Genomic DNA, 115343 nt, shown 5'->3' on the forward strand with positions numbered 1-115343 from the left:
GGGAATATATGTTTGTAAACTTGCTCTTTTCCAAAGGTTGAACTAGTGAAGGAAAATTCCTTACCCTCGTTCAACGCTCGCTTTCATCCCACGATTTAAACCGTGGGTTTTCTAGCTCGCAATGTTATAAAAAAAGAAGACCTCTTCGAGGAGGTCTTCTTTCCGATTAAAAGTGCAAAACACTCTACCTTACATATATTCGCCTAACCATTGAACCAGTTGTTCTTTTGGTTGCAGTCCTACCAACTTAGACTTCATTTGTCCATTTTGGAAGACCATGAGTGTTGGAATACTCATTACACCGTATTTACTAGCTGATTCCGGGTTATTATCAACGTTTAATTTTGCAATTGTTACTTTATCTCCAATCTCATCGTTCACTTCTTCTAGGATAGGAGCAATTATTTTACATGGACCGCACCAAGGAGCCCAAAAATCTACTAAAACAGTACCACTGCCTGTACCTTCTACATCTGTGCCAAAGTTTTTATCTGTTACTTCTACAATTGCCATTTGGAATGCCCCCTAAAGAGTACTTACATTTCATAAGTTAGTATACCACTTTTTTAGGAAAATACAACTAACCCGCTATTTGAAACAAGAAATAGACAATAGACTGCTATCTCTAGAAAGTAGTTTATGATAAATTATAGGCGAAGTGTGTCTCACTTCTTCATAGTTTCCTAGCGAATGGGAATGAAAATGTCCAATGGAGATTACCCTAGGTATGGCGGAGAACTGTATGCAGGAAATGCTGTACTCACCGCCAGGATCTTCTCAGAGATCGATCGAGAGACGATGGAGAGGATCTGCAACAGTGCTGGTTTTCCGGAGTTCATGAGGTTCTACGACGATTTTACAAAGGATACGACTAGGCCTTGGAATACGATGGATAAACTTATAGAATATCTCCTAAGTGATCCTGGTAAGGCTGAAGAGCGTGAAGAGAAATACATCGCGCTCTCTCATAAGCTGGCTGAGCATTTTGAAAACTGAGACAAAAGGGTGGATGGCAACATCCACCCGATCGATATCGAATAAAATAATACATAGAAGCGTTAAAGAGCAGATATCTTAACAATACCTGTTCTTTTTTATGTCATTTAACCAGTTTGGAGCAGCTTCTTTATTTCTTGTGTCAGAAGAGGGACAACTTCAAATAAGTCACCTACAATTCCATAATCAGCAATCTGAAAAATAGGAGCATCTGGATCTTTGTTGACCGCTACAATTACTTTTGAATTCGACATTCCAGCGACATGTTGGATAGCACCAGAGATTCCACAAGCAATGTATAAATCTGGTGTGACTACTTTACCAGTCTGTCCAATCTGTAATGCATAATCACAATATCCAGCATCACAAGCACCCCTTGAAGCTCCTACCGCAGCTCCTAATACGTCTGCTAATTCCTGAAGGGGCTGAAATCCTTCAGCACTTTTTACTCCCCTGCCGCCGGATACAACAATTTTAGCTTCTGACAAATCTACTCCTGTCACAGCTTTTTTCACGATATTTGTCACCATCGTCCGCAATAAGCTTTTTTCAATCGATGCATTTACTTCTTCTACATTTGCTTTCCGCGTTACATCAGGATCTAAAACTGCAAAGTTGTTCGGACGGATCGTAAAAAAAGCAGGGCTTGCAGCAAATGATTTTTTTACAAATGCTTTACCTGCATAAATCGGACGTGTATAGATCACCTCTTCACCCTTGATTTCAATTGCTGTACAATCGGAAAGCAACCCAAATGAAAAATGAGCGGCGATTCGAGGTGCGACATCTTTTCCAATGGCAGTATGACCTGTTATGATGACATCCGGATTGATTTTTTGAATAATCTGTTCCCAAATCTGGAAATAAGCATCGGTTGTGTACATGTCCAATTCACTATTCTCTACTAAAAGCACTTCATCTGCGCCATGATGTGCTAGTTGCTCTGCTACTTTGTTTGCATCCGTTCCCAAGACCGCAACCGAAACCTTGCCGTCACCTACTAATGATTGACCTACTGCTAAACTTTCGAATGTGACTTGTTTCAACGCTCCTTCATAACGATCAGCAAATATAAGTATTTGTTTCCCCACAAAGATCCCTCCTTTATAAAACTTTTGCTTCTTTGTGCAGCTTTTCTACTAAAGAGGTCACTTGCTCTTGTATGTCACCCGTTAAAATAAGACCCGCATCTTTCTTAGGAGGAAGAAACACTTCTTGCAGTTTTGTTTTGGATTGAATCGATTGTTCTGATAGGGAGAGATCTTCTAGTTCATAGTGTGTGAGAGGCTTTCGTTTGGCTTTCATAATACCTGGAATGGTGGGATATCTGGGGTCATTAAGTCCTTGTTGTGTAGTAACAAGAAGTGGCAGCTGTGATTGAATATGCTCTACATCCCCTTCCACATCTTTTTCAAGGGATACGTTTTTTTCATCGATCGTTATTTTGGTAATTGTAGAGACATGAGGTATTTGAAGCAATTGCGCTAAACGTGGGCCTACCTGTGCGGAACCATCATCAATAGCCATATAACCACACAAGATCAGATCAAAAGATTCATCTAAATCTTGTATTGCGGCATAGATCAATTGTGAGATACTGAATTCATCTAGTTCGATCGTAAGATCTTCTGTGTCTACGACAACCGCTTTATCAGCTCCCATTGCAAGTGCTGATCGTATAGCTTGTTCTGTTCGATTTGGCCCAACAGTCAAAACGGTTATTTCACCACCATGAATTTCTTTCAACCGAATAGCTTCTTCTACTGCATACTCATCATACGGATTGATGATAAATTCAACAGCATCCTCGCTTATTTCTCCATCTTTCAACACAATTTTTTCTTCTGTATCGAATGTTTGTTTTAAACAGACAAGAAAATTCATGCTATCACTCCTCTTCTACAAGTAATGCCGTTCACAAATAACTCATACACAGGCTTTGCCATGTCTTGTAAAGAGTATTTTTGTTGATGAATAACCCAACTGGTCACTAAATCATCGATGGTTCCAAAAATCATTTTTCTTGCTAATCGAATATCTAAATTCCGTTGAAAAACACCAGATTGTTTGCCTTGTTCCATTACATGCTCAATAAGTACTAAGTATTCTCTCAATAATTCTCCTATTTTTTTGCGGATAAATGGATTGGACTGACGAATCTCCATTTGCATTACCACTGCAAGTTCAGGATTTTCTTCCAAATAGTGCAGATGCGCAAATACGATTTGAAATAATTTTTTGGAAGGATCATCTAATATGGATAATTTATGCTTTAGCCTGCTGATAAAATGTCCAATTTTATTTTGGAAAATAGAAATCAGTAAATCTTCCTTATTTTCGAAATACAAATAAATAGTGCCATCAGCAACACCTGCTTCTTTGGCAATTTTGGAAATTTGTGCACAATGATAACCATGCTTAGCAATAACACGTATGGACGCGTTTAAGATGGCATCATATTTTACTTTTGTCCGTTTTGCCATCTCCATCGCCCCTTTAAAATTGAATGATCATTCATTACAAGTCAATTTTATTAACACGAGATTTCATTGTCAAATAAAAAAACATAAACAATATATAAGAATATTTTCCTATAAAAAAACCATCATAAAACCCCTTATCCTTTATTGATAAGGGGTTTTGGCTTATATATCAAATTGGGTTGAATACAGATCATAATAAAAACCTTTTTTATCCATTAGGGTTTCATGACTTCCGCGCTCGATAATATCTCCTTGGTTAATGACTAAAATTTGGTCAGCATTTTCAATTGTCTTCAATCGATGAGCAATTACAAAACTCGTACGTCCTTGCATTAAATTTTTCAATCCTTGTTGGATATGCAATTCGGTACGTGTATCGATATTGGATGTTGCTTCATCCAATATTAGTATATCCGAATCCATTAAAATCGCTCTTGCAATTGCAATTAATTGTCGCTGCCCTTGACTGAGATTGGTGCCACCCGAAACGATCTCAGACTGATATTGTTTCGGCAGATGCTTAATAAAATAATGCGCCCATGCCATTTTCGCAGCTTGAATAACTTCCTCTTCTGTAGCATTTTGTCTACCATAACGGATATTGTCCAAAATAGTTCCAGAGAAAAGATACGTATCTTGCAGGACAATACTAATTCTCTTACGCAGATCATCAATCCGGTAATCTTGAATATCCTTACCATCAATACAAATTTGCCCTGTTTTAATATCATAAAATCGAGTCAATAAGTTTACAACTGTTGTTTTCCCTGAACCTGTTGGTCCCACCAGAGCTATCGTTTCACCTGGTGAAGCTTCTAATTGAATGTTTTTTAATACTGCTTTATCGGCTTCATATCCAAAAGAAACATTACGAAAATCTACTTTCCCTTGAAATTTTTTGACAGACAGAGCATTTGGCTTATCCGAAATCTCAGGTACTTCGTCCATGATCTCAAAAACTCTTTCACCACCAGCGATTGCCGATTGAATAGTATTGAGCAATGTCGCAATTTGACTGATCGGACGAGAAAATTGCCTAGAGTAACTGACAAAAGAAGCGATGATCCCAATAGTGATATCTCCATGCAGTACCAAGAGAGCTCCTGCTCCGATCACTAATCCCAATCCTAAATTATTAATGAAATTAATTATCGGATTGATAAATCCGGAAAAAGTATCTGCTAATCTACCTGAATTACGAAGCCGTTCATTGATTTGATGAAAGTCTTCAATTGTCTTCGTTTCCTTGCCGTATAGAGTAACAATTTCAGCACCTTGTATTTGCTCTTCAATAAATCCATTTAAATCTCCGATGTCACGCTGTCTTTTTATAAAGCTACTACTGCTGTATTGATATATCTTTTTCGTAGCTAATATCATTATTGGAACAATAAAAAGCGTGATCACCGCCAATATCCAATTCAAGGAGAACATTGCAATCATTACCCCAACAATCGATATTAGCGAGGAAAGCACTTGTGTAACACTTTGCGATAGGGCACTGTTGAGATTATCTATATCATTGGTCACTCTACTCATCAAGTCACCATGAGGTTTCGTATCAAAAAAGCGCAACGATAAAGTTTGTAATTTAACAAATAAATCAAACCGCAAATGATTGATCGTTTTTTGGGCAACATTGACCATAATAAAATTTTGTAGCCAAGTCAGTACTGTTGTCAGTAGATAGATTCCTGCAAGCAGGCTAATCATGCGAACAGCTCCATCTATATCATGTGGAATAATATATTTATCAATAATTACTCCAATAAAATAAGGACCGAGAAGTCCCAGCAAGGAGGTGAGCAGGACAAGCACAACCGCTGTTATCAAACCTACGTTTTGATTTCCTAAATATTTCCAAACGCGTTGAACTGTACTTTTTGCATTTTTAGGTTTCTCCAGCTGAGCACCGAACCTGCCGCCTCCACCTCGAAAACCAAGTCGTGGAGGATTTTGTGATTTTGACTGTGCTGCACTCATCCTAGACCTCCTCCCCGATCTCTCTAGCATAATCGATACTTCCGCCTTGAGACACATAGATCTCACGATATACTTCACATTGATCTAATAGCTGTAAATGGGTGCCTTGTCCAACTAATTCGCCATCTTCCATAACAAATATTTTATCTGCATCCAAAATAGAGGAGATCTTCGATGCGATTAATAATGTTGTCTGGGAGGGTCTTGTTTGCAGAGATTCTTGAATAATCGTTTCTGATTTTGCATCTACTGCAGATGTAACATCATCCAAAATCAGAATGGGTGCAGACCGCACAAAAGCTCTTGCGATAGATAACCGCTGTTTCTGTCCTCCAGATAAATTGGTTGCACCCTGAGTCAGATTATAATTGAATCCATCTTCCAAACGAGTAATAAATTCATTTGCACAGGCTTCTGCTGCTGCCTTTTCCAATTCCTGTTGATCTGCTTGATCATTCCCATATCGTATATTTTCTTCAATGGATCCAGAAAAAAGTGTGGCTTTTTGAGGAACAAAACCTATAGCAGAACGCAATGATTGTAAATGATACGATTTGATATTCACTCCATCTAACAGTATTTCTCCTGCATCGACATCGTAGAGTCTCGCAATCAACTTCACAAGTGTTGATTTACCACTGCCAGTTGAACCTATGATCCCTACCCTTTGACCTGCTTCGATCACTAAATTGACTTTTTTTAGTACTTGTTCTTCATTCTTACTATAACTAAACGATACATTTTGAAAGGCGATCTCACCTCTTATGGTCTCAGGTTGATAACTATCATCTGTATCTTTTATAGCAATTGATGTTTCCAAGATTTCATGCACCCGTCCAGCGGAAGGAAATGCTCTAGTAATAAAAATAGAAACCATACTTATGGACATAAGCGCCATTAAGATAATCATCAAATAGTTTATAAATGCTAAAATCGCACCAACCTCAATACTGTTTTGAGCCACTCGATAGCTTCCTAACCAAAGCGTTCCAACAATCCCTCCATTAATAACTAGCATAATAACAGGCATCATGATAGAAATCACTTGTACAGCAGATCGATTGGCTTTCGTCCATCCATCATTTACTTTCTTAAAACTGTCTATTTCTTGTTTTTGCTGAACATATGCTTTGATTACACGCATTCCAGCTAAATTTTCTTGCAATTTGGTATTCACCTTATCAATTGCTTCTTGTACTTTTTTAAATAAACGCCCAGAGCGATTGGTGATAAAAAAAACGGTGATCAACAAAACGGGAACTACTACAAATAGGATGGGCGAAAGTTCATTTGCGGAAAAAAACACGATGATCATACTTCCGATAAACAACAAAGGCCCTCTCACCAAGACTCGTAATGTCATAGTAAGAGCTGTCTGTAAGGTCACAATATCATTTGTCACAATTGTAATTAACTTCCCTGTTCCAAATTTTTCTCGATTTTCGCCTGAAAAGGAAACGATTTTTTCAAAGGTTGCTCTACGTACATCTGATGAAAAATAAACAGCAGTCTTTGTCGAGAAAAATATACAACCTAATCCACCAACTAGTCCTATCAGCGCCACAACAACCATTAATAAGCCCATACGGATGACATAGGCTGCGTCTTGGTTTGCTATCCCGTGATCAATAATATGCTGCATAATAGCAGGCTGTAACAGATCCATTACCACTTCCAGCACCATTAACAAAGGTCCTAAAATAGCAATACCTTTATATGGTTTTAAAAAACGCCCTAATGCCCGAACTGCTTCCATAGCATTTCTCCTTTCCTCTCCGTTCGTCCGTTCGTTATCCACTAGAAAGATTATACTATATAAAAACATTTAGCGAATCGAAATAAGGCGAAAAGATTCATCATTTTTCTTCATTCCATTACCTGTTCTAATGTGCTTTTAATCAGAGTAAAAAGAGCCCGTCTATTCATTGACGCAGCTCTCTTTCTTATTGTAGATCTTGTCCTGCTTTTTGTACTAATTCGCCCCAATTTTTGTTAAACTCATCAATACTTGTGTTTAATTTAACGAACACTTCATCGGACTGTGTTGTATCTTTATTTATTTGGTCTATTGCTTCATTTGTTGGTTCTTGTCCTTTTTGCAATGTTGTAAAGAAAGTTTTTTGCAAATCACTAGATTCTTTTGCATGCTGAATATATGCTAATTCTGCTTCTTCCATCTTCTGAAAACTTTGCAGGGTTTTCTCCCCTAATTTCTTTACTTCCGCAGATTTTATTTTTGCTAGTTCATTTTGTAGGGTGATCACATTTGTTTTTACTTGTTTAATCGCTTTTTCATACGAAGGAATAACTGCAGTGTCCAAACGATGAAAATCAGCAAGTGCTTGATCTATTTTTTTCTTGTCTGTCATATTTGGATCAGCAGACAAAATTTTATCTACTTCTATCTGATTTTTTCGCTGAGCTTGTACTTTATCTAACTCTTTTTGGATCTTATCTGAAAAATAAGATGCATTGTACAAATCTTGGGCAGCTGAGCAGCCAAGCAAAAAAGTGAAGAGAAACAAAATTGCAGAAAGCCATATTTTCTTTTTCAAATTCATACCCCTACTTCATATAAATTACTTCCGAATTTTAAATTATACTTATTCCCATTCATTTTATCAATATTTTTATTCTTTGATGAATTATCATTTCAATCAGGTAAAATTTATAGGCGATTTGCAATTGTATATACACATTTCTTATCACCTGCTATACTTTGAATAGACGGTATTGGTCCCCGAACACAACAAGGAATCGCTATGGAGATCTTGCAAAGTTTGAATCCCGCTCCGGTCGTCTTCTTCCGAGATGCAGAGAAGCGTGCCGTCCTTCACGCGGTTCTCAGGCCTGTGGAAAACGAGACCCGAAAGGTGAACGAGCAGACCATTGGCATCTGTTTCACCGATCCTGCCCTCTTCAACGCCTCCCGCTTCGAAGAGATTCTCAACGAGCAGTATGTTCCCACGGCAGAAGAGTACGTGCGAAACTGCTCTGCCATGTGGGGAATCTCGCTCACTGACGAGGACATCACCTACATCGCCAAGTGTGCAGTGGTGGGAACGTTCCTCAAGTCGGAATACGAGATGCTGGAGAAGATCGCGGATCACTTCTGGAGGCAGGTCGGCTCCGCAGAGCGGGGTCTCTGACCAAGACCGGTCGCCAGATATCTGAGCAGCATCGCTCAGGTGTCTGGCACCAAACCAAAAGACAATAAGAAATAGCACGCTTTTATACATATATAGATGAATCAATCTGGTTCTTACTTAGGACAAATGCATAAAATATCATGCGTGATATGCAGTTATTCGTAAATTGAATTTTTTGATTATGTGATATAATAGACCCACTAGACCCATCTTCCAGTGAAGGGAATAGCACAATGGCTGTGGTCGAGCGCATCAAGGGCATTCAGATCTATCCGGATAATGTCATTCTTCTTCCTGATGACTTTGGTGAAACACGCGAGGTTGTCCCTGACTTTGAGGATGGCAGCTTCGACTGGACAATTCAGGTACACTCTGCACGTAGTCGAGCAAACCTTCAAATCGATTACGTTAAGAAAACTGGAAATCCGGAAGTTGATCAGGAAAATGTCAGAAAGTTCATTGAGTGTTCTCTGAATGGTGATTCGCTTGCTCAGGAGATCTTTGAGCAGTGGAAAGCCTCCCTTCAGAAGAAGACTACTGAAGGAATGGTGAGGGTTTTCGCTTGGATCAATCCAGACGCCTACTCTCCGATCTGATCCCTGAGATCACAAGCAAAACGACCATCCCTCATCATTCATATGATGATGGGATGGTCGGCTGTTTTATTTTTAAAACTGCAAAACAAGTTCATTGACTTAAATAAAAACTTAACATTCTATTTGTTCTATTTAAATTAGAGAAAGTATTTTTTGCATATAGATGTTCTTTCATTTGCTAGTTGTTGTACAGGTGTAAGTAGGTAAAGAAATATACATGCAGTTGCTATGGCGAAAAACATATGTATCATTAACATCTCATTATTATTTTTGCATGAGTAGTAGTGTACCATTAAAGGTACACTACTACGTTTGGTGAACACTCTATTTGCGTTCACCACAGTTTACATTTTAAGACTACTTCCAACTGGTATTATCGGAGTTGGCTACCATCTGACCAATGTTGTATTTATGCACTGCATTAGTCACCGTAACCCCATTTTCCTTAACTGTTGCCGTCGAGTCGTCGTAATAAAACCCCTTTTCGTCTACCGGGCAGGTCAACACAAAGGTCTTTCCACCAGTTCGGAGCGTTCCCGTCTTTTGCGTCCTCGCCACTTTTTTCTCTTTTCTCAAATAGTGAATGGACAATCTGTACATATATATTATGCCATAAATTCAATTTTTTACTGACCAAAAAATCAAAATAGTGTGTTAGAAAAGAATAACTGATACCCCTAAAAATAAGGCATCAGTTTATATAAAAGTTCTACGTTTCATAGACGGCATACTAATCCTTCTTTTGCTGTTTCATTTCATCTTGTAAAACCCTTCTTAAAATCTTGCCAATCGCCGACTTCGGTAATTCATCACGAAACTCATATAATCGAGGAACTTTAAAACTCGCTAAATTTTCCCGGCAATACTTATCCAATTCAGACGAAGTGACATTCATTCCCTTTTTTCTTACAATATACGCTTTTGGAGTCTCGCCGCGATAAGCATCTGGCACACCGATGACTATGGCTTCATCTACAGCGGGATGTTCATAAAGCACTTCTTCTATTTCACGCGGATAAATATTAAATCCTCCTGCGATGATTAAGTCCTTTCGGCGATCCACGATATAAAAATAACCATCCTCATCCATCTTTGCCATGTCTCCTGTTGCCAACCAACCATCTTTGATCACTTCTGCTGTTTCTTCTGGACGATTCCAGTATCCCTTCATTACTTGCGGACCTCGAATGTGCAATTCACCAATGAGTCCTGGGGCTAATTCTTCTCCAGTCTCCATTGAAACCACTTTGCAGTCTGTATCTGGCCAAGGCAGTCCGATCGTAGAGTCTTTTTTGCGATCCCATATCAAATTGGTGTGTGTAACAGGAGATGTCTCAGTTAATCCATAACCTTCTACAAGACGACCACCAGTAAGTTTTTCAAACTTGTCTTGAATCTCTACTGGCAATGGTGCTGCGCCGCTGATACATGCTTCGATTGATTTTAATTGATATTTATCGATACGCGGATGATTGATAAGTGACACATACATCGTTGGTGCACCGGGAAATACTGTCGGTTTTTCTCTGGCAATTGTTTTTAAAATTTGATCACGATCGAATTTTGGCAGCAATATTAAAGTTGCAGCTAGCTTTATTCCTAAATTCATTACAGTAGTCATGCCATAAACATGAAAGAACGGCAAAACTCCTAGTATTCTCTCGTGACCTTCTTTTAAATTGTACATCCATGCAGATGCTTGGTGGGCATTTACAACCAAGTTGCGGTGCGTGAGCATGGAACCTTTGGCAAGGCCTGTGGTCCCGCCAGTATACTGCAATAAAGCAAGATCATCAGGCTGTCTGTCTGTTGGTTCGATTGGAGTTGCTGTCGGAACGAGATGTAATAGATTTTGAAAGGCATATACATGTTCTTTACGCGGTATTTTTGGAAGCGCTTTCTGTGTCAGTGGATATAATACCTTTTTACGAATTGGCAAGTACTCAGATACACTTGTAACAATGATTTTGTTTATTTTTGTTTGTGACTGAACGTTTTCTACACGAGCAAATTGGATATCAAGGCATATGATCGTTGTTGCCCCCGAATCTGCCAGCAAATGAAGCAGTTCCCGCTCGGTATACATCGGATTAACTTGCACGACAATTGCACCAAGAAATAGACTGGCATAGTATGCAATGACTGCTTGCGGGATATTTGGAAGCATAATGGCGATTCGTTCATCCGGCTCTGCTCCAATTTGTTTTAATGCTTCTGCAAAACGATATGTTTCATCTAATAAAGTACGATAAGAAATCTTTTTGCCTAGAAATTGAATAGCTTCTCGATCTGGATAATGTTTACCTGCATTAACGAGTAATGCAGGTAAAGTAACATCAGGATAAGATAATGTTTTTGGTATCTGGGGCGGGTATTGGTTCAGCCATGGTTTTGACAACGTCATCCAGGCTCCCTCCTAAAGGGGAAGAAATTCACCCTACAAAATAAAAACTTCTCTCTTTATTGTATCCAATGAAACCCAAATTTTGCATCCTTTCTTTTTGATTTTTCCCTATTTTTATGCATTTTGTTGTTCATCTGATTTTCTATTCCAAAGTTGATCCATTAAAATAACAATCATTACTCCTACTAGTAATCCATTTCCAAATATGTACTGTACAATGGATGGAAACTGTTGAAACAAAGGTAAGGGCAAAAACATAACACCAATACCGAGAGAAACGGACAGACTAAAGATTGTTACCCTCCGTTCATCTAGTGTAGTCTCGACTAAAGTACGAATACCAATCGCAAACATTTGGGCAAAAGAAGGTAAGATAGCAGCATATGCGATTTGACTTGGCAAATGCGCTAAAAATGACATAATGGGTGGAAAACACGATAAGATTATCAGCGCCAAACAAGCTATGATTAACACGTTTGTTTTCGTTTGCTTTGTTATTTTGACAAAACCTGCTGTTACAGTTAGTGAAACCATTCCAATCGTTGAAAAGACGGCAGATAAAAGATGAGAAACTCCACCGACCCAGCCCGATTGATTCAATTCTTTTTGATTCGCTTTCTGTTCATCCGGAACAACTTGATTCACTGCTTTTATACTAGCAACGGTATTCGACATCAATACAAGCCCAATCAACAGACCTGAAACAATACCACCCAGATCAAAACGAGGAATACCCCAAGCAAATACTTTTGGAAAGGCAAAAACTGCATTACTGGACATTCCATGTGTCGGTGCTCCAATCAGTAAAAAGCATACCCAGCCAAGTACGATACCGATCAAAACGCTGTATGTTTTCATCCAGCCTTTTCCCCATATTGATAAAACAAAGACCAAAATAAAAATGATAAAAGCTATACATGCTTCTTTAAAAGGAAAGGATGTGGCATCAGTTTGAATCCCTAACATCCCTTTGAGAAATACTCCGCTGAGCTGTAATGAAAGTAAAACCAAAAAGGTACTTGTCACCAAAGAACTGAAAATAAACATCATTTTGCTTAGTAATTTGGTAATACCAAATATAATAAGGACAAGACCAGCAACAACTGTCATACCTGTTAAAGAATTTAATGCATTTTTATTCGCAGCGATCTGACCAGTAACCACAAAAACACCAAGCCATATACCAGCAGGTCCATCAATGAGTGGGAGACGATGTCCTATCACTACTTGTAATAAAGAACTAATACCAATGATAAAAAAAGTACGTTGAATAAATTCTGCAATCTCCATTGGTGACAAATGATATAATTGTCCAATTACAATGGGAACGGCAAGCCCATTTGCAACAAGAAAAATAAACCATTGCACCGAACGCAACGAATAAGCCATTTTTTATCCTCCTTTTATTTTTGTTAAAATAGGTCTTATAATAATCGTTAAACTTTCAATTTAGGAGAAAAATAAATGATCGCATTACCAAATGATTTTATCCAAGAAATAAAAAAAGAACTAAATGACACCTTTGAAAATTTTATGGAGACATATCAACACCCTGCTGTGAAAAGCCTGCGAACCAATACAATGAAAGTTTCACCTAAAACACTTCAAAACATGTTACCTTTTGCATTAGAATCTATCCCTTGGTGTCCAGACGGTTTTTATTTTCCAAATAACTCTCGTCCTGGTAAACATGCCTATCATGCTGCAGGACTTTACTATATTCAAGAAGCAAGTGCCATGGCTCCAGTGGAGGCACTGCAAGTACAACCTGGGGAGAAAATCCTTGACTTGTGTGCTGCTCCTGGGGGAAAAACAACGCAAATAGCAGCAAAACTGAATGGTACTGGGATCTTAGTAGCCAACGAAGTTGATGGAAAGCGATGCAAAGCATTAATTAGTAATTTAGAAAGACTGGGTGTTACGAATGCTGTTGTGCTAAATGAACAACCCCATCGATTTAGTTCGCGGTTTCAAGTTTTTTTTGACCGCATATTGGTCGATGCACCATGTTCTGGAGAAGGGATGTTTCGTAAAGATCCTGATGCATGTGAACATTGGAGCATAAAAAACAGTGAAAAGTGTGCTGATCTCCAACAATATATTTTAGCAGAAGCAGCGAAAATGTTAAAACCCGGAGGACAAATAGTATATTCTACTTGTACCTTTAATCGAAGAGAGAATGAAGAATCCATCGAAACCTTTTTACAGGAGCATCCGGAGTTTTTCTTAGTACCATTATCGAATGGATCTTATTTTCAAAACGGTTTAACTCCAGAAACAAAAAAAGCGGGACGACTATGGCCGCATTTGCTTCGCGGAGAAGGGCATTTTGTTGCTGCCTTACAAAAAATTCCCGAAGAAATGGAAACACCAAATCCGAAAAAAACAAAGAAAAAGGCGAAACTTCCAAAACAAATCGATGTTTTATTACAAGATTTTATGGCAAAAACGCTCCTAGCGCCCATCGTATTTTCTGGTTCTCTCGTTTTATATGGTGACCATTTATACGAGATGCCAAATGGATTGCCATCACTCGAAAAATGCAAAGTCGCTCAACCTGGTCGTTATTTAGGGGAACTTCGTAAAGGAAGGTTTCATCCTTCGCATGCGCTAGCTATGACACTTCATTATGAAAATGTAAAAAATGTACAGGCATATCAACGTACCGATACGGAACTATATCGCTTTTTACAAGGTGAAACTGTTCCAACAATACATACTGGTTGGACACTTGTAACCGTCGATGGGTACCCTCTCGGTTGGGGAAAAGGAGCAGGAGGAGTACTAAAAAACCATTATCCAAAATGGCTTCGCTTTGCTTATGATCCCGCAAATTAGTTTTCATCTGCCCAAGCCTTCCTTCATATGATAAACACATAACAATGCATCCCATGAAAAATAATAAATGAATATGAAGGAAGAAATATATGACGTTAAAAGAATCCGCAACGAATAAATATTGGATTGCACTGGGCATGGTCCAACCAGAATGGATCTATATGAGCCATTTTTTAGAGGAAGAGGAAGAAATCATTGAAGAGTCTGTCGTTACACTTCTAGCTCCTCCTGAAACCAAAATAACCTTTCGACCGCGGCTTGATCCATAAGCTTATTTGCAAGACGGAATAAGCTTTTTTCTAATTCATTTCTCCTTGTGTATTTTATGCACCTAGTTCATCAGACTGTTATAATATAACGGAAATCTACACTAATCGATAAAAGGAAATGATCCAACATGAGTAAGCCAAAACGATTAATTGTCGGAATCAGCGGAGCAACTGGTGTCATATATGGCATTCGTATATTAGAAGTTTTACGCCAATTGGAGATCGAAAGCCATTTAGTTATTTCGAAGGCTGCGGAAATGACACTGCATTATGAAACAGATATGTCCGTAAAAGAACTTCGCAATCTAGCGGATGTAAACTATGGAATACAAGATGTTGGGGCAGCAATTTCCAGTGGTTCCTTTCAAACAATGGGAATGATCGTAGCACCATGCTCAATAAAAACGATGTCAGCGATTGCCCACACGATCACAGATAATTTACTGACCCGAGCAGCAGATGTTGCATTAAAAGAAAGACGGAAATTAGTTTTACTTTTACGGGAGACACCACTGACAACGTCCCATATTAAAAACATGCTCGCTATAACAGAAAGCGGCGGCATTATCGCCCCTCCTGTCCCAGCATTTTATATTCGGCCAAATACATTAGAGGATATTGTCAACCATACGGTAGGACGAGCCCTTGATCTTTTTGGGATTGATACGGGCACAGTTGAACGCTGGGGAGAGACATAAACATTCTGGTAAGAACAAGCAACGGTAAATCCTAGATGGATTTGCCGTTTTTAATATAAAAAATACTTCTTTAGAGATAGAAAGCTACTAAATTAAATTCAAGCGATTTTGCAAAAACACTGTTGATAAAAATAAAAGTAGAAAGAATATACTTGATATGTCGAAAAACCTGTGGTATAGTAATTCCGCTAGCAAAATGTTAGTAAAATTCTAATAAAACATTCTATTACCATTTCTGTTTTACAACTTTGCGGGCCGCTAGCTCAGATGGTTAGAGCACTGGACTTTTAATTCAGGTGTCGTGGGTTCGAGTCCCACGCGGCCCACTGTCCTATGACTTCGGTCATAGGACGCCCACTATAACAAAAGTAGCTCAATGGCAGAGCAGCACCTTACCAAGGTGAAAATCGCGGGTTCGACTCCCGATTTTGTTTAACCAAATGAAAGATACCTAATAGATAGGTATCTTTTTCGTTTCTGTCCAATCTTATCCCGCAAGTATTACTGCGACTAAAAATATGATTTGTAAGATCGTCCTCGGTATGATTTTGGGAGTAGGTTTACCATCAAGCGTCAACCCTTCGCGGGCTGCTTTTATATTAGCTGGAAACATACCTATTAACATTATTGCTAATCCAATGGAAGCGATGGACGAAATCTGAGGAATGACAATGCCGATTGCTCCCAAAATCTCTAAATAACCTGTAATGGTAACGATTAAGTCTGGTTTCGGAAAAGAAGCCGGAACCATTGCAATCAAATCTGCCCTGCGTTTCCCCCAATGTGCTGATGCAGTCAATAAAAACATAACAGCAACTGCTGCTTGTAGAGATGTATGCCATTCATTGTAATAACCAACACCTGCGAAACCTAAGCCGCGAAATAACCAAAAAAATACTATTAATGCGATAAATGGAACCATTCTTTGTCCTCCTCAGCTTTTTTTACTTTCGTTGCAGAGTCACTTCCACAAAAGAAGAAAAATCGGCTATATCAAACTCCGTTTTATCTAACGGTATAAAAGAACGAGTACGAATACCAAGTGCTAGCAATACAAATAATTCACCCATTTTTTCGGCTTGTATTTTCTCAGAAATCACCCCATGTTTCTGTCCTTCTTTAATCCAATAAACCGACTGTTTGACCGACTGGGAATAAAACTGTTTTAAAACATCTGATACTTCTATTTGTCCCGATTTATTAATCAAATACATGAAAACTTGATTGGTAATATCATCTTTCTCTTTCAGCCTCCAAAAACTATCAGAAATTTGCTGCATTGGTTCGTGAAAAGTCGGATGATTTTGGTCAACTTTCTCGTTAAACTTTTGATCAGTATGATTTAAGCTCTCCTCTAGTACCCATGCAAATAAATCGTCTTTGCTGTTGATATAGTGAAAAATAGCTCCTTTGGTCAAACCTGATTGTTTCATGATATCTGCCATTGTTATGGCTTCGCAGCCTTTTTCTTCAATCAACGTTTTTACTGACTCAAGTAAGCGCCTTTTCGTTTGCATACGACGTTCTTCTTGTTTCATAAAACTGCCTCCTACGCTTTCATTATATATACCGACTATCGGTTTGTAAATATCAAAAATGGAATCCGAGTGATTTTTGTACCACTCGGATTTTTGGGATTAATTGATTTCCTTCACCTGTACAGCCTTGATCTTAATCGTCGGAGGTTCCTTTTCCTTGGGCTTCGCCTGTGAATAGAACACCTTATTGTTAAAATTATATACGTAATCTCCGATTTTAATGTACCCTGAACCGTGAATCGAAATCTTTATAGAATCACCAGTAAGTTCCACAGATACAGCATTCTCAGCAAATGTAATTTCCAATTCAGCATCATGATTGCCCCGATGAGCAATTGCGTTGCTTCGTGGAAGTGAAAGTACCCACTTACCAGTAATCTGGTACTTCTTTGTCGTAGTGTCTGCGGTCTTGGTGGTCATTTCATCCCTTTTTTCGATGGATGAAGGCTCTTTTTTCTACCTTCCGTCGCATTATAACACAAATTGTTTGACAAAGTATGCGGGATTTAAAGGTTCGTCTGTCGCAGATTGAATCAATCCCCGCCAATCTGTTTTATCTCCAGGCATAAAAACCTTTTGAATAAAAAATTGTCCGGTATCTTCATTAAATATTTCCGATGAAACTTGATTTTGAATGTAGTAATACATTTGTGATGCCATCAATTCACCTAACAAATAATTTTGATAATACACAGGAGCGATCGTAAAATGAATTTTTGCTGCCCAATGAGGATAGTCTTGATTTTTTGGCGGCTCTACTCCTTGAAGTTTTTTCACTAGTTTCCACCAAAGTTTATTGAGATCTTGATCAGGATCTCGGTAAAGCTCGCGTTCAAAAAAAACAAAGGTAATAATCCAGCGAGCCATGATTAACATTTTACGCTGCTGCATTTTTTGTTGTAATGGCATCCAAGCAGCTAGTTCTTCTTTGGAAAGACCCATAAATTTATGTAACCACTCTTCTTCTTTTGCCATACGACCAAAAAACATTGCAACTGCTTCCGTAGTAAAAATATGAGCATGAGTGCGCAAAAGAAATGGCAGCTGTCGATCAACATACTTATCGTAAACAGCATGCCCAAACTCATGGAGCATTGTCTCTAGCCAGTATTGATTTGGTTGTATATTGCAAAGTACGCGAACATCACCATTTCGGTCCATATCCAAACAAAATGCATGCTGGTTTTTATTTGAACGTTCGTATAGATCGCTTTTTGCCAGCAAATCGCGGATTTCCATTCCTAATGCAGAAAAAGTATCAATCGTCAGCTGTTCGATATTTTTGCCTTGTAAATGCGGTGTTAAATCCGTCCCAGGTATCGAAGGCGCTTCTTGAAAAAATGGATCATGATAATGCCAAGGATAGAGTACTTTGTCTTTTATTTGGTACTGCTCACGCAATTCATCATCTAACTCTCTTTTCACTCTTTGAAATGGTTCTTCTGTTTGTTTGATCAAGTCTTCAAAAATCGCAAATACTTCTTTTAAATCTAATTCTGCCAATTCAAATGACATTTCATAATGATCTCTGTAACCAAGTGATTGGGCGGCTTTATTACGAAGCTTCACCAATTGCAGCAAACCTGGTTCGACTTTTTTTCCAATCTGTTTACTTGCATGCCATACTTTTTCTCTTTGTGCTACATCTGTACTATTCGATAATGTTTCCCGTACCATGTTTTCAGTTACTTCTTTGCCATCAATTGTGGCCCGAAATGTGTTGAATTGATTGCTTAGTGTAGAAGACAGTTGCACCATTTCATGAATAATTTCCGTAGAAAGCTGGTTAGGAAAGGCATCTTGGTAGAGTCTCTCCAATTGCCTTGCATCTAAAGAGGATGAGGAGTTTTGTTCCTTTAATGTCCTGATCTTTTTAAATCGTTCTTTGTCAGAGACATACTGTCGATAAGCTTTTTCGGCTTCCATCTCCGCCGTTTGCCATTTTTCCTCTCCAGTTGTATTGACTTTCCACATGGCTTCACTCATCTTCTTCATGAAATTGCTCAATTTTTCATTTTCATCTTGTAAAAAAGGAGCCATTTTTATTCCCCCTACTCTATTGTATTTCCGTAAAACTCATTTATTGTCTCCATCTAGCTAATCTTTTTTTAATTGTCAAGTACCGTCTAATTTCATTCATGATCAAAAATAATGTAGCACGCATGTCAAATTCCTTTTCTGTTTGAGGCAGTGGCATTTTACGATATTCTTCGGTCATATTATCCAACTGTTCCAAATAGATTTCCGCTGTATTTCCCGAATGAACTGCCTCACCAATTTGATCTAAAAAATCGGCAAGCTTTTCACCATCATAAGTGCCGGGATGAAAGGAAACCAGATGCGGCAAAAGATGATCCAGGACATCAAATTGTTTATCCCGCATTTGAAAATAGCGATAAAACCAAATTTCTTCATCATCAAAACGATTTTCTACGTTGTGAACGGAACGCTCTTTTGCTTCTTTTAATAAGCGGTTGGTTTCCACAATCTCAATGCCACTCCAATCATGATCCCCCTCACGCAAATAACGTGCCATCTCATGAAAAATAATACGGAAATTTTCTTCGATTTTCTGCTGAAACCGCCGTAATTCTTGGTCAGCACTCGGCATAAATAAGTTGAGCAGCAATCCAACGGTTATCCCAACAACCATCAAGGCAAGCTCGTTTATGACTAACGACCAAGTAATATGTTTCATGACATACAGATGAAAAATAAATACCGAACTGGCGATTACACTTTCTTTTGCTTTATAACGAATCATTAAAGGAATACTGATGAGCAATATTAACGTAATCGTCCACGGATTATAACCTAAGAGTGTAAACATTGCTGCAGCTACACTCAAACCGATTAAACAAGCTAACAAACGTTGCCATGCGATTTGATAAGATTTCTTTCTTGTTCGTTGGATACACAACATAGTAACTGTTCCAGCTGATGCATAAAAAGTAAGTTGAAATGCTTGTGCAATAGCAATCGAAACACCAGCTCCAAAAGCTGTCTTTAAAATTCGATATCCTATCTTCACTATGTGTCACCTTCGATTTAGAATGTCGTTTCGTTAGAAATTACGTATGGTAATAAAACCACAAGATACCAACTACTAAAAAAAGCAGCGATACCGCTCCAAGTATAGGAGGCAAATACTTCATTTATCAAACCTCACTTTAGTTCCACAACTGTTACTCCAAGCCCGCCTTCGCTATACTCCCCATTTCGGAAAGAAGCGACGTGACTATGGCGAGCGAGAAAGGCATGTACGCCTTTGCGCAATGCTCCTGTTCCTTTGCCATGAATGAGATGAACTTGTTTAAACCCTGCTAGTAGTGCATCATCCAAATATTTTTCAATATCCATCAATGCTTCTTCGACAAGTTTTCCTCGTAAATCAATTTCTGATTTTACAAATGACCGACTCCGAACAGAAGTGATTGGTTTTGTAACAGTGGAATTTGATTTTAGTTTGGTTAGTGCTGATCGATCCAATACCAATTTTAATGATCCAACTTGTACTCTATATTGATTTTTGGGGAGCGCCTCAACAACGGTACCTTTTTGCCCAAAGTTTTTTGTTTTTACTTCATCACCGACTGCCAAATTTTCTGTTTCTGCGAGAAACGTCTCTTTTGGAGCAACCAAAGTAACTCCTGGATTTGCTTTTTCCAATCGGCTTCTAGCTTCTGATAATTTATGCTCTTTTACATCTTGCGGACGTTGTTTTGCCCAAGCACGAAGTTCTGCCAATACTTCCTCTGCTTCTCTTGTTGCTTTATTCACAATCGATCGCGCTTCTTGTCTTGCTTTTTCTTGCAGTTGGAACTTTTCTTCTTCCCATAGCTGCCATTTTTCTCGAACATCTTGATACAATTTTTCGGTTTCCATGCGCAATTGTTCTGCATGAACCCCCTCTTCTTCTGCTTCTCGTCGTGCTTTAGCAAGAGAAGTGATCACTTCTTCTAACTTACTTTCTTCTTGTGAAATTTCTCGTTTGGCAGCTGTAATGATTTCATCTGACAATCCAAGTCGTTTGGCAATGGAGAAAGCATTGGATTCCCCTGGAACCCCGACTTCTAATTTGTAAGTAGGGCGCAGTGTTTCCACATCAAACTGCACACTTGCATTTATCGCATTTGGATGGGTATGAGCAAAAACTTTTAGTTCACTATAGTGTGTGGTTGCAACAATGGAACATCCTTTTTCCAGCACATGGTTTAAGATTGCTACTGCCATGGCAGCCCCTTCTGTTGGATCTGTTCCCGCCCCTAGTTCATCAAAAAGCACTAAACTTTGATGATCAATCTGATCTAAGATGCGGATAATTTTCGTCATATGACTGGAAAATGTACTTAGACTCTGTTCAATACTCTGTTCATCACCAATATCAGCAAAAACACCACTATAGACCGGCATTGTCGTGCCTTCAAGTGCAGGAATTGGAAATCCGCTCTGTGTCATCAAAGCTAATAATCCAACTGTTTTTAATGTAACTGTCTTTCCGCCGGTATTTGGACCTGTAATAATAACTGCTTGTGTATCTTCTCCTAAGACAAGATCAATTGGTACAGCAATTTCACGATTCAGCAGCGGATGTCTTGCCTGTTTCAATCGTAAAGGAGAGCTTCTTGTCAATGCTGGAATAATCGCCCGCTCCAACCTTGCATATTCTGCTTTGGCAAATAATCCATCCAACTCTTTTAATATTGCAACATTTCCTTCTAACTCCGTTGATACTTCTGCGATGAGATTGGACAAAACGGATAAAATTTTATCAATCTCTCTCGCTTCCTCTAGTTCCCATGTTCGAAGCTGATTATTTAATGCAACAACAGAAGCTGGTTCGATATAGAGTGTAGAACCTGAGGCCGATTGATCATGGATCATTCCGGCAATAGAACCCCGATATTCTGCTTTTATCGGAATGACATACCGTTCATTGCGGATGGTAATCAGTGCTTCTTGCAACATTTTTTGAATACGTGAAGATCGCAGCATTTGCTGCAATGTTTCTTGAATCCGCTGCCTGCCATTCACCAGCTTTTGCCGAATGGAACGCAGTTCCTCACTTGCTGTGCTTTTTACTTGTAAATCTTCGTCAATGCAGCGTTTTATTTCTACTTCTAGCTCATCTAAGCTAGTGATTTGTTCACATTTTGTTCGGAGATAAGGCAGTTCTGCTTTTTCTAAAGGAATCTGACGCATTGCCGATTTGATTTGTCGTCCGGCATGAATGGTTGTCGCGATCGCCCAGCATTCCTCGATCTGCAAAATACTCCCCTTAACCACACGCTTTAACGCATTGCGGATATCTTCTAAGCCAAAGAGCGAAAATTCTCCACGCAAGCGCAAAAAATCCATCGCTTCTTGTGTTTTTTGTAACCGTTGTTTCACTTGTTCAAAATCAGAGGAAGGAGTAATCGCATCCACCTCTTCTTGACCAAGTGAAGTCGTTGTTAATTCTTTTATCATTTGTTTTATCGTCGTATATTCCAATGTATTCCAAGACGATTGATCCACTATGTACACCTCCGTGCCAGCAAACATTCTTATTATAGCATTGCGAGCGAGAAAACACACGGTTGAGCGTGGGATGAAAGCGTCGGAGGGATAACTTTTTGTTCTATCAAGATTTGACCACAAAACCCGCATCCATGAAAAAATCACCCATGCCCGTCATGATTTTTTACATAAACTATCGACTAAGCTGGTGAACGAAAACCAAGTCATCAGCATCGAAACGCTGCAAGTAAAAAACATGGTAAAAAATCATAAGCTGTCGAAATCAATCACCGATGCTTCGTGGTCGGAGTTTATTACGATGTTAGTATACAAGGCGAAAGAGTATGGAAGGAAATTGGTGAAAGTAGGAAAATCCTTCCCATCCAGTCAGCTTTGTTCGAGTTGTGGCTATCGAAACAAAGAAGTGAAGAAACTCCAGCTTAGAGAATGGGCATGCCCAGAATGTGGCGTTCACCATGATCGAGACATCAATGCAGCCAAAAACATATTGCAAGAAGGTAGAAGATTACTTGCCATGGGGCTTACGGTCTAAGCTTGGTAAACTTCCTTGGGTTGCCCGAGGATTACCCAAGAATCCCATGGATTCAGCCGGCGGAGTTGTCAAACCACTAAATACGAGTAAAAAACGGCATACGATGCAGACTATACGATAGGAGGTGGGAAAGAGTATGCGTCACATTATTCGCTTTATCGTGTCCGTTATCGTATTGGAGGTAGTTGCCTTTTTGGTACCTGGTTTCACCATTGCGAGTTTTGGCTCAGCCATCCTTGCAGCACTAGCCATCATGGTTGTTGGTTGGCTGATTGAAATGATTTCAGGCAATAAAATAACCCCTTATGGCAGGGGTATCGTCGGCTTTCTTGTCAGTGCAGGCGTATTGTATTTGATCCAGTATCTCGTTCCTGGCTTTCGAATTGGGCTGTTTTCGGCACTAATCGCTTCGCTTATCATTGGGATTATTGATATATTTGCACCTACTACCAGATCGAAGGCATAAACGACTACGAGGCATCTCTTTCCTTATAAGGAAAGAGATGCCTCGTCCTATCGCCTTAAATTACAGGCGAATACGATTAAGACCTCTTGAACAGCTTCGACATAGCAGCAGCTGTCATCTGTGCCATTGCCTGCTTTGTAGCCTGTGTACCAAGGCTCGGAACCTTAGGCGTCCTAGGAGCAAATGGAGGTCGATTCAGCTTTACACCAGAAACAGGGTTGGGCTGGTAGTTACGAGGAAGCAGACGATTAATCTGAGTCACCACGAAATCAATATTCTTATAAGCGTCGCCAAGCGCACGCTGAACAGTAAGCATGGCTTCCGACTCAGCAGCCATCTCCTCACACCGATGCTTCAGTGCCACTCGCTCAGGAGTATTTGTCTTATCACTGTTCCCCTTCACATCATGAAGAAGTTCAGCCACCGCAACCTCATGCGGACGGAGATTGCCCACATAATCCTTATGAAGTGTCTGGTACTCAATGACCAGAAGATTCACATTTGTAAGCCATCCATCGATACTACTCTTGACCTTAGACCTCGACAGATTCGGGCCCGATCCACGTTCCTTTTCTTCAGCCTTATACTGCTGAACCTGCTTTCCAAACCAAGCAGTATCGTTCTTCTTGGTAATCGAATCCTTTACCATTCCCTGAAGGGTTCCGTCGGACATTCCAGTTCCTTTCGATAACAGGTTGAGGATTTTCTATTTATATCCTCTCTGTTTTCTATTGTATTCGAAAAATTTTATTTTTCAATACATAGATCATTTATTTTTTATTAAATCTCTACTTAACATATCCTCTATCAAGATTAGACAACGACTCTATAAACAGTAGATAAATTTACAAAAGTGGGTTACTGGAAATTCCAGTAACCCACTGCTAGTTTTACTTACAGAATATATGTTTTCCAATCTTTTTGATCTGCGGTCTGCTCCAAATCCATTTGGAAGTAGCCGTTTCTGGGTTAAAATAATACGTTGCCCCACCCGAAGGATCCCAGCCATTGATCGCATCTTGGACTGCTTTTTTTGCAGTAGCATTTGGTGTAAGCCAGATTTGTCCATCCGCTACAGCTGTAAATGCTAATGGTTCAAACAAAATACCAGAGATCGTATTTGGAAATCTCGAATCATCCAAACGATTTAAAATAACTGCCGCAACTGCTACCTGACCGGTGTACGGCTCTCCCCTTGATTCCCCATATACTGCCTGTGCTAAGAGCTTCAAATCCGCACTGGAAAATCCACTGGAAGACTTCACTGGCTGTGCTGGCTTTCCACCTGGCCTCCAAGCTTTGGTCGCTTGCCACAATTTTAACTTGGTTTTCCCGCCAACCAACCCATCTGATTTCAAACCAAATTTCCACTGAAACCAAGTGACCGCATTTTTGGTTTTTGCCCCAAAGGAACCGTCTATTTTTCCATTAAAATAGCCAAGAAACTTCAATCTTCCTTGCAGTTCGTACACATCTCCGCCGCTTGCACCATAACGTAGAGTAGTCTTGCCAAACGGTTTCGCTTCAATAGTATGTGTAACGATGATAAATGGCGTGATAAAGAGGAATAAGAGGGTGATCATTACCCATTTCTGTCTCAACGAACATACACAACCTTTCGTTTCTCTCGGTTGAATTTCTACAGTATTATTCCTCGTTTAACAATCCATATTCATTGCTCATTTTAAAAACATATAATCTACCAACTAGAAAGAGCTTGTTTTTTCTTAATTAACCTATTATTATGATAAATCAGAACAAACATACGTTGCTAATCATCTGAGACGTTCATACTATATAGAGGATGATAAATCACATGAATCACGAACTGCTTGATCCAAAAAATGATTTTGTTTTTAAACGTATTTTTGGCAGTGATGAAAACAAAGATATACTGTTAGCTTTTCTTAATCACACCCTACAGGAAGCTGGGGAGCCGGCACTTGCTGAAATTATTTTGCTCAATCCCTATACAGAAAAAGATTCTCCAAGTGATAAACAGTCAATTTTTGATATCAAAGCAAAAACCGTCGCAGGAACGATCGTAAATGTTGAAATGCAGTTGTTTAATCGATATGATAACGAAAAACGTACATTGTACTATTGGAGTAAACAATACACGGAACAGCTCAAAGAAGGAGACCTTTACAAACAGCTCAAAAAATGTATTACAATCAATATAGTAAACTTTTCCTTTTTACCAAACGATCAATACCACAATGTGTTTCACTTGCGGGAAGATAAAAGCAAAATACGATTAACGGACGATCTTGAGATTCACTTTCTCGAATTAGCGAAAATAGATTCACAAAAAAACCCAACAAACCGTGGACTTATCAATTGGCTCCTATTTTTAAAAACGAGGGATAAAAACAAGTGGGAGGTGCTCCAAATGAGTGATCCAATTCTCGGTAAAGCAATGAATGTGTTAGAGTTTCTCAGCCAAGATGAGGAAACCCGTCGGTTATATGAAATGCGGCAAAAAGCACTCCATGATCAAGCTTCATCTATTGCAGGGGCAAAAGAAGAAGGGATTAAAGAAGGGATTAAAGAAGGAATAGAAAAAGGGATAGAAAAAGGGGTATTGAAAGAAAAGGTAAATAATGCAAAAGCAATGTTACAAAAAGGTCTCGATATAAAGATGATAGCGGAGATAACAAAAATGACAGAAGAAGAAATTGTAAAACTCCAAACTTATATCTCACAGCAAGCGGAGACGAAGAAATGAAAGAACCACAACTGATAATCCCAGCAGAATTTCTTCGCCAAGATGAGGAAGCTCGTATACGGGAAGAAATGCGTCAAAAAGCGCTTCATGATCAAGCTTCTATCTTAGCTGCGAAAGAAGAAGCAAAAGAACAAGCAAAAAAAGAAGAGAAAATAAAAATCGCTAAACGAATGCTCCAAAGAGACTTTGATATCTCATTCATATCAGAAATAACAAAACTCACACTCGATGAAATAAATGCCTTAAAAGAATAGCTCCTATAAAAAAAGCACCCGATCGGGTGCTTAAATTGTTTCATCCTCGACTAAATGCATTAACTCATCAAATTCTTGTTTCAATCGCAAAAATTCATCAGCTATGTTACACGCAGATAATACAGCTAATTTGGTGGTGTCTAACCGTGGGTTCATCTCCGCTAGTTCACGCATCTTGTGATCCACAAGAGTAGCCACCTCTCGCATATGCGCTGGGTTAGCTTTACTGACTATAGGATAGGACTGACCATATATTTCGACAGACATCTTGTTTTTGCTCATAAAACGAAAGCCCCATTATTATCTCAATTTTGCCCCGAACGTCTCCACAAGATAGGCCACAGCCCCATCATGTGCGTTCTGTACTTCTTCATCTGTTAAGGTGCGGTCATCTGAACGATAGACGAGATTAAAGGCAATACTTTTCTTACCTTGTTCTACTTGCTCTCCTGTAAACACATCAAACAAAGTCACTGTTTTGAGTAATTCTCCAGCTACTGCTCGAATCCCTGCTTCAACTTGACTTACTGGGACAGATTCATCAATCAGCAAAGCAAGATCTCTTGAAATACTTGGATAACGGGCAATAGGCTTGTAAGTAAGAGCATGGAGTCTCGCTTGTAACAAGCTTTCCAGATCAATTTGACACACTACCGTATCATCCAGATCATATTTTCTGCCCAGCTCTGGATGAATCTGTCCAATTACGCCTACCATTTGGTTGCCATACTTCAATAACGCTGTTCTGCCAGGGTGAAAACCTTCAATGGAAATACCCTCATACTCAATATTGGTTATATGAAGTCGATCCAATAATGAAGTTAACACCCCTTTTGCTGTAAAGAAATCTCCACCTTGATGAGCAGGCTGCAACCAGCTTGCAGGACGGTAATTCCCAGTTAATAAAAATGCGAGCTGTAGTCTTTCTTCTGGCAGCGTATGTTGATTATCATCGCTTGCTAAATATACATTTCCTAACTCATAAATAGAAACGTCTGCAACTCCATGATTGCGATTACGTGCAGCAACTTGAATCAGTTGTGGTAACAAGTTGGTACGCAGAATGGCATGTTCATTACTCATTGGCATAGCAATCGGAATAGGGATGTGAGGGACAGTCAAAGGATATGTTATCTCTTCTTCCAATACCTCTGAAGTAAGGCTGTAAGTAACAACTTCATGAAATCCAAAATCTCGTAATGTATGACGGATATCTCTTCTTATCTCTTGCCACGGAGTTCTACCTCCTGGCTGCTGCTGTCCCCATAAGAGCGAGGTAGGAATTCGATCATAGCCATAAATACGAGCTACTTCTTCAATCAAATCTGCTTCCAAACTGATATCTGGACGACGAACAGGTACTCTCACTAGATAAACATCATTTTCAATCGTAACCGGGAATTGCAGACGATCGAAAATAGAGACAACCTCTGCTTCATCCAATTCTATTCCCATTACAGTTGTCAATCGGTTATGACGCAATCCAACTTCAATTTCTTCTACTTCGCCGATCCCCTCTACTACCATCTCAGAAGCAACCTCTCCATATGCCAATTCACAGAGTAACTGCACAGCTCTTGCTAAAGCAGGTTGCACGCGTTCTGGGTTCACACCGCGTTCAAAACGATAGTTGGCTTCAGAACGGATTCCCAACTTACGAGATGTTTGCCGAGTGAGGTGTGGATCGAAATATGCTGACTCCAACAAAATAGTTGTCGTAACAGGTGTTACTTCACTTGATTCTCCACCCATGATCCCTGCAAGACCGAGAATTTCATGTCCATCGGTTATTAATAATGTATCTTGATCACAAACTCTTGTATTCCCATCTAATGTTACTACTTGCTCCCCATCTGCTGCTCTGCGAACAACAATATGCCCATCTCTTACTTGCTCATAATCATAGGCGTGAAGCGGCTGACCCGTTTCCAGCATAACATAATTCGTAATGTCTACAATATTATTAATCGGGCGAATCCCCGCTGTAATCAAGCGATTTTGCATCCACTGTGGAGAAGGCCCAACTCGCAAATTATGAATTACTTGTGCAGAATAAATGGGACAATCCTCTTCACTTTGAAGAGAAATAGATACTGGGAATAACTGCTCTGGGGATTCTTCTACCTCTACTTCTGGTAAACGAAGCTCACGATTGAAAATAGCAGAAATCTCATAAGCAACACCAAACATGCTTAAACAATCCGAACGATTTGGGGTAAGTTGAAGTTCGATTGCTTGATCATGCATACCTAAATATTGTCTTATACTTTGACCAATTTTTGCATCTTTCCCAAGAACCAAAATTCCTTCTTGCTGTTCTTTCATCAATACTTTGTCTGGCAATCCTAATTCTTTTGCAGAGCAAATCATTCCAAAAGACTCCACACCACGAAGTTTGGTACGTTTTATTTTAATATCTCCGGGTAAAGTAGCACCTTCTAATGCGACCGGTACCAACTGACCTGGAGCAACATTTTTCGCTCCGCATACAATTTGCAAAGGTACATTGTGTCCAATATGAACAGAGCAAATTTGCAAGCGGTCTGCTTCTGGATGAGGCATACATTGAAGTACTTTTCCTACAACTACTCGGGATACTCCCATATCACGAGTATAGATAACTTCCACTTCGATTCCGGTACGATTTAATTCTTCCGCAATATCTTCCGGAGAGACCCCTTCTAAGTCAACATATTCTGTTAACCATTCATAAGAAACTAACATATTATTCCCTCCCTTTTAAACCGACTTAAATTGTTTAATAAAACGTAAATCATTTTGATAAAAATGACGAATATCGTCTATGTTATATTTCAATATGGCGATTCGCTCTACTCCAATACCAAATGCAAATCCGGTATATTTTTCCGAATCATATCCTGCTTTTTCTAATACATTTGGGTGAACCATTCCAGCTCCTAAAATTTCGATCCAACCTTTTTCAGGGTGAAATATATCTACTTCCACACTCGGTTCAGTGAATGGAAAATAACTAGGGCGCAATCGAATCTCCGTATCTTCTCCAAACAAATTGCGAATAAAGTGCAAAAGTACGCCATGCAATTCACTCATGGATACACCTTCATCTACTACTAAACCTTCGATTTGCGTAAATTGATGAGAGTGAGTTGCATCATCATCATCACGCCGGTAGACTTTTCCTGGACAAATAATGCGAACAGGAACATCTCCCTTTTTCTCTAACATTGTACGTACTTGTACGGATGAAGTATGTGTACGAAGCAATGTTTCTGGAGAAATATAAAATGAGTCTTGCATGTCACGAGCTGGATGATTTTTAGGGAGATTTAACATCTCAAAATTCAAATAGTCCGTTTCTACTTCAGGTCCCTCTGCAATATGAAATCCGAGCCCAATAAAAATATCTTCCATTTGGTCAATAATCGCGTTGATAGGATGAAGGGAACCTAATGGAATTTGCTCTCCCGGCAAAGTTACATCAATGTTTTCATTTGCTAATTTCTCAGCCAATGCTTCTTGTTCTAACTTTTCTTCTGTCTGTTCAATAAGAGAATTTAACGTTGCACGTACATCATTTACAAGCGCACCGATCACAGGTCTTTCTTCAGCAGATAAACTGCCCATCCCTCTTAACACACTTGTAATTTCACCTTTTTTTCCAAGGTATTTCACTTTTGCCTCTCTTAGCGCTTCGAGATGAGGTGCTTCCACAATTGCTTGTGATGCCTCTTCTTGCAACGCTAACAACCGGTCACGCATCGCACACTCCCCTTAAAAATAAAAATCTCCCATCCCTAAGGGACGAGAGTTCGCGGTACCACCCTTGTTGAGGAGAAATTCTCCCCCACCTTTCACTGATAACGGACAGCTTATACCGGTCCCCCCTACTTCTGATTTCAAGGGGCAGCTCAAGAGTGAATAACATAGGTAGTGCCATTGAAAAGCTCACAGTCTAAGGCTTTTCATCCCTGTAATGGATACACCATGTTCTGTCTCCGTCATAGCCGAGAAATATAGATGAATAAAGATCGCAACCATTATATAAGATCACAGTAAAAGTTGCAATTGCTTCAAATGATTTTTGTCAAATCTTTCAGTGCTTTTTTGAAAATCCAAAGTTGTTTGGATTTCGAATTATCTTGTAGAATATTGTCTAATCCATTCATAAAGTAACATTCCTGCTATCACAGATACATTATAAGATTCTGCTTTTCCCGGCATTGGAACCATTACTGCCTGATCCAGCTGATCAACAATAGAATCGTGTATCCCTCTAGCTTCATTGCCTAAAATAATGGCAGCTTTTTGTGGGAATATAAAATCATAGCTGTACATGCCGTTATGGGGAGAAGTTCCTACAATCACATAATTTTCCCGCTTCAAATCACCTATAACATGCAGGAGTTTTTTTTCATACACCGGCAGATGAAACAAAGCCCCCTGTGTCGAACGAATCACTTTGCTATTAAAGGGATCAACGGTTCCTTCTCCCAAAATGACAGAATTTACTCCGGCTGCGGCTGCTGTACGGAGAATCGTTCCTAGATTTCCTGGGTCTTGAATTTCATCCAATAACAAAATGAGTTTGCTATGAAGCAGACTTTGTTCCCACACCCATTCTGGCATTTCCACTTCAGCCATAATTCCTTGTGAATGTTTCGTCTCGGCTAATTGTGAAAAGACAGGAGACGCAAGCCGATAGATTGGAAGATCCATCTCCTCAAAAGATGGAAGATCGCCGTTATTTTCAAACGTTTCATCTGCCATAATTGCTTTTATTCTTATGTTTGCTTTCAGTGCTTCTTGCAAAAGATGGACACCTTCAATAAGGTATGTACCAGCCGTTTGGCGTCCTTTTTTTGTTTGTAATTTTTTCCAACGTTTAACTTGCCCGTTTTGGGGAGAGCTTATGAAATAGAACATGAAAATATTCTCCTTTGTTTTGATGGAGATCAAAGAGGTGATTGTTTAGATGAATTTTAACATACGCGGCGCTGTGATCCATAACATTCAAAACATGGACAACAGTGAGTTGGTCGGGTTGATCGAAGACTCGATTGCCCAAGGAGAAGAAAAGCTTCTTCCGGGATTAGGTGTTCTGTTTGAGGTCATTTGGAAAAACAGCGATCAAACAGAGCAGCAGCAAATGATTACAACATTGCATGAGCAAATTCAAAAGTAGATTTTATGGAAAAGACCACTTCTATGCAAAGAAGTGGTCTCCTTTTATATGTCTAAATATTTTTAGCATATCCTCTGACACTACGATACACAATGCCAGAGGAAATTGTTGCAAAGGTCAGACCCTGGTGGCTGAAACTGTCTTACTGTTATGTGTTACAACATAACAGTCCTTACCATGAACGACATGCCAGACCCCTTCCCTAGGTCGGTAATCAAAGGAAACTCCATCGGTTTGAAATTCAAGCAGTCCCAAATCCTTCGCACCTTGGAGACCCTTGGCAGAAATCGGTACTCCACCAATTTCAATCTTCTCACCATTCAAGCTGGACATGTTTCTCCTTCTGCAACAATTGGATACTTGCTAGTTCAGTATATCAGTAATACAGAAAAAAGAGTTCATCTATCTCGTTAATCTAAATCAACTTATATTCCCCTCTGACAATTGGAAGAAACAATGCCAAAGGGGATTGCTACGAGGATCAAACAACCAACTGGGCTGTTACCTTCACGCCATCTGTTACTACATGGTATCTGCCATTGTGATGTGTGATAATACACACACCCTGCTCTCCACAATCGAAACCAACAGCGTTTACTTGAAAGGAGGGAAATCCCTTATTCTTTATCATCTGAAGAAGAGCTGGTGTAATCCTCAAACCCCCGATATCAATTGACGGACCTTCAATCAGCCTATCGCTGGACATGTTTTCTCCTTCTGCAGCGACAAATTTTACTTTTTAAGTATAACAATCTACAAAAGAAAAACAATTTTTATCTTATTAATTTCTCAATTGTTCTCCGATCCAATTTCGCAGTCAATGCGACTAGCCATTGAATCAAGTATTCTACATCTCGATTATCGATAACAGATGTATGGCTGTGAATATAACGAGAGGGCACACCCAATGTCAAGGTCGGAACTCCTGTACCATAAACATGAATATGACTAGCATCAGTTCCTCCGCGTTGTACTACCTCATACTGAAAAGGGATATTTTCTTCTTCTGCCACATCTCTTGCCAACTGCAGCAGCGGCTGATGGGCGATATGGCCAGCGTCATACAAAGCCAGAACTGGACCTTTGCCAAGATGAAGGTGTGTCGGCGTAAAACCTATTTTTGGAGTATCTGTAGCAATACCCACATCAATTGCAAAAGCAACATCGGGTTTGACTACTGCAGTTGCAGTTTTTGCCCCTCGTCGGCCTACTTCCTCCATCACTGTTCCAACTGCATATACTTGGTTGGGGTGCCTTATTCCTTGTGACAGACGATACAGTACTTCCGCCACCACTGCACAGCCGATGCGGTTATCCATCGCTTTCCCAACTACTCGATTGGGATTGCTCATCTGTGTATAAGGCGAATAAGGAATCACAACATCTCCCGGCCGTATTCCTAAAACATTCGCTTCTTCTCGAGATTCTAAACCCAAATCAATAAATAGATCATCAATGTTTACACCTTTTTTCCGATCTTCTAGTGGCATGAGATGAGGAGGTTTTGAACCAATTATCCCCATATATTTCCCACTGCGACTCAATACTTCTACACGCTGAGCTGGGAGAACCTGACTCCACCATCCACCTAATGTTTGAAAGCGCAAATAACCTTCTTCTGTAATATTCGTCACCATGAAACCGATTTCATCTAAGTGAGCTGCGAGCATCACTCTAGGACCAGATAAGCCTTTTTTAGCAATTAAGCTACCCAGGCGATCTGTCATTATTTCATCAGACCAAGGTTCCACCCACTTTTTCATTACTTCCCGAACGTCTTGTTCACTACCTGAAGGACCCGCTACATCTACCAATTCTTGCAACATTGTTGCGAAAGAATGTTTTACTGTTGTTGTGTGTAACATAAAACACCACTTACCCTTTCTTCACCATTGACGTTAACCATGAGGCTGTTGCTGCATAATATTCGATTATTATCCTACAAAATTTAAAGAGGGTCAAAATATTTTTGAAACAAAAAAATCCTCCAAAGGAGGATTTAAAAACATCCAAAACCGCCAAATCCAGGACCAAAACCGCCGCCAAATCCACCAAGCCCCCAGCTAAACCAGCCGAAGATCAATGCTAATACCACTATAATGATGATGATGGCTATCAAAACACCAATACCGGTTCCTAAAAATCCAAAAGATCCGAATCCACTCATGTGAGAATCCTCCTTTAGTACTTTTTCTATATCACTACCTTATGTACCTCAGGAGAATTGGCAATAGATATTCACACAGGAAAACACCTAATTTATGCTGCTTTCCTTGTGAGAAACAGAGTCACACTAATGAGCAAAAATGCAACTGCCGCCATCATTGGGATCGTGATAAAACCAAATAAATGCAAGTAATCAACTGTACAAGGAACACCTGCTTTACAAGTAGCAGCCGAAGCTAAATTCGGGAATTGTTGGATAACAATATGGTACAAAGAAATAGCCAATCCAATAATGGAAAGCGGTAATACATATGTGGAGATCTTTTTATCTTGGCGATAAGTAGCTATGCCTAACAAAATAACAAGCGGATACATCAATATACGTTGATACCAGCATAACACACATGGCACAAATCCCATTACTTCACTGAAATAAAGGCTGCCACCCATCGCTATCATCGCTACCAGCCATGCGAAATACAATCCAAAGCGATCTGCTAATGCTTTCATTTTGCTTGCAACTCTTTCTCAATCGCTGCTTTAATATCTGCATAAGAAAGACTATTTTCTATATATTTTCCATTGATCATAATTGCAGGTACACCACCAATAGCTGTAGCATTAAATTTGTCATTGTCTGCGAGAGTTTCTTTTTCAAATGTTTTCTTTTGCAAGTCTTGCTCTACTTTCTTCGAGTCCACTTCTGGAATATTCTTTTTAATTAGATTAACCAAAAATGTTGGTGTCGCCCATTGTACATTTTCGTTTCCTTGGTTTTTGTAAATGGTATCAAAATATTTCCAAAAAGCTTGCGGATTTTGTTTAAAAACAGCCTCCCCTGCTTCTCCTGCTGTTAAGGAGTCAGGACCAATGACTTGTGTATTGGTGAAATAAAAAGAAACTTTCCCAGTATCAATGAAGTCTTTTTTCAATTGAGGCATAATTTTATCGTGGAATTGTTTACAAACAGGACACTTAAAATCTCCAAATTCCATTATTTTCACAGGGGCATTTGCTTTCCCTAAAAATGGTTGTCCTGTGTAATTAATGGAGTAAACTTTTTCTGTAGCTTCGTTATTACTTGTAAACTGCCCTACAACTCCATATATGCCTAGTGCAATTACAAGTATAAGTACAGTACCTAGAACAATTCCTTGCATATCGCGGGACTTTTTTTGATTCGCCACCAGCTTCACCTCTATTTTATAAATATACACTATATGAGCCAACCGATTTAATTTTTGTGCTCAATTAGGGTAAGTATACAAAAAATAATAACAAGGATAGAGAAAAATTTCATCTTTTAATGTGTTAGGAAAATATTGGATAAATTATATTTATATCTGTCCTGTATCTTCGCTTTGTATGTAACGATTCACAATGTGTTACAATGTGTTTGATTGGTTGATACTTAATAAATAGATTACATAATTAGTATAATTGCGTAAGCAAGGAGGCAGACATCAATGAAATATCGTTCCATGAAAAATGTGGATAAAAAAGTTTCAGAAGTTGGATTTGGAGTTTGGTCAGTTGCTACTCCATGGTGGGGAGTAAAAGATGAGACGCTAGCAAAAAAATTACTTAGAGTAGCTTATGAAGATTATGGAATTACCTTTTTTGACACTGCGGATGTCTATGGACAAGGAAAGGGAGAAACTTTACTTGCCGAGGCACTAGAAGGTTTATTAGACAAAGTGGTTATTGCAACCAAATTCGGTTATGACATCTTCGCAAAACGCGGAGATCGCCATGGCGGACACAGTGAACTACCCCAGTTCTGGGATAAAGAATCGATCCGCAAGTCTTGTGAAGCAAGTTTAAAACGTTTAAACATTGAAACCATTGATGTATACCAACTTCACAATGCGCGTATGGAAGCAATCGTAAATGACGAAGTGATGGAAACATTAGAGAGATTAAAAGAAGAAGGAAAAATTCGCAGTTATGGTGTTGCATTAGGGCCAGATATTGGCTGGTTGGATGAAGGTTTAGCAACTATCCAAAAACAAAAAATGGACATGGCACAAATTATTAATAATTTGATTGAGCAAGATCCTGCAAGAGCATTGATTAAAGCAGCCGAAGATGAAGGGACTTCTTTGATTGCAAGGGTTCCTCATGCTTCTGGACTTTTGGATGGCTCATATGATCCAGATAAACACTTCGACAAATCAGATCATCGAAACCACCGTCCAGTAAAATGGATGCAATCTGGTGTACAAGCAGTAAGAGATTGGAGTTTTATTTACAAAGGAACAGACCGCACGATTGGACAAGCTGCTATCTTATATTCTCTATCTAGTCCTGCGATCAAATCAGTCTTACCAAATATCACGAGTGAAGCAAACTTAAAAGAGTTTGCAGAAGCAAGTGAAAAAACACCATTTACTGCAGAAGAACTGAAAAAAATTGAAGAGCTTTGGGAAAACGGACAAAAAGAAGCTTTAAAACAGCCTTTTTCAAACAGCAAATCCAAACCAACTCCAGTCGCTATCAAACAATAAACCTACTTATCAGAGAGGAATCTTCGGGTTCCTCTTTTCTCCTTAAATTTAGATAAACAGACTGGTTCCAATTCTCTTTTTTGGCATAAAATAGTAGATATTAAAAACTCTACTATTTCCTGCAGGGATTCCAAAAAATACATTCTCATTTATTTAGAAAACGGGAGAAACTGTAATTATAAACTAAGAACGGGGGTATTCGCCTCCATGCGATATGTTGTTGATACCAATGTTTTGTTAAACAGTACAGACAAACTCAATCATCATCAAATTGTTGTTCCATCAATAGTTTTAAGAGAACTTGAGAAGCATAAACTTTCACAAAATCAATCCCTGGCTTATCAAGCACGTTCTGCTACCAGATTTATCGAACAGCATTTGGATCGGATTTTGATTGATGTAAAGGATTATACAGTACAGCTAGGAAACAATTTCGATGCAAACTATGCTGATAACAAAATTTTGCAGTGTTGTATTGACAGTCAATCTGGGTTAATTACAAACGATTTATTGTTGAAACAAAAAGCCCGCGGATTCCAAATTCCTTTATTAGAATTGGATATTGAGGAAAAACAATATTACGGATATGTAGAAAGTCATGTAGAAGATACTCGTTACGCGGCACTGTGCCATAATCTGGACGTCAACCATTTTGACTTGTTACCAAATCAATATTTAGTGATTAAAGATGGAAGCAATCATGTTGATTTATTAAGATGGACCGGAGACAGTCATATTTATGTCAGGCCCCGCGGTTTTGATACTACGTATTTTGGAAAATTTTCTCCCAAAGATGCCTATCAACGCTGTGCATTAGATAGTTTACGTACGAACACGATTACTATGATCAAAGGAAAAGCAGGGTCAGGTAAATCGCTGATCGCTTTAAATTATGCAATGCGTGAAATTGAGAAAGGAAAGTATGATCGGCTTATTTGTTTTGTCAATCCAATGGCCTCTCGTAATAGTGCAAAACTAGGTTTTTACCCTGGCACAAGAGATGAAAAAATTATGGATTCTGCAATAGGTTCCATGTTATGCAGTAAATTTGGGGATAAAATGATCGTAGAAGATTTACTAAAGGGAAAAGACAAAGAACCGCCAAAGCTCATATTGTTGCCTTTCAGTGATATTCGCGGATTTGACACAACAGGACTCCGAGCAATTGTCTATATTATTGAAGCACAAAACCTTGATGTAGACTTAATGAAGCTTGCAGTACAACGAATTGGCGAAGATTCTAAACTCATTATCGACGGGGATTTTGATGCCCAAGTCGACCATAGCAGCTACGAAGGTGCAAACAATGGAATGCGTCGGCTGTCAGAAGTATTTCGCGGGGAAGATTACTATGGGGAAGTAGAACTGCCGCATATTTATCGCAGTGAAATCGCAAAAAAAGCAGATCTAATGTAAAAGAACTGCCATTTTTCATGGCAGTTTTTCTCTATTCATGATGGTATTTTTTCCATGGGTTCCGGGATGGAACCATTAATACAATTACCATCCCGGAACAGCCTAGGGCTTTCGATCAGCCGAGGGTGACGTCTGCGACACCATCGACGACCGTGCGATCCTCAGTACCGAAGACTCGCTCGATCGTCTTCTCCCTGTGTGCCTGAGTGGCATCGCCACTGGAAGAAGCTTCATTGGTGCCCTGCGTACCGTCAACAGCAGAAGAATCGATCCCAGACATGTTTTGTCCTTTCTCTCATAATTGAGAGATAGCGATTAAAATGGACTATCCTCATTATAGAGAATTCTTTAAAAATAGTAAATCTGTTCGAGAATGTTATTACAAAACTGTTTTTTTCGCACAGCAGTTTAATCTATCTATAAATAAGAAATTGTCAGAGTTCCCGGGGCGAAGCATACGCTTCGCCCCAGGGTTGAGTATCTAACTACCGATGGAACTAGAAGAAATCACCTGCGATATCGCCCAGCCCCTGCGTAGCAGTATCGGCTTCCTCGTTGATCACATTGGTTACAGCATTCGTACCAGAGTTGACTGCATCACTTGCAGCCTCTTCACCTGTACCAACGGCAGCACCCGCTGCGTCAGTTCCTTCGTTGACCACATCTGCCGCAGCATCGGTACCTTCATTGATGATGGAAGCAAATCCCTGCTGAACATTGTCAAGGAAATTGCCAAAGACACCCATATCAGCTTGCCCTTTCTCCCAAAAAGCATGAGAGTTGTTAAATAGAAAGAACATCTTTATTATATGAATATACATTTTATATGTAAATAATAATTATAAAAAAAAGAGAACGCATTATGCGCTCTCTTTCGCTTGGTGTTTCTTGTTTTTTCGATGCTGATATGTTTGAATTGCTTTTTTCGCTAGCCAACTTATCATCACAACTGCCGTCTCTGCGATCATCGCTTTGCGTTCTGTAGGCAGTTTCCGAAATTTTGCAATAAAGTTATTTTGTTTATCCATATGGTATCCCACCTTTTTGAGGTATTCGCCTAATGAATAAGTTTACATTGCTCTTTGGGCTGAACAAGTATTTATCTATTATAACATAAAGTTTTATTCATTGGGTCTCATTACTGAAATTCGGATTCCAGCGCAAGATCAATGCGAGAACTGTTAAGCTTCTCCAGATCAATCCAGTCGAAAAACATAGTTCGATTGATAGTCAATTTATTTTCTTAAAATATATTTCAGAATAAAACATAAAAGTAAATTATTCTAACAATCCCTCCTGCCATTTGGTATAATAATAGAGAATCATTTCCTTTTGTGAAGGAGGTGTTTTAAAAATGCGTTATTGCAACGAACCAGATTGCAACCACTAATAACTGCCGCAAATTTTGATGTACTTACATTTTTATATAACGAAAAAACCTAGCCAAAAATGGTTAGGTTTATTCGTTGGAATTTAGATTTTTATGAAAGCACTTTTTTTCCCAATTGATTCTGTTAGATGGACCCGATGAAATTCATCGAGTCCAAAAGGTAATGTTTGTATTAACCCTTATTGGGAACAGGAGGTTTCACACGAGGACGGCGAGTCTTCGACTCCTCTACGAAACGCGGAGTAACTTCCTCTCCAAGCATGCGGTACGTTGGAGACTCCTCCGATCCCTGATTCCCCGGCACTCGCACTTCATCCTTTTCATTCTGCTGACTCATTCTCTCTCCCAAATCTAGCAGTTGGATGAGTTACATACTCTTTACAAGTATACAAGAAGAAAATTAAAAAGTAAACTTTTAATTCTATAAATTTATAATAAAATGTAAAACAACAAAAAACCAGCCTCGATGGACTGGTTTATAAAAAACTCGCTACTTTTTCAGCAAATTGGATAGTACTTAGTGTTTTTTCTGGATCCGTCTTTGTATCTTGCGTACGATATCCCATATGTAGCACTTGTTCCACAGCTTTCTCCACATCAACAGCTGATTGTTCATCTTGGAACGAATATCGAAGCATCATCGCCATTGATAAGATCATCGCAGTTGGATTTGCAATCCCAAGACCAGCGATATCTGGTGCAGACCCATGCACTGGCTCATAAAAACCTAGTGTTCCTTCTCCTAAACTCGCTGAAGGTAACATTCCAATCGACCCAGTGAGAATCGCCGCTTCATCACTTAAAATATCACCAAACATATTTTCCGTAACAATTACATCAAAGGAAGTGGGACGACGAACCAATTGCATTGCACAATTATCGACAAGCATATGCTCAACCGTAACATCGGGATAATCAGCTTTCATCCGATCAACTACTTTTCTCCATAGACGTGAGCTTTCTAATACATTTGCTTTATCGACAGAAGTAAGTCGTTTTTTTCGGTTTTGTGCCATCTGAAATGCAAGTCTTACAATTCGCTCGATCTCTTGTTCATGATATATAAGCAGATCAGAAGCATATTCATAACCTGCATCATCTTTTTCTCTTTGTTTCTCACCAAAATAAATTCCACCAGTGAGTTCTCTTACAACAACAAAATCAACACCTTGAATAACTTCACGCTTTAGGGTAGAACTTTCTTCCAACCCTGGAAATAACACAATTGGCCTTAGATTGGAATACAAACCTAATGATTTTCGCAGTCCGAGCAAAGCTTGTTCGGGGCGAAGGTGAGGAGGGTGGTTATCCCATTTCGGGCCACCCACAGCACCAAATAAAATCGCATCTGCTTTTTTTGCTTTTTCCAACGTTTCCTCTGGTAATGGCATCCCTACTGTATCGGTAGCAATTCCACCTGCCAGTGCTTCTTCGTAATGAAAATCGTAATGATACTTTTTCTCCACTACTTCCAAAACTTTTTTGGCAGCTTGCATTACTTCAGGTCCAACACCATCACCGGGTATCACAACAATTTGTTTTTTCGTTACCAATGATTACTCCCCCTTGTGAAGGGTAGCAGCAATTTCTAATACACCTTCTAAAGTTTTGAACCAAGTTTAATCTTGCTAATAATCGATTAACTGCATCAGCCTAGGTATGCTTTCGCTGCTAAATGTACTTCTTTGCCAATTAATTGTTTGACCCAATAGGTTCTTTGTTGACCCAAACCATCATTTTACGAAGTTCGCTGCCAACTTTTTCGATTTGATGTTCTTTTTCACTTGCAGCCACTTTATTGAATTCTGGACGACCATTTTTATTTTCTGCAATCCAATTATTTGCAAATGTGCCATCTTGGATTTCTTTTAAAATTTGCTGCATTGCTTGTTTGGATGGCTCTCCAACAACTCGTTTTCCACTTACATAGTCTCCATATTCTGCTGTATCACTGATAGAATGACGCATACCACTCAAACCTTTTTCATACATCAAATCGACGATCAACTTCAATTCATGCAAACATTCAAAATATGCGATTTCCGGTTGATATCCTGCTCCGACTAATGTTTCAAAACCATTTTTCACCAGCTCAGTTACACCGCCGCAAAGTACTGCTTGTTCTCCAAATAGGTCTGTTTCTGTTTCTTCTTTGAAGGTTGTTTCAATGACACCTGCACGAGTGCTGCCGATTCCTTTGCAATAGGCAAGTGCAATATCTTTCGCTTGACCACTCGCATCTTGATGAACAGCAATTAAGGATGGCACTCCAAAACCTTCTTGGTATACACGACGAACCAAATGTCCAGGGGATTTTGGTGCTACAAGAATTACATCTACATCAGCAGGAGCTACGATTTGTCCGAAATGGATATTAAATCCATGAGAGAACATCAATACATTTCCAGCTTCCAAATTGTCTTTGATTTGTGTTTCATAAACATGTTTTTGGTGTTCGTCAGGCAGTAAAATTTGGATCACGTCTGCTTGTTTTGCAGCCTCATCAACTGGAAAAACTTCAAAACCATCATTTTCTGCTTGTTCCCATGATTTCCCTTGTCGAAGCCCGATCACTACTTTCACACCACTATCACGCAAGTTCTGTGCTTGTGCATGTCCTTGACTTCCATACCCTACTACTGCAACTGTTTTTCCACTGAAAAGATGAAGATTTGCATCGCCTTCATAATACATTTTGCTCATAATAATTCCTCCAAAATTCTTTTTTATATTTTTTAAATAACTGTCGAGAGTGAAATGTGTTCTAACTCTCTGCTGAGTGCAATTACACCAGTGCGGGCTACTTCTAATATCCCATAGGGACGAAGCAATTCAGTTAATGTGTCCAGTTTTGCTCGATCTCCTGTAGCTTGCAGCATCATGGAATCATGTCCCACATCTACTACTGATGCACGAAATGGATCGATTATACCTTGGATTTCTAATCGAACATTTGCACCTGCTGTAACACGAATTAGCATTAGTTCCCTTTCGACACTCGTGGTTTCCGTTATCGTACGGACTTCAATCACATCGATTAATTTCGATAATTGTTTGGATAATTGATTGAGTGTACGTTCATCACCATTGGTGACGATGATCATTCGAGATAAATCTTTCTCTTCTGATTGACCGACACTAATACTTTCAATATTAAAATTTCGTTGACCAAGCAAACTAGAGACTCGAGCTAAGACACGGGGACGATTGTTAACCAATACAGAGAAAATATGTCTCACTGCTCTTCATCTCCCATCATCATTTCATCTAAACCAGTGCCTGGAGCTACCATTGGATAAACATTTTCACCTGGATTGACCCAAAAATCTACGACTGCAGGACCAGGATGTGCCAAAGCTTCTTTCCAAGCCTCTTTTGCCTCTGATTTATTTCTCGCTCTCCAAGCTTTTACACCATAGGCCTCTGCTAACTTCACAAAATCTGGACTTCCAGAAAGATCTACTTCACTGTAGCGCTCTTTATAAAACACTTCTTGCCATTGGCGAACCATACCTAGACATTGGTTGTTAACAATAACTACTTTCACAGGAATATTTTCTAGTGCTACCACCGCTAGCTCTTGGGATGTCATCTGAAATCCACCGTCTCCTGTCACAGCAATAACAGTACGATCGGGAGCTGCTAATTGTGCTCCTATTGCCGCTGGAAAACCGAAACCCATGGTACCCAATCCACCAGAAGAAAGTAACGAACGCGGTTCGGAGAACTGATAATACTGGGCAACCCACATCTGATGCTGGCCAACATCAGTAGCAACAATTGCCTTTCCTTCCGTTGTTTGGTCCAAATGTTCAATAACCCATTGAGGTTTTAATACTTGTTCATCAGCATCTTTGTATTGCAAAGGATAATCTTTTTTCCATGCATCACATGTTGTGATCCAGTTGCTGGAATCAGCTGGAGGAACTTGTTTGTTTGCTATCGTTAATACTTCTTTCACATCTCCGATAATCGGCACATAAGTATGCACATTTTTATCTATTTCGGCTGGATCGATGTCGATGTGTACAATTTTCGCTCCAGTAGCAAACTTATCAATTCTTCCCATTGTCACTCGATCATCAAATCGCGCACCAATGGCAATTAATAAATCGGATTCGAGAATAGCATGATTTGCAGCATAAGTTCCATGCATTCCAGGCATTCCCAACCAAAGGTCATTCCTGCTGGGGAATCCTCCCAATCCCATAAACGTTGTCGTTACAGGGATATTCGATTTTTCTGCAAATTCAATCAGTTCTTTTTGCGCATTCGCCCTTACAACTCCACCACCTGCTAAAATGACGGGACGCTTCGCTTGCTGAACTACTTGATACAGTCTGCCGATTTGAACATCATTTGGTTTTTCCGGCTTATAAAGACCTCGAATCTCTACTTCTTCTGGATAAGTAAACGTATTTGTTGCCTGCGAAACATCTTTTGGTATATCGATCAATACTGGACCAGGTCTTCCGGTAGTTGCAATTGTAAATGCTTCTTTTACAATAGTCGGTATTTCTTCTATACTTCGCACCAAGTAATTGTGTTTTGTTATCGGCATGGTAATACCAGTGATATCAGCTTCTTGAAATGCATCCGTTCCTAATAAATTCAAAGGAACATTTCCTGTTATACAGACAAGCGGTATGGAATCCATCATAGCAGTAGCAATTCCTGTAACCAAATTTGTTGCACCTGGTCCTGAGGTAGCAATAACAACTCCTGGTTTTCCAGTTGCCCTTGCATACCCATCGGCTGCATGAATTGCTCCTTGTTCATGTCTCGTTAATAGATGTTTTACATGCCCATCGTATAATGAATCATAAATAGGAAGGACTGCACCCCCAGGATAACCAAAAATCATGTCTACTCCTTCTTCGACAAGCGAACGAAGCAGTATTTCAGACCCTGTATACTTTTTTTCTTCCAAGCCAATAGAATTTGTTTTTGATTCTAATTGGGGAGCCAAAGTAATTCCTCCTTTAAAAATAAAAAAACCGTACTATCCCATGTGATCTAATCACTAATTGGGACGAACAGTTTCGTGGTACCACCCAAGTTCACTGAAGCCTCGCAGCATCCAGTCTCATCAAGTACATTTGTACTCGGTCGATAACGGCGACAACCGATCATGATCTACTAAAGTAAATGTTTTACTCTTTCGGCATGTAACTCAGAGGTGAGAAGCAAAATACGTACGGTTTTGGGTCTCAGCTATTCCCAAAAATCTCTGTTCCGCGTATTGGTAAATCACTTATATCCTCATCATTGTTTTAATCATGTCAATAATTTTGTTTAAGTTTTGAGAAATACAGTTATTTTTTTATTATTTAGGTGCTATTATATCTACCTCCCTTTTCGATTGTCAACCCATTATCCTGATATTTCATATTACAAAAATGGTAGCGCTGTCATAAGTTGCACATTATTTTACTTGTTTCTTTGTGAAGGTAAGAAAGTTGCTACAATTAAATATTTATACCTTCTAAAATTATTCATTTTCTTTCCCGGCATATTCTTTTTGTATTCTTGACGTTATACGGGGATTAAACAGGAACCCAAAGTAGTTCATAGGCATACATATATGTTGACGAATGAATCTTTTCATTCTTCCTTCACTGCTATTAAAGGAGGTCATGAAATGACGGATTTCAGTAAAGATTTACAAGAACTAAGCTTAGATGAATATGCACAAGAAGGTATGTCTCCATGGCAGCATTATATGGAACAATTTGAAGATGCAGATGTCGCACAACGCTGTGGCAGATGTGGCGGTTGCGGCGGTTGTGGTGGTTTTCATCGCTGCGGTGGATGCGGCGGTTGCGGCGGTTGTGGCGGTTGTGGCGGTTGCTCACCATTTTTTCCATTTTTTCCTTTCTTTCCGTTTTTTTAAAATCTCAAGCCCTTTTGTGCTTGGGCTTTTTTTTATAAAGAAAGTAAACAAGCAAACAATCATAAACTATAGAGATCTCTGCTTAGAAAGGAGTAACGGCATGACAAGTAATTTAAAATCTGCCCGCTTAAAAGTAAATCAAGATACATATTTTACTCCAGACGCTGGGGGAGGTGTTTACTTTCGAAATAATACCCACTCCTTTCGAATGCATGGCTCCAATGTATACCAATGGATGGAGAAACTTATGCCCGTTTTCAATGGCAAACTTACACTGAATGAAATTACAAATGACTTACCAGAAAAGTATCAACAACGCGTTTTTGAATTGTCCGACATTTTACTAAACAATGGTTATATAAGAGACGTAAGTCAAGATCAACCGCATAACCTTACCGAGCATGTACAAAAAAAATACGAGCAACAGATTGAATATTTGGATCACCACCTTGGTTCTGGAGGATTTCATTTTGAGCAGTACCGACAGGCAAAAATACTTGTTGTCGGATCAAATTATTTTCTTGATTATCTTATCTCATCACTCGTACAATCTGGAGTAACAACCATTTTTTTCTATTGTACGAATGACACAACAAAACAACAAGTGGATCTCGTAAAACCATTTGCGCATCAAGAAGATACAGAAATAACTGATCTTACAAATAATCCTGCATGGATGAAGTTCATTCATTCCGTAGATGTTGTCTTGTATATAGGTGATCAAAATAACAAAGAATTTTTCTCCTCTCTTCACAGTGAATGTAAATATCAAGAGAAGACCTTACTTTCAGCTATTATTTCACCTAAAATAGGCGTTGTAAGCACCGCAAATAATGTGGATTTGATGAGAGAAACAATCTACACAAAAGATAGAAATAATAGAGAAAACGTTAGTAATCCTTTCATTGGATTAGTGGCCAGTCAACTATCGTTTTTTTGGTTCCGTTGGTTTCACCACTTAGTAGATCGAATTCATCCCAGTTTATATACTCTTGATCCCATTACACTTGAAGGAAAATGGGAACCTGTTGTAAAACATTCCTCTATTCATTCAGACCCTACACTAACTCCGCTTCCTGAAGATAGTTGGCTGCACTCACAACAGAAGCAAGGCGATCTTCGATACTTATTTTCGAAGATCACTTCACAACAAACAGGGATATTTCACTCATTTGGTCCAGAAAATTTATTACAGCTTCCATTATCACAATGCCAAGTAACTCTACCAAACTCTCTGCAACTGATTTACTCCGGATGGAACCATGAAGAAGCATGGCGAGAAGCAGGGAAATCTGGAGTCGAAGCCCATGCTAAGCAATATATAAGCGACATAAGTGACTGTGCAATCGGTGCTGGCGAAAATATAGCAGAAGCAGTATATCGTGCCCTGATGGCACGACTCAGCCACTCTTTCTCTCGAGATCGAAACTCTGATTTTACCTACTCTATTACATATGAAAAAATACTAGATGAAAGAAGTAGGTACTATGCGAAATGCATCGAAACAATGGGATACTCTCCTATTTTATATACAAAAGAACTAATAAAGGGATTCCCGGTTATTTCTATAAAAAAGGAGAATACTTGGATATCAGCAGTCGGATATCATAATTCTGATGCACTTCAACAAGCACTTCAAAAAACGCTTCATTTTCTGCAAACAAATAAGGAACCAGTCTCTACTTATAACGTAAGTAATCGAGTGCTTCCCAGCGGTATGTTTGATCCTGTTCCTTTCATCAATCCTGAGGAAAAACTAGAAAAAGCACTTGCATTATTAAACAAACAACAAAGTAAAATGGATGTTTTCCAAGTTTCCGTAGAAAAAATGATTCAAGAACATCTCTATGTTGTCGCTGTAAAGTTACGAGAAGGAGAAAGATAGATGAAACCAACGATTGGGATATGGGGAGAAGGAGAACTTGCTAATTCAATTGCAAACATTTTACAAGACGACTTTTCTATTCACTCTCTTCCAAAAGATTGGAAAAGGACAAATGAGAGTGATATTTCCTTTTTACTCGTTGTTCATGATAATTGGCAACCACAACTGCATCATGAAGTATTTCAAACTGCAACCATCCCTTGGCTAAGAGTATTTGTTCGTTTTGGTGAAGCAATAATAGGTCCGGTGATACATAAGGAGAAAGAATGTTGCTTTCATTGTGCAGATCGCAGAGTAACAGCAGGTGGAAAAGACCGCCAAGAAATGTGGTCCTTGTATCAAAAATTTCATCAAAACAAGCAGAATCACAAAGATCCTTGGATAACTACTTTTGCTGTTGAATATGTAACAAATATGGTTGCACACGAGATAAAAGACATTTTATTGGAAGATAGGATAATGAGAAATGAAATGATTATTACTTATTTGCCAACCCTGCAAACTTCTCGACACAAACTATTAGCTGATCCACTATGCCCTGTTTGTGGAAAGTTACCATTGGATACACCAGATGCCGCAGAAATAAGACTTCAAGCTGCACCTAAAAATAGTAGTCATTCGTTTCGTGTTCAATCATTTGAAAAATGGAAAACTAAACTCAAAGAAGATTATTACGACAACCGGACGGGTGTTCTTCATCAAAAAGCACATGATTTCTTATCGCCCTTTGCTTCTGTGAGTGTAAAACTCCCTTTGTATATCGGCTCAGAAATGACAGCAGGTCGAACACATCGTTTTCAAGACAGTGAAATTACTGCTATTTTCGAGGGATTAGAGCGTTCTTGCGGTATTGCTCCAAGAGGAAAAAAAACAATTGTATATGATAGTTATCATCGTGTAGCAAAAGATGCACTTCATCCTGAACAAATAGGAGTACATTCCAAAGAACAATATAGTATGCCTGACTTTCCTTTTCAGCGGTTTGACCCTGATAAAAAAATAAATTGGGTTTGGGGATATTCCTTTCGCCAAAATCGTCCGATCTTAGTTCCGGAACGATTAGCCTATTACAGTTTAGGAAATGACAATGGATATATATATGAAACGTCCAATGGCTGTGCACTAGGAGGATGCCTAGAAGAGGCGATCTTCCATGGCATATTAGAAGTGATGGAAAGAGATGCATTTTTGATGACATGGTATACCGAGCTGCCGCTTTCCGAACTCGATCCATTTTCTGCTCATGATACAGAATTGAGTCTCATGTTATACCGTATAGAAGCAGTTGCAGGCTACGAAATTCACTTATTTGATGCAACAATGGAACATCATATACCAAGTATCTGGGCTTTAGCTAAAAATAAAAAAGAAACCGGTTTTCACATCATCTGTGGTGCAGCTACACATCTTGATCCAGTAAAAGCTACCAAAAATGCACTCCATGAACTAGCAGGCATGATGCTCACACTTGACAGCCAAGCAAAACAGCTTCGAAACAAATATATAAATATGATTTATCAACCTCATCTTGTTCGACAAATGCCTGATCATTCGATGCTCTACAGTATTCCGGAAACAGAACATCGATTCCGCTTTTTACTGGAACAAAACAAGCCTTTAAAAACATATCAACAACTCCACAAACCACCCATCAGCAAAAATAATTTGACAGATGATCTTCAGTATTTGATAAAGACTTGTCACGACTTAGACTTAGATGTCATTGTCGTCAATCAAACAACAAAAGAATTAGAACGAAATCAATTGCATTGCGTCAAAGTCATTATCCCAGGAATGCTGCCAATGACATTTGGCCATTACCTAAAAAGATTGACCGGATTGCCAAGAGTGCTCACTGTTCCGAAGTTATTAGGGTACCAGAAAGAGAATTTGACACTCGATCAATTAAATCCTCATCCTCATCCATTTCCATAGGAGGGATAAATATTGGAAACTACTGACTTCCTCCATTATCTGCACTATGACCCTGATAATATCCGCCCTCGTAATTGGGAGCCCAATTGGCACGATGCGCCAGTTCCATATAAACAATATACACACCAGACCATAAGACTTCCTCTCACTTCTGAAATTTCATCAAAAATACAAGAAGGGCAATCTTCTTTCACCTTACAAGATATCGCTCAACTCCTCTGGTATACGTATGGAAATACGAGGATCATCCACACTCGTTATCCAGATGGAAATACCATGAGTTCCATTCGGCGGTTTGTCCCTTCTGGAGGAGCACTTTATCCAAACGAACTGTATCTCTATCTAAAGGTAAAAGACTTCCCAACAGGAATCTACCACTATGATGTAGCAAAGCATACTCTCGTATTATTACGCGAAGGAAATTTTGATACTTATCTCTCGCAATCACTAGGAGATACTTGCGACATACAGCATTGCTTCTCATGTATTTTCGTCTCTACACTCTTCTGGAAAAACTTTTTTAAATACCATAATTTTTCGTATCGTTTACAAGCACTGGACTCTGGTGTGGTCATAGGACAATTATTAGAAGTTACCAGTCGAATGAAAGTTACAACATCTGTTTGTTATTATTTTTTGGATGAAGCACTCAATCACTTACTAGGATTGAATACAAAACAGGAAAGCATATATGCTGTTATTCCTCTCTTTTTTGAAAAAAAAGGTTCCAATCAGCAAACAAACCCGGGAACAACGACGACGAAAGAATTATATGGACAAATACCACCTCTATCTTCTTCCTATTATCTAGGTTCGAAAAAAACCTTTACTGACGCTCTTTTCCAACATGCACATGCTTCCTCCTTACAACATACTACAGCGTTAAAAAAAACAGAAAAGGAGTTACCTTTGTCTTTGGAGTCCTATCGTCAAGTTATTCCTTTACCTTTAACTACTAAGCTTTCTGCTTCTTTTTATGAAACTTGTAAAAATCGCGCTAGTCCCAGTAGTGATTTTCGCCTAAAGCATACATCCTTGGAGCAACTTGCAGCACTGTTACAAAATACTGCGTTGCACAAACCAAGCGAATCACTTCTAGTCGGCGGATATTTTCATCATGTAAAACATCTTCCAAACGGAATCTATCTTTATAATAATAAGAAACACCAGCTTCACCTTGTACAAGAAGGTGATTTTCGCATGTACTTGCAACAAGCATTGACTCACCAGCATATCAATCTATATCAAGTGTCAATCTGTCTCCATCTCATTGGCACAACGCAAACATCCCCTATAAGAGAATACCGCATACAACAGATGCAAGCGGGCATTATGGTTCAACGCATGGCACTTGCGGCATCTGCATTGGAACTCGGTGCTCATCCATTATTGGGGTATGACACCAATAAAGTGGATCAGCTTTATGCATTAAACGAAACAGATGCAAGCTGTCTCATTCAAATCCCCATTGGTCACTATAAGATTGCCAATCAAATTACAAATTGTTTACACGCTTAAAATAGGACGGCACCTTGGAATATATCCAAGGTGCCTTTTGATCAAACTCTACGAAAACAGGTCATTATTCTTCTTCATTTCCCGAAGTTTTACCCGAACATCCTCTGGTGTTTTCTTATCATTGATCATCTTATTGAGATAGTTCAGCAGATTCTTTTTAGCCTTAAGAGAAGCATCATTACCCTTGCCACTCGGTTTGCTATCCGCTTCCAGGCGAGCCATCATAAGATCACCTTCGAGCTTCTTAGCAGTCTCCAGAATATCTGCCATCTTTTCCTCCAAGTAGAGCTGGTATGACAAGGCAATCATAGCAGATTTCATTTATAAATACAATATTCTGAATACCAGTAAAATAATGCCAAACAAAAAAGTACCTGCATGGCAGCAGATACTTTTTCATTGATTAGCAGTCTTTCAAAACTGCACCTGTATTTGCAGAAGTTACTAAACTGGCATAACGGCGTAAAAATCTGCCGCCAACTTCAATTTTCGGCGCCTGCCAATTTTCTTGGCGTCTTGCCAATTCTTCATCAGAAACCTCAAGCTCAAGCGTACGGTTGATCAAATCGATGTGAATGATATCTCCCTGTTCGACAAAGGCAATCGGCCCTCCATCTGCTGCTTCTGGAGATACGTGACCAATGCTGATCCCACGGGTTGCTCCAGAGAATCTGCCATCGGTAATCAGAGCAACTTCTTTCCCTAAACCGCGTCCCATGATCGCCGAAGTGGGAGAGAGCATCTCTGGCATACCAGGTCCACCTTTTGGTCCCTCTGAACGAATGACGACAACATCCCCTGATTTTACCTTTCCAAAAGATATACCAGCGATCGCAGCATCTTGTGACTCAAAAATCACAGCAGGGCCGCTAAACGTTTTAATCGATGGATCTACAGCACCCGTTTTGATCACCGCACCATTTGGAGCTAGGTTACCAAAGAGTACACAAAGTCCGCCTGTTTCGCTGTACGCATTCGTAATCGGATGAATAACTTCTTCATCTAAAATTTTATGATCTTTAATATTTTCTCCTAACGTTTTAAGCGTTACTGTTTTACAATCTAAATTTAAGATACCTTCTTTGTTTGATAATTCATTCAGAATTGCGTGAATTCCACCCGCCCGATCCACATCTTCCATATGCCACTGACCAGCAGGACTGACTTTACACAAGTTCGGTACCTTTGCAGACATCTCATTGATTCGCGTCAATGGATATTCGACACCGATCTCATGAGCAATTGCCAACGTATGTAATACGGTGTTGGTAGAGCCGCCCATTGCCATATCAAGGGCAAATGCATTATCAATCGATTCTTTGGTAACGATATCACTTGGTTTCAAATCTGCTTCGATCAAAGCGATAATTTGTTTTGCAGCTTTCTTCGCAAGTTCTTTTCGCTCAGGTGTATCTGCTAATATACTTCCGTTTCCTGGCAGAGCCATTCCCATTGCTTCGGATAAACAGTTCATCGAATTAGCAGTGAACATACCAGAACAAGAACCACAGCTTGGACAAGCAAATTGTTCCAATTCATATAGTTCTTTTTCATCTATTTTTCCTGCTTGGTGTGCCCCTACGCCTTCAAATACGGAAACCAAATCGATGGATTTACCAGAAGGAGTCATTCCAGCTTTCATTGGTCCACCACTAATAAAGATTGTTGGGATATTGACACGCATCGCACCCATCAGCATCCCTGGCGTAATTTTGTCACAATTCGGGATACAAATCAGACCATCGAACCAGTGTGCCAATGCAACTGTTTCTACCGCATCGGCAATTACTTCCCTACTTGGAAGTGAATAACGCATGCCGATATGTCCCATCGCAATTCCATCATCTACACCGATGGTATTAAATTCAAAAGGAACACCACCAGCAGCTCGAACTGCCTCTTTGACTACTTCTGCAAATTTATTCAAATGCATATGACCGGGCACAATTTCTACAAATGAATTACAAATACCGATAAATGGCTTTTCGAAATCTTCTTCTTTCACACCAGCAGCTCTGAGCAAACTTCTATGCGGTGCACGATCAATACCTTTTTTAATTTTGTCACTTCTCACTCTAAGTCACCTACTTTATGAATTATAAAAGAAACTTACTTGGGTAGTAAGCATCTTCAGGCTTAGACATAGGTCTATTGCACAAGTGTAGATAAAATAAAATTTACTAAATTAGATCTATACTATCACAACTCATAAAAAAAAGCAGACCTATTGATTGCCTGCTTTCTCAAAAATTACCACCTATGAAATTAGAACTATCCTCTAGACTGTCTGTTTCATTTAATATTTTTTGCATTAACCAATCGTATTCTTCCATTAAATAAGGGATAAAAAATTCCGTTCCAGCTTTATTTCCTTCTTGCACTATGACATTCCAAACAATTTGATTGCAATAATCTACTAAATGATTCCAGTCGGCAAAACTCCAAATGATCTCAGAACAATCTAGGCTTGTAATGTGATAATAATTGTCGTCTTCTGCTCGAAAAATGAAGTCGACCCCAATAAGTGAAATATTATGTTGATAGCATATCCGGACAAAGTCCTCTGCATATTCGAGGGGTAAACACAAATTACCTTGCGCATCCAAATGCCCGTACTGCTCATACTCAAGTTTGATCCAATTAACCAGCATTTAGCCCCTAACTCCTTCGAGTATCGAATAGAAAAAACAGAGGGTATGCCTCTCTCTGATTTATCATTACATAAATATTATATCCTAAGAATATTCGCTCGATTGACTAAATTGTTATCAAACTTTGTCAGAATAAATACTTGTAAAATCGAAAAAGAAACACATAAAAAAGAAAGATATAAGCCGGAAAAAGAAAAATCTCATAGAATAAAAATCTATGAGATAATCTCTTACTTATTGCGCTTTTTTTGCAACTTGTGCTAATTCGCTGAATGCTTTTTCATCAAAAATTGCTAATTCCGCAAGCATTTTACGATTAATATCTACACCAGCTACTTTTAAGCCATGCATCAATTTGTTATAAGACAATCCATTCATCCGAGCAGCTGCATTAATACGTGTAATCCAAAGACGACGGAAATCGCGTTTGCGTTGACGACGGTCACGATACGCATACATCAATGATTTCATTACTTGTTGTTTTGCAGTACGGAACAAACGGTGTTTGGAACCGAAGTAACCACGAGCTAACTTGAGCACGCGTTTACGACGACGACGGGTAACTGTACCACCCTTAACTCTTGCCATGAAATTTCCCTCCTAGACGATCTATTTATAAGCTATTAATTGTTCGATACGTTTTGCATCACCTTTAGCCATAATTGCACTTTTACGCAAGTTGCGTTTTTGTTTCGCAGATTTACCTTCGAGCAAGTGGCTAGTAAATGCATGATTGCGTTTCACTTTACCAGTACCAGTTTTATTAAAACGTTTGGTAGCTGATTTTTTGGATTTCATTTTTGGCATCGCGTTTCTACTCCCTTCGATGTCAGTTTGACGATTTTGGAGTTAAGATCATGATCATTTGACGGCCTTCTAATTTAGGCTGTCTTTCAATATCAGAGATCTCTTTTACTTCTTGAGCCATACGAACTAACACACGACGACCTAGATCTTGGTGAGTGATCTCCCGTCCGCGGAAACGTATACTCAATTTGACTTTGTCTCCTTGCTCCAAAAACTTCACAACGTTTTTGAGTTTGGTTTGTACATCATGATCTTCAATAGAAGGACTCAGACGAACTTCTTTTAGTTGGACAATCTTTTGATTACGACGTGCTTCTTTTTCTCGTTTACTTTGCTCATAACGATATTTTCCATAATCCATGATTCTACAAACCGGTGGTTTCGCCTGTGGAGCTACATTGACGAGGTCGAGATTTTGTTCCTGAGCCATGCGCAGTGCTTCTCTAAGTGGTTGAATACCTAGCTGTTCACCATCTGCCCCAATGAGTCGCACTTCACGAGCGCGGATCGCTTCGTTGACCTGTTGCTGTTCTTTGCTAATAATTACACCTCCAGTAATGAAAAATGACAATACAAAAAGTGTGGACGAGAATCGCCCACACGTAAAATACTTAAGGTATTTCCTCAACTAACCTAGCAACAACCAATTTGCGTCGACCAGGTGAGAAGCGGGCGCTTCTTCTTAACACAATGGAATTATCTTAGCATGTCTGCTGCCCTTATGTCAAATGAGCACTTACATTTCCGTTGGAGCTTGTAAACCAAGTATACGAAGTGCTTCTTTCAATACTGTAGCAGTGGCATAAATCAGATTCATACGTGCTTGTTTATTTTCTTCATCTGATAAAATATGAATGTGTGCATAATACTGGTTTAAGCTTCGTGCCAGATCAAGGGCAAATCGAGTGATCTTAGATGGATCATATTCACGCCAAGCCAATTTTACTACTTGATCAAAATCTTTTAGCAAAGAAAGAATGGACCATGCTTCTTCATCTGGGATTTCTTGTGCCTCGCTGTTTGGAGTATATCCTCCTCTGCGAAGCAAAGAATGACAGCGTGCATGTGTGTATTGCAAATACGGCCCTGTTTCTCCATCAAAGTTGAGCATCGCCTCCATGGAAAACTCTACATCATTTGTACGGAAATGTTTTAAATCATGGAAAATAACCGCTCCAATCCCAACATCATGAGACACTTTTTCTTTCTCTACTAAAGTGGGATTTTTTTCTTCGATGATTTGCTTTGTCAACTCGATTGCGTTCTTAAGCGCATCTTCTAACAAAACAACGTGTCCTTTCCGTGTTGACATCTTTTTTCCGTTACGGAGCATCATCCCAAAGGCTACATGCTCCATATCTTTCGCCCATGTAAATCCAGCTTTTTCTAAAACCAGTTTAAGTTGCGTAAAATGCAGGCTCTGCTCACTGCCTACAACATAAAGGGATTTTGCAAAATTATATTCTTTTTTCCGGTAAAGGGCAGTCGCCAGATCTCTCGTAGCATATAGTGTGGCGCCATCTGACTTTTGGATTAAACAAGGTGGTAGTCCTTCCTCTTCTAATAAAACGACTTTCGCACCATCACTTTCGACAAGTAATCCTTTTTCTTCAAGCATTTCTACCACAGCATCCATCTTATCGGTGTAAAAAGCTTCCCCAGCGAAAGAATCAAATTTTACTCCTAACAAATCATAAATACGAGCAAATTCTTGCAGTGATTCTTCTCTAAACCATTCCCAAAGGGCATAGTTTTCTTCGTCTCCATTTTCTAATAACCGAAATGCTTCTCTGCCTGCTTCTTCCAGTTCTGGTTTGTCTGCTGCTTCTTCGTGAAAGCGCAGATAGAGTTTCATCAGCTCTGAAATAGGGTGCTGACGAACTGCTTCTTCGCTTCCCCACATCCGATAGGCAACAATTAATTTTCCAAACTGTGTTCCCCAATCTCCTAAATGATTGATTCGAACTGGGCGATATCCGTTTTTCTCCGCAATATTTGCAATAGCATTACCGATAACCGTAGATCGCAAGTGTCCCATCGAAAATGCTTTGGCAATATTAGGAGAAGACAGATCAACCGTAACAGAAGCTCCTTGTCCATTGTTATTTGTTCCAAATTGACTGCCTAATTGTAAAATCTCATCCAATATTTGTTTACTCGCAACTCGCTTATGAAGAAACACATTCACATATGGACCAACCGCTTGTACATTTTGAAACAACTCATGTTCCATTTTATCTGCCAGCTCAGCAGCGATTACATTTGGTGCTTTTTTCAATTTTTTTGCTAATAGAAAACAAGGGAATGCATAGTCTCCTAAATTTTGTTTACGCGGTTTTTCTATTAACTTCGCTATCTCTTCTTCTTTCAACCCATACTCCAACGAAGCTGCCAACTGTTCAGCAAATAGTTGTTTATAGTCCATTTTGACCTCCTAAATATAAAAAAACACTCATCCCCTAAAAGGAGACGAGCGTCTTAATGCCCGCGGTACCACTCCGCTTGTGCCCAAAGCACCACTTTACCCTTGTTAACGAGGTGTTCCCCGATCAGTAGTTTAACAGAATGCGTTTCAGAAAATCGATATACTGAGCTTCCACCATCCTCAGTTCGCTAGGATATCTGCATCTCTTACTCGTTCTTCACCGATATTAGTAGATAATTTTTATATATACCAAACTAAAATACCATTGGTCAAGCTTATTCTTTAGAAGTGGTGATATTTCGCGCTCATTCTTTATCATTTGGAAACATATTTAATCACTGTATGATTCAAATCATGGGTTTTCTCACTCGCATTTTAAGAATGGAAAATTGACTGTTATCATCATATTCGCTAGAATATAGTTAATTGTTTGAACCCCTACTCACAGAATGAGAAAAGCGCCATGTCTACTGACTGCACTCGTGAAAACGTTATGCGCATCGTCACCTCGTACACCGAAAGCGCAATTCGGTACGAGGAGATGACGGCAGACGAAGCCGAGAAGCACCTCTCCCTTTTCAAACAGGTGACCGCCGAGATGGAGAAACTGGACTCCCTGACATTCGAGCAGCTCGTCGAACTCGTCGTCAAGCACGCCTGCGTCAGCTATGAGCAATTCACACAGTACATCGACTTGAAACGAGCCGATCTGAACCCATTCGTGCGCATGGCTGAAACGGGTCTGTTGTGGCTGGAACCGACGATCGGGCTTTTGGTCGTGACCAAGGCGAAGCATGAAGGCAAGTACTGGGATCGCCTCATCTATGGCTACCCGTACAACGAGGTCATCTCGGACTACTTCATACAGAGGCTGAGGTAGGGAAAACTCTGTTGAGCTGCATCTTGATGATGCAGCTCAACAGCCCAATTCATTATTCTTTTCTTTGTTATTCCTCACCCATTTATCGCTCGAAGCGAGATATCTACATATTTCTCCCCGATTATACTCCATATCGATTTTCCCAATCTTTTCTTTCTGCATTTCTTAAAAATTTTTCAACATTCTGTTAATGTACAATCTTTTGGAGGACACAACTGCTTTGATGATATAAAATATATCCAAGAAGTACTATACCCCTACTCGAAGAAAGCGAGAAAACATCGTGGCCATCAACCGTGAAGCTGCTTTGAACCTCTTCGCTAAGGAATGCTGGTCGGGTCTCAACATCCTGATCACCAGGGTGACTGCCGAGGTGGAACGCAACTCCTCCCTGACATTCCCGCAACTCGTGGCGCTCGTCGCCAAGCACTCCAAAGTGAGCGTCGCGCAGATCGAGCGGTACCTCTCGGAGAGCAAGTCCATGATGACAGCGCTCATGTACAGGGACAATCTGGAGTGGCTGGTTCCAATGGTCAGTGTGCTCATGCTGGTCGACATCAAGCAGCGTGACAAGGACTGGAGTTCTGATGACTTCACTGACGCGTTCGAGGGAGTGATCTCGGACTACTTCTTGCAGTTCCTTGTGAAGTAGGGAACCTGTTGAGTTGTCCCTCGATCACATCATCGAGAGACAGCTCAACAGTCCGATTAATTATTATCACAATATTCAATCTATAAATAAAAAAGCAATAGTCAACGATGACCAATGCTTTTTATCAGTAAACCTCTAACCTTTTGAACCCATATTAAGATATGAATCAACATCCCCTTGCTCATTTATCGCTTGAAGAGAGACATCTACATATTTTTTTCCGTTATATTCCATAGCAATCTCCCCAGTTTTTATACCATTTATGGACAACTGTTGTTTTGCTGACCAAATTTGTTCTGCTAATTGATTTGTTTGATAAGATGCAAAAGGTTGATTTAGTTTCACATGAATCAACAATGTCGGATCTTGAAGATTATTTTCTGTTTTCTTTGCATGTTGGAGTCCGTACTTATAATCTGGTAATTTATCTGCCGGAACATCCCACGTTTCGTCTGAATGAAATTTTAACTCTGATGTCACGTGAGAAGAAATAGGCGCAAATACATCAGTCATCAAGGGTGTTATCTCCTGATTTACTTGCTTTGTCCACAATGGCTGTAATGTATCGGTGGATACACCACTCGCACATCCTGCTAATAAAACAAGAAAAGGAGTACAAAAAACAAAAGTCTTAAACATTCTACCAATCAAGATGTTCATTTTCCTTTCTAGTCTTGCCATGTTATAAAGACAATAAAATTATACTTTTTGCGAAGATTCAGGACAATCGTTTTTTTGAGTCGTTCACAAACCTGATAAAGGTAACGATGAGAAATACCTCTCTATTAAACAGCTTTATTCTTCCATTTGAAAATCTCATCCACTAACCAATAAGTTGGTCCAAATAACAATGCCAATTTCCAACCTTGAGATGGCAAGAACAGAGCAAGACTCACACCAGTAAGAACAAGAAAAGATAAAATCGTTTGAACTATGAAAGAAAAACGTTTGATTAGAAAATCAATAAACAGTGAGATAGGTACAAAAATAATACTGGAAAATAAAATAAAGAAGATGGCGTAAGTCAGAGCTCCTCCACCCCAGCTAATCAACAAAAAGATAAAAACAATAACAGCTTGAATGAGCCAACTATAAATTTTCTTTCTGACCACTACTTCCACTCCATCTGTTTTTTATCAAAGTAATTAGCACGAAGATACATTATTTAGTTAAATGATACTATTTCAGAATAAAAATAACAAAGTTCGGTCTTTTTATGATACCATTATTCGATTTTTTACATTACCGCAATATTCTGGATTATGATACACTGACACTACAACTAGGTGACCATTTTGGAGGTTAAGGATGACCGCCCAGTCGGAAAACCCGGCAACCGTTGAGATCATGACCGACGAAACCGGACAGAAGTTTCTGTCTGGAAACTGCCCCGTGTGTGGACAGGGTGCCTATCGAGAGTTCGACATCATGTCCGATGCGGACGTGATGCTCGACTGGAAGAAGAGGCATCCGCTTGAATGCGGAAAGAAACCTTCGTCCTGACTCAAGAAGTAACTCTTCCCAAGGCAGGTCTCATCTCCTGACTTCGGTCACATATGGTTCTGTGGTGTCAAAACGTCACCACAGAACCGGAGCTTTTGCGACAAGGGGACGGTTCTCTTGTCGCATTCGTATTAATCAGCGAAAATATCAAAATTTTTCCCTTGGACAAAAGTAGTTCCATTTCCCATATCTGTCACTTCTGCATCTAGTAAATCAAATTCAATTTTTTGATCATCAATACTCGTGATCGTTAGCCTTGACGTTTTCCTTGTTTGAAAAGAAGGTCTCTCATATGGTTTCTTATCAAAGAAATACTCCATTCTCAGCTCATCTGCTCCAAGTGTCACCTTTGATCCACTGTAAAACCGCCACTGAGGGCTCATTTGGATTGACTCTACAAAATCTCTCACCTTGTCTCTATTGCCTTCCACACATAATTTCAGTGCCATTTCGATCACAATCCTTTTCCTTTTATTTTTGAAACCGCCCAATTTCCATTCGAATCAACGCATGAATAAAGCGTTCCTCATCTTCCAAACCATTTGGAAAGAGAATATACAAGAAAGCTACATCAATTATTTATACAAAGGGGGGATAAAGATGGTGTCTGGTGATCCAGCAGATTAACTAAAAAGCAAGACTTGCGGTTTCTTAATTTCAATTACTGCAATCACAAAAACGCTTTCTACTATTCTGCGTAGAAAGCGTTTATTTTTATTTAAATGAGAAAGCATATTCCTTGTAATAACGGCAAAATATTATTTTCATAATTCACCGTCCCCCTTTAGAAAATCACTATTTTTATGAAAACAATAATAATAATTATAATTTTAATAATATAGTGAAAATTCATTGCATTTTCTTTCCCTCATGTTAGAATATTTTGGCAGATGGAAGTTACATGACACTTGAACGTTATAGCTAATGAAAACATGATCCCATTAGGAGGAGAAAATGGACATTAAAAAGGCTGTTTCGCTTATCAATCCAAAGGATTACATGCTACAAGAAAATGGGGATTTGCTAACACAGACTACTAAACCTCAAGCAATTGAAAGCGGTTTAAATATACTTGAAATTCATGAAGGTCAAAGTGTATTAGAAATTGGGACGGGTTCGGCTTATAGTACTGCATTGCTAGCTACTTTAGTTGGAGAAACCGGAAGGGTTATATCCGTTGACATTGATCCAAGTCTTACACAAAGAGCGAAACATAAACTATCTGATTACCCTTGGGTGACTTGTATCACAGGCGATGGAAGACAGGGATATGAGCCTTCTGCTCCTTATGATCGCATCATCGCATGGACAACTCCCGACTCCTTCCCTAGTCACTGGATAGAACAAATAAAAGAAAAAGGAATGATTGATTCATTTCTTCCTTTTTCGCTTTTCTCAATACGTACAAGGTAATATCTCCTCTGATTCTAAGAATAAATTATTTACTTATTATCATGATTATATCTATTTGTCGAGCAAATCACACTTCGTCGAAAGCCGTTGATCGTTGATAGAAAAAATAAAGCAGTACACAAATATGCTGATAGAAAACTGGCGGAACGGGGCTGCATTGGATGATGTCCTCTGATCTCTCTTATGAAGCGGATAGGACGAATGAACGAGTACACGGGCGCGACTTGAGATGTTTTTTGAACAGCAAATTGATCATTTTATTCAACTCGTTCAACAAGGAGTGGAACAAGGAGAAATCCGTAACGATCTTCCAGCATAAATCCATAAATCATCTAAATGTATTTCACAACATCTATATATTATTATTTTTATTATGTTAATATTAAGATAATAGCTAAATATTCTTTTAACATAAGGAGATGCTGTCATCTATGAGTACCTATGTATTGGTTCATGGCACTAGTCACACAGGAGAATGTTGGAATCAAGTCATTCATCATCTTGAACAGCATGGACACGATGCTTATGCACCAACGGTTGGAGGCAATGAACCCAATGGAAATAAGTATGTTACTTATGATGAAGCAATAGAGCACGTTGTATCTTATATTAAAAAACGAGATTTACATAATATCATTTTACTAGGACACAGTTTGGGTGGAACACATATTCAACAAATAGCACAAAAAATTCCTGATCGAATAAAACGTCTGATCTTTTTAGGGGGAGTAGTATCCCTTCATGAAAAATCTGTTGCCGAAAGTCTTGATGGTGTAGTCGATCTTGGAGCATTACTCCCTGATGCCGTGCTTGGAGAACCAGTTGAAATACAATTTCCTATTTGGCGAGATGTTTTTATCAATGATGGAGATCTAGACACTGCAAAAAAAGCATATGAAACATTAACATCCAATCCGACCACTCTTTTCATCGAAAAACTAAATCTTTCAAAATTTTATTCATTAGATATACCCAAAACTTACTTACATGGTTCTATAGATACTGTCGTTAATTTCCGTGCATATGAAAAAATGGCTGGAAGACTTGGTCTTCATCGTTTTCATCAATATGATGGCAGTCATGAAGCTATGTTCACCATACCAAAAGAACTAGCAGAAAAAATTATTTTAGCTGGACAAGACTAAAAGTACAAGTAGCTATGCGACAAGAGAACCGTCCCCTTGTCGCACTATTTTAATTGAATTTTTAATTTTGGATAGTCTGATGACTTTTGTTTAATAAATTGTTGTTTCTATTTTTCAGATATTTATCAAAAAAAGTAGTTATATAAGCGTTTGTGATCTGCAAACCACGTTTTCCATTAATCGTTCCAAACACACCCAAGACCTTTAATATAGGCGAAAAAAAGACAGCATTATCTAAAAAGCTGGGGTGGGCTGCTTTGGGAATCTCTACTAGATACCCATCTTTCTTTAGACCATTATAACCACCCTGTATTTTTTCATATTCTTGAAAATAGCCTTCACTTTTCTGATGATGACTCATAATAAACATAAACGGTTTTTTGGGGAATTTTTTGACACCGTACAAGTAACCATCCATATCAATACCAGCCTTAATTCGATCATCAAGTGAACTTACTTCAGCAGCAGTTGCTTCTCCAAAAGAGTGTCCAAAAACCCCTATACTCTTCATATCAATACGTCCAGTCCACATGCTTCCCTGAATAATATTCATCTCAGAAAATTTATTAATTGCAAATCTCATATCATCAGCCCATGTTTTAATCATTTTGGAACCAACTCTATTCATCTGCTTATCTGTTAGATCATTATCCGGCATTGTCCCTTCAGGTGTCTTATAGGCAACACTTCCATCTGAAAACACAACAGGATCAGAACTATAGGTTGGATTTACCCCAACAACAATATAACCATGACTCGCAAGATTCTCGGCTAATGTAGTGTAGTTAAACACTATATTGCCCATTCCCGGTTCAAAAACGATTAAAGGATAAGTCTTTTGTCTCGTTGATAAAGGCACATCCTGAATAGAATTAGTATGGATCGTTTTAAAATTCTGCTGTAAATATGGTAAACCCGAAACCTTTTCTTGCATAATTCCCCATTTATCCGGAAAATACTCTGTTTTTTTAGCATTTTTGTTTAGTTTCGCAGGGTACCAAATCCATATTGACAATTTTCTTTTCATGCCTTTTGTTTTGGAGTATTTCTCATTTCGAGATTTATCAATCCAATCATACCCAATTCTAGCTACTGGAAACTTACCCGTAGGTTTTGGCAATACCAGGGGTTTATTTCTTTCCGTTAAAAAATAGACTGATAACAAAACAACCACTACTAATCCTATTATGCTTAGTAATAGAAACCATCTTAGTAAACTTCTTTTGGAGATCATATCTAGTAACACCTTCTTTTTTAAGAGCATTGTTTTGGAGCATCACCAATTCTAAAACCTTATCGTTTTTGGAGAACGTTAATTATTCTCTTCATAATACCTTTTTTATTGAAAGTCATCAATATTTTATTGATATTCGATAAAAATATCTGAAGTAGATGTGTGAACAATCCAATAAATAAGGGGCACATTCCGGATTTCTAAAGGGGAATCTATTATGAAAAAGGTTTTCTTTTATAATCCAAAAGCCAAAAAAAGCGCCAAAGGAATTGTTCCTTTGACGCATTGATTTTACTTTCAGTCATTCGTCTACTTCAAATCTCTCCGAAATTTTTCTCCATCAATATGTCGAACCCCATGCACTGCATCTTTAGGACTAACGGCATCTATACGAGCTAAATCATCAGCTGTTAATTCAATACAAACAGAAGCTGCATTCTCTTCCAAATATTTGATTCGTTTGGTTCCCGGTATAGGCAAAGCTCCATTTTCCATTGTCCATGCTAATGCCAATTGGGAAGGAGTACAGTTTTTCTCTTCAGCAATTTCTTTGATTTTATCCACGATATCCACATTTTTTTGGAAGTTCTCCTTATGGAAACGCGGAATATACCTGCGTACATCATTAGTTTCTAGATCTTCAAATTTACGAAGTTCACCGGATATAAATCCTCTGCTTAATGGACTGTAGGCTACATGAGTAATTCCCAATTCCCTTACAGCAGGCAGTATTTCATCTTCGATTTCTCTACTCCAAAGTGAATATTCGGTTTGTAAAGCAGATATTGGATGTATGGCATGTGCACGGCGAATGTCAGATGCAGAAGCTTCAGAAAGACCGAGATAACGAACTTTTCCCGCTTGAACAAGATCAGCCATTGCTCCAACTGTTTCTTCAATAGGAACAGTTGGATCTACTCGATGTTGGTAATACAGATCAATGTATTCCATTCCTAACCGACGGAGACTTTCATCCACTGCTTCCTTAACATAATCTGGATGACCGTTTATCCCTGCAAAATTAGGAAGATAAGCAAACTTTGTGGATACAATCGCTTGACTTCTACGGCCTTTGAGAGCTTTACCAAGTAATTGCTCATTGTGGCCATTGCCGTAAATATCAGCGGTATCGAGTAATGTAACGCCTAATTCCAGAGCATGATGTATGGTTTTAATGGATTGCTCATCATCCGCTTGACCATAACTCCCTGACATTCCCATTAAACCCAATCCAATAAAAGGAACAAGCAAATCACTATTGCCAAGTTTTCTCGTTTTCATGATGTCAACCATCCTTTTTTTCTTGAAGTTGAAACCATAGTAACATGAAACAAATACAACGTAAACAAAAAATACTATTTTTGTATATTTGACTCATTTTGTATTTGTTGTATATAATCTAAGCAGATGTTCGATAAACTAAGCAGAAAGGGGGATCACAAGTTTGAGAGAAAAAAACAAAGTTACGAACAAACAAAACGAGACAAGAGGCAAGCTTACACAAAGGTTGATACCTTATGTAAGAAAAAATGGTTTCCAGTCCTTACGTATGGAAGAAATAGCTAAAATAATGGATGTAAGCAGGGCTACCTTATATAAATACTTTCCGTCAAAAGAAGAGATTGTTGGGTGTATCGTGAGTTTCTATGTGGATTATATTAAAAATCTTATAGAGGATTCAGTAGATGCAGATCAAAGATTTGGTTTTCGCTTCCAGGAGCTATTTGAGCAATCCGTTTTAGTTGCCGAATACATTACTGATATTTTTTTAGAAGAACTCGAAAGCAATTATCCAGAGAATTATGATCGACTAATGGAAGCCTTGAAACTTAGAGAACAACAAATATTGGCTTTTTTAGATGAAGGAAAACAAGCAGGCATATTTAATGAGATCAATGGCAAACTATTCATTCTGCAAGATGAATTGCTGCGAAACATGCAGGATGTCAAATATTTAATGGTTAATAATTTAACCCCGCAACAAGTAATCTTTGAATATTACAGGTTGAAAAAACTCCAATTATTTAAACCCGATAAACTTCAAGCTGTAGACGATACAAAAATGATGTCAAAAGCAGAATACATGGCTCAAAAAATTACCAAAAATCTGTATAAAAATTACTAAAGATAGCAAAGTCGCTATCTTTTTTATTTCCTGTATATCATCAAATGATAAATGAAACTAGCAAAAAAATTTCAAAACGCAGTTCCCTATAAACATTGAAAAAGGCTGTGTGTGGAAATGACAAAAAACTAGCTTCGATCAGATGAAACCAAGACGTGTCCAGTGATCAAGTGCCGAAACTATTTTATTAATCAATGCAATCCCATACCCAGTTGCATACAAATAAAAAACGTTTATTTATGTTTCCATACACCTCTCATTTCCAAAATGTGTATACAATTATTAACTAATAGGAAAACTGGATACTAAGTTATTTCTAGGAGCTTATTTACAAATGAAACCCATATCTTATACCAAAACCAAGCGTTCTCAGATAACTAAAACGAAAGAGAAAGACAACCATACTGATGCACATGGTCTAAAAAAAGAACTCCAAGACAATATCCAGCAAATCACAAAATCCCTTGGGCAGAGCCCAGATATCATAGTAAGAGAATGGCACTTCGGTAATGACAAAGTGGCAATTATTTATACCTCAGGTCTAGCGGATGTTAAGTTAGTCAATCAATTTATTATGGAACCTTTAATGTCACATAACGAAGACAATCATTCTCTCTCAATACCATCATCAGACGAAGATGTGCTAGACACAATAAAAAAATTATTACTCCCAATCGGTGGTGTCCGAGATACGGCGGACTTTGACACCCTGTTAACGGCAATTTTATCTGGGGATACTGTTCTTTTATGTCAAGGATATGATCGCTGCTTGTTGCTCACTTCTAGAGGCTGGGAACAGCGCGCAATTGAGGAACCTACTTCTCAAACGGTCATACGAGGTCCAAAAGAAGGATTTACCGAAAATATTGCCACCAATATCGTCTTAGTACGTCGGAAGATCAAAGATCCTAATTTATGGCTTGAGAATTTCCAAGTAGGTCGTGTTACAAAAACCCCTGTCTCCATTATGTATATCAATGGCATTGTCAAGGAGGAAGTGGTTAAAGAAGTTCGGAATCGAATCGAACGCATTGAAATAGATGGCATATTAGAAAGCGGATACATTGAAGAGTTAATCCAAGATAAAACATTTACACTTTTTCCTACGATATATAATACCGAAAGACCGGATACCATTGCTAGTGGATTATTAGAGGGTCGAGTCGCTATTTTGGTTGATGGAACACCCTTTGTGCTTTTGGTTCCAGCTGTTTTTTCCCAATTTTTCCAAACAGCGGAGGATTATTATCAACGTGCTGATATTTCCACCCTCCTACGTTTGCTTCGTTATCTTGCTCTGTTTATTTCTATGCTAGGCCCTTCTATGTATATTGCGATTACAACCTTTCATCAAGATATGCTGCCGCCTCAGCTTTTAATCAGTTTATCTGCACAACGAGAGGGAATACCATTTCCAGCTTTCATTGAAGCATTTTTGATGGAACTTACGTTTGAACTTTTACGTGAAGCAGGAACCCGTTTACCAAGAGCAGTAGGACAAGCGATCTCTATTGTAGGGGCGTTAGTCATTGGTCAAGCAGCAATTCAAGCTGGTATCGTTTCCCCTGCGATGGTTATTGTGGTTTCTATCACAGCGATTGCCAGTTTCACGATTCCTTCTTATAACATGGCGATCGCCTTTCGAATCTTACGTTTTGGATTTATGGCTCTAGCAGCTTCTTTTGGTTTATTTGGTATTGTCGCAGGTTTCATTTTACATATCCAAAGTAACTGTAATTTGCGGTCTTTTGGGTTACCATTCTTATACCCATTTGCTCCCGCCAATTCAGAAGATAAAAAAGATTCCTTGTATCTGCGTGTTCCTTGGTGGAAAATGACAAAACGTCCTAAAATCGCAAAGGAACAAAATATACATCGAGAAAATAGTTCGTCTGCCTCGAAATCAGAGCCAGAAGGAAGTGGTTAATACGAAGAGGTTCATCAAGATATTTATTTTTATCATCTGTACGATACTTATCGTTGGATGCTGGAATCGTCGCGAGCTAAATGATCTGGCAGTTGCGGTGGCAATTGGAGTGGATAAAGCAGGGAAGAAAATTTTATTGACAGATCAGATCCTTATTCCAGAAGCCATTTCAGGACAAAAGAATTCCAATATTGCTCCTGTTGTATTGTTTCAATCAAAAGGAGAAGGGATACAAGAGGCTGCAAGAAAATTGACAAATCGAGTCACAAGAAAAATATACGTCGGGCAACTGCAAATACTCGTTTTTGGAGAGGAATTTGCCAAACAGGGATTAAGTAAGGTTCTAGATCACATCATACGAGACCATGAATATCGAAGAGATTTTTATGTGGCAATAGCTAAAAATCATGAAGCGCAAGATGTTTTAAAAGTGTTCACAACTCTGGAAAAGACACCTGCAAAGAAACTGAAATCTGCCCTTGAAGTCTCATCCAAAGCATGGGGAGAAACCACAGCAGTTAAAATTGACGACTTTATTTCTACTATTATCAGCAAGGGAAAAGAACCAGTATTATCAGGAATTAAAATAACTGGTGATCAAAAGTTTCTAAATGAGAATGAAAATGCAGAGAAAATCTCTACCCCCCTCAGACTATCCTACTCGGAGCTGGCTGTTTTTAAAAAAGATAAACTACTTGGTTGGTTAAATCAGACTGACAGTATTGGATTCAATTACACTCAAGGAAACATAAAAAGTACTTCTGTCCTTCTAACTTGTCCAAAAGACAGCAGCAAAAACATAACGGTAGAACTACTCCGCACAAAAAATGATACAAATGTGACCATGAAGCATGATAAACCGGTAATTCATCTCAAATTAAAAACAGAAGGTGTTATTAGTGATGCACAATGTGAAATGGATTTTACAACACCATCCACCATCACACTAGTAGAACAACTTACGGAAAGACAGATTAAAAACTCTATCGTCTCTTCGATAAATACCGTACAACAAAAATATAAATCGGATATTTTTGGATTTGGAGAAGAAGTCGAGAGAAGTTCCCCTGAATATTGGGAACGAGTGAAAAAGAATTGGGATCAAGTATTTTCCGGTATCGAAGTAAAGGTTGAAGTAAAATCAAAAATTCGACAAATGTATAAAACCTCAAAATCTCTATCGGAAAGAATGAAGGAGTAAATACAGTGTGGTTTGCTATCATTACTCTAGTAGTTGGAACCATCATTGCAGCAATTGAAGGTCCATCTCTTATCAAACAAAAAAAACGAAAAGAATTATATACATTTTCTATTTTGCTGCTTGCTGGAATATCACTAAATATCGTCATAAGTATCGGAATCGAAGTTCCGACTCCACTAGAATGGATTAAATTAATGTATGGATATTAACAAGGAACAAGAGAGGTTTTTTTGCTAATGGTTATAAAAGAAAAAATCCATGCCGCTCAATTTCAAAAAATGATTAGCATGTACATCATTGGTACCTCCATCCTATTGATTCCTTCCTTACTCGCTGCTGAAGCCAAACAAAACGCATGGATTTCCGCTATTATTGGAATGAGTGCTGGACTTTTGCTAGTTTGGCTTTATAGTATTTTGGCCCATATGTTTCCTGAAAAGACCTTAATAGAATTAAGTAAAGAAATTTTAGGAAAACGGTTGGGTACCATCCTTTCCATTCTATTTTTTTCGTTTTCCCTTATTCTAAACACGCTTGTCCTGCGAAATCTCGGTGATTTTCTTTCAGCATCTATGTTACCGGAAACGCCAATTGCGGCCATCCACATTGTATACTTATGTATTGTGGTAATTGGGGTTCGGTATGGAATTTCCAATATAGCCCGAACTGCGGATCTCTTTTTTCCGTGGATAGTTTCGCTTTTTTTCATATTCGTCCTATTGCTGATCCCTAAATTCGAATGGAAACACCTTCAACCCGTACTAGCAAAAGGAGTAATCCCTGTTTTAAAATCTTCATTCCCTTATATTGGGTTTCCCTTTCTGGAATTAATCTTATTACTAATGATTTTCCCATGTGTAGAAAATCCAAAAAAAGCAGGAAAAGCATTTTTTACCGGAACATTGCTTGGCGGGCTTGTCTTATTAACCATTACTTTGGTAAGTATTTTAGTTTTAGGCGCTGAGAGCTCCGCTAACGATATCTATGCAAGTTTTGAATTAGCAAAGAAAATTGAAATAGGTGAATTTATTCAAAGGATAGAAGCTATAATTGCCCTCATTTGGTTTATCACCATCTTCTTTAAGATAGCCATTTGTTTTTATATAACAGTAGTTTGTCTTTCCCAAACGTTAAATCTCTCCGATTATCGACCGCTTATACTGCCAATGGCCATGATCTTATTTGCATTATCAATCATCATCATTCCTAATTTAAGTTATCTTATTTCATTTAATACTACTATTTGGCCGCTCTATGCCTTGACATTTGGATTTATTTTTCCCTTACTTTTGCTAGGAGTGGCACTAATCAAAAGGAAATTTGCTAAAGAAAAATTATCTTAAAGAATGTACGTCTAGGACTCAGATTGCCCGCATTTATCATCCATGTATCATCAACCTGATGCATCCAAAATTGAACTAAAGAGGTTGTTTTTTGAAGCAAAAGTTGCTCTTTATAAAATGGCTTATCCTCCAAAAGCATAAGTAGGCGAACCTTTTACATTTGTTTTCATAACAAACAACCCTCCTGCGTGGGGTTCATTTCCTAATATACTTTCTTCTAGTCCAATACGTGCTGAGGTAATGTATAGATCCCTTAAACTTTTACCACCGAATACACAAGAAGTTGGGCGAGTAGCCGGAATATTTATCCTTTCTAGCAGTGCACATGTGTGAGGATTCCATCGTGTTAAGCTATGACCATTCCAAACTGCAATCCATAACATACCTTCTTCATCAGATGTCATCCCATCAGGCATACTACTTTCATCTTTGAATCTAGCAACAACTCTTGGATTGCTCATCTCTGCAGTTGTCAAATTATAATCAAATGCCATTACTTCTCTAGTAATGGAATCAATAAAATACATGATGGAACTGCTTGGATTCCAAGTGATTCCATTTGAGATAGTTACACGGTCAAGAACTTTTTTTATTGTCCAATTCGTGTCGAGTACATATAATGCTCCCGCATGAGGAGTATAGTCATGACTCATGGTACCAGCCCAAAAACGTCCGAACGCATCACATTTTCCATCGTTAAACCGATTATTTGGCTTATCTAATTCCACTGTGCCAATCAGTGTCATTTTCAATGTTTCGAAGTCAAAAGCATAGAAACCATGTTGCATTGCCAAAGCTACCCCACCGGATTTTCTTGGCACTACAGCACCAATATACTTACCAGTGTTAAAAACAGTGTGTTCTCTAGTGTATGGATTATAAACATGTAATCTATACCTAGTAATATCAACCCAGTAAAGAATCTTCCTGCATGCATCCCAACTAGGTCCTTCTCCAAGTTCCGCTTTTGCGTCTAGAACCAAATCTACTGAAAGCATTTTTAATCCCTCTCTCCCTCAAATATATTTATGCTAATTAACGTACATCATTACATCTTCTAATCGCGATAGAATTATAGTAATAATATTGCAAACTACAAGCAGGAGAGGATACAAAAATGATGTCAAAAGCGGAATACATGGCTCAAAAAATTTAAGGATAGTGCAAAATTACTACACCATAGAATTTTGTTACAGAAATGCGTGATATTTGAATATCCTTTACTGTATTAGATCTTTCGGTACTTTTTCAAAACAAATAAATTCAAAATAATAAATACGAGAGCAAAAGCTATTAAAATATAGATATCATTGTTAATTTCAGAAAAGCCTACCCCTTTGTACATAACACCTTGCAGAGCATCGGCTGCATAATAGAGAGGCATTATTTTTGCAATGATTTGTAACCAATCCGGCATCGTGTTAAGTGGAAAAATCCCAGAGAAAAATATTTGCGGAACTACTACGATTGGTATAAACTGTACCATTTGAAATTCGGAAGCTGCAAATGAGGATAGAAGAATTCCTAAAGATAGGGCAACAAGAGCAAGAATCAAGTTTGTCAGGATTACATTCCATATCGACCCAACTAACACAATGTCTAATACATGAATCGCGTAAAAAACAACAATAACTGTTTGTAAAACTGCAAATGCTCCAAATCCTATTAAATATGCAGTAACCACTTCGCTCCTTCGAATCGGGGTTGCCATTAATCTTTCTAATGTGCCTGTTGTTCTCTCTTTTAATAAACCTATTCCAGAAATTAAGAAAACGAAAAAGAAGACAAAAAAACCTATTAAAATTGGACTAAATACGTCAAACACGCCACTATCCTTACTTCCATACACATACTTTGTTATCATATCGGAAAGAGGTAATTTCACTTTTATCCCACTTTTTTGGATCAGTTGGAATTGTATTTGTGTGCTGAGTGTTTGCTTCACTTTCAATTGCAGACTTTTCGCATTGGTAGGATTCGTATTCAGTAAAGTTATCGTCACTTTGCCGTTGTTGATTTGTAAAAATCCATCTAAATTATTCTTTTTCATCACATTATTTACATTCGAAACACTTTTAAATTCTATCACTTGAATGTCTGCATCTTTTAGTTGTTTGATTATAGACAAATTAACATTTTCTACTCCTAAAGTAGATTTAACCGTTTTCCCATTAAAAACTAAATTCATCAGCGTTAATACCAACAAAGGAGCAATAAATAACAGTGCTAGAGTCCGTTTGTCCCGAAACATTTGCTGGAAAATTCTTTTGACAAGAGCAACGACTCTCATTGTATTTTCCTCCCTGCACACAAAAATACCTCATCAAAACTTTTGGATTTGTACTGGTTTTTTAAGTCATTTGGTGTACCAGTTGCAATGAGTTTCCCATCCCTAACCATGGCTATATAATCGCATCTTTCCGCTTCATCCATGACATGTGTGGTGACAATAATCGTTTTTCCTTCTTCTTTTTTTAATCTTACAAGTTCCTTCCATATACTAAATCGCAATTCAGGATCGATTCCGACTGTCGGCTCATCCAAAATTAAAATCTTAGGATTTTGAATCAATGCTATCGCAAGAGACAACCTACGCTTCATGCCTCCAGAGTAAGCAAACACTCTTTTCTTTAAGTCTTCTGTTAGATTAACCAATTCTGCTACATAGGTTATTCTTTTCTGCATTACCGACTTATTCAGTTTAAACAGAGACGCAAAAAACGTAAGGTTCTCTTGGCCGGTCAAATCTGTATACAAAGCATCCGATTGAGCCATATACCCAATTTGTTGTAATAGCTTTCGATTAGGCACTTTCTCATCTAAAACATAAATAGAACCACTATCTGGAATATCCATACCTACAATCATTTTAATCAATGTCGTTTTTCCAGCTCCAGAAGGACCAATAAAACCGTATATTTGTCCTTCTTCCATACGAAAATTGATGTCATGAAGTACCATTTTTTTGCCAAACCTTTTGCATACTTTTTTTATCGCGATAGTCTCTTTCATAGTATACCTCCTTACTGTAAGTGAGTAATCACTCACTTTATACTCATAATACTCTATTTATGGAACACTAGCAAAGAATAATCTTTACCAAAACTCAACAAACAGTATTTCTGCTAATACTAGAGGTTGATCTTTATTTTTCTCGAACATATAAAATAATTTATAAACAACAATTATTTATACAATAAGACAACCATCTCTCCCTGTAATTTAAATACAAACATTTACAAGTATACTATGCAATTAAAAAGAGCCATTAAATTTCAAATATAGAACAAAAAAATCACCTCAGATGTAAGCGGTGATTTTTTGTCCTATATACTATCTAACACATCCATGTGCTTTTGTTGGTATTCTTCTAAGATTCCTTTTTGACCACATACAGCTAGAGTCGTTGAATTTTGGGAGTGATGTTAAATGAAAATCAGAATTCATCATCCTTATTGTATCAATTTCATTTGACTAGCTATCGTTCCAAGGTGAATCGCTTCGTGCATCAAAGCAAAGTTGAACAACTCTCCTGCAGTATTGAATTGGAATGGTCCCATTTCAAATGAAGATTGGAGATCCTTATCCAATAATTCTGGGGATAGCTCGGAGAACTGGGAAAGCTGTTCCACTAATAGTTTGATTAACTCGTCTTTCGATGGAGGAGCGATATTCCAATCTGCTGGTTTTGTTCCAGAGTTAAACAACGATTCATATTTAGCTGGAATGGTCGAAGCAGAACCAAATGATAGAGTAGAATATTTATCCATCCAATAAATAATGTGACCGACATTCCAGCGAATCGTATTATTGAATCCTTCTGGTTGAATATCTAATTGAGTTTCCGATACTCCCTGAAGTTGTCCAATTAGAATCTGCCGCAAAACTTTTCCTGTATTTATAATTGATTGTGTCATGATGAAACGCCTCCTGATAAGTTGTTTTGTGTTTCGTTTTCATATCTAAAGTGTACATTGCATTCTACAAAGCAACCATCACGAAATTCCGATGAAAATAATCAGTTTTAGTTATGATATTATTTGTTATCATGAATATTGGAATTACTTATAGGAGTGTTGTCTGGCATGGTACATACATTTTATGAATGGCTTATGAATGTTTTAGATTGGCTTTCTAAAAGGAATTGGAAAGATTGGAATATGTGGATGGCAGCGGGACAATTGATTGGCACTCTAGCAACTCTTTGGACCGCAAAAATCGCTTTAAAACTAGTTAGAGAAACAAAAAGGCAAGAGAAAGAGACAAGGAGGAGAGAAAAAGAGGCACTTGAAATCGAGTTGCACCCCAAAGTTGCTATTAAAGATAATGGCAATGAAAAGAAAGTCGTTTATTTTACTTTAGCAAATATAAAACCAATCCCTGCATTTATTGATGATTTTGTCTTTATCAATGTAAATGAAATCCCTGAAATAGAGCCATATTCTTATGAGATCATTGAGACAGGAACACCTGAAAGAGTAGTTTATGGTGAAGTAAGTAACACAAAAGTTCCATTGTCTTATTTAAAACGGTTGATAACAGAAAATGATCGAGAAGAAGGTTTTTTCAAATTTCAGTTCTCTCTTGCTACTGGTAAAGTTTATACATTCAGTATTTATTTGAAAGTGGGTAATGTTTCATCTGAATGGCATATTTATTTAGCAAATCAAGATGCTACATTAGACCAAATACTACAAACTGGAACCCATATACACTATGTACAAAATAGGATTGTAGAAATAAATCGACATGACCACAAAATCAGTTAAATCCCTCTGCATTAGCTCTTATTCAGCATAGACAGAGCAAAAATGGGTATATTTAATATCTGTCTAGTTATTTCCATTTTGTCAGTCCAATTTATCAGATCTATTCTGGAAACCCTCAAATCATTTAGAAATGGGGGATTCTCTATATTATAGCATTGCGAGCGAGAAAACCCACGATTTAAATCGTGGGATGAAAGCGAGCGTTGAACGAGGGGAAGGAATTTCCCTTCAGCAGTTCAACCTTTGGAAAAAATAGGTTTATAAACAAACGTTCTTGTAGTAATATATGTATAGTCGCGACAGACGAAAACCAAGTTTGCGCGAGGCAAAGAAAAAACAACAAACATAAACCGTGGGGCGCACGGGGTTAGCTTGGTAATGAAATAGTCATGAGGCTATCGTCCCAAGAATCCAACGGCTTTAGCCGTATGGAGTTGTCAAAAGGGAGAAGATGAAACAAGAGTACCTTTCTCTTGTTTTTCAATTTACAACCAGCCTTAAAAAGGTATGGTCTGCTTATACTCTTATATCAGAGATTGCCGCTTCGTTTATAGCGACTACTATTGTTCCTGATACCCAATCATATACATTTTTTTGTTCCCTATTTGTCAAAGGAACCACAAAGTACAAAATTAACAGTATATTCGCAGTAATTAATGCAGAATTCACTATAGATTCAGAAACATGTGATGGCAGTAACATATGCCAAATTGCGAAGTGGGAAAGTTCCCAAGGAAAAAATTTGATTACAGAGCGGACGATGGATCTTATGATCCCAATCCGTTCTCCATTTTTATTCACAACTTGTATGTTCATTCTTCTTTTTCCAATAGTCCCCTTCATTCTCGAAGACTCCAAACAAGTGAAATAACTCATTACTGGTAAAGTCAAAAGGATAAATCCAGTTAATTCAGCAGTTTGGGGATCTGTAGAAAATAAAGAACGCAAATAAGGATGAAAAGTTATAGATACAATCCCTAATAAAATCCCATAACCGAGGATACATAAATAATCCAGACATAAAGCATAAAATCTTCGTTTGTAATTTCTTTGTACTGTTGAATTTAGCAATTCTGTCTTATCCCCCTTAGATTTCTATCATAACTATAGAGATTTCCCACAGCAACAACTTCAACAAAACCATCTTTTTTTAATTTCAATCTATATGCAACTGGGTTTTTCAGTCCAACCTTCCACGTTCACGATTCGCAGCAAAATAAGCAAAATTTTCACGAAAATAAAAGAGCGACAGTAAGCCTGCCGCTCCTTTCCTATACTCTATCTTTGATTTCTTGTTTTAAACGCTTCTTCAAATCTTCTAATCCTTCCGCTGTCTGCTCTTTAGAGTGACGTCGTCTAACGTTTACCAATCCAGCTTCTCTCTCTTTTTCTCCTACTACAAACATATAAGGAACTTTTTCCATTTCTGCTTGACGGATTTTGTATCCTAGTTTCTCATCTCGATCATCGAGATTCACTCGGATGCCTGCGTCTTTTAATTCTTTGGTCACTTCTTCTGCATACTCAAGGAAATTCGCTGACACAGGAAGTACTTTTGCTTGAACTGGTGATAACCAAAGCGGGAAGTCGCCCATGTGGTATTCGGTCAAAAATGCTACAAAACGCTCCATCGTACCAACAACTCCGCGATGAATAACAACTGGACGATGTGCTTGGCCATCTTTTCCGATGTATTCCAGCTCAAATTTATTAGGAAGATGGAAATCCAATTGCACAGTTGATAGTGTTTCATCTTTTCCTAATGCTGTCTGTACTTGAACATCAAGTTTTGGTCCATAAAAAGCAGCTTCGCCTTCTGCTTCTACATAAGGCAAGCCCATTTCATCCATCGTTTCTTTTAACATGGACTGAGATACATTCCACATCTCGTCGTTATCAACATATTTTTCCTTATTTTTCGGATCACGGTAGGACAAACGGAAGAAGTAATCTTTGATGCCAAAAACACGATAAACTTCTAAAATCAGCTCCACAACACGCTTAAATTCGGATTTGATCTGTTCCGGTAAACAAAATATATGTGCATCATTTAAAGTCATGGATCGCACCCGCTGTAATCCAGATAGTGCTCCTGACATTTCATAACGATGCATAGTACCTAATTCTGCTACACGAAGGGGCAGATTGCGATAGCTTCGCATTTCACTTTTATACACCATCATATGATGCGGACAATTCATCGGACGCAATACCAATTCTTCATTATCGATCTTGATTGGGGGATACATATCTTCTTGGTAATGGTCCCAATGCCCAGATATTTTATAGAGATCGACATTTGCCAAATGCGGGGTATACACATGATCATATCCAAGACTTTCTTCTAAATCCACGATATATCGTTCGATCTCGCGGCGAATTTTTGCTCCATTTGGCAACCAAAGCGGCAGCCCTTGGCCGACTTCTGGAACAAGTGAAAAAATACCAAGCTGACTATTGAGTTTTCGGTGATCCCGCCGTTTTGCATCTTCCAAACGTTCCAAATATGCATCGAGCTCCGATTGTTTCTCCCATGCAGTTCCATAAATTCTTTGCAGCATTTGATTATCAGAGCTGCCTCTCCAGTAAGCACCAGCAATACTGAGCAATTTAAATGCTTTGAGTCGTCCTGTAGAAGGAACATGCGGACCTCGACAAAGGTCAAAAAACTCACCTTGTTCATAGATAGTGATTTCAGCATCTTCTGGTAAATCACGAATCAGTTCCAATTTTAAATGATCATTTATCTCTTCATATTTACGAATTGCTTCTTCTCTCGAAACAACTTTTCGTTCAAAAGGAATATTTTCCTTAACAATCTTTTTCATTTCTTCTTCAATCTTTGGTAAATCCTCTGGAGACAAACTGATAGAAAGATCAATATCATAATAAAATCCATCTTCAATTACTGGTCCAATCCCCAATTTTACATCTGGATACAATCTCTTCAATGCTTGCGCCATCAAATGAACCGTACTATGACGGTATACTTCCAGACCTTCTTTGTCTGCCAAAGTTAAAATCTTCACTTCTGCACCATCTGGTACTTCTCTGCTCAAATCAACGATCTGATCATTAATCACACCAGCGATCGCTTTTTTTTGTAATCCCTTACTGATAGATGCAGCGACATCATCCACCGTAACTTTATTTTCGAATATGCGTTCAGATTCATCAGGTAACTTTACTAACATGTTTCTTTCACTCCTCTTCAACATAAAAAACGCCCATCCCAAAAGGGACGAGCGTTGGTCTCGTGGTTCCACCCTACTTCAACTTAAATCCATAAGTTCTCATAAGCACAAATAACGGTGTGTTACCGGAGATAGATACTATTACTTCCCTATCTCAGCTCCAAGGCGGTATTTTTCACTTCAGCGGGCGAAGGGGCTTTCAGCCGAGACCCCTATCTCTTATCACCATTAAGTAAAAAACATATCCTCATCACAGCAAATAAAAAGTTGCTTGAATTATAACCAATGAATCGATTATAAGTCAAGCGTTTCTGCTGTCCCACAAGTATTGCATCCAGTACATTTTATCATTCGAGACTCAAAGATCTGTAATAAAGTTCGAATAATATTTTCTTCTGGAAACTTTGTATGCAAAATAATTTTTTCTGGAGCAATGGTCAAAAGCGTACTAACGATTAAATCTTCATGAGAAAAGGAATGTTCTACTATTTCCTGAAGAGTTCCCCCATCATTTAATTGCAGTGTTTCACCTTCTGCGTCCAGTAAATCAAATTTCTTCACTCCACGATGCATGATATGTACAAGATCGATTTTGGATTCCTGTACGGAAACAAAGTACTTTAAAAGCGAAATAAAATCTTGATACTCTTGATCCAATAAAAATTGGTCTACTGCATCATGTACACATTTTGTCAGTGCTTTGCGATAAAAATCAAGACGGAAACGAACATATCCATCAATTGCAAGTAATTTGGATTCCCGTAAAAAATGGAAAATCGGCTTATGTAACCTCTCTTCTCTTTTATTATAGGGAGTCCGGAAATAAGTATGGGTATTTTTTTGAAACAATCGATTGGTATGTACTTTAATTTGTTCTATTTCCCGATCATAATATTGTGGATAATGTTTTTGGATCGCTTCTACAATCAAAGTCTCTTCAAAGTAACTGCAAATGTATAAAGATAATTCTTCACTTATCACACGTCTGATTTCACGTTCCTGGGACCTTCGCTTTAACTTGCATTGAATGATATAAAAGTATCGATCAATGGAATTGCTTTCATGTACTTCGCAATACACATCCAACTTCTCCATACGTTTTGGCAATTTCATTAAATGATGAAACAAACCAGTCGCTCGATAAGCATTTGCTTGAGGTATGCTGATGGTATAATCCACTTAAGCCCCCCCTTTCTGTCTGGTATATCCTGATTTAGTATATGGGAAACAATTGGCAGGTATACATTGACAGAACAGAAAGATGCAAAGCCCTTTTGATTAGCCGATTAAATACATTTTCCCAAGCAGATAAACATATCCAACACAAGCGAGTAATAAAGTAGCTCTTCCTAAAATTTTATCCGTTTCTCTACCTGTACGTACTTTTAATCCAACTGATTTCAAACCAATCTTTTTTGAATATGGCCAAAAAAAAGGAACTCCCGCCACTGTAAATGCATCTGCTATTAAATGCGAAAAATATCCTGCTGCTACCGCATACACATACGAAGGTAGAGCCAGATAAATAACCAACAGAACATAAGCCATCCCAACAAACGAATGAGTCACACTTCGATGTGGAACATAGGCAACTCCTGCACAATAAATACCTGTCAGTAATACCCATAAAGGCAGATGGGCAAAAAAATAAAACAAACAAATGATAACTCCTACACTTGCCAAAGCAAGCGACCTCCACTTCCGATTTAATGAAGAAAACATCCATTTATTAATTTTGCTTCCATCTTCATCAATGTCTGGAAGCATGGCCGCAATTGTTGCAGCAGCAACGGTTGCTGTAAGTGAAAGAAAAGAATCACTTGTCGCAAAACCTACGGCAACTCCAGTAGCCAAACCAATTCGTAAATGTGTCTGTCCTTGCATGATGTCATCCCTTTTATGTATAAATTATGAACTATTCATATAATATTACACATTTTTTAAATATAGAAGACTTAATATATTACTAATAGGGAGAGAACATGATAGGTGCTGCTAGGAGCGAGTGGAATTTCACTTCTGTAAATGGGAAGACTTGTTGTTTCATTTTTTGCATAATATTCAATATAAATTAGACTTAATGCCAAAATTAATACTTTAACCTCCTTGTTAACAAGTGGAGATTAGAAAAAAGGTCAATTCATTGACCTTTTTTCGTTCTTCTTGAGACCTACACTTTTTTATATAAGGTTATACCAACTAACAAATACCCAAATCCAAATAGAATTGCTCCTACTGTTTCAACAAAGACAGGAACAAACAACTGCATTCCAAATAGAGGAGTACCTAATATAATCAGCAGACTGGAAAACCAATGAAATAATTTGCTTTTTATTAGCAACACTGCTGTCCCAATGTGTCCAAAAATGAAAATTATCCAAGTAAAATATATGACTACCAATACTGTAAATTATTTTTCACCCTTCCTTTTTAAACAATCCAAAATGTCAAGAAGGATAGAATAAGAGAAGTAATAATCAATGCTAGAAAAGGCTTAAATGCCTTTGTTCTTATATCATTAAAACTAATATTCAAACCAAGACCAACCATTGCAGCTGTTAATAGAAAAGAGGTGAAATCCGAAAAGTGTTTTAAACTATCGGATGAAACTGGGACATATTTTCCAAGAATATAACTCCCAAATAAACTCATACATATAAAACCAATTAAAAACCATGGAAATGGTATTTTTGGCTGATTCGCATCCTGTACTTTCTTTTTATTTATTCCATAAAGAAAAAGAAAACTCAAAGGAACAAGCAACAAAACTCGACCTAACTTAGCTAACAAAGCTACAGCCAAAGCATTAGGACCAGCTGGAGCACCTGCCAAAGCCACTTGGGCTATTTCATGGAGACTGATCCCGCTCCATTCTCCAAATTGCATTGATGAAATAGGAAGATAACGAAATAAAATAGTATAGATGATAGAAAACACTGTTCCAACAAAGGCAATCATACCAACACTAATCGCAGTGTCCTCTTCTTTTGTTTTTAAGATCGGAGACATCGTTGCGATTGCCGCTGCACCACATACCCCAGTACCGATTGCCAAAAGAAGGGAGATAGATGGATCTGCATTTAATCGTTTTCCAATCCACATCATTACAAAAATCGCGAAAATAATTACACCGATATCTTTCACTAGAAGTATCCATCCTTGATTTAAGATAATGGTCATATTTAATTTCAATCCATATAAAACAATAGCAAATCGCAAAAAACGATGAGCAGAGAATTGAATACCACTACGAATCACTTCTGGATAACCGAAAAATTGACGATAAATAGCAGCAACGATAATGGCACAAGCCAAAGAGCTTAAATGATCCAGCCATGGAAGCATAGATAAAACCAAGCCAAATACAGCTATTATACACGTAAAAGCTATACCACCTAACCAAAACAGAGTAGATTTAAAAGAAGGCTTCCCATTTGGTATGTGATATTCTTTTGTTAATTGACTTTGATTTTCCATGATTTTTCCTCTATTCTTTTTACAATCAGATTACTCCTGTTCTATGCATAAGAAAAATAATATCTAGTAATGACTATGATAAGTAAATTCATATGAATCTTTTAGAAATGAGGTTATCCATGGATTATCATTTAAAAGTATTTGTTACAGTTGTAGAGAAGAAAAGTTTCTCAAAAGCTGCCGAAGATCTAAATTTAACTCAGCCAGCTGTTAGTCAATATATACGAGCATTGGAACATTCCATTGGAGCAAAATTATTAGAAAGAACAAATAAATATGTTCGCTTGAATCAAATAGGTGAAATGGTATTTCATTATGCCAAAGAAATATTAGGTCTGTATACAAAAATGCAGTTTTTGGTCGACGAACGTATCAATAGAGCTACTGGTCCGATCACCATTGGTGCTAGTTATACTTTTGGGGAATATATTCTGCCTTATATCGTTGCAAAATTACAGAAAACATATCCAACCATTAACCCATCTATAACCATTAATAATTCAAAAGAGATTATAGAGCTTATCACAAGTCATCAATTGGATATTGGCATTATCGAAGGGCCATTTAGAGGAAAAACGTTAGCCACAGAAATCATCGCAGAAGATAACATGTATATAACTGCCTCTTGTGATCATCACCTGATAAAAGAGGAAAGAGAAATAACTATATCCGAATTAGAAGAAGAAACATGGATTATACGGGAAGAAGGATCGGGTACAAGAAATGCGGCAGATGAATTTTTTCATCAATTCCAAATCAAACCAAAAAAATATATGGAGTTTGGGAGTACCCAGCTCATTAAAGAATCCGTCCAAGCTGGGATTGGTATCTCCCTTTTATCTCAGTGGGCGATAAAAAAAGATTTACGCCATCAGTATTTGAAATTAATCAAAGTAAAAGGATTACCTTTTAAACGATACTTTTCTATCATAACCAATAACACCTATCAAACAATGGGATTAAAAACATTTATCCAGACACTTCGGGAATATTTTGCTAAGAAGATGGAAATGTAAGATTATTGCCTGTATAGTAAGAAACTTTTTGATGTATAAAAACCCTCTTATGGTAGTGGTGAATGCTACCCTAAGAGGATCATACCGAAATCTATATATTTTCTCTTATTTTCGGGGTCTGAGCTGAAGAAACCGCTCAGACTGGTATACCAAGTAACCATTAATCGTGAACAGTGATAGTATAAAGTTTCTTTTTGTTGTGGGATACCACAGCTCGTCCATTACTATCAATAGTGACATTGTGACTTTGCCTGAGAACCCTCTTTCCATTGACATTCTCCCAGCTTACCTCCGCAAAAATCTGCTTCTTCTTGCGAATGATCACACTTGTTTCGGTTACTTCCATGGTATACTGTTTAAGCTCTCCATGGGCACGGGCAAAAAAATCCGCTTCAATTGCCCAAATATCGCCAAATTCGCTTGTATCTACAGGAATACCCAATTCGATAGCCATGAGGCTAACCTTTCTCTTGTAAAACGATTTGGTAACGCTATTTATTCTACACTACTTTCGTCTATTTTGGTTCTTTAAGTTGTCTACAAAATGAAAGCTGTAATTGTAATATTTTGTATTGTAGACGAAAATACAAACAAAAAAAGAGGTTCATTCTTCTTGAACCTCTTTTTTTCATAAATTTCTAGTTTTGCATCACGAAATCTTTGTCTACTTCTTCTGATTCATCAAATACATGTAATGTCTCATAACGCGTGTTGCGCTGTGCTGGAATTTTCCCTGCCTCACGTATTAATTGCAAACAAAGATTGATATTCACTTTATAAGTTGTACCAGCAGCAGATACAACGTTTTCTTCCATCATTGTACTGCCAAAATCATTACATCCATATTGCAAAGACAATTTACCAATCTCCGGACCCATTGTAACCCAAGAAGACTGGAAATTCGGCACATTGTCTAACATTAGACGAGCGATTGCTACAGCCTTTAAATATTCACGCGGAGACAGCTTTTCACGCTTCATATTGGTGTTGTCTGGCTGGAAAGTCCACACAATAAAAGCTAGGAAACCTTTCGTTTCATCTTGTGCTTCTCGAATCCGCAATAGATGCAGTACTCGTTCTTCGATGCTCTCTCCAAAACCAATGACCATCGTAGCAGTTGTTTTCATCCCTATTCGATGGGCAGTCTGCATAACGTCCATCCAATCACGCCACGAACCTTTTAATTTACTAATTTTTTTACGTGTTCGATCATCTAAGATCTCCGCTCCACCACCAGGAAGGGAATCAAGACCAGCAGTATGTAATTCCCGAATCACTTGTTCCAGTGGTAAACCAGATACTTCCTGCATCTTCATAATTTCTGCTGGTGAGAACGAATGCATAGTAATATCAGGGAAATATTGCTTAATTTTCTTCAACAGATCTGTATAGTAGGAAAAAGGTAAATTCGGATTGGTACCTCCTTGCATTAGTATCTCAGTTCCACCTACATCCTGTGTTTCCTTGATTTTTTGTAAGATTGTCTCGTCTGGTAAAACATACCCTTCATCGGAATTTGGAGAACGGTAAAATGCACAAAAGCGACAATAAGTATCGCATACATTGGTATAGTTAATATTTCGGCCTACAACAAATGTAGTAATTGGTTCTGGGTGCAGGCGTTCCATCACTTCATTTGCTGCGGCTCCAATTTTTTCTACTTCATCGCTTTCCCAAAGTGCAATTCCGTCTTCTAGACTAAGGCGTTCACCATTTCGTACACGGTTTAATATATCGTCAATGTTCATCGTAACACTCCCAAGCCTTTCTATACTAGATAATCACCTTTCATTTTAACATAGCCATCCCAAAAATAATTGACAATGATTCTCATTACTGATAGGTTTTTATTGGAACATCATGTAGGGGGGCGAAAATTATTCCGCTTTATACTGAGAACATCTCTGTTCAATATCAAAATAACCTTGTCATCAATCAATTGAATTTGCATATACCAATAGAAAAAATCACCGCAATCATTGGAGCAAACGGTTGTGGCAAGTCCACTATTTTAAAAACGATGGCACGCATCTTAGAGCCAAGCGCCGGAGCAGTTTACTTGGATGGAAAACAGATTCACAAGGAATCAACAAAGCAAGTAGCGAAACAACTCGCTATTTTACCTCAATTGCCTGAAGCTCCAGAAGGTACAACGGTACAAGAATTGGTATCTTTTGGGAGGTTTCCTCATCGTAAAGGCTTTGGTTACCTTAGTAAATATGATCATGCTGTTATCGAAGAAACTTTAGAAAAGACAGACTTAATAACTTATCGAGATAAAGCCGTTCACCAATTATCTGGCGGTCAACGGCAACGTGCTTGGATTGCAATGGCAATCAGCCAAGAAACACCCTACCTTCTGTTAGATGAACCTACTACTTACCTAGATATCGCTCATCAATTGGATATACTTACCCTAATTCAACAATTAAACCGAAATGAAAACCGCACCATTGTGATGGTTGTACATGATCTGAATCATGCCGCACGTTATGCAGATCACATCATTGCTGTCAAACAGGGAGAAATATATGCAGAAGGCTCCCCACAAGAGGTGCTAACACATGATATGCTAAAAGATGTATTTCAAGTAAAGGCAAATATTATCGTTGAACCTCATACTGGATTACCTACTTGTATTCCTTATGAAAAAATCTAAAACATGAAGCCTCCACCTTTCAAAATTGGGAGGTTTTTTAGCTTATAAAATAATAATTTAATTTTCTATTAACTGTTTCATCCACTTAGATGTGTAAGAATATTAATTAATTTCCCAAAAGGATCCCTCACAAAAAACCTTCTAACACCCCATGGTTCGTCAGTTGGTCCATATTCTATTGGAAATCCAGCTTCTTTCATCTGTTTGTAAACAAAATTTGCATCATCCACTTCAATGGATAGATCAGGTGTTGGTGTGTCTGATCCTCCTTGTGTTGCAAAACTAATTTGGATATTCATCATTTCATTTGAACCATATGTTGCTATCCATCCATGATTCATAAGTAAATCAAGTCCCAAAATGTCTTGGTAAAAGCTTTTTGCAGCAGAAATATTTTGGGTTGCAATATTATAAATAATTCGTTTGACTGTCATAGTCTACTTCACCATTCTTTTAAATTAAATAGGCACTCTATCTCATTTCTAATTGATAGAGAATAAAGCTTTTTCTCATGCTGAATTTCAAAGGAAAATAATAGGTAGAGAATTGAAGGAATTATTTTTTAAAATTTATTTTTCTCTATGTGTCGATTTTGTCATAACTGGATCGTCGTATTAATAAAGAGCAGAATTTCACAGATATCCAAAGGGACTCATCACGATTTTACACCAAAACACAAAGGAGAAGTTATCATGCATTTTACTATTTCAAGCGACGGCACAAAAATTGCTTATGACAAGGCAGGTCAAGGACCAGCACTTATATTCGTTACCGGAGCTTTTAGTTATCGGAGATTTCCAGCACAATTAGAATTGGCCGATCAATTAGCACAGCACTTTACCGTTTACAATTACGATCGACGTGGTCGGGGAGATAGTCAAGCTACCGAACCTTATGAACCAGAACGTGAAGTGGAAGATTTACAAGCAATGATCGAAGCTGCTGGTGGATCTGCATATGTTTGGGGATTATCTTCCGGAGCAGTAATTGCTTTACAAGCTGCTGAAAAAGGTGCAAACATCGGAAAATTAGCACTGCATGAACCCCCCTTTATCGTTGATACAATCGGTCACGTTGCACCAAAAGATTTCGCAGCACATGTAAAAAAACTTATTAATATTAATCGTAAAGCCGAAGCGATCAAGTATTTTATGACAAAAGGAATGGGTGCTCCGTCTCTTATTGTCGGCATCATGCGTTTCATGCCAAATGTGTGGTCAAAATTGATGGAGGTTGCCCACACTCTTCCCTACGATGCTGCTTTGATGGACGGATATATGGTAGGACAGCCTTTGCCTGCTGAATCATGGAACAATGCTACCATGCCAACAGTCGTCTTAGCAGGCAGTGAAAGCCCAATTACCTTGCGTCATGGTGCTCAATCATTAGTTGATATACTCCCAAATGCCAAGTTAGTGAGCAAAAAAGGGCTTGGTCATACTAAAAAACTCAACACAAAACAAATCGCCAATGAGCTTTTGTCCTTCTTTTCAACAAACAACTAAGGAAATATACATGAACACAGATGGGAGAACAAAAAATATGAAAAAAATTGATATGGAAAAGAGATATACTACTATAATGAGATTATTACTAATTGCTGGAATTACTTCTACTCCACTATTCTATGTCGTATCCATCGCGCAGATGTTCACACGAACCGGATTCGATATTAGACGTCATGCAATCAGCACTCTTACTTTAGGTGATTTAGGATGGATTCAAAGTAGTAATTTCATCATTTCTGGATTTCTTGCATCGTTAACTGCTATTGGCGTACATGGAATATTAAAAAATAACAAAGGCGCAATATCAGGTTCCATTCTCATCGGTGTATATGGTATTGGTATGATCATGGCAGGAATATTCCATCCAGATCCTGGTCTTGGGTTTCCTTCCGGTGCTCCTGCTGGAATGCCAACATCAATGAGTTTCCATGCTGCACTTCATTCTATTGCTTTCTTCACTGCATTTATTTGTTTGATTGCCGCTTGCTTTGTTTTTGTCCGGAGATTCTCTTCGATTAATGAACACGGATGGAAAATTTACTGTATCGCAACAGGCATCCTTTCTCCTTTACTAATTGTTTTAGGAATGAGTATGAGCAGTTGGATTGGAGTTATTATGGGAATTGCAGGGCTAATCGCCTTTGGTTGGGTATCTGTAATTTCAATAAGATTGCGCAATGAAGCTGCAAGATATATATAAAATTATTTATTGTTTCTATAAATTGAATTCTATACTTAAATTAAAAATGGTAGTTTTATAGAATAGAGATAATATAGGAGGAATTTATTATGAGATTCATGATGATCGTAAAAGCTACAACAGATTCTGAAGCAGGAAAGAAGCCAAGTCAAGAATTAATGGATGCAATGCAAAAATATAATGAGGAATTAGTAAAAGCAGGTGTATTGCTTGCTGCTGATGGATTACAACCGAGTACAAAGGGCATTCGAATTTCTTACCCAGAACCGGGAGGAAAACCAAAAATTGTTGATGGCCCTTTTACGGAAACAAAAGAAATTATTGCAGGATATACTTTAATAGAAGTGAAATCAAAAGAAGAAGCAATTCAATGGGCAATGCGGATGCCAGATCCCCATGGTTTTGGCCAAGGAGAAATTGAACTTCGTCAAATATCTGAAACAGAAGACCTAACCGACAATCCCGAAACATTAGCAAAAGAAGCTATATTACGCCAAAAACTCGAGGAACAAAAGAAAGCGTGAGTTTAGAAGATACAAAGCGAATCATTGATACCATCTGGCGTATGGAGTCACCAAAACTGATTGCAAACTTAACGAGAACACTACGGGATGTTGGTATTGCGGAAGATATTGCGCAGGATGCTTTAGTAATCGCACTGGAACAATGGCCAAAAAAGGGAATTCCAGATAATCCAGGTGCTTGGCTGATGACGACAGCCAAGCGTCGGGCGATTGATTTCTTACGAAGAGCCAAACTTCGGGATCAAAAATATATAGAAGTTGCTAAAAACATCGATTTATACACAGAAATAAATATAGATGAGAATACAGAGATGGAGATCGGCGATGATCTCCTGCGTCTTATTTTTATGACGTGTCATCCAGTACTATCCCCTGATGCTCGTGTAGCCTTAACTCTGAGATTGTTATGTGGGCTAACTGCGGATGAAATTGCTCGTTCCTTTTTAGCTGCTGAATCAACAATTGCTCAACGCATCGTCCGAGCCAAGCGAACGCTTCGATCGAAAAATATTCCTTTTGAGATGCCAAACGAAAAGGAGTTGCGAGATCGACTATCAACTGTACTTGAAGTAATATACCTAATGTTTAATGAAGGTTACTCTGCTACTTATGGCGATTGGATACGACCTGTATTATGTCAAGAGGCACTGAGACTGGGTCGAGTTCTTGCTGAAATCGCATCTAATGAATCAGAAGTTCATGGACTAGTATCTCTAATGGAGATTCAATCATCTAGATTGAAGACGAGAATTAACTCACAAGGGGAACCTGTACTACTCCAAGATCAAAACCGATTACAATGGGATCAACTTCTCATTCGCCGTGGTTTCGATGCATTAGAACGCAGCAAACAGTCCGGTCATCCATTAGGGCCTTACGCGCTTCAAGCTGCAATTGCAGCTTGTCATGCACAAGCAAAAACAGCGGAAGAAACAGATTGGATCAAAATAGCTGCACTTTATGAAGCTCTTTCAAGAGTACTCCCTTCTCCTGTAGTCGAATTAAATCGAGCGGTGGCCATATCTATGGCTTTTGGCCCAGAATATGGGCTGCAGATTGTCGATGAGCTGATGTCAAATTCTTCTTTAAAAGAATATCACTTGTTGCCAAGTGTTCGGGGTGATCTTCTTTTCAAACTAGGGAAATATCAGGAAGCAATTATTGAATTCCAACGCGCCTTGTCAATTACTCAAAATGAACACGAAAAAGAACTGTTACAAAAACGCATAACAGATTGCGAATCGAAAACATAAACATTTTTTGATACTCTGTCGATTTTATGATCGTTCACTCGTCGTTATAGTAAGAAGGTAATTTTAGAGCACACCGCACAGATATCTTCTTATTAGAAGGAGGGAAAGATTATACGTTATATATTAATAGCAAAGGCAACGAGCTACTCGGAAGCCGGAGTAAAACACAGCAAAAAATATATCCAGAAACGAACTGCATTTCATCGTGCTTTGAAGGAAGCAGATATTCTTCTTGCCAAAGAAGAGGTTTATCCCAGCAGTACAGGAACAAGAATCATCTATTCTCCTGATACAATGAAGCCTATCATGCAAGTAGGTCCCTTTCCGCTTGATCATGCACTAGTTACAGAGTATATCATCATCGAAGTAGAAACGGAAAAAGAAGCACTAGAATGGGCACAGCAAATTCCAATACCAGAGTTTCCCTGTGAATATGTGATCGAGTTACGAAAACTCAAAGAGAAGCAAAATTTATTACAACCATCCCTCTCATATGCCCTAGAAATTGATTTACAAGATCAACTCAGTATCCTAAAAGCAGATTGTACACCATAGTTGACACAGACTGGAGAAGATAAGCCATGAATCAAGACGTAACAACGTATATAAACCAAACAGAACAAGAATGGCAAATAGAAAAAATGAACCATATTCGTCAAACCATTTATGAGGCAATACCCAATGTAACGGAATCAGTGAAATACAAACAAGCATTTTATACTTTCGAAGGGAAACAAGTCTGTATCTTCTTCCCTGCAAAAAACTGGATAAATCTCACTCTTTTTCATGCCGAAAATATAGAGATACCAAGCGATATGGTTTCTAATTCTACAAAACCGGAGCGAAAAACCATAAAAATCGATAAAGAACATGTATTTGATTATGATCACTTAAAAAAACTTTTGCAAAAAATAGCAAAAAACATCGCCTGATTTATTGAAAATAACAATGGAAAAATATAAAATACTTTGAAAACCTCATTGATTATTAGATGAGGTTTTTTATTTTTATCGTATGACACATAAATTGTTCTCTACTTACTGCAATCTGTTTTTTGTCTTAAGAAAATCTCCTTCATCAATTGTATTGCTACAGGAGATACTTCTTTTAACACTACTTATGAGGTGATAGAAATGACAAAACAACAGCCAAAAGATGTCTTTCCAGCTCAACATCAAAACAGACAACCAGGCATTGAATCGGAAATGAATCCTTTGCCTATATCGGCTCGAAAAGATCAATCCGAAGGAAAACTTGCCAACAAAGTTGCGATCATTACTGGCAGTACCAGATTTTATTAAATTTCCGTCCCATTCTCCATTTAAAACGAATTTTAATCCAGAGGAAGTACTTTTATAAGTCCAAACCCATTGTCTGAGTTTATTTTATTTCAAACCAAAAAAGAGAGGCATATAGGGGACTTTATAAGCCTCTCTTTATGTACTATGAGTTATGCACTAACTTTTTCTCTTCCCAACCGAAGCTATCAAACCATCGATTCTCTCTGTAGTTTTCAATGGCTCTTGAAATGTAAGGTATCACATTCGAGGGCAGACTGTTTAATGGAAAGAATCGTAAGTCATCACATTTATGTGGTTCGAGATTTTGAATTTCCCCACTCCAATTCTTCACTACTGCAAAGAAATCAACTCTCTCATCTCCTGCTTTTCGATGCATCACACCAACGATTTCCACATTTTCCTCTGTCACATCTACTCCTGCTTCTTCTTTCACTTCACGAACCGCTGCTTCTTTAACGGTTTCTCCCCCATCCAAATGTCCTGCAACAACGCTGTAGTTGCCATCTTCATAACCAGTGTTATAACGACGAAGAAGAAGTATTTCCTCATTCTTTATAAAAAACAAATGGATGGTTACAGGTGCTGTGAATCTTTCTTTACTCATTTTATCATCTCCAGAATTCTAATGAATGGTTATTTTAACAATAGTTTGTTTATTCTGTCCACTAACTCACTATGAAGCGTAATTCCACTAGCTTTAACGCTTTGTTCTAATTGCTCAGGACAACTGGCTCCAACAATCGCACTTGCTATTGATGTATCGCGAATTGTCCAAGCTAGGACAAGTTGAACCAAAGTTAAACCTTCTTGTTTAGCAATAATCTTTAACTCTGAAACAATACGTTTGTTTGGTTCATTGATCATTTTGGGTAAGGATTTCCTGTGAACTGGTGTTTCCTCTCCGTTCATGTACTTACCAGCTAACACCCCTTGGGCCAGTGGTGAATACACGATTTGACCAATACCTAGTTCATTGCAGATTGGGATAATCTCAGATTCAATATTTCTGTTGAACATGTTGTATTTCGGTTGATTTACAATCATTCGATCAAGCAAAAACTGATCTGCTAAAACACATGCTTGTTGTATTTGTTCGGAAGTCCATTCACTAACACCTAAATACAACACTTTACCTTGTCTAATCAAATCATTCATCGCAGTTAATGTTTCGAGAATAGGTGTTTCCTCATCAAATCGATGACAATAATAAATATCAATATACTCTACACCTAGTCTCTTTAAACTGTTATTGCATTGCTCGATAATGTGCTTTCTTGATAGACCTCGATCATTTACACCATGGCCCATCGGCCAAAATACTTTGGTGCTCAAAACGTAAGATTCTCTAGAAAGTTCGCTTAGTGCTTTTCCTAAGATAAGCTCTGCATCACCCCTTTCATATACATTTGCAGTATCAAAAGAATTAATACCAAGGTCAAAAGCTTTATAGATCGTAGAAATGGAATCATCTTCTGATACATAACCACCAAAGGTCAACCAACTACCTAAACTTATTTCACTTACTTTTAAACCAGATCGCCCAACTCTTCGATACTTCATAGAATCCCACCCTCATATTAATTCTGGATTATTGATAAGACTCCACTTCCCTTGATTTTGCAACCAACGATCAATTGACTTAGATAATCGGTCATCCAAACTATCTGTTAATTGTTTGTTGATTAAATCGTTTTGAATATCCATAACTAAATTAGCCATTAATTGCTGCCATTTTGACATACTGTCTTGTACACGTTCTCTAAATCCTTCTTTGCCTTGTTCTAAAATTAATAAATGTTCTAATTTCTCTCCCTGAAGAAACAACCGTAATTCATTTTCTTCTTGAGGTGTTGGATCAATTGTGTACACTAGATACTTTAATAGATACTGACTAATCTCTCTATGTCTTCTCATGTAATCGTAGTATTTTTGTTTCTCCACCAGATTAGCAACTTTATACAAGCTTTTGATTGTGTACATAATACCAAAGTTGCTATCGATCCACATTTGAGAAGCCAAACTCAATTCACCTACTGTATAATCGAGAAAATGAATAGTGTATCTTCCCATATTGGTGTCTGGATTTCCCTCATTCTGGATAAGAGATACATTCTGCTTTCTTTCCGTAAGTTTTACCATTCTGGAATAAGGGGTATTGGTTAGTACTTCCATCGAAGCGAGCATATAAGAAACAATAGAATAAACAGGTTGTCCAGTTTTATGTTTATTGATGAAGTCTTCGTCATGCAAAAGTCGATCATATAATTCTTCATAAGACATATCACCAATGTCAACTGGTTTCATTAGCGCATCTGTCCGTTCCAAGAAGGCTAGATTCTCTCGAATATCACCTAATCCTTCCATAAGCTGATCGAACATAATAAAACCGATTCTCAATTGAATTCCTAATGCACTCAAAAGTCTTAGTGCAACAATATTTTGCTCCGGTTTTGTCCCTTTTCCATAACGCTTCAACTGTGCCTCTGATCCAGATTCAACCCCAATAAATACACGATCAGCTCCTGCTTGTGAGCAATAATGCCACATTTTTAATCTCTCCACATTCCATTCCACGCTATTTTTAGGAATATATACAGAGTCAGCTCTAGCAGCCAAATCAAAGCGAATCTTATCAGGACGTTTTAAGATACCTTCGCAAAAATTTATAACTCGTTCTGCTTCTCTTCCATCTGGTAATTCGCCTATAAATTCTTCATCGGCTAAATAAATATGAGGTTTAATCCCTAGTTCATTTCCAGAGAGAATTAAATCATCAATTTGTTTCAATAGATTATCTGAAGATAATGGTCTCCAAGACCTTAACTTATGATCCCTTGGACAGAAAGTACAAAGCGAGTAATCACATCCTCTACTAGTCTCTAAAGTAAGTGCTCCTCTGTATTTTGCTACATCTTTAAGTGTATCTAAAGCAGGAGTTGGGACTTCATTCATATTCACAGTAATAGCCTGATTATGAACAACACGACCTGTATCAACATCAAGGTATGAGATACCATTAACTTTTTTTAAATCCATTTCACCACGAATATAAAGTGATAAATCCCGTAAAGTATACTCTCCCTCTTTATCACAAATTAGTAAATCAGGATATCTATAAAAGAATTGTTCCGGATTAAATGAGGGAATTACATTGCCAGCTACGATAAGAGAATTTATCTCTTTCGCTTCTTTTGCTTTAAAAAGCTTATCAAGTAGTGAGTAAGCCAGTAATTTCTGACCAAAATTAACGCTCATACCGATGAGATCTGGCTGAAGTTCTAATGCTCTCTTCACTATCTGATCGATTGTAATTCCCATCTGCATATCCAAAATATGTACTTGAGTCATCTGTTGTTTCCTTAAGTAAGAAGAGAGAGTTCCTATACTTAGATTTAATCGAGGGATTGGAAAGTTTTCTATCACACATAGATTAATAAGAAGCATGGTAGGCATGTTCAAGAGTTCTAAGAGTTTTTCATTATACTCAAATATGTGCCATGATAGAGAAGTTTCTATTCCTTTATGCCAATTTGGATTACACCTTTCTAACAAAACATTCAAACGCAAATCTTGAAATGGAGAGAAAACGATTACAGTTTTATCTGGCATAACAACATAACAAGTGATGTTATCAGTCTCTCCGGAAATGATAATCTCTTGATATTCAGTTTGAAACATACCATCAAATAGCTTTGCTAATTGTTCTTTTAATTCAGTTGGACTTAACCATATTTGATTCATAATCCCTTTTATTTTCTTGTCAAATAATCTGATTTTGTTTCTCTCTAAGTAATTGCAAGACATATATATCACTCCTATAAATATCGATATGTTAATTTCTTCTCGAAAAAGGAAGGAAGAAAACTATCTAAAAAGTAACGCACAGAGGGCTGTTGAACTGCTAGACTTTCTATTTCCTTTTCTAACTCTTCATGAATCAAACAAAAATCGTTATTACCTTTATTAACCTCTATCTTTGCTTTGCAATACGCATCCAATTGATCAGCAATATTAACAATTCTAATAGACTCCTCATCAATATCTTGAAAAATCCCAAGATACTCTGAGGCTATTCTTTCAGGAACCATTTTTGCAATTTCATTGTTTGTTATTCTTTTTAACTCTCGAAAAGAATTTCTTATTGATTCATGTCTTTTTACTGGAGCAATTACATGAGTTAGTATGGCATCAGCAGAATCATGATATAGTGCCAATGTTAGCACCTTCTCAATATTTACTTCTTCGTTGTAAATTTTTCTTTTGATAACACATAAGGCATGTGCAATAAGCGAAACAAAGTGACTATGCTGAGCAACATCTTCTGAATGAATGCAATACGAACCACTCCATCTGGGGGTAAACCTTAGACGATACAATAAAGCGTAAAGAGAATTGCCCAAAATACAACACCCTCTCATTTCATTTCACCCTATATAAAACTTAACTAAGTAGCTCTAGCAAATAACGCTCTTGTTCACGAATCTTCTCCAGTTCGAATGCAAATATATAAGTTGTAAGAGCTGAATGGAACCGAAGAACATCATTGACTTGTCCTGTACTAATAAAGTTAAAAAGCCTTTCCATTCGAAACCGATTCATTGTTTCCATGGTAAATTTCAAATGCAGATGACCATATTTCAGGAGTATATAAATGGATTCAATAATAGATGAGCGTGTTTGTGCTTCTCTTACTCTTGTAATGAGAGGAACATAATGCTCCCCTTCACCACATGAATATACAAAATATTCCGCTAATTCTTTAGCTAATTCTAAAGTCTGGCTTAATTCAAGTTTTTTCATGTCTGAATCATCGATGTTCATTTACCAGTTGTCTCCCTCCCTTTTAGGTCAAAGAGTGGTCTAAATGAATAAGACGCAATTAACTTTCATCAAAACTTTTACCATGAACTACGATCTTGCCATCAGATAATGTCTTACGTATTTCATACATAGAAAAAACTAGCGTTCCATTACTCGTTTCCAAACATAGCTGTATCTTTTCTTTCGGTTTAGTGCGCTTAATTGACAACGAGAATTGAACCTTGTTAGGTAATGACTTACTGTTTATAGAAGTTAATAAAGAATTGTCACCAACAAATTGACTCATATCAATTTTCATCATACTCACCTTATCCCTACTTGTTTTTTTACTACGAGTGAAGGAAGCAAGCTTTTATCTATCGGATTTACTTTCCTTAAGGCATTCTGTATCTGTCCTTTTCTTTCCACAAACAAAGCTGCTCGCAATTGGCTTTTTTGTACTAATATTTTTTCTTCAATTTCCTTTTGATATCTAACCAATGCAAAAGTAATTAAATTTTTTAATTCCTCATCAATTGATAAAACCTGTCTTCCTTTGCCCACCATTTCGTCTTCCTCTCCTTTTTACGTGATCAAGAAGTTATAGCGTTACTGGAATTCTTTAATAAAAAAATGAAAGTACTACTCAACTGTTTTAAATTCACAGGCGTTATAGATTGAATATTCCAAAAATAGATGTAGCAATTTTTGATAAGTTGTTTTATATTAGTATGTGAGTGCATGGATTTCTATTAATTTTAAGAAATGCATCTTTCTGTTTTACTTCTCTTGGTGTATTTCTTGTTAAAATCTTAACTACATTATAAAATATTCAGAAAACAATTTCAATTTTAATATTATTGGCTATTTCTTTAATGGTAAAGATCAAATAATATGAAATATGGAAAATCACAACAAAAATTTAAAATCCATTTAACTTTCTTTAAAATAAATTGAATTTGGAGTGATTTTTGTTGATTAAATTCATCTACAACCAAGAAAAAATGGGAGAAATTTTTCGCCAAACACGTAAAGATCAGGGATATAGACAACGAGAAGTAGCAGAAGCAACTGGTCTTTCCGAGGCAACTGTCAGCAATATTGAGAATGGTAGTCACAAAGCTAGAGAGGACAATATTGTTTGTTATGCAGAATTCTTAGGAATAAAAAATGAGCTTTTCGGTATTGTTAGCGAAATAGAACAAAGAGAAAAGCAGGCAAAAATAGATTTACTTGAAATTGAAGAAATAGTAATTGCTAATCCAGATAAAGCCCTTGAGAGATTAAAAAATCTGAATCAATACTACAATATCGAATCAAATAATAATTTGGCTCCGATTGGTCACTACCTTTATGGCAGGTATTATTTCGAAAACAAAAAATGGAATCAAGCGGAAAAATATTTTTTGGAGGCAATTAGACTTATCAACGAAAAGGCTCTTGAATATCCAGAGCTTCGATTATCAAACATTAAATCAGCATGTTACAATGAACTTGGAAGCATTGCACATTTCCTAAACAAGAATAGGGAAGCTTTGCAATATGTCACTGAAGGAATAGAATGTTTTGTTGAAGACGGAAAAAGAAAATACCGAAAATATCTTATGTTACTAAACAAAGCGATTTACCTTGAGGGTTTAAGTCGAAAAGAAGAAGCATTACAAGCTCTTGAAGAATTGAAAATCGCAATAGCTAAGATTGAAAAGACATCGGAGGTATTTCAAAATGTCAGAACATCCGTTATCATCAAAATGTATAGAATGTACGCAAAGCTGTTAAACGAATTAGAAATGCCATATAAAGCAGTGGAAGAATGCGAAAAAGGAATAAGGATCGCATGGTTGAATAATGATTTTGATCGAGTTTTTACATTATGGACAACATTAGGCACGATTTATTACAATATAGGAGATTATGAAAGCACTGAAAAATTTTATTTTAAAGCGTTGGATATCCGACCAAAAGTAAAAGAAGAATTTCTTTACCCTTTTAATTATGTTAATCTTGGAACATTACTGATTCAGCAGAATAAATTGCAAGATGCTAAGCAATATATAGAAGATGCTATTGAAATTAGCAGAGTATATAAAGATGATCTTGCACTGACTGATTCATTGATGGCAATGGGAAAATGGTGTATTCAGCAAAAACTGCATACAGAAGCAATTAATCTGTATAAACAGGCTGAAGAAATTGCCCAACAGAACAACTTTCTTTCAATCGAATCCGAAATATTGACCAACTTATGTATCTGCTATGAAGAGACTTTAGATGAAATCGAATTTCAGAAGCATACTGTACAATTATTTAGAATTAGAAAGAAATTAATGGAAAGGAGGGTATAATTATGATTAATCGAGTTGATCCACCAGAAAATTAAAATTTATACCCTTGCACTTATAGAGGCTCCCAGTAGCCTCTTTATCAATGTTTAGAGTTTTTATTTAGATTGATTTAATTAAAAAAAGCTATGATCTCTTAGAAAAACTTTTACAACAAATAACAATGGAAAAATATAAAATACTTTGAAAACCTCATTGATTATTAGATGAGGTTTTTTATTTTTATCGTATGACCCACATGAATTGTTCTCTACTTACTGCAATCTGTTTTTTGTCTTAAGAAAATCTCCTTCATCAATTGTATTGCTACAGGAGATACTTCTTTTAACACTACTTATGAGGTGATAGAAATGACAAAACAACAGCCAAAAGATGTCTTTCCAGCTCAACATCAAAACAGACAACCAGGCATTGAATCGGAAATGAATCCTTTGCCTATATCGGCTCGAAAAGATCAATCCGAAGGAAAACTTGCCAACAAAGTTGCGATCATTACTGGCGGGGACAGCGGGATAGGAAAAGCAGTAGCGATTTCTTTTGCAAAAGAAGGAGCAGATATAGCTATTGTTTATTTAAATGAACAGACGGATGCCAATGAAACGAAGACAATCATTGAAAAATTAGGACGTAAGTGCGAATTATTCGCTGGAGATATTGGAGATGAAACATTTTGCAAACAAGTTATCGAGCAAAGTGTTTCTACATTTGGAAAACTGGATATTGTTGTGAATAACGCAGCCGAACAAACACCACAGCCAAATCTGCAACAAATAACAAGCAATCAATTGGAACGCACCTTTCGCACCAATGTATTTTCTATGTTTTATTTAACCAAAGCAGCCCTGCCTCATTTACCACAAGGCAGTTCTATTATTAATACCACTTCAATCACAGCTTATAAAGGGAATGACCAGCTGATCGATTACTCTGCTACCAAAGGGGCCATTACATCGTTTACTCGGTCGCTTTCTCAAAATTTAGTGCAGAAAGGTATTCGTGTGAATGGAGTAGCTCCTGGTCCAATTTGGACTCCTCTCATCCCTTCTACCTTTCCAGCAGATAAAGTTGCAACATTTGGTTCAGATACTCCAATGGGAAGAGCTGGTCAACCAGCAGAAGTCGCACCAGCTTATCTATACCTCGCTTCCGAAGATTCATCTTATGTAACAGGACAGATTATTCATGTTAATGGTGGAGAAATAGTAAACGGATAATTTATCGTAAGACGACCAGCGGGTTGATTCTCATGAGAATCAACCCGCTAAAACTGATTATTGTTCAGTTTTTCTTCAAGACTTGTTTCTGAAGATCATCTGCTTCTTGGAGCAGTTTCTTGCGATCAGGACGAGAACCTCGTTCCTTTCGCACTGTTTCAACAATACGTCCCTGCCACTTTTTATCTGTGCGGAAATCGACGTAAACAACAGCACGGATCTGCTCTAGTGTTTCCTGCAAACGTTTGACGGTCTGAGAAGCTGTAATATCAGGATCTGCCAACAAATTGTTCCGAGCATCCTGTGCTCGGCGATCTACTTCTGCACGGATCTGCTCTTTTTTCAGTTCATCCCATCGAGTGAATAGAATCCTATCCGCCTCGAAATGCTTGATGAAAGCTTGAATCATCAGACTTATTGCTTCATCAGTTGCAGACTTATCGCACAAAATCCGGTGAAGATTCGAGATACGTTTGAAGAATTCATTTTCTCCATAAAACGAATGACTCGACTTCCTCTTCAGCCACTGACCCACCATCAATCGTGCATCTCGCATACTTACAGGAAATGAGGAGTTCTTTAGGACAAAAGTTTGTTCAAGTCCCCAAACTCCTTCCTGAATGGAACCCTCACACCAATAAAAAGGCTCGTTATTAACCCGCATAACTACTCCCTTGCTCAGCAGATGATTACAAATAATATATCATATATGAATTGCAAAGCAGTTACAATTACATCCATAAAAAAAAGCAGTGGATGAACCCACTACTTTTATTTCGCTGCCTTTTCTTTTTTTACTTCTTCTTTTTTTCCAATAAAGATCGATATGACTAGGGCAAAGATGGCGAGCCACATGGAAATGTAGAAAACGTCATCCATCGCTTGTACTGTCGAATGAATCTGAATTTGACCGGAGATATATCCAAGTGCAGAAGCTTTTGCCTGAGCAAAAGTCTGTCCCATACCCATGTACACATTTTGTATTTGCTGGACAATCCCTTGGGAAAAATCAGAGAAAACATTATACTGATCAGAATAATTGGATGTATGGAAGACCTGACGATTGGTCCATAATAACGTTGCCCATGCAATCCCAAACGAAGCTGCAACTTGCCGGATAGTATTACTAAGGGCAGTAGCTTGTGCAACTTGATTGTTTGGAACAGCATTCATTCCAGCAGTCGAAATCGGCATCATAACCAATGAAATTCCTATTCCTCGTAAAATCAACCAGAAGATGAGCGTTGAAAAAGAAGTGTTTACATCCAATTGTGTTGTTAGATGTAAGGAATACGCCGTGATTCCCATTCCAATTATCGCTAACCATCTTGCCCCGATCTTATCAAACAATGCTCCTGCAACCGGCATCATCAGACCAGTGATAAGTGCTTGCGGCAAAAGCAGCAGCCCGGTTTGTAATGCAGTTAAACCAGCTATGTTTTGCAAAAAAATTGGGATTAAAAACAATGGCACGAACAAAATTACACTCGCTAAACTTGTAATGATTTGAGCAACCGTAAACACTCGGATTTTTACTAAGCGAAGATTTAACATCGGGTCTTTTTTAAACCATTCAATCAAAATGAACGCGAGCAAAGAGAAGATTCCGATGCCAATAAAAAATTCAACTTCACCATGACTCCAACCTTTTTCAGGTACAAGACCAATACCATACAATAAGGTAGAAAAACCAATAGTGGAAGTAATAAACCCTGCTACATCAAATTTTCGTTCGACATGGTGTTCCAATTCTTTAAAACTAACAATCGCAATCAATGTTGCGATCACACCGATCGGCACGTTGATAAAAAAGATCAACCTCCAATCGAGGTACTCGATAATATATCCGCTTAAAGTCGGTCCGATCGCCGGAGCAAACATAATGGAAATACCAAACAGCCCCATGACCTGTCCTCTTTTTTCTCTTGGGAAGAGGCGGAAAAGCATCGCTTGGGAAACCGGCATCAATGCCCCTCCACCAATTGCTTGGATGATTCGGAATATAATCATCGATTCATTATTCCATGCTAATCCACAGAGCAAAGAACCAATCGTAAATACAACCAATGAGAAAACAAATATCTTCTTAAATCCAAATCGCTCAGTAACAAAACCTGTAACAGGGATGATGGTTCCAACTACTAGTGTATAAGCTGTGATGACCCACTGGATTTCTTTTGTATCTACACTAAATACGGCCATCATCTTTGGTATCGCGACGTTGACAATACTCGTATCCAAAATCGCCATAAACACTGCAATAATACAAACTACAAGTACCAATCGCCTGCTTTGACCTTCTGGCATTCCTCTCCCTCCTTTCCTGTAACCCTGTAGAACTATCGATTGATCTTAACAGTCGCATTGAGACCAGGTAGGAGTTTATCTCCACTGTCCAATGTAATCTTCACTGGAATTTTTTGAACTACTTTTGTATAGTTCCCGCTCGCATTACTACTTGGAAGCATGGAGAAGGTGGATGTTGTCGCATCACTAATCTCTTCTACTTTTCCAGAATATTCATTCCCAGGAAACGCATCAACACTCACTTTTACATCTGATCCTACTTTTACATCTTGCAGTTCGGTTTCTTCAATATTTGCAACTACATACAATTGGTTAAGTGGTGCTGTCATAACAAGGGTTGTACCAGCTGCTACTACTTGACCAACTGCACCTTTGCTCTGAAGTACGGTACCATCCGCAGGCGCTACTACTTGAACAGCAGCTCCAGCAGGATCAGCAGGTTGAATCGTTGCAATCACATCGCCTTTTTTCACTTCTTGGTTGTTCTTTACATTCCATGCGCTAATGGAACCATTCGTTGTAGCAGTAACCGTTGTAATGTCTCCTTGAACTTTTGCATCTTCTGTAGAAATATAGTTCATGGAATCATTCGCATAAAATAAAATCCCTGCCCCAGCAGCAATTACAATAAGTGCTACGAGTACACTAACAATAATGGAATTTCTCATCTTATCTCTCTCCTTCACCATTGGGAGTGTCTTGATTTTTTATCATTTTTTTCATAATCAACAAAAAAATTTCTTTTTCTGTTTCTGTTAGATTTTCTAACAGCTTTCTGCATATTTCAGCCCGTTTTTGGCTTATTTTTTCGACACATTCGATTCCTTTTTCCGTCAAACTAACCCACACAACTCGTCGATCTGTCTCATCACGTATTCGCTCAACATAGCCATTTTTCTCCAATCCTTTGATCGCGAGTGAAGAAGCTCCTGAAGTAACGCACGTTTCATGAGACAAATCATTTACAGTCGCTTTACCTTTGCGATAAAGATAATGCATAAACCAATGTTTTGCTGGCGAAAGGTCAGATTGAAGCGAAATTTTACTAAAATGTTTTCCGAATAGCATGAAAATCTCATTCATTTCGAAGTTTAATGAACGATGATTTTCAGTCAATATATTCACCTCCAAATATTTCAATCCATAAAATTCTTTCACACAAAGATATTACACCATTTAAAAGATTTATTCCTGCAAAAAATAAGATTTTTGTGTCAAAAATATGAAATAACGATCAATACGATGGATATATGCTTATTATTTATACATTCATCATTTATCAGTGGAATTGCCCCCTTGCCATAGTAGAAAAAATTTCTACCCTGCGACATTTGGCAATCTTTATGGACAAACGGTACAATACAAATGAAAAGTATCCAACAAGGAAGTGGCTTTCCATGAAAATTGTTTCGATTGAACCGACTCCAAGTCCAAATGTGATGAAGTGTAACCTAGATGAAACACTTCCCTCAGGGACAAAACATGAATATACAAAAGATACAAAAGACTACGCACCTGTCTACATTAAACGAATATTAAATATTGAGGGGGTTGTAGGGGTCTTTCAAGTACTCGATTTTCTCTCAATCGAACGCCATCCAAAAGCAGATTGGGAAAAGCTTCTCTCTGAAGTACGAGCAATTTTTGGTGATACTGAACAAGAGAAAGACTCATCTCTTGCAGAGAAATTTGATTCTTTTGGTGAAGTACAAGTATTTATCCAGACACTCAGGGGGATACCATATCAGATCAAACTCGTTCATGATAACAGCGAAAATCGCTTTGCATTACCTGATCGCTTTCAGCAGGCTGTCATGCAAATTCAAGGTGTAACTTCGAATGTTATCTTGGAACGAAAATGGATGGATCAAGGGATACGTTACGGTGAACCAGAAGAAATCGGAAAACAGTTAAACGCAGAATACGAAGCAATGTATCCGGACAGACGGCTGACACGTCTTGTCAAGCAGGCTCTCTCTCCAAAAACGGATCCGAATTTACAAGAACAGAAAAAAACTGCAGAAGAAGTACAAGAAGCTTTTCAAGATGAAAATTGGGAAGTACGGTATGCAGCGCTGATGCTTTGGGAACCGGAAGCGAACGATATCGATATTCTAGCAACCGCATTAAAAGATAGTTCTGCTACGATTCGTAGACAAGCTGTCGTTTTCTTGGGGTATATTGGCGGGGAAATCGCATTGCCTTATCTATATGAAGCGATGAAAGATTCCTCCGCAATCGTACGTCGTACGGCGGGAGATACGATCTCAGATATTGGGAACCCAGATGCTACAGAAGTGATGAGTGAGGCTCTTAGTGATAAAAATAAACTCGTCCGTTGGAGAGCAGCCCGCTTTTTATATGAAGTCGGAAATGAGAAAGCAATCCCTGCACTGCAAGAGGCTGCATCCGATCCAGAATTTGAAGTGAAAATGCAGGCTCAAATCGCATTGCAACGTATTACACAAGGAGAAGAAGCGAGCGGAACCGTTTGGCAACAAATGACACAATCGTATCGTTCGAAGTCGAACTCGTAATAAAAAAGCCCTTAAGGGCTTTTTTTATTACAAAAATACAAAATATATCACAGCAGCTAGTACAATTCGATAAATCGCAAAAGGCACCAATTTGATTTTATTGATCAATTTTAGGAAAAAACGAATGGAGATCAAAGCAAACAACAAAGCGGTAATAAAACCGACAATGAAAAAGGGTAGATCATTTGCGGTAAAATATTGCCAATGTTTTAAAAGAGAAATGCCACTCGCACCTAACATGATAGGGACAGCCATAATAAAGGTGAAATCAGCGGCGGCTCGGTGACTGAGTCCTAACAATACCCCTCCAGAAATGGTAGATCCAGATCGAGAAAAACCTGGCCATAGTGATAAGCATTGGAATAAACCGATCGATATAGCTTGTTTATATGTCACTTGATCCACCGTTTCTGCTTTTGGAGAAGCGGGGCGGAAATAATCAGCGATCAGCATTAGTACAGCACCAATCACTAAACCGATGACAACTGTATGTACAGAGAACAGATATTCATCGATGTAATCTTCAAATAAGAACCCAAGCACTCCCGCAGGGAGTAATCCGACAATCACTTGCGTTAATTTTAATCGATTTCGTTGATCTATTGATTCTCTTGCCGCTTTTGTTAGTCCCAGTAGGTTAATAAACCGATCTTTAAACACAATTACAACTGCTAAAATCGAACCTAACTGAATGACAACTTTGAATGTATTGGCAACTTCTTGGGAAAACAAATCTTTTGACTTTAAAATCAAATCGTCAACGACAATCATATGCCCAGTAGAAGAAACAGGGGCAAATTCCGTCAAACCTTCTACCATCCCTAATATAAATCCAACAAACATCTCCCATAAATGCATTTCTCATAAACACCTCTTTGTATCGATACTTCTCTCTTCACTACAATTTGTATGAAAAAACATAAACAAAAATAAAGGAAAGCTAAAGAAAATATAAAGTTTAAGCTAAGCACCTATAAACATTGTATCTATCTATGAAATAAATTCGAAAATCTCTTTAAATATCCTTTTCTCTACCAGACTTACTTCCTTCTATCAACAACATAACAACTTGACACTCCACATGGCTGAAGCCATGGGATTCTTGGGACGGTAGACTTCTGACTACTTCATTACCAAGCTAACTCCGTGAGCCCCACGGTTGAACAGAGTTTTTGTTGCTACGTCATAGCAAAGACTTACTGCTTGGTTTTCGCATTTCAGTCTAGCCATTTTCGGTACGCATAGCATTTTACGTGCAAAACGATTGGTTTGCACAACCCTATATACTATCCACTTTTCAAAGAGCAACTGTCGATAGTCTAACAACAGAATGTATGTTTGAAAAGTGTTTTTTGAAAAATTTGTCAGATTTACAAGAGGTAGAAACCTCTCTCATCTACAAAGTGAGACTTGCCACTTTAGTGGATTGGCGAAACTTGTGCTCCCGTTGTAGTGATGCTCGCTAACATCCCACGATTCAAACCGTGGGTTTTCTCACTCGCAAGACTATAATATCAAGTTTGTAAAACGCTACAGCCCACAAAAACGCTTACAAAACTTCGTAAAACGAATAAAAGTTTATTACTTTTGTTTGTTCCTTTACCTATAGTACAATACAAACGGATCAACCTATACCATTGAATATCAAATGTCATAGGTGCGCCACAAATCATAGCCAATAAATATCAACACATCAAACAAGTTATTTCATGACTTCTGTTAATATTTTGTATATTAATCAAATAAATGCTTACATTTCCATCCTATTCATTTACACTTAAAAAGTAACAACAACTAGTAGAAAGAAGACTCATGAAAATCGGGATTGTGTGCCATCCATCTCATGGCGGGTCTGGGGTTGTCGCTAGTGAGCTCGCAAAACTACTTGTCCAACGCGGACATGAGCTACATATTATCACACATGATCTACCATTTCGGCTTGAAAATTTTGTGCATCCAAACTTTACTTTTCACCAAGTACAGGTGAATAACTATCCACTATTTCAATACCCCATTTACGACCATGCACTGATCGGCAAAATAGTAGAAGTTTGTAAAACAAATCAAATAGATATATTGCATGCACATTATGCTGTTCCTCATACGCTGGCAGCTCTAAACGTACAACAAATCATAGGCGGCAACCTACTAGTAGCAACAACTTTGCATGGAACAGAAGTTACTGTTCTAGCAAAAGATCAGCATCTGCAAGAAATAATTTGTTATGCCGTTACCAAAAGCAATGGGGTATCGGTTGTTTCGGACAGCCTAAAAACCCAAACACATGAACTTATGGATAATTCAGACATAGATATTACACGTATCTACAATTTTGTAGATACAAAAAAATATTATCCAAACAAAGCACCTTACCTTCGAGCTAAATATGCATACCCTTACGAAAAAATTCTAGTACATATATCGAATTACCGTCCGATTAAACGAACAAGTGATGTCATAGACATCTTTAATCTCGTACAGAAAAAACTTCCTGCAAAACTGCTGCTTGTTGGTGATGGCCCTGAGATTAGTTTGATAAAAAACAAAATTAATCATTATGGGATAGAAGATCGTGTATCCTTCCTCGGAAAAATACAGGATGTATCCAGTATTCTATCCATAGCCGATTTGTTGCTACTTCCCTCTGAAAAAGAAAGTTTCGGGTTGGTAGCAATTGAAGCAATGGCTTGTGGAACACCTACTGTAGGCTCCTATGTTGATGGCATTCCCGAAGCTGTTTCGCATGGAGAAACAGGTTTTCTCTGTAGTATTGGGGATGTAGAAAAGATGGCTGAATATGCAATCCTATTGTTGTCAGATTTGCAAATGTATCAGAAATTTGTTTTTTATGGAGACAGACGAGTCAAAGCATTGTTCTCACCAGACAAAATTGCAGAAGAATATGAAGGATTTTACCAGAAAATGATGAAAACCAAGTAACCAAATAACAAGCTTCCTTATGATACAACGGTCTGGGATTATTCTCAGACCGTCAATATTATGACCAAAAACATTAACAATCGGATATTTTGACACGCCATACAGCTAAAGACGTGGGATTCTTGGGACAGTAGTCTCCTGATCCCTTCATTACCAAGCTAATCCCATGATCCCCACGGTTCCATTACTCTGCGAGATAGTCCTCACCTGCTTTGTTCTCACATCTTAGACTATCCACCAATTGTAAGTAAAGACAGTAAACTAGCAGAATGTAGTTTGTACTAAAAAAAGTGTTAAACTTATGATGAGAGAGATGAATCCCCTTCTGTTCAACGCTCGTTTTCATCCCATGATTCAAAGCGTAGGTTTTCTTACTCGCAATTATAAATAAATACTTTTTTCCTACACATTTTTACACAACATAGTATTATCTTATTAAATCATTTTTTACACAGGAGTTATCAAACAATGAAAAATACACAGTTTGCCGTCTTTGGTTTAGGGCGTTTTGGCGGAAGTTTGGTAAAAGCACTTCATCAAAATGGCGTTGAAGTACTCGCAGTAGATATTGATCAAAAAAAAGTCGATGAATATGCAAAACATGCCATTCAGGCAGTTCAAGTACCCAACCTAGATGAGACTACACTACAGATGCTCGATATCACCAGCTTTGATCATGTATTTGTTTCTTTTGGTGATAATATCGAAGGAAGTGTTTTACTGACCTTATTATTGAAAGAAATGGGCGTTAAAAAAGTATGGGCCAAAGCTTCGAGCGACAATCACCAAAAAGTATTAACAAAAATCGGAGCAGACCGCGTCATTCATCCAGAAAGAGATATAGCAATGAAAATAGCAAATTACATAAGCTCACAAAGCATTATTGACTATATCGAGCTTTCCAACGAACATAGTATTGTAGAAATCATTGCATCTCCAAAAATTTACAATAATACATTAGAAGACCTGGATACAAGAAGGCGTTTTGGCTGCAATATTATTGCGATCAAACGAGATGGAGTAGTTAAAATTTCCCTTATTCCAAACGAATTAATTCTCAAAGGTGATGTATTGGTTGTAATTGGCCGTAAAACAGCAATTAAACGATTTGAAGAAGAGGGAGTTTAAGCGTGAGTTACAAACGTCTAAATGCTTCTCAAATTCTAATATTAGTCGCATGCATCATGGTTATCGCTGGTACCATTCTATTAAAAATACCTTTTGCTTCCAAAAAACCGATTGATTGGTTGGATGCTTGGTTTATGGCAACATCTGCACTTACCTGTACTGGTCTAGTCACCGTTGATGTTGGTACAACTTTTACGATGTTTGGACAAGTCATCTTATTGATTTTGGTACAAATCGGCGGTGTAGGAATCATGGCTTCAGCTGTGCTGCTCTTTATCTTTCTTGGCAGGAAGCTTTCTTTAAAGGATAAACTAGTACTCAATTTCTCACTAAACCAAGTGACCATTGGAAACATCACTGCTTTGGTAAAAAATATATTGTACTATATGCTTATCGTAGAAATATTGGGAGCGATCATATTATTTTTCCATTGGCGGCCCGAACTGGCAACAGGACATGCATTGTATCTTTCTATTTTTCACAGCATCTCATCTTTTAATAATGCTGGATTTGCACTGTGGCCAGACAGCTTAATCCGCCATTACAACGATCCTGTATTAAATATCGTTACTACCTTGCTTATTATCATTGGCGGTCTAGGATTTACCGTTTGTTTTGATATTTGGAAAAAGCGCAACTTTAAAAACTTAACCCTCCACTCCAAAGTGATGATTACGGGAACGCTTGCATTCATCATCTTTGGAATGGTTACTTTTTTCCTTTTGGAAATACATAGTACCAAAACATTTCATTCCTTTACACTTACAGACAAATTATGGACGTCTTATTTCCAATCGGTTTCTTTGCGTTCTGGAGGGTTTAATACTGTTGAGATAGGAAACCTTCAAGAATCTACGCTATTTATGATGTGTCTATTGATGTTTGTTGGTGCTGGAAGTACTTCGACTGGAGGAGGAATCAAAGTCACTACCTTTATCGTTACAATATTTGCAGTAGCAGCTTTTTTACAAGGAAAAAAACACATCCATCTTTTTCGTCGAACCATTGATTCTTCTTCCATCATTAAATGTTTATCCATCTTTTTTATCTCTTTGACATTTGTGTCGATAGGAGTATTTTTCCTGTCGATTGTTCAATCAGAACCTTTTCTTGTCTGTTTATTTGAGATCATGTCTGCTTTTGGAACAGTGGGCCTATCTGTAAACTTAACTTCCAACCTTACTTCATGGGGAGTGTTGATTGTTGGAATCATGATGTTTATTGGTAAGATTGGTCCATTGGCAGCACTGTTTGCGCTATCCAATCAAGAGGAACGAAACTTCAACTATCCAAAAGAAGATGTACTAATTGGTTAAATATATAAAACCCCCACACGGCTCAGATATTCCGCAAGTGGGGGTTTTATTACTGGGTTCAACCCGTTTGCAAATCATCTTTGTTAATAAAAAGCTTCTGTGCTGTCTCTAAAAACAGTTTCACAGCAAGAGAACAGGAACCTAATACTGGAACAGCCAAATGAAGCTCTCTCCAATTTTGTGGATCAAATTCACGAACTTGTACTTTTGCTGGTAAACTACTGGCCAATGACAACTCTGACGTTATTGCCAATCCTAATCCCTCTTGTACCATGTTTAAAAGTGTGTTCGCATTATGGGTCATAAATTTAACATGAAGATCTATATCCGCTTTTTTGAACATGTCCACAACAGGAAATTCACTTCCTCCTTTACACATAATAATCGATTCATTTGCTAAGTCCTGTATACGAATTGCAGTTTTTCCATTTAAATAATGATCCTCTCGTAAAATAACAACCATTTTGTCTCGATACAAGGGAATTGTATCCAGATCTTTTATTGGTGGTGTGAGAATTCCCACATCTATCACACGCTTTGCTAACCATTCTTTTACTTGATTAATTGTTCCCTCGTATAAATCAAATTTTAAATTAGGATATTCTTGTTGAATCGAAAAAATTATTTTAGGTAAAAAATAGGCAGATGCAGTAGGAAAAGTACCAATACGAATCGTTCCTACTTCCAATCCTTTTTCTGAAGCTACTTCTTCTTCAATCCTTTCAAACCCTTTTAATATTTCTCTCACTTGAACAAGTATGCGTTTGCCAACTTCTGTGAGAATAATACCATTTTTCCGATCTCGAATAATGAGTGTAACTCCTAACTCCGATTCCAAACTAGATATTGCATGACTGACAGCAGGCTGTGTCATATTCAATGATTGACCTGCTTTTGTAAAACTAAGATACTCGGCTATTTTGGCAAATACCGTCAGTTGTGTAATGGTCATAATAAATTAGTTATGCTCCTTATAAATAAGATTCATTTTATTTATTAACATTATTATAATACCATATTGATGAAGATATTGATAAATAAAATCTATAAGGAGCTATTACTTATGAAACGAGTTATTATCTTAATTGGTTTAGTGACATTGATCTGGGGTTATACATGGGTCACGATGAAAATTGGATTAACATATGTACCGCCTTTTTTATTTTCCGCACTCCGAATGTTGATCGGGGCAGTTTCTTTATTTCTTATTCAATGGGTACTAAAAAAACCTTGGTTACCAGCAAAAAATGATTGGATCCCAATTGGAGTAATGAGCGTTTTAATGGCAATTGGATATTTTGGTCTCGTAACTTATGGAATGCAATTCGTCAGTTCAGGGCAAACTTCTGTATTGGTATATACCATGCCGATCATCGTAACAATCTTGGCTCATTTTATGTTAAAAAAAAGAATTACTATTTTTAAATCTATTGGGCTGCTTACTGGAACAATTGGTTTGTTATTCGTTCTTGGTCCACAAATGTTGCAGTTTCAATTGAACCATCAACTGATCGGGCAGATTTTGATTCTTTTTGCGGCAGTTAGCTGGGGTTGTGCCAATATATTCAGCAAAATAAAATTTTCGAATTATGACATTATTAAAATGACATCGTGGCAGTTATTCATTGGATCTATTTTTCTTTTCATCCTATCTGTCTTGGCAGAACCAGTCACAGAAGCACATTGGACAGGTACTTCTGTAACCATATTACTTTTTAATGGAATATTTTCCACAGCCTTTACTTTTGTAGCTTGGTTTTGGGTATTAAGTCAAATAGAAGCCTCTATTGCATCCATTACATTAATGATTGTCCCAATTCTTGGTCTATTTTTTGGATGGCTCCAATTAGATGAAAAATTAACTTCCAATATTATCATCGGGGCTTTCTTTATTTGTTTAGGTATATTTTTTGGTGCTTATCGTGTCAGAAAGAAAAATGTGAGTATTCCATTACAGAAAGGAGAAGTCAATTGAATATATTGGTCATAATATCTCATCCCCATATTACAGAATCCCGAATCAACAAAGTATGGTTGGAAGAATTAAGAAAACATTCCATGATAAACACACATGAATTGTACTCCACTTACCCAGAAGAAGTCATTGATGTTGCACTAGAGCAAAATCGTCTGGAGTCACATGATCGAATCATTCTGCAATTTCCATTCTATTGGTACAGCTCTCCCCCTTTATTAAAAAAATGGTTCGACGTTGTTCTTGAACGTGGATGGGCTTATGGATCTGGTGGGGATAAATTAAAAGAAAAAGAGATAGGCATCGCCATTTCTACTTTTGCAGCGAAAGAAGATTACCAACCAACCGGAGCAAACCGCCATACAATTGAAGAACTGACAAGTCCATTTGCAGCAATTGCAAACAAAGTAGGGGCTTATTATTTACCTCCATTCGTACTCAATAGTGTTGCGCATGTGAGTGATCAACAATTAGCACAAAATGCTGTTGAATATGTAAAACACATCACTACCACTTCTTTTTAATATGGCAAAAAAATAATGATTACAAAAAAACCAGAGTAATGACTGCTCTGGTTTTTATCAATTATTAACGAGTAAATCTATCATCCCAACTATTTCACTTTACAGCAAACCCATCTAATAACACCTGAAGCCCAAATGTAAATTCATCTCCCCAATTTGAACTCGTAGCATACGGCGCTAATCGAATCAAATTGGGAAACTGATCTGCTGGAAGTTGATGGTATGCTTCTACATATTCCTCACTTAATTCTTCCTTTGACATACCTTTTTGTTTTGCAAAGTTAATCATTCGAACTTCTTCAGAAACAAAACTTAGCACATAGTTTTTTAACATCGCCGTCATCCAAGGAACTTGTTCATCTGGAAATCCAGCTTGGAGAAATACTTGATATAAACTTTCAATATGTTGCAGCCGGCTATATCCTCTAGCAATGGTTGCATGAAAAATTTCTACTGCATCTTGATATGCATGCAATGTATCTCGAAAAAAGTTTGCCCATTTTACAAGTTGTTCTTTCCATGTCAACGTTTCGTCGATCCAATCCATTCCAATATCTTTGCAGATTTTATCAGCCAACAATTGGAGTAACTCTTCTTTGTTTTTTACGTGATAGTATAACGCAGCTGCTTTTACATTCAAAGCATCAGCAATTTTGCGCATACTTAATTCTTTTACGTTTATTTCATGCAGTAAGTTTAATGCTGTTTGTGCAATTCGATTTCGATCAAGCGGGATATGGATCAATTCTCCCTCATACAAATCAAAAATTCTTTTCGATTCCTTATGAATACCTTTATTCATTATTTTCAGATCCCCCTATTGACAAAAAAATTTGATACATTTATTATAACATTATAAAATAATTTTAACATCGTTAAATTACTTTAACATAATTAATTTCGAGGTGAACTTATTGAACAATGCAGTGAAAGTACATGTAATGCACTGTGGAGATGTGAAGGTTGATAGCCGTTTAGCTTATAAAGACGATCATCTTATGGAGATACCGCCAGTTAATCAAAGACCGGAAGAGTATCAACTATGGTTACCAGTAAGTTGTTATTTAATCGAACACCCAAAAGGCAAAGTCGTAATTGATGCTGCTTGGAGCGAAGAAGTACGCATTCAACCAGAAGCTCACTTGGGTTATGCTTATAAATTTTGTCATCCACGATTACCATCCGGCCAATCAATAAAAGAACAATTAGAGAAAAGAAATATAACGGCAGATATAATCGATTATGTCATCATTTCACATTTGGATATCGATCATATAAGCGGTATTCATCTTCTTGCTGATGCGAAATCTTTTCTCGTAAGCGAAACCGAGTGGGAAACTGCAAAACCATATCAAAAAGCCCGATGTAAGAAGATCGACTGGAACCATTATTCATTTGATGTTATACCATTTGGTCCACAGAAACTCGGAAAAGATTTATTTGGCGATGGACTAGTCTATCTTGTTTTTACACCTGGGCACACTGCTGGTCATATTTCCATACTAGCCCGAGTTCAAAACGGATGGCTCCTTCTTGCTTCAGACGCAGGATATTCGGAAAAATCTTGGAACGGCCTTTTGTTACCAGGAAATACTTCTGACGATCAACAAGCGTTGCAATCTTTGCAATGGATTAGAGACTTTTCAAAAAGAGAAGATTGTGTCGCAGTAATTGCCAATCATGATCCTTCTGCAGAATTTGGAACTTATTAAACTAACAAAAAGGAAGTAAAGATTAACATGCAAACTTTAAAACAACTTCTCTTAGGAGAATCAAACAGCATAAATACTATTGTGAAATTTGCAAAAAACTATGTAACAGAAACTTGGCAAACCATTTTAGAGGAAAATTATGAGGAATTACAGCAGGTTTTTAGAAAATATGGAGATCGCGCTTACGGGATGTATATACAAAAACTCATGATACCAATACAGAATCAGATTTTAGATGCTGATTTTTGTGTAAAAAAAGGTTTTATCATGGAAGACTCAATAGAAAACTGGGGTCCACCCGAAGAACGTGAAAGATGTATGTGGTATGTAATCAAACAAGATGATATCCCCATAGGCACATTCGTTTTACAGTTTTATCATTCTCATACCCAATTTCATCTTCCAAAAGCTCCACATTTATTTTTGTTAGAAGTAACAGAACGAAATGAAATTTTGGATAAATTGTCTCACGCTCCGACACGCATACACGATTGGACCAGCGAAGGTTATCAAAATACTTCGGATGAAACGATTCAACGATGGGAATATAGTGTTGATGTCAGCATCGATGAATATTTAAAGCCCTATCGCGGTCAAATATTTGGCAGCGCAGTGGATTATGCCCTTGCCAGTTGGGGGCGCAATGGCTGGGAACTTGTATCCATTACTCCCACTCAAGGGAAACTGGTCGCGTTTTTTAAACGCCCTACTAAATAACAATGGGGAATATTACTTTCCCCACAATTTTCACTCAGTCTTTGTTTTTTATTTTTGCTTTGCTTAGAGTTATCGCAGGCATAGTTCTTTCATTTATTGCAAAATTCAATATCAAACGCTCACTTTTAACATCAAATCGTATATTTTTCGCGTTGTATTTACATTTCTAGCTGTCATACGTTTATATAATTTGGTTCCAATCAGTTTACTCATCCCGCTTTTGGTGGCATTTTTTTTAGCGATTGACCATAAAACAGCTCCAGGGGCATATATAATTGTATCAATTTCTGGTTTGGCAGGCAGATCTGCCAGCAAATTCTCCTTAGCTACATCATCCCACAAAAATAACACATCACTGCGCATTTGCTGGTCATTCGTCCAAGTATCTGGAAGTGCTTGAATTACAGTTTCCATATCTTCTAGATTACGAACTAATACTTTGATAGATAGACCAAAATGGGTGTAGATCGCAGTTTCTAAGATTTCTGTTATCTGTATCTTTTCCAGATTTTCCACTGTAAAAATGACATTACCTGAATTGATATAGGTTACTACAGAATTCATCCCAACTTCTTCGAACGCTTTCTTTAGCAACTTCATATCTACTTTATTATTACCACCTACATTAATCCCTCGAAGAAGAGCAACATATACCATTATTTATCACCAACTGTTATTTCGAATGTAAACACACTTTATCAAATCAATATTGACACATCTTTCTGAAATAGTCATCAGGGATCTAGATAAAAAAAATCGCCATCCAATTGGAAGGGGATTTTTTGCGTTACGCAAACAGCACAGTAATCTTTGAAAGAAAATAACGATTGTACATGTATCAATTCGCGGGAAGAAGCAAGTTCCCTTCTATCGTTATAACGGCTGTGCCTCCTACTTGAATCACAGGTTCCAAATCATTCTTTCCTTCCGTAACTTTTACCATTAAAGTTCCAGGGCGTCCAATAGCATGCCCTTGGGCGATTTTAAGTTGTTGCATATCCTCGTATGAGAGAATCTCTTCCATTAATAGATATCCAGCAAATGCCCCATTCGCGGCACCAGTCACAGGATCTTCTGGAATTCCAACTGCCGGAGCAAAATCACGGGTGTACAGATCGTATCCTTGTTCAGTCGTATGAAAAGTAAACAGATGTGTAGTGCTTGCCTTTTGTGACAAATTCAACTTTTTCAATTCGTCCATTTGCGGCACAGCGCTATCAATATCCTTTTGAGTATTAACAGGTACAAGTAGATGCCAGTTTCCTGTGTATGCTAATTTTATTGGAAAACGTTGATCGAGAGCTTCAGGTGCAATCCCAGCAATCTTTGCGATTTTATCCGGATCCATATGGACATCTTGTACTTTAGGAGAAACTTGTGTCATCGTAACCGAAGTTAGTTTTCCCTCTTCTTTGGACAATTCTACAGGAACAATTCCTATATTGGTTTCTAATACGATCTTGTTGGCTTTATCCTTCCATCCGTACTTCATCGCTAACACCCAAGAAAGACCCACAGTAGCATGACCACAAAAGTCAATTTCATCTGCTGGAGTAAAGTAACGAACGCGAAAATCGACTCCTGACTGATCACTTGGAATGAGAAATGCTGTCTCAGATAGGTTAAGCTCCTTAGCAATGTTTTTCATTTGTTGTTCTGTCAATCCATTTGCTTCAGGTACAACTCCTGCTGGATTTCCTCCGAAGGCGACGTTGGTAAAAGCATCTACATGATATACCGAAATATTTTTCATATTTTCCTTCATCCTTTTCTTGTTGTTAAACTCAGTTTACAAA

At 38.0% G+C, this 115343-nt stretch carries 119 protein-coding genes, 2 tRNA genes, 2 pseudogenes and 3 other annotated features; of the genes and pseudogenes, 49 read left to right on the forward strand and 74 right to left on the reverse strand.

Annotation, left to right across the window (positions count from 1 at the left end; all coding sequences use genetic code 11):
- Positions 1-189: 189 nt before the first annotated feature.
- Positions 190-513, reverse strand: a complete 324-nt coding sequence (gene trxA / locus AC5WOC_RS15030) for a thioredoxin (protein WP_496056232.1) — start codon at positions 511-513, stop codon at positions 190-192.
- A gap of 189 nt (positions 514-702) precedes the next feature.
- On the opposite strand from trxA, the gene AC5WOC_RS15035 reads away from it, so the two are divergent.
- On the forward strand, positions 703-996 hold the full coding sequence (locus AC5WOC_RS15035; protein WP_496056233.1) for a hypothetical protein: 294 nt from the start codon (positions 703-705) through the stop codon (positions 994-996).
- A gap of 107 nt (positions 997-1103) precedes the next feature.
- Here AC5WOC_RS15035 and AC5WOC_RS15040 read toward each other — a convergent pair whose 3' ends face one another.
- The 6 genes from AC5WOC_RS15040 to AC5WOC_RS15065 all read right to left on the reverse strand — a co-directional run bounded on the left by AC5WOC_RS15040 (position 1104) and on the right by AC5WOC_RS15065 (position 8017).
- Complete coding sequence (locus AC5WOC_RS15040) at positions 1104-2087, reverse strand: electron transfer flavoprotein subunit alpha/FixB family protein (RefSeq protein ID WP_496056234.1); 984 nt, start codon at positions 2085-2087, stop codon at positions 1104-1106.
- Between the two features lie 13 nt (positions 2088-2100).
- Positions 2101-2880 (reverse strand): electron transfer flavoprotein subunit beta/FixA family protein, encoded by a 780-nt coding sequence (locus tag AC5WOC_RS15045; RefSeq protein WP_496056235.1) that lies wholly within the window; start codon positions 2878-2880, stop codon positions 2101-2103.
- Entirely contained in the window at positions 2877-3479 is a 603-nt protein-coding gene (fadR, locus tag AC5WOC_RS15050; protein ID WP_496056236.1) for a fatty acid metabolism transcriptional regulator FadR, read from the reverse strand. Before fadR ends, AC5WOC_RS15045 begins: the two co-directional genes overlap by 4 nt.
- A 162-nt stretch (positions 3480-3641) precedes the next feature.
- Positions 3642-5462, reverse strand: a complete 1821-nt coding sequence (locus AC5WOC_RS15055; RefSeq protein WP_496056237.1) for an ABC transporter ATP-binding protein — start codon at positions 5460-5462, stop codon at positions 3642-3644.
- A 1-nt stretch (position 5463) separates the two neighbouring features.
- Complete coding sequence (locus AC5WOC_RS15060) at positions 5464-7218, reverse strand: ABC transporter ATP-binding protein (RefSeq protein ID WP_496056238.1); 1755 nt, start codon at positions 7216-7218, stop codon at positions 5464-5466.
- Between the two features lie 187 nt (positions 7219-7405).
- Positions 7406-8017, reverse strand: coding sequence for a hypothetical protein (locus AC5WOC_RS15065; RefSeq protein ID WP_496056239.1), 612 nt, complete (start codon positions 8015-8017; stop codon positions 7406-7408).
- Positions 8018-8224: 207 nt separating this feature from the next.
- Here AC5WOC_RS15065 and AC5WOC_RS15070 point away from each other — a divergent pair, with 207 nt between their 5' ends.
- Together AC5WOC_RS15070 and AC5WOC_RS15075 are read left to right on the forward strand one after the other, a co-directional pair.
- The gene (locus AC5WOC_RS15070) at positions 8225-8611 is read left to right on the forward strand and encodes a hypothetical protein (RefSeq protein WP_496056240.1); all 387 of its coding nucleotides are present in this window, start codon (positions 8225-8227) and stop codon (positions 8609-8611) included.
- A gap of 233 nt (positions 8612-8844) precedes the next feature.
- On the forward strand, positions 8845-9207 hold the full coding sequence (locus tag AC5WOC_RS15075; RefSeq protein WP_496056241.1) for a hypothetical protein: 363 nt from the start codon (positions 8845-8847) through the stop codon (positions 9205-9207).
- Positions 9208-9937: 730 nt separating this feature from the next.
- On the opposite strand, the gene AC5WOC_RS15080 is transcribed toward AC5WOC_RS15075, so the two are convergent.
- Positions 9938-11611: a long-chain-fatty-acid--CoA ligase gene (locus AC5WOC_RS15080; RefSeq protein WP_496056242.1), complete on the reverse strand. Its 1674-nt coding sequence runs from the start codon at positions 11609-11611 to the stop codon at positions 9938-9940.
- Positions 11612-11725: 114 nt separating this feature from the next.
- Positions 11726-13000, reverse strand: a complete 1275-nt coding sequence (locus AC5WOC_RS15085; RefSeq protein WP_496056243.1) for a purine/pyrimidine permease — start codon at positions 12998-13000, stop codon at positions 11726-11728.
- A gap of 75 nt (positions 13001-13075) precedes the next feature.
- Between AC5WOC_RS15085 and AC5WOC_RS15090 the strand changes: the two genes are divergently transcribed.
- From AC5WOC_RS15090 to AC5WOC_RS15110, 5 genes are all read left to right on the forward strand, one after another.
- A complete protein-coding gene (locus AC5WOC_RS15090; RefSeq protein WP_496056244.1) occupies positions 13076-14449 on the forward strand; it encodes an RsmB/NOP family class I SAM-dependent RNA methyltransferase in 1374 nt (457 codons plus the stop codon).
- Positions 14450-14538: 89 nt separating this feature from the next.
- Entirely contained in the window at positions 14539-14718 is a 180-nt protein-coding gene (locus AC5WOC_RS15095) for a hypothetical protein (protein WP_496056245.1), read from the forward strand.
- Positions 14719-14846: 128 nt separating this feature from the next.
- Entirely contained in the window at positions 14847-15416 is a 570-nt protein-coding gene (locus AC5WOC_RS15100) for a UbiX family flavin prenyltransferase (protein WP_496056246.1), read from the forward strand.
- Positions 15417-15668: 252 nt separating this feature from the next.
- Positions 15669-15742: transfer RNA gene (locus tag AC5WOC_RS15105), tRNA-Lys, on the forward strand.
- A 34-nt stretch (positions 15743-15776) separates the two neighbouring features.
- Positions 15777-15855: transfer RNA gene (locus AC5WOC_RS15110), tRNA-Gly, on the forward strand.
- Between the two features lie 48 nt (positions 15856-15903).
- Here AC5WOC_RS15110 and AC5WOC_RS15115 read toward each other — a convergent pair.
- The 6 genes from AC5WOC_RS15115 to AC5WOC_RS15140 form a co-directional block, all read right to left on the reverse strand.
- Complete coding sequence (locus tag AC5WOC_RS15115) at positions 15904-16338, reverse strand: DoxX family protein (protein WP_496056247.1); 435 nt, start codon at positions 16336-16338, stop codon at positions 15904-15906.
- 22 nt (positions 16339-16360) lie between these two features.
- Positions 16361-16954, reverse strand: coding sequence for a TetR/AcrR family transcriptional regulator (locus tag AC5WOC_RS15120; protein ID WP_496056248.1), 594 nt, complete (start codon positions 16952-16954; stop codon positions 16361-16363).
- Positions 16955-17053: 99 nt separating this feature from the next.
- Complete coding sequence (locus AC5WOC_RS15125; protein WP_496056249.1) at positions 17054-17374, reverse strand: hypothetical protein; 321 nt, start codon at positions 17372-17374, stop codon at positions 17054-17056.
- A gap of 51 nt (positions 17375-17425) precedes the next feature.
- Positions 17426-18994, reverse strand: a complete 1569-nt coding sequence (locus tag AC5WOC_RS15130) for a M2 family metallopeptidase (protein WP_496056250.1) — start codon at positions 18992-18994, stop codon at positions 17426-17428.
- Between the two features lie 40 nt (positions 18995-19034).
- Positions 19035-19985, reverse strand: coding sequence for an aromatic acid exporter family protein (locus AC5WOC_RS15135; protein ID WP_496056251.1), 951 nt, complete (start codon positions 19983-19985; stop codon positions 19035-19037).
- 134 nt (positions 19986-20119) lie between these two features.
- Positions 20120-22471: an endonuclease MutS2 gene (locus AC5WOC_RS15140; protein WP_496056252.1), complete on the reverse strand. Its 2352-nt coding sequence runs from the start codon at positions 22469-22471 to the stop codon at positions 20120-20122.
- Positions 22472-22598: 127 nt separating this feature from the next.
- On the opposite strand from AC5WOC_RS15140, the pseudogene AC5WOC_RS15145 reads away from it, so the two are divergent.
- Together AC5WOC_RS15145 and AC5WOC_RS15150 are read left to right on the forward strand one after the other, a co-directional pair.
- Positions 22599-23006: pseudogene (locus tag AC5WOC_RS15145) on the forward strand (RNA-guided endonuclease TnpB family protein); the annotation flags it as partial.
- 136 nt (positions 23007-23142) lie between these two features.
- On the forward strand, positions 23143-23472 hold the full coding sequence (locus tag AC5WOC_RS15150) for a phage holin family protein (RefSeq protein ID WP_496056253.1): 330 nt from the start codon (positions 23143-23145) through the stop codon (positions 23470-23472).
- 76 nt (positions 23473-23548) lie between these two features.
- On the opposite strand, the gene AC5WOC_RS15155 is transcribed toward AC5WOC_RS15150, so the two are convergent.
- Positions 23549-24145, reverse strand: coding sequence for a hypothetical protein (locus tag AC5WOC_RS15155; protein WP_496056254.1), 597 nt, complete (start codon positions 24143-24145; stop codon positions 23549-23551).
- Between the two features lie 217 nt (positions 24146-24362).
- Positions 24363-25073: a spore cortex-lytic enzyme gene (gene sleB, locus AC5WOC_RS15160; protein ID WP_496056255.1), complete on the reverse strand. Its 711-nt coding sequence runs from the start codon at positions 25071-25073 to the stop codon at positions 24363-24365.
- A 215-nt stretch (positions 25074-25288) separates the two neighbouring features.
- On the opposite strand from sleB, the gene AC5WOC_RS15165 reads away from it, so the two are divergent.
- Positions 25289-26200: an Rpn family recombination-promoting nuclease/putative transposase gene (locus tag AC5WOC_RS15165; protein WP_496056256.1), complete on the forward strand. Its 912-nt coding sequence runs from the start codon at positions 25289-25291 to the stop codon at positions 26198-26200.
- Positions 26197-26454: an Rpn/YhgA-type helix-turn-helix domain-containing protein gene (locus AC5WOC_RS15170; RefSeq protein ID WP_496056257.1), complete on the forward strand. Its 258-nt coding sequence runs from the start codon at positions 26197-26199 to the stop codon at positions 26452-26454. Before AC5WOC_RS15165 ends, AC5WOC_RS15170 begins: the two co-directional genes overlap by 4 nt.
- 30 nt (positions 26455-26484) lie before the next feature.
- Here AC5WOC_RS15170 and zapA read toward each other — a convergent pair whose 3' ends face one another.
- The 4 genes from zapA to AC5WOC_RS15190 form a co-directional block, all read right to left on the reverse strand.
- Positions 26485-26736 (reverse strand): cell division protein ZapA, encoded by a 252-nt coding sequence (gene zapA / locus AC5WOC_RS15175; protein WP_496056258.1) that lies wholly within the window; start codon positions 26734-26736, stop codon positions 26485-26487.
- 18 nt (positions 26737-26754) lie between these two features.
- Complete coding sequence (pheT, locus tag AC5WOC_RS15180; RefSeq protein WP_496056259.1) at positions 26755-29178, reverse strand: phenylalanine--tRNA ligase subunit beta; 2424 nt, start codon at positions 29176-29178, stop codon at positions 26755-26757.
- Positions 29179-29193: 15 nt separating this feature from the next.
- Positions 29194-30195: a phenylalanine--tRNA ligase subunit alpha gene (gene pheS, locus AC5WOC_RS15185; RefSeq protein WP_496056260.1), complete on the reverse strand. Its 1002-nt coding sequence runs from the start codon at positions 30193-30195 to the stop codon at positions 29194-29196.
- A 35-nt stretch (positions 30196-30230) separates the two neighbouring features.
- Positions 30231-30447 (reverse strand) — a binding site (T-box leader).
- 123 nt (positions 30448-30570) lie between these two features.
- Entirely contained in the window at positions 30571-31359 is a 789-nt protein-coding gene (locus tag AC5WOC_RS15190) for a TrmH family RNA methyltransferase (RefSeq protein WP_496056261.1), read from the reverse strand.
- 49 nt (positions 31360-31408) lie between these two features.
- Here AC5WOC_RS15190 and sspI point away from each other — a divergent pair, with 49 nt between their 5' ends.
- On the forward strand, positions 31409-31618 hold the full coding sequence (gene sspI / locus AC5WOC_RS15195; RefSeq protein WP_496056262.1) for a small acid-soluble spore protein SspI: 210 nt from the start codon (positions 31409-31411) through the stop codon (positions 31616-31618).
- 117 nt (positions 31619-31735) lie between these two features.
- Here sspI and AC5WOC_RS15200 read toward each other — a convergent pair whose 3' ends face one another.
- The 6 genes from AC5WOC_RS15200 to AC5WOC_RS15225 all read right to left on the reverse strand — a co-directional run bounded on the left by AC5WOC_RS15200 (position 31736) and on the right by AC5WOC_RS15225 (position 34971).
- On the reverse strand, positions 31736-31951 hold the full coding sequence (locus AC5WOC_RS15200) for a hypothetical protein (protein WP_496056263.1): 216 nt from the start codon (positions 31949-31951) through the stop codon (positions 31736-31738).
- 148 nt (positions 31952-32099) lie between these two features.
- On the reverse strand, positions 32100-32324 hold the full coding sequence (locus AC5WOC_RS15205; RefSeq protein ID WP_496056264.1) for a hypothetical protein: 225 nt from the start codon (positions 32322-32324) through the stop codon (positions 32100-32102).
- A gap of 67 nt (positions 32325-32391) precedes the next feature.
- Positions 32392-33483, reverse strand: a complete 1092-nt coding sequence (locus AC5WOC_RS15210; protein ID WP_496056265.1) for a M42 family metallopeptidase — start codon at positions 33481-33483, stop codon at positions 32392-32394.
- A gap of 134 nt (positions 33484-33617) precedes the next feature.
- The gene (locus AC5WOC_RS15215) at positions 33618-33785 is read right to left on the reverse strand and encodes a YjcZ family sporulation protein (RefSeq protein ID WP_496056266.1); all 168 of its coding nucleotides are present in this window, start codon (positions 33783-33785) and stop codon (positions 33618-33620) included.
- Positions 33786-33877: 92 nt separating this feature from the next.
- Entirely contained in the window at positions 33878-34294 is a 417-nt protein-coding gene (locus AC5WOC_RS15220) for a disulfide oxidoreductase (protein ID WP_496056267.1), read from the reverse strand.
- Positions 34291-34971 carry a DsbA family protein gene (locus tag AC5WOC_RS15225; RefSeq protein ID WP_496056268.1) on the reverse strand — a complete coding sequence of 227 codons (681 nt, stop codon included), beginning with the start codon at positions 34969-34971 and terminating at the stop codon, positions 34291-34293. The genes AC5WOC_RS15220 and AC5WOC_RS15225 overlap by 4 nt, the downstream gene beginning before the upstream one ends.
- Positions 34972-35250: 279 nt before the next feature.
- Here AC5WOC_RS15225 and AC5WOC_RS15230 point away from each other — a divergent pair, with 279 nt between their 5' ends.
- Entirely contained in the window at positions 35251-36291 is a 1041-nt protein-coding gene (locus tag AC5WOC_RS15230; RefSeq protein WP_496056269.1) for an aldo/keto reductase, read from the forward strand.
- 207 nt (positions 36292-36498) lie between these two features.
- A complete protein-coding gene (locus AC5WOC_RS15235) occupies positions 36499-37707 on the forward strand; it encodes a PhoH family protein (RefSeq protein WP_496056270.1) in 1209 nt (402 codons plus the stop codon).
- Between the two features lie 115 nt (positions 37708-37822).
- Here AC5WOC_RS15235 and AC5WOC_RS15240 read toward each other — a convergent pair whose 3' ends face one another.
- The 8 genes from AC5WOC_RS15240 to ilvB all read right to left on the reverse strand — a co-directional run bounded on the left by AC5WOC_RS15240 (position 37823) and on the right by ilvB (position 44066).
- Positions 37823-37987 carry a hypothetical protein gene (locus tag AC5WOC_RS15240; RefSeq protein WP_496056271.1) on the reverse strand — a complete coding sequence of 55 codons (165 nt, stop codon included), beginning with the start codon at positions 37985-37987 and terminating at the stop codon, positions 37823-37825.
- Between the two features lie 217 nt (positions 37988-38204).
- Positions 38205-38453 (reverse strand): hypothetical protein, encoded by a 249-nt coding sequence (locus tag AC5WOC_RS15245; protein WP_496056272.1) that lies wholly within the window; start codon positions 38451-38453, stop codon positions 38205-38207.
- A 114-nt stretch (positions 38454-38567) separates the two neighbouring features.
- Positions 38568-38735, reverse strand: a complete 168-nt coding sequence (locus AC5WOC_RS15250) for a hypothetical protein (RefSeq protein ID WP_496056273.1) — start codon at positions 38733-38735, stop codon at positions 38568-38570.
- A gap of 534 nt (positions 38736-39269) precedes the next feature.
- Positions 39270-39434 carry a hypothetical protein gene (locus tag AC5WOC_RS15255; RefSeq protein WP_496056274.1) on the reverse strand — a complete coding sequence of 55 codons (165 nt, stop codon included), beginning with the start codon at positions 39432-39434 and terminating at the stop codon, positions 39270-39272.
- 139 nt (positions 39435-39573) lie between these two features.
- On the reverse strand, positions 39574-40650 hold the full coding sequence (leuB, locus tag AC5WOC_RS15260; protein WP_496056275.1) for a 3-isopropylmalate dehydrogenase: 1077 nt from the start codon (positions 40648-40650) through the stop codon (positions 39574-39576).
- Between the two features lie 139 nt (positions 40651-40789).
- Positions 40790-41800 carry a ketol-acid reductoisomerase gene (gene ilvC / locus AC5WOC_RS15265; protein WP_496056276.1) on the reverse strand — a complete coding sequence of 337 codons (1011 nt, stop codon included), beginning with the start codon at positions 41798-41800 and terminating at the stop codon, positions 40790-40792.
- Positions 41801-41832: 32 nt separating this feature from the next.
- Entirely contained in the window at positions 41833-42336 is a 504-nt protein-coding gene (gene ilvN / locus AC5WOC_RS15270; protein WP_496056277.1) for an acetolactate synthase small subunit, read from the reverse strand.
- A complete protein-coding gene (gene ilvB, locus AC5WOC_RS15275) occupies positions 42333-44066 on the reverse strand; it encodes a biosynthetic-type acetolactate synthase large subunit (RefSeq protein WP_496056278.1) in 1734 nt (577 codons plus the stop codon). Before ilvB ends, ilvN begins: the two co-directional genes overlap by 4 nt.
- A 672-nt stretch (positions 44067-44738) precedes the next feature.
- Between ilvB and AC5WOC_RS15280 the strand changes: the two genes are divergently transcribed.
- The 4 genes from AC5WOC_RS15280 (at position 44739) to AC5WOC_RS15295 (ending at position 50328) form a co-directional block, all read left to right on the forward strand.
- Complete coding sequence (locus AC5WOC_RS15280; protein WP_496056279.1) at positions 44739-44990, forward strand: heterocycloanthracin/sonorensin family bacteriocin; 252 nt, start codon at positions 44739-44741, stop codon at positions 44988-44990.
- A gap of 100 nt (positions 44991-45090) precedes the next feature.
- Complete coding sequence (locus AC5WOC_RS15285; protein ID WP_496056280.1) at positions 45091-46875, forward strand: hypothetical protein; 1785 nt, start codon at positions 45091-45093, stop codon at positions 46873-46875.
- On the forward strand, positions 46876-48810 hold the full coding sequence (locus tag AC5WOC_RS15290; protein WP_496056281.1) for a TOMM precursor leader peptide-binding protein: 1935 nt from the start codon (positions 46876-46878) through the stop codon (positions 48808-48810).
- 12 nt (positions 48811-48822) lie between these two features.
- Complete coding sequence (locus tag AC5WOC_RS15295) at positions 48823-50328, forward strand: SagB family peptide dehydrogenase (RefSeq protein WP_496056282.1); 1506 nt, start codon at positions 48823-48825, stop codon at positions 50326-50328.
- Positions 50329-50376: 48 nt separating this feature from the next.
- On the opposite strand, the gene AC5WOC_RS15300 is transcribed toward AC5WOC_RS15295, so the two are convergent.
- From AC5WOC_RS15300 to argS, 7 genes are all read right to left on the reverse strand, one after another.
- Complete coding sequence (locus AC5WOC_RS15300; protein ID WP_496056283.1) at positions 50377-50598, reverse strand: hypothetical protein; 222 nt, start codon at positions 50596-50598, stop codon at positions 50377-50379.
- A gap of 133 nt (positions 50599-50731) precedes the next feature.
- Complete coding sequence (ilvD, locus tag AC5WOC_RS15305) at positions 50732-52402, reverse strand: dihydroxy-acid dehydratase (RefSeq protein WP_496056284.1); 1671 nt, start codon at positions 52400-52402, stop codon at positions 50732-50734.
- Between the two features lie 169 nt (positions 52403-52571).
- Positions 52572-52979 (reverse strand): hypothetical protein, encoded by a 408-nt coding sequence (locus AC5WOC_RS15310; RefSeq protein ID WP_496056285.1) that lies wholly within the window; start codon positions 52977-52979, stop codon positions 52572-52574.
- Between the two features lie 234 nt (positions 52980-53213).
- Entirely contained in the window at positions 53214-53567 is a 354-nt protein-coding gene (gene rplT / locus AC5WOC_RS15315; protein WP_496056286.1) for a 50S ribosomal protein L20, read from the reverse strand.
- 21 nt (positions 53568-53588) lie between these two features.
- Positions 53589-53786, reverse strand: coding sequence for a 50S ribosomal protein L35 (gene rpmI, locus AC5WOC_RS15320; RefSeq protein WP_496056287.1), 198 nt, complete (start codon positions 53784-53786; stop codon positions 53589-53591).
- Positions 53787-53808: 22 nt separating this feature from the next.
- Positions 53809-54357, reverse strand: a complete 549-nt coding sequence (infC, locus tag AC5WOC_RS15325; protein WP_496056288.1) for a translation initiation factor IF-3 — start codon at positions 54355-54357, stop codon at positions 53809-53811.
- Positions 54354-54476: a sequence feature (ribosomal protein L20 leader region), on the reverse strand. It overlaps the preceding gene by 4 nt.
- A gap of 46 nt (positions 54477-54522) precedes the next feature.
- Positions 54523-56211 (reverse strand): arginine--tRNA ligase, encoded by a 1689-nt coding sequence (gene argS / locus AC5WOC_RS15330; protein ID WP_496056289.1) that lies wholly within the window; start codon positions 56209-56211, stop codon positions 54523-54525.
- Between the two features lie 463 nt (positions 56212-56674).
- Here argS and AC5WOC_RS15335 point away from each other — a divergent pair, with 463 nt between their 5' ends.
- Together AC5WOC_RS15335 and AC5WOC_RS15340 are read left to right on the forward strand one after the other, a co-directional pair.
- Positions 56675-57091: a hypothetical protein gene (locus AC5WOC_RS15335; RefSeq protein ID WP_496056290.1), complete on the forward strand. Its 417-nt coding sequence runs from the start codon at positions 56675-56677 to the stop codon at positions 57089-57091.
- Between the two features lie 283 nt (positions 57092-57374).
- Positions 57375-57743: a hypothetical protein gene (locus AC5WOC_RS15340; protein WP_496056291.1), complete on the forward strand. Its 369-nt coding sequence runs from the start codon at positions 57375-57377 to the stop codon at positions 57741-57743.
- Positions 57744-57878: 135 nt separating this feature from the next.
- Here AC5WOC_RS15340 and AC5WOC_RS15345 read toward each other — a convergent pair whose 3' ends face one another.
- Together AC5WOC_RS15345 and AC5WOC_RS15350 are read right to left on the reverse strand one after the other, a co-directional pair.
- On the reverse strand, positions 57879-58403 hold the full coding sequence (locus tag AC5WOC_RS15345) for a hypothetical protein (protein ID WP_496056292.1): 525 nt from the start codon (positions 58401-58403) through the stop codon (positions 57879-57881).
- Positions 58404-58528: 125 nt separating this feature from the next.
- Complete coding sequence (locus AC5WOC_RS15350; RefSeq protein WP_496056293.1) at positions 58529-58855, reverse strand: hypothetical protein; 327 nt, start codon at positions 58853-58855, stop codon at positions 58529-58531.
- 196 nt (positions 58856-59051) lie between these two features.
- On the opposite strand from AC5WOC_RS15350, the gene AC5WOC_RS15355 reads away from it, so the two are divergent.
- Positions 59052-59246 carry a hypothetical protein gene (locus tag AC5WOC_RS15355; RefSeq protein ID WP_496056294.1) on the forward strand — a complete coding sequence of 65 codons (195 nt, stop codon included), beginning with the start codon at positions 59052-59054 and terminating at the stop codon, positions 59244-59246.
- A 131-nt stretch (positions 59247-59377) separates the two neighbouring features.
- Here AC5WOC_RS15355 and AC5WOC_RS15360 read toward each other — a convergent pair whose 3' ends face one another.
- Complete coding sequence (locus AC5WOC_RS15360) at positions 59378-59695, reverse strand: hypothetical protein (RefSeq protein WP_496056295.1); 318 nt, start codon at positions 59693-59695, stop codon at positions 59378-59380.
- Positions 59696-60200: 505 nt separating this feature from the next.
- Here AC5WOC_RS15360 and AC5WOC_RS15365 point away from each other — a divergent pair.
- Both AC5WOC_RS15365 and AC5WOC_RS15370 read left to right on the forward strand, forming a co-directional pair.
- Positions 60201-60659 carry a protein-L-isoaspartate O-methyltransferase family protein gene (locus AC5WOC_RS15365; RefSeq protein ID WP_496056296.1) on the forward strand — a complete coding sequence of 153 codons (459 nt, stop codon included), beginning with the start codon at positions 60201-60203 and terminating at the stop codon, positions 60657-60659.
- Between the two features lie 431 nt (positions 60660-61090).
- Positions 61091-61804 carry an alpha/beta fold hydrolase gene (locus tag AC5WOC_RS15370; RefSeq protein WP_496056297.1) on the forward strand — a complete coding sequence of 238 codons (714 nt, stop codon included), beginning with the start codon at positions 61091-61093 and terminating at the stop codon, positions 61802-61804.
- A gap of 61 nt (positions 61805-61865) precedes the next feature.
- On the opposite strand, the gene AC5WOC_RS15375 is transcribed toward AC5WOC_RS15370, so the two are convergent.
- Positions 61866-63038: an alpha/beta hydrolase family protein gene (locus AC5WOC_RS15375; protein WP_496056298.1), complete on the reverse strand. Its 1173-nt coding sequence runs from the start codon at positions 63036-63038 to the stop codon at positions 61866-61868.
- 309 nt (positions 63039-63347) lie between these two features.
- Positions 63348-64319: an aldo/keto reductase gene (locus tag AC5WOC_RS15380; RefSeq protein ID WP_496056299.1), complete on the reverse strand. Its 972-nt coding sequence runs from the start codon at positions 64317-64319 to the stop codon at positions 63348-63350.
- A gap of 163 nt (positions 64320-64482) precedes the next feature.
- Between AC5WOC_RS15380 and AC5WOC_RS15385 the strand changes: the two genes are divergently transcribed.
- From AC5WOC_RS15385 to AC5WOC_RS15405, 5 genes are all read left to right on the forward strand, one after another.
- Positions 64483-65163 carry a TetR/AcrR family transcriptional regulator gene (locus AC5WOC_RS15385; RefSeq protein WP_496056300.1) on the forward strand — a complete coding sequence of 227 codons (681 nt, stop codon included), beginning with the start codon at positions 64483-64485 and terminating at the stop codon, positions 65161-65163.
- 334 nt (positions 65164-65497) lie between these two features.
- Positions 65498-67090, forward strand: a complete 1593-nt coding sequence (locus AC5WOC_RS15390; RefSeq protein WP_496056301.1) for a spore germination protein — start codon at positions 65498-65500, stop codon at positions 67088-67090.
- A complete protein-coding gene (locus AC5WOC_RS15395; protein WP_496056302.1) occupies positions 67083-68291 on the forward strand; it encodes a Ger(x)C family spore germination protein in 1209 nt (402 codons plus the stop codon). The genes AC5WOC_RS15390 and AC5WOC_RS15395 overlap by 8 nt, the downstream gene beginning before the upstream one ends.
- A 5-nt stretch (positions 68292-68296) precedes the next feature.
- The gene (locus AC5WOC_RS15400) at positions 68297-68500 is read left to right on the forward strand and encodes a hypothetical protein (RefSeq protein ID WP_496056303.1); all 204 of its coding nucleotides are present in this window, start codon (positions 68297-68299) and stop codon (positions 68498-68500) included.
- A gap of 27 nt (positions 68501-68527) precedes the next feature.
- The gene (locus tag AC5WOC_RS15405; RefSeq protein ID WP_496056508.1) at positions 68528-69634 is read left to right on the forward strand and encodes a GerAB/ArcD/ProY family transporter; all 1107 of its coding nucleotides are present in this window, start codon (positions 68528-68530) and stop codon (positions 69632-69634) included.
- 122 nt (positions 69635-69756) lie between these two features.
- On the opposite strand, the gene AC5WOC_RS15410 is transcribed toward AC5WOC_RS15405, so the two are convergent.
- The 4 genes from AC5WOC_RS15410 to AC5WOC_RS15425 form a co-directional block, all read right to left on the reverse strand.
- On the reverse strand, positions 69757-70632 hold the full coding sequence (locus AC5WOC_RS15410) for an SMP-30/gluconolactonase/LRE family protein (protein WP_496056304.1): 876 nt from the start codon (positions 70630-70632) through the stop codon (positions 69757-69759).
- Positions 70633-70862: 230 nt separating this feature from the next.
- On the reverse strand, positions 70863-71924 hold the full coding sequence (locus AC5WOC_RS15415; protein ID WP_496056305.1) for an ABC transporter permease: 1062 nt from the start codon (positions 71922-71924) through the stop codon (positions 70863-70865).
- Complete coding sequence (locus AC5WOC_RS15420; RefSeq protein ID WP_496056306.1) at positions 71921-72646, reverse strand: ABC transporter ATP-binding protein; 726 nt, start codon at positions 72644-72646, stop codon at positions 71921-71923. Before AC5WOC_RS15420 ends, AC5WOC_RS15415 begins: the two co-directional genes overlap by 4 nt.
- Before the next feature lie 440 nt (positions 72647-73086).
- Positions 73087-73551, reverse strand: a complete 465-nt coding sequence (locus AC5WOC_RS15425; protein ID WP_496056307.1) for a DinB family protein — start codon at positions 73549-73551, stop codon at positions 73087-73089.
- Between the two features lie 168 nt (positions 73552-73719).
- Between AC5WOC_RS15425 and AC5WOC_RS15430 the strand changes: the two genes are divergently transcribed.
- Complete coding sequence (locus tag AC5WOC_RS15430) at positions 73720-74403, forward strand: hypothetical protein (protein ID WP_496056308.1); 684 nt, start codon at positions 73720-73722, stop codon at positions 74401-74403.
- A 516-nt stretch (positions 74404-74919) separates the two neighbouring features.
- Here AC5WOC_RS15430 and AC5WOC_RS15435 read toward each other — a convergent pair.
- The 5 genes from AC5WOC_RS15435 to AC5WOC_RS15455 all read right to left on the reverse strand — a co-directional run bounded on the left by AC5WOC_RS15435 (position 74920) and on the right by AC5WOC_RS15455 (position 81074).
- The gene (locus tag AC5WOC_RS15435) at positions 74920-75474 is read right to left on the reverse strand and encodes an RDD family protein (RefSeq protein ID WP_496056309.1); all 555 of its coding nucleotides are present in this window, start codon (positions 75472-75474) and stop codon (positions 74920-74922) included.
- Between the two features lie 200 nt (positions 75475-75674).
- Positions 75675-77597 carry a threonine--tRNA ligase gene (thrS, locus tag AC5WOC_RS15440; RefSeq protein ID WP_496056310.1) on the reverse strand — a complete coding sequence of 641 codons (1923 nt, stop codon included), beginning with the start codon at positions 77595-77597 and terminating at the stop codon, positions 75675-75677.
- Positions 77598-77637: 40 nt separating this feature from the next.
- Positions 77638-77860 (reverse strand) — a binding site (T-box leader).
- A gap of 31 nt (positions 77861-77891) precedes the next feature.
- Positions 77892-78776, reverse strand: a complete 885-nt coding sequence (ytxC, locus tag AC5WOC_RS15445; protein ID WP_496056311.1) for a sporulation protein YtxC — start codon at positions 78774-78776, stop codon at positions 77892-77894.
- A gap of 99 nt (positions 78777-78875) precedes the next feature.
- Positions 78876-79481, reverse strand: a complete 606-nt coding sequence (locus AC5WOC_RS15450) for a metal-dependent hydrolase (RefSeq protein ID WP_496056312.1) — start codon at positions 79479-79481, stop codon at positions 78876-78878.
- Positions 79482-80027: 546 nt separating this feature from the next.
- Positions 80028-81074: a YeiH family protein gene (locus AC5WOC_RS15455; protein WP_496056313.1), complete on the reverse strand. Its 1047-nt coding sequence runs from the start codon at positions 81072-81074 to the stop codon at positions 80028-80030.
- Between the two features lie 119 nt (positions 81075-81193).
- On the opposite strand from AC5WOC_RS15455, the gene AC5WOC_RS15460 reads away from it, so the two are divergent.
- On the forward strand, positions 81194-82090 hold the full coding sequence (locus AC5WOC_RS15460; protein WP_496056314.1) for a LysR family transcriptional regulator: 897 nt from the start codon (positions 81194-81196) through the stop codon (positions 82088-82090).
- Between the two features lie 160 nt (positions 82091-82250).
- On the opposite strand, the gene AC5WOC_RS15465 is transcribed toward AC5WOC_RS15460, so the two are convergent.
- Complete coding sequence (locus tag AC5WOC_RS15465; protein ID WP_496056315.1) at positions 82251-82544, reverse strand: hypothetical protein; 294 nt, start codon at positions 82542-82544, stop codon at positions 82251-82253.
- A 184-nt stretch (positions 82545-82728) separates the two neighbouring features.
- Positions 82729-83838, reverse strand: a complete 1110-nt coding sequence (gene mqnC, locus AC5WOC_RS15470; RefSeq protein WP_496056316.1) for a cyclic dehypoxanthinyl futalosine synthase — start codon at positions 83836-83838, stop codon at positions 82729-82731.
- Between the two features lie 191 nt (positions 83839-84029).
- Between mqnC and AC5WOC_RS15475 the strand changes: the two genes are divergently transcribed.
- On the forward strand, positions 84030-84749 hold the full coding sequence (locus AC5WOC_RS15475) for an ABC transporter ATP-binding protein (protein WP_496056317.1): 720 nt from the start codon (positions 84030-84032) through the stop codon (positions 84747-84749).
- Between the two features lie 77 nt (positions 84750-84826).
- Here AC5WOC_RS15475 and AC5WOC_RS15480 read toward each other — a convergent pair whose 3' ends face one another.
- Positions 84827-85183 (reverse strand): VOC family protein, encoded by a 357-nt coding sequence (locus tag AC5WOC_RS15480; RefSeq protein WP_496056318.1) that lies wholly within the window; start codon positions 85181-85183, stop codon positions 84827-84829.
- A gap of 258 nt (positions 85184-85441) precedes the next feature.
- Between AC5WOC_RS15480 and AC5WOC_RS15485 the strand changes: the two genes are divergently transcribed.
- From AC5WOC_RS15485 to AC5WOC_RS15515, 7 genes and pseudogenes are all read left to right on the forward strand, one after another.
- Positions 85442-86254: an alpha/beta fold hydrolase gene (locus AC5WOC_RS15485; RefSeq protein WP_496056319.1), complete on the forward strand. Its 813-nt coding sequence runs from the start codon at positions 85442-85444 to the stop codon at positions 86252-86254.
- Positions 86255-86291: 37 nt separating this feature from the next.
- A complete protein-coding gene (locus AC5WOC_RS15490) occupies positions 86292-86957 on the forward strand; it encodes a DUF998 domain-containing protein (RefSeq protein WP_496056320.1) in 666 nt (221 codons plus the stop codon).
- Between the two features lie 89 nt (positions 86958-87046).
- On the forward strand, positions 87047-87481 hold the full coding sequence (locus tag AC5WOC_RS15495) for a YciI family protein (RefSeq protein ID WP_496056321.1): 435 nt from the start codon (positions 87047-87049) through the stop codon (positions 87479-87481).
- Positions 87478-88734: an RNA polymerase sigma factor gene (locus AC5WOC_RS15500; RefSeq protein ID WP_496056322.1), complete on the forward strand. Its 1257-nt coding sequence runs from the start codon at positions 87478-87480 to the stop codon at positions 88732-88734. Before AC5WOC_RS15495 ends, AC5WOC_RS15500 begins: the two co-directional genes overlap by 4 nt.
- A 210-nt stretch (positions 88735-88944) precedes the next feature.
- On the forward strand, positions 88945-89289 hold the full coding sequence (locus AC5WOC_RS15505; RefSeq protein ID WP_496056323.1) for a YciI family protein: 345 nt from the start codon (positions 88945-88947) through the stop codon (positions 89287-89289).
- A gap of 26 nt (positions 89290-89315) precedes the next feature.
- On the forward strand, positions 89316-89666 hold the full coding sequence (locus AC5WOC_RS15510) for a DUF1801 domain-containing protein (protein WP_496056324.1): 351 nt from the start codon (positions 89316-89318) through the stop codon (positions 89664-89666).
- A gap of 201 nt (positions 89667-89867) precedes the next feature.
- Positions 89868-90017: pseudogene (locus AC5WOC_RS15515) on the forward strand (NAD(P)-dependent oxidoreductase); the annotation flags it as partial.
- Between the two features lie 160 nt (positions 90018-90177).
- Here the strand turns inward: AC5WOC_RS15515 and AC5WOC_RS15520 are convergent.
- The 6 genes from AC5WOC_RS15520 to AC5WOC_RS15545 all read right to left on the reverse strand — a co-directional run bounded on the left by AC5WOC_RS15520 (position 90178) and on the right by AC5WOC_RS15545 (position 95402).
- Positions 90178-90639 carry an NUDIX hydrolase gene (locus tag AC5WOC_RS15520; RefSeq protein WP_496056325.1) on the reverse strand — a complete coding sequence of 154 codons (462 nt, stop codon included), beginning with the start codon at positions 90637-90639 and terminating at the stop codon, positions 90178-90180.
- 29 nt (positions 90640-90668) lie between these two features.
- Positions 90669-91595: an aldo/keto reductase family protein gene (locus tag AC5WOC_RS15525; RefSeq protein ID WP_496056326.1), complete on the reverse strand. Its 927-nt coding sequence runs from the start codon at positions 91593-91595 to the stop codon at positions 90669-90671.
- Positions 91596-91607: 12 nt separating this feature from the next.
- Positions 91608-93839: a B12-binding domain-containing radical SAM protein gene (locus AC5WOC_RS15530; RefSeq protein ID WP_496056327.1), complete on the reverse strand. Its 2232-nt coding sequence runs from the start codon at positions 93837-93839 to the stop codon at positions 91608-91610.
- Positions 93840-93850: 11 nt separating this feature from the next.
- On the reverse strand, positions 93851-94435 hold the full coding sequence (yfbR, locus tag AC5WOC_RS15535; RefSeq protein ID WP_496056328.1) for a 5'-deoxynucleotidase: 585 nt from the start codon (positions 94433-94435) through the stop codon (positions 93851-93853).
- A gap of 40 nt (positions 94436-94475) precedes the next feature.
- Positions 94476-94856, reverse strand: coding sequence for a hypothetical protein (locus AC5WOC_RS15540; RefSeq protein ID WP_496056329.1), 381 nt, complete (start codon positions 94854-94856; stop codon positions 94476-94478).
- A 303-nt stretch (positions 94857-95159) separates the two neighbouring features.
- A complete protein-coding gene (locus AC5WOC_RS15545; protein WP_496056330.1) occupies positions 95160-95402 on the reverse strand; it encodes a hypothetical protein in 243 nt (80 codons plus the stop codon).
- Between the two features lie 407 nt (positions 95403-95809).
- Between AC5WOC_RS15545 and AC5WOC_RS15550 the strand changes: the two genes are divergently transcribed.
- Together AC5WOC_RS15550 and AC5WOC_RS15555 are read left to right on the forward strand one after the other, a co-directional pair.
- Positions 95810-97180 carry a tetratricopeptide repeat protein gene (locus AC5WOC_RS15550; RefSeq protein WP_496056331.1) on the forward strand — a complete coding sequence of 457 codons (1371 nt, stop codon included), beginning with the start codon at positions 95810-95812 and terminating at the stop codon, positions 97178-97180.
- Positions 97181-97527: 347 nt separating this feature from the next.
- Positions 97528-98391, forward strand: a complete 864-nt coding sequence (locus AC5WOC_RS15555; RefSeq protein WP_496056332.1) for an SDR family oxidoreductase — start codon at positions 97528-97530, stop codon at positions 98389-98391.
- A gap of 64 nt (positions 98392-98455) precedes the next feature.
- On the opposite strand, the gene AC5WOC_RS15560 is transcribed toward AC5WOC_RS15555, so the two are convergent.
- From AC5WOC_RS15560 to AC5WOC_RS15575, 4 genes are all read right to left on the reverse strand, one after another.
- A complete protein-coding gene (locus tag AC5WOC_RS15560) occupies positions 98456-99055 on the reverse strand; it encodes a hypothetical protein (protein WP_496056333.1) in 600 nt (199 codons plus the stop codon).
- Between the two features lie 107 nt (positions 99056-99162).
- A complete protein-coding gene (locus AC5WOC_RS15565) occupies positions 99163-100698 on the reverse strand; it encodes a DHA2 family efflux MFS transporter permease subunit (protein WP_496056334.1) in 1536 nt (511 codons plus the stop codon).
- Positions 100699-100730: 32 nt separating this feature from the next.
- The gene (locus AC5WOC_RS15570; protein WP_496056335.1) at positions 100731-101366 is read right to left on the reverse strand and encodes an HlyD family secretion protein; all 636 of its coding nucleotides are present in this window, start codon (positions 101364-101366) and stop codon (positions 100731-100733) included.
- A 1-nt stretch (position 101367) separates the two neighbouring features.
- Positions 101368-101814 carry a MarR family winged helix-turn-helix transcriptional regulator gene (locus AC5WOC_RS15575; protein WP_496056336.1) on the reverse strand — a complete coding sequence of 149 codons (447 nt, stop codon included), beginning with the start codon at positions 101812-101814 and terminating at the stop codon, positions 101368-101370.
- A gap of 281 nt (positions 101815-102095) precedes the next feature.
- On the opposite strand from AC5WOC_RS15575, the gene AC5WOC_RS15580 reads away from it, so the two are divergent.
- On the forward strand, positions 102096-103235 hold the full coding sequence (locus AC5WOC_RS15580) for a conserved virulence factor C family protein (RefSeq protein WP_496056337.1): 1140 nt from the start codon (positions 102096-102098) through the stop codon (positions 103233-103235).
- 27 nt (positions 103236-103262) lie between these two features.
- Here the strand turns inward: AC5WOC_RS15580 and AC5WOC_RS15585 are convergent, their stop codons facing one another.
- On the reverse strand, positions 103263-104093 hold the full coding sequence (locus AC5WOC_RS15585) for an undecaprenyl-diphosphate phosphatase (RefSeq protein WP_496056338.1): 831 nt from the start codon (positions 104091-104093) through the stop codon (positions 103263-103265).
- Between the two features lie 954 nt (positions 104094-105047).
- Here AC5WOC_RS15585 and bshA point away from each other — a divergent pair.
- The 3 genes from bshA to AC5WOC_RS15600 all read left to right on the forward strand — a co-directional run bounded on the left by bshA (position 105048) and on the right by AC5WOC_RS15600 (position 108619).
- Positions 105048-106175 carry an N-acetyl-alpha-D-glucosaminyl L-malate synthase BshA gene (bshA, locus tag AC5WOC_RS15590; RefSeq protein ID WP_496056339.1) on the forward strand — a complete coding sequence of 376 codons (1128 nt, stop codon included), beginning with the start codon at positions 105048-105050 and terminating at the stop codon, positions 106173-106175.
- Between the two features lie 468 nt (positions 106176-106643).
- Positions 106644-107303, forward strand: a complete 660-nt coding sequence (locus AC5WOC_RS15595) for a potassium channel family protein (protein WP_496056340.1) — start codon at positions 106644-106646, stop codon at positions 107301-107303.
- A 2-nt stretch (positions 107304-107305) separates the two neighbouring features.
- Positions 107306-108619, forward strand: a complete 1314-nt coding sequence (locus tag AC5WOC_RS15600; protein ID WP_496056341.1) for a TrkH family potassium uptake protein — start codon at positions 107306-107308, stop codon at positions 108617-108619.
- A 58-nt stretch (positions 108620-108677) separates the two neighbouring features.
- On the opposite strand, the gene AC5WOC_RS15605 is transcribed toward AC5WOC_RS15600, so the two are convergent.
- Positions 108678-109571 carry a LysR family transcriptional regulator gene (locus tag AC5WOC_RS15605; protein WP_496056342.1) on the reverse strand — a complete coding sequence of 298 codons (894 nt, stop codon included), beginning with the start codon at positions 109569-109571 and terminating at the stop codon, positions 108678-108680.
- A gap of 111 nt (positions 109572-109682) precedes the next feature.
- On the opposite strand from AC5WOC_RS15605, the gene AC5WOC_RS15610 reads away from it, so the two are divergent.
- Complete coding sequence (locus AC5WOC_RS15610) at positions 109683-110594, forward strand: DMT family transporter (RefSeq protein ID WP_496056343.1); 912 nt, start codon at positions 109683-109685, stop codon at positions 110592-110594.
- Positions 110591-111118 carry an NAD(P)H-dependent oxidoreductase gene (locus AC5WOC_RS15615; RefSeq protein WP_496056344.1) on the forward strand — a complete coding sequence of 176 codons (528 nt, stop codon included), beginning with the start codon at positions 110591-110593 and terminating at the stop codon, positions 111116-111118. The genes AC5WOC_RS15610 and AC5WOC_RS15615 overlap by 4 nt, the downstream gene beginning before the upstream one ends.
- Before the next feature lie 94 nt (positions 111119-111212).
- Here the strand turns inward: AC5WOC_RS15615 and AC5WOC_RS15620 are convergent, their stop codons facing one another.
- Positions 111213-111920 carry a TetR/AcrR family transcriptional regulator gene (locus AC5WOC_RS15620; RefSeq protein ID WP_496056345.1) on the reverse strand — a complete coding sequence of 236 codons (708 nt, stop codon included), beginning with the start codon at positions 111918-111920 and terminating at the stop codon, positions 111213-111215.
- Positions 111921-112032: 112 nt separating this feature from the next.
- On the opposite strand from AC5WOC_RS15620, the gene AC5WOC_RS15625 reads away from it, so the two are divergent.
- Both AC5WOC_RS15625 and AC5WOC_RS15630 read left to right on the forward strand, forming a co-directional pair.
- A complete protein-coding gene (locus AC5WOC_RS15625; protein WP_496056346.1) occupies positions 112033-112830 on the forward strand; it encodes an N-acyl homoserine lactonase family protein in 798 nt (265 codons plus the stop codon).
- A 27-nt stretch (positions 112831-112857) separates the two neighbouring features.
- Positions 112858-113547 carry a DUF6022 family protein gene (locus AC5WOC_RS15630; protein ID WP_496056347.1) on the forward strand — a complete coding sequence of 230 codons (690 nt, stop codon included), beginning with the start codon at positions 112858-112860 and terminating at the stop codon, positions 113545-113547.
- 111 nt (positions 113548-113658) lie between these two features.
- Here the strand turns inward: AC5WOC_RS15630 and AC5WOC_RS15635 are convergent, their stop codons facing one another.
- Together AC5WOC_RS15635 and AC5WOC_RS15640 are read right to left on the reverse strand one after the other, a co-directional pair.
- On the reverse strand, positions 113659-114204 hold the full coding sequence (locus AC5WOC_RS15635) for a DUF1697 domain-containing protein (protein ID WP_496056348.1): 546 nt from the start codon (positions 114202-114204) through the stop codon (positions 113659-113661).
- A gap of 181 nt (positions 114205-114385) precedes the next feature.
- A complete protein-coding gene (locus tag AC5WOC_RS15640) occupies positions 114386-115300 on the reverse strand; it encodes a PhzF family phenazine biosynthesis protein (RefSeq protein WP_496056349.1) in 915 nt (304 codons plus the stop codon).
- Positions 115301-115343: the final 43 nt, after the last annotated feature.

The sequence above is a fragment of the Shimazuella sp. NTD247 genome (genome assembly GCF_059510415.1).

Bases quoted from the DNA above. Each gene is read 5' to 3' on its own strand.
- trxA (WP_496056232.1), bottom strand. From the start codon at position 513: ATGGCAATTGTAGAAGTAACAGATAAAAACTTTGGCACAGATGTAGAA.
- AC5WOC_RS15035 (WP_496056233.1), top strand. From the start codon at position 703: ATGTCCAATGGAGATTACCCTAGGTATGGCGGAGAACTGTATGCAGGA.
- AC5WOC_RS15045 (WP_496056235.1), bottom strand. From the start codon at position 2,880: ATGAATTTTCTTGTCTGTTTAAAACAAACATTCGATACAGAAGAAAAA.
- fadR (WP_496056236.1), bottom strand. From the start codon at position 3,479: ATGGCAAAACGGACAAAAGTAAAATATGATGCCATCTTAAACGCGTCC.
- AC5WOC_RS15055 (WP_496056237.1), bottom strand. From the start codon at position 5,462: ATGAGTGCAGCACAGTCAAAATCACAAAATCCTCCACGACTTGGTTTT.
- AC5WOC_RS15060 (WP_496056238.1), bottom strand. From the start codon at position 7,218: ATGGAAGCAGTTCGGGCATTAGGGCGTTTTTTAAAACCATATAAAGGT.
- AC5WOC_RS15070 (WP_496056240.1), top strand. From the start codon at position 8,225: ATGGAGATCTTGCAAAGTTTGAATCCCGCTCCGGTCGTCTTCTTCCGA.
- AC5WOC_RS15075 (WP_496056241.1), top strand. From the start codon at position 8,845: ATGGCTGTGGTCGAGCGCATCAAGGGCATTCAGATCTATCCGGATAAT.
- AC5WOC_RS15080 (WP_496056242.1), bottom strand. From the start codon at position 11,611: ATGACGTTGTCAAAACCATGGCTGAACCAATACCCGCCCCAGATACCA.
- AC5WOC_RS15085 (WP_496056243.1), bottom strand. From the start codon at position 13,000: ATGGCTTATTCGTTGCGTTCGGTGCAATGGTTTATTTTTCTTGTTGCA.
- AC5WOC_RS15090 (WP_496056244.1), top strand. From the start codon at position 13,076: ATGATCGCATTACCAAATGATTTTATCCAAGAAATAAAAAAAGAACTA.
- AC5WOC_RS15095 (WP_496056245.1), top strand. From the start codon at position 14,539: ATGACGTTAAAAGAATCCGCAACGAATAAATATTGGATTGCACTGGGC.
- AC5WOC_RS15100 (WP_496056246.1), top strand. From the start codon at position 14,847: ATGAGTAAGCCAAAACGATTAATTGTCGGAATCAGCGGAGCAACTGGT.
- AC5WOC_RS15115 (WP_496056247.1), bottom strand. From the start codon at position 16,338: ATGGTTCCATTTATCGCATTAATAGTATTTTTTTGGTTATTTCGCGGC.
- AC5WOC_RS15120 (WP_496056248.1), bottom strand. From the start codon at position 16,954: ATGAAACAAGAAGAACGTCGTATGCAAACGAAAAGGCGCTTACTTGAG.
- AC5WOC_RS15125 (WP_496056249.1), bottom strand. From the start codon at position 17,374: ATGACCACCAAGACCGCAGACACTACGACAAAGAAGTACCAGATTACT.
- AC5WOC_RS15130 (WP_496056250.1), bottom strand. From the start codon at position 18,994: ATGGCTCCTTTTTTACAAGATGAAAATGAAAAATTGAGCAATTTCATG.
- AC5WOC_RS15150 (WP_496056253.1), top strand. From the start codon at position 23,143: ATGCGTCACATTATTCGCTTTATCGTGTCCGTTATCGTATTGGAGGTA.
- AC5WOC_RS15155 (WP_496056254.1), bottom strand. From the start codon at position 24,145: ATGTCCGACGGAACCCTTCAGGGAATGGTAAAGGATTCGATTACCAAG.
- AC5WOC_RS15165 (WP_496056256.1), top strand. From the start codon at position 25,289: ATGAATCACGAACTGCTTGATCCAAAAAATGATTTTGTTTTTAAACGT.
- AC5WOC_RS15170 (WP_496056257.1), top strand. From the start codon at position 26,197: ATGAAAGAACCACAACTGATAATCCCAGCAGAATTTCTTCGCCAAGAT.
- zapA (WP_496056258.1), bottom strand. From the start codon at position 26,736: ATGAGCAAAAACAAGATGTCTGTCGAAATATATGGTCAGTCCTATCCT.
- pheT (WP_496056259.1), bottom strand. From the start codon at position 29,178: ATGTTAGTTTCTTATGAATGGTTAACAGAATATGTTGACTTAGAAGGG.
- pheS (WP_496056260.1), bottom strand. From the start codon at position 30,195: ATGCGTGACCGGTTGTTAGCGTTGCAAGAAGAGGCATCACAAGCAATT.
- AC5WOC_RS15190 (WP_496056261.1), bottom strand. From the start codon at position 31,359: ATGTTCTATTTCATAAGCTCTCCCCAAAACGGGCAAGTTAAACGTTGG.
- sspI (WP_496056262.1), top strand. From the start codon at position 31,409: ATGAATTTTAACATACGCGGCGCTGTGATCCATAACATTCAAAACATG.
- AC5WOC_RS15200 (WP_496056263.1), bottom strand. From the start codon at position 31,951: ATGTCCAGCTTGAATGGTGAGAAGATTGAAATTGGTGGAGTACCGATT.
- AC5WOC_RS15205 (WP_496056264.1), bottom strand. From the start codon at position 32,324: ATGTCCAGCGATAGGCTGATTGAAGGTCCGTCAATTGATATCGGGGGT.
- AC5WOC_RS15210 (WP_496056265.1), bottom strand. From the start codon at position 33,483: ATGTTACACACAACAACAGTAAAACATTCTTTCGCAACAATGTTGCAA.
- AC5WOC_RS15215 (WP_496056266.1), bottom strand. From the start codon at position 33,785: ATGAGTGGATTCGGATCTTTTGGATTTTTAGGAACCGGTATTGGTGTT.
- AC5WOC_RS15220 (WP_496056267.1), bottom strand. From the start codon at position 34,294: ATGAAAGCATTAGCAGATCGCTTTGGATTGTATTTCGCATGGCTGGTA.
- AC5WOC_RS15230 (WP_496056269.1), top strand. From the start codon at position 35,251: ATGAAATATCGTTCCATGAAAAATGTGGATAAAAAAGTTTCAGAAGTT.
- AC5WOC_RS15235 (WP_496056270.1), top strand. From the start codon at position 36,499: ATGCGATATGTTGTTGATACCAATGTTTTGTTAAACAGTACAGACAAA.
- AC5WOC_RS15240 (WP_496056271.1), bottom strand. From the start codon at position 37,987: ATGTCTGGGATCGATTCTTCTGCTGTTGACGGTACGCAGGGCACCAAT.
- AC5WOC_RS15245 (WP_496056272.1), bottom strand. From the start codon at position 38,453: ATGGGTGTCTTTGGCAATTTCCTTGACAATGTTCAGCAGGGATTTGCT.
- AC5WOC_RS15250 (WP_496056273.1), bottom strand. From the start codon at position 38,735: ATGGATAAACAAAATAACTTTATTGCAAAATTTCGGAAACTGCCTACA.
- AC5WOC_RS15255 (WP_496056274.1), bottom strand. From the start codon at position 39,434: ATGAGTCAGCAGAATGAAAAGGATGAAGTGCGAGTGCCGGGGAATCAG.
- ilvC (WP_496056276.1), bottom strand. From the start codon at position 41,800: ATGAGCAAAATGTATTATGAAGGCGATGCAAATCTTCATCTTTTCAGT.
- AC5WOC_RS15280 (WP_496056279.1), top strand. From the start codon at position 44,739: ATGACGGATTTCAGTAAAGATTTACAAGAACTAAGCTTAGATGAATAT.
- AC5WOC_RS15285 (WP_496056280.1), top strand. From the start codon at position 45,091: ATGACAAGTAATTTAAAATCTGCCCGCTTAAAAGTAAATCAAGATACA.
- AC5WOC_RS15290 (WP_496056281.1), top strand. From the start codon at position 46,876: ATGAAACCAACGATTGGGATATGGGGAGAAGGAGAACTTGCTAATTCA.
- AC5WOC_RS15300 (WP_496056283.1), bottom strand. From the start codon at position 50,598: ATGGCAGATATTCTGGAGACTGCTAAGAAGCTCGAAGGTGATCTTATG.
- AC5WOC_RS15310 (WP_496056285.1), bottom strand. From the start codon at position 52,979: ATGCTGGTTAATTGGATCAAACTTGAGTATGAGCAGTACGGGCATTTG.
- rplT (WP_496056286.1), bottom strand. From the start codon at position 53,567: ATGGCAAGAGTTAAGGGTGGTACAGTTACCCGTCGTCGTCGTAAACGC.
- rpmI (WP_496056287.1), bottom strand. From the start codon at position 53,786: ATGCCAAAAATGAAATCCAAAAAATCAGCTACCAAACGTTTTAATAAA.
- argS (WP_496056289.1), bottom strand. From the start codon at position 56,211: ATGGACTATAAACAACTATTTGCTGAACAGTTGGCAGCTTCGTTGGAG.
- AC5WOC_RS15335 (WP_496056290.1), top strand. From the start codon at position 56,675: ATGTCTACTGACTGCACTCGTGAAAACGTTATGCGCATCGTCACCTCG.
- AC5WOC_RS15345 (WP_496056292.1), bottom strand. From the start codon at position 58,403: ATGAACATCTTGATTGGTAGAATGTTTAAGACTTTTGTTTTTTGTACT.
- AC5WOC_RS15355 (WP_496056294.1), top strand. From the start codon at position 59,052: ATGACCGCCCAGTCGGAAAACCCGGCAACCGTTGAGATCATGACCGAC.
- AC5WOC_RS15360 (WP_496056295.1), bottom strand. From the start codon at position 59,695: ATGGCACTGAAATTATGTGTGGAAGGCAATAGAGACAAGGTGAGAGAT.
- AC5WOC_RS15365 (WP_496056296.1), top strand. From the start codon at position 60,201: ATGGACATTAAAAAGGCTGTTTCGCTTATCAATCCAAAGGATTACATG.
- AC5WOC_RS15370 (WP_496056297.1), top strand. From the start codon at position 61,091: ATGAGTACCTATGTATTGGTTCATGGCACTAGTCACACAGGAGAATGT.
- AC5WOC_RS15375 (WP_496056298.1), bottom strand. From the start codon at position 63,038: ATGATCTCCAAAAGAAGTTTACTAAGATGGTTTCTATTACTAAGCATA.
- AC5WOC_RS15380 (WP_496056299.1), bottom strand. From the start codon at position 64,319: ATGAAAACGAGAAAACTTGGCAATAGTGATTTGCTTGTTCCTTTTATT.
- AC5WOC_RS15390 (WP_496056301.1), top strand. From the start codon at position 65,498: ATGAAACCCATATCTTATACCAAAACCAAGCGTTCTCAGATAACTAAA.
- AC5WOC_RS15405 (WP_496056508.1), top strand. From the start codon at position 68,528: ATGGTTATAAAAGAAAAAATCCATGCCGCTCAATTTCAAAAAATGATT.
- AC5WOC_RS15410 (WP_496056304.1), bottom strand. From the start codon at position 70,632: ATGCTTTCAGTAGATTTGGTTCTAGACGCAAAAGCGGAACTTGGAGAA.
- AC5WOC_RS15415 (WP_496056305.1), bottom strand. From the start codon at position 71,924: ATGAGAGTCGTTGCTCTTGTCAAAAGAATTTTCCAGCAAATGTTTCGG.
- AC5WOC_RS15420 (WP_496056306.1), bottom strand. From the start codon at position 72,646: ATGAAAGAGACTATCGCGATAAAAAAAGTATGCAAAAGGTTTGGCAAA.
- AC5WOC_RS15425 (WP_496056307.1), bottom strand. From the start codon at position 73,551: ATGACACAATCAATTATAAATACAGGAAAAGTTTTGCGGCAGATTCTA.
- AC5WOC_RS15430 (WP_496056308.1), top strand. From the start codon at position 73,720: ATGGTACATACATTTTATGAATGGCTTATGAATGTTTTAGATTGGCTT.
- thrS (WP_496056310.1), bottom strand. From the start codon at position 77,597: ATGTTAGTAAAGTTACCTGATGAATCTGAACGCATATTCGAAAATAAA.
- AC5WOC_RS15450 (WP_496056312.1), bottom strand. From the start codon at position 79,481: ATGCAAGGACAGACACATTTACGAATTGGTTTGGCTACTGGAGTTGCC.
- AC5WOC_RS15455 (WP_496056313.1), bottom strand. From the start codon at position 81,074: ATGGAAAATCAAAGTCAATTAACAAAAGAATATCACATACCAAATGGG.
- AC5WOC_RS15460 (WP_496056314.1), top strand. From the start codon at position 81,194: ATGGATTATCATTTAAAAGTATTTGTTACAGTTGTAGAGAAGAAAAGT.
- AC5WOC_RS15465 (WP_496056315.1), bottom strand. From the start codon at position 82,544: ATGGCTATCGAATTGGGTATTCCTGTAGATACAAGCGAATTTGGCGAT.
- mqnC (WP_496056316.1), bottom strand. From the start codon at position 83,838: ATGAACATTGACGATATATTAAACCGTGTACGAAATGGTGAACGCCTT.
- AC5WOC_RS15480 (WP_496056318.1), bottom strand. From the start codon at position 85,183: ATGACAGTCAAACGAATTATTTATAATATTGCAACCCAAAATATTTCT.
- AC5WOC_RS15485 (WP_496056319.1), top strand. From the start codon at position 85,442: ATGCATTTTACTATTTCAAGCGACGGCACAAAAATTGCTTATGACAAG.
- AC5WOC_RS15490 (WP_496056320.1), top strand. From the start codon at position 86,292: ATGAAAAAAATTGATATGGAAAAGAGATATACTACTATAATGAGATTA.
- AC5WOC_RS15495 (WP_496056321.1), top strand. From the start codon at position 87,047: ATGAGATTCATGATGATCGTAAAAGCTACAACAGATTCTGAAGCAGGA.
- AC5WOC_RS15510 (WP_496056324.1), top strand. From the start codon at position 89,316: ATGAATCAAGACGTAACAACGTATATAAACCAAACAGAACAAGAATGG.
- AC5WOC_RS15520 (WP_496056325.1), bottom strand. From the start codon at position 90,639: ATGAGTAAAGAAAGATTCACAGCACCTGTAACCATCCATTTGTTTTTT.
- AC5WOC_RS15525 (WP_496056326.1), bottom strand. From the start codon at position 91,595: ATGAAGTATCGAAGAGTTGGGCGATCTGGTTTAAAAGTAAGTGAAATA.
- AC5WOC_RS15530 (WP_496056327.1), bottom strand. From the start codon at position 93,839: ATGTCTTGCAATTACTTAGAGAGAAACAAAATCAGATTATTTGACAAG.
- AC5WOC_RS15540 (WP_496056329.1), bottom strand. From the start codon at position 94,856: ATGAACATCGATGATTCAGACATGAAAAAACTTGAATTAAGCCAGACT.
- AC5WOC_RS15545 (WP_496056330.1), bottom strand. From the start codon at position 95,402: ATGGTGGGCAAAGGAAGACAGGTTTTATCAATTGATGAGGAATTAAAA.
- AC5WOC_RS15555 (WP_496056332.1), top strand. From the start codon at position 97,528: ATGACAAAACAACAGCCAAAAGATGTCTTTCCAGCTCAACATCAAAAC.
- AC5WOC_RS15560 (WP_496056333.1), bottom strand. From the start codon at position 99,055: ATGCGGGTTAATAACGAGCCTTTTTATTGGTGTGAGGGTTCCATTCAG.
- AC5WOC_RS15565 (WP_496056334.1), bottom strand. From the start codon at position 100,698: ATGCCAGAAGGTCAAAGCAGGCGATTGGTACTTGTAGTTTGTATTATT.
- AC5WOC_RS15570 (WP_496056335.1), bottom strand. From the start codon at position 101,366: ATGAGAAATTCCATTATTGTTAGTGTACTCGTAGCACTTATTGTAATT.
- AC5WOC_RS15580 (WP_496056337.1), top strand. From the start codon at position 102,096: ATGAAAATTGTTTCGATTGAACCGACTCCAAGTCCAAATGTGATGAAG.
- AC5WOC_RS15585 (WP_496056338.1), bottom strand. From the start codon at position 104,093: ATGCATTTATGGGAGATGTTTGTTGGATTTATATTAGGGATGGTAGAA.
- bshA (WP_496056339.1), top strand. From the start codon at position 105,048: ATGAAAATCGGGATTGTGTGCCATCCATCTCATGGCGGGTCTGGGGTT.
- AC5WOC_RS15595 (WP_496056340.1), top strand. From the start codon at position 106,644: ATGAAAAATACACAGTTTGCCGTCTTTGGTTTAGGGCGTTTTGGCGGA.
- AC5WOC_RS15605 (WP_496056342.1), bottom strand. From the start codon at position 109,571: ATGACCATTACACAACTGACGGTATTTGCCAAAATAGCCGAGTATCTT.
- AC5WOC_RS15610 (WP_496056343.1), top strand. From the start codon at position 109,683: ATGAAACGAGTTATTATCTTAATTGGTTTAGTGACATTGATCTGGGGT.
- AC5WOC_RS15620 (WP_496056345.1), bottom strand. From the start codon at position 111,920: ATGAATAAAGGTATTCATAAGGAATCGAAAAGAATTTTTGATTTGTAT.
- AC5WOC_RS15630 (WP_496056347.1), top strand. From the start codon at position 112,858: ATGCAAACTTTAAAACAACTTCTCTTAGGAGAATCAAACAGCATAAAT.
- AC5WOC_RS15635 (WP_496056348.1), bottom strand. From the start codon at position 114,204: ATGGTATATGTTGCTCTTCTTCGAGGGATTAATGTAGGTGGTAATAAT.
- AC5WOC_RS15640 (WP_496056349.1), bottom strand. From the start codon at position 115,300: ATGAAAAATATTTCGGTATATCATGTAGATGCTTTTACCAACGTCGCC.